This is a genomic window from Nocardia shimofusensis NBRC 100134, from assembly GCF_001613125.1.
Taxonomy (GTDB): domain Bacteria; phylum Actinomycetota; class Actinomycetes; order Mycobacteriales; family Mycobacteriaceae; genus Nocardia; species Nocardia shimofusensis.
In genome coordinates this window covers 115,344-206,942 of record NZ_BDBT01000012.1, presented here as the reverse complement: position 1 = coordinate 206,942, position 91,599 = coordinate 115,344, and the positions used below count along the sequence as shown (strand labels likewise).

At 68.9% G+C, this 91,599-nt stretch carries 86 protein-coding genes and 1 tRNA gene; 44 read left to right on the top strand and 43 right to left on the bottom strand.

Going from position 1 to position 91,599, the window contains the following annotated elements; genetic code table 11:
- A partial coding sequence (locus tag NS3_RS15985; RefSeq protein WP_218018244.1) for a hypothetical protein occupies nt 1-814 on the top strand: 814 nt, incomplete at its 5' end.
- A gap of 1 nt (nt 815) precedes the next feature.
- On the opposite strand, the gene NS3_RS15980 is transcribed toward NS3_RS15985, so the two are convergent.
- The 5 genes from NS3_RS15980 to NS3_RS15960 form a co-directional block, all read right to left on the bottom strand.
- Complete coding sequence (locus NS3_RS15980; protein WP_067860327.1) at nt 816-1,436, bottom strand: HEAT repeat domain-containing protein; 621 nt, start codon at nt 1,434-1,436, stop codon at nt 816-818.
- Nucleotides 1,437-2,393: 957 nt separating this feature from the next.
- Nucleotides 2,394-3,656 carry an acyl-CoA dehydrogenase family protein gene (locus tag NS3_RS15975; RefSeq protein WP_067860325.1) on the bottom strand — a complete coding sequence of 421 codons (1,263 nt, stop codon included), beginning with the start codon at nt 3,654-3,656 and terminating at the stop codon, nt 2,394-2,396.
- A 7-nt stretch (nt 3,657-3,663) separates the two neighbouring features.
- The gene (locus tag NS3_RS15970; RefSeq protein WP_067860323.1) at nt 3,664-4,668 is read right to left on the bottom strand and encodes a phosphotransferase family protein; all 1,005 of its coding nucleotides are present in this window, start codon (nt 4,666-4,668) and stop codon (nt 3,664-3,666) included.
- Nucleotides 4,665-4,961, bottom strand: a complete 297-nt coding sequence (locus NS3_RS15965) for a DUF6285 domain-containing protein (protein WP_067860321.1) — start codon at nt 4,959-4,961, stop codon at nt 4,665-4,667. The genes NS3_RS15970 and NS3_RS15965 overlap by 4 nt, the downstream gene beginning before the upstream one ends.
- Before the next feature lie 105 nt (nt 4,962-5,066).
- Entirely contained in the window at nt 5,067-5,930 is an 864-nt protein-coding gene (locus NS3_RS15960; protein ID WP_067860319.1) for an oxygenase MpaB family protein, read from the bottom strand.
- Between the two features lie 145 nt (nt 5,931-6,075).
- Between NS3_RS15960 and NS3_RS15955 the strand changes: the two genes are divergently transcribed.
- On the top strand, nt 6,076-6,774 hold the full coding sequence (locus tag NS3_RS15955; protein WP_245649641.1) for a TetR/AcrR family transcriptional regulator: 699 nt from the start codon (nt 6,076-6,078) through the stop codon (nt 6,772-6,774).
- Between the two features lie 133 nt (nt 6,775-6,907).
- Here NS3_RS15955 and NS3_RS15950 read toward each other — a convergent pair whose 3' ends face one another.
- A complete protein-coding gene (locus NS3_RS15950; RefSeq protein ID WP_067860317.1) occupies nt 6,908-7,282 on the bottom strand; it encodes a hypothetical protein in 375 nt (124 codons plus the stop codon).
- 388 nt (nt 7,283-7,670) lie between these two features.
- Here NS3_RS15950 and NS3_RS15945 point away from each other — a divergent pair, with 388 nt between their 5' ends.
- Nucleotides 7,671-8,243 (top strand): hypothetical protein, encoded by a 573-nt coding sequence (locus NS3_RS15945; protein ID WP_245649640.1) that lies wholly within the window; start codon nt 7,671-7,673, stop codon nt 8,241-8,243.
- A gap of 4 nt (nt 8,244-8,247) precedes the next feature.
- Here the strand turns inward: NS3_RS15945 and NS3_RS15940 are convergent, their stop codons facing one another.
- Both NS3_RS15940 and NS3_RS15935 read right to left on the bottom strand, forming a co-directional pair.
- Entirely contained in the window at nt 8,248-8,973 is a 726-nt protein-coding gene (locus NS3_RS15940) for a peroxiredoxin (RefSeq protein WP_174550476.1), read from the bottom strand.
- Between the two features lie 137 nt (nt 8,974-9,110).
- On the bottom strand, nt 9,111-9,668 hold the full coding sequence (locus NS3_RS15935) for a type 1 glutamine amidotransferase domain-containing protein (RefSeq protein WP_067860315.1): 558 nt from the start codon (nt 9,666-9,668) through the stop codon (nt 9,111-9,113).
- A 184-nt stretch (nt 9,669-9,852) separates the two neighbouring features.
- On the opposite strand from NS3_RS15935, the gene NS3_RS15930 reads away from it, so the two are divergent.
- From NS3_RS15930 to NS3_RS15855, 17 genes are all read left to right on the top strand, one after another.
- On the top strand, nt 9,853-10,239 hold the full coding sequence (locus NS3_RS15930) for a hydrogenase maturation nickel metallochaperone HypA/HybF (protein ID WP_067860396.1): 387 nt from the start codon (nt 9,853-9,855) through the stop codon (nt 10,237-10,239).
- Nucleotides 10,185-10,922 (top strand): hydrogenase nickel incorporation protein HypB, encoded by a 738-nt coding sequence (hypB, locus tag NS3_RS15925; protein ID WP_067860313.1) that lies wholly within the window; start codon nt 10,185-10,187, stop codon nt 10,920-10,922. The genes NS3_RS15930 and hypB overlap by 55 nt, the downstream gene beginning before the upstream one ends.
- 80 nt (nt 10,923-11,002) lie before the next feature.
- Entirely contained in the window at nt 11,003-12,058 is a 1,056-nt protein-coding gene (locus NS3_RS15920; protein WP_067860311.1) for an NADH-quinone oxidoreductase subunit B family protein, read from the top strand.
- An 11-nt stretch (nt 12,059-12,069) separates the two neighbouring features.
- Nucleotides 12,070-13,866 carry a nickel-dependent hydrogenase large subunit gene (locus tag NS3_RS15915; protein ID WP_067860309.1) on the top strand — a complete coding sequence of 599 codons (1,797 nt, stop codon included), beginning with the start codon at nt 12,070-12,072 and terminating at the stop codon, nt 13,864-13,866.
- 33 nt (nt 13,867-13,899) lie between these two features.
- Nucleotides 13,900-14,811 carry a NifU family protein gene (locus NS3_RS15910; protein WP_067860394.1) on the top strand — a complete coding sequence of 304 codons (912 nt, stop codon included), beginning with the start codon at nt 13,900-13,902 and terminating at the stop codon, nt 14,809-14,811.
- Nucleotides 14,808-15,443, top strand: a complete 636-nt coding sequence (locus NS3_RS15905; protein ID WP_067860307.1) for a DUF5947 family protein — start codon at nt 14,808-14,810, stop codon at nt 15,441-15,443. Before NS3_RS15910 ends, NS3_RS15905 begins: the two co-directional genes overlap by 4 nt.
- Nucleotides 15,440-16,087: a DUF6084 family protein gene (locus NS3_RS15900; protein ID WP_067860306.1), complete on the top strand. Its 648-nt coding sequence runs from the start codon at nt 15,440-15,442 to the stop codon at nt 16,085-16,087. The genes NS3_RS15905 and NS3_RS15900 overlap by 4 nt, the downstream gene beginning before the upstream one ends.
- The gene (locus NS3_RS15895) at nt 16,084-17,739 is read left to right on the top strand and encodes a hypothetical protein (RefSeq protein WP_307610095.1); all 1,656 of its coding nucleotides are present in this window, start codon (nt 16,084-16,086) and stop codon (nt 17,737-17,739) included. Before NS3_RS15900 ends, NS3_RS15895 begins: the two co-directional genes overlap by 4 nt.
- Nucleotides 17,740-17,796: 57 nt before the next feature.
- Nucleotides 17,797-17,916, top strand: coding sequence for a DUF6893 family small protein (locus NS3_RS30585; protein ID WP_373865313.1), 120 nt, complete (start codon nt 17,797-17,799; stop codon nt 17,914-17,916).
- A gap of 1 nt (nt 17,917) precedes the next feature.
- Nucleotides 17,918-18,394 carry a hydrogenase maturation protease gene (locus NS3_RS15890; protein ID WP_067860304.1) on the top strand — a complete coding sequence of 159 codons (477 nt, stop codon included), beginning with the start codon at nt 17,918-17,920 and terminating at the stop codon, nt 18,392-18,394.
- Between the two features lie 2 nt (nt 18,395-18,396).
- Nucleotides 18,397-18,639: a HypC/HybG/HupF family hydrogenase formation chaperone gene (locus NS3_RS15885; protein WP_067860302.1), complete on the top strand. Its 243-nt coding sequence runs from the start codon at nt 18,397-18,399 to the stop codon at nt 18,637-18,639.
- Entirely contained in the window at nt 18,636-20,906 is a 2,271-nt protein-coding gene (hypF, locus tag NS3_RS15880) for a carbamoyltransferase HypF (protein WP_084495593.1), read from the top strand. Before NS3_RS15885 ends, hypF begins: the two co-directional genes overlap by 4 nt.
- 17 nt (nt 20,907-20,923) lie before the next feature.
- Nucleotides 20,924-21,259: a HypC/HybG/HupF family hydrogenase formation chaperone gene (locus tag NS3_RS15875; protein WP_067860300.1), complete on the top strand. Its 336-nt coding sequence runs from the start codon at nt 20,924-20,926 to the stop codon at nt 21,257-21,259.
- Nucleotides 21,256-22,368, top strand: coding sequence for a hydrogenase formation protein HypD (gene hypD, locus NS3_RS15870; protein ID WP_067860298.1), 1,113 nt, complete (start codon nt 21,256-21,258; stop codon nt 22,366-22,368). The genes NS3_RS15875 and hypD overlap by 4 nt, the downstream gene beginning before the upstream one ends.
- Nucleotides 22,361-23,443 (top strand): hydrogenase expression/formation protein HypE, encoded by a 1,083-nt coding sequence (hypE, locus tag NS3_RS15865; protein WP_067860296.1) that lies wholly within the window; start codon nt 22,361-22,363, stop codon nt 23,441-23,443. The genes hypD and hypE overlap by 8 nt, the downstream gene beginning before the upstream one ends.
- A gap of 94 nt (nt 23,444-23,537) precedes the next feature.
- Nucleotides 23,538-24,599, top strand: a complete 1,062-nt coding sequence (gene nicT, locus NS3_RS15860; protein ID WP_218018246.1) for a Nickel transporter NicT — start codon at nt 23,538-23,540, stop codon at nt 24,597-24,599.
- Nucleotides 24,596-25,402: a DUF6390 family protein gene (locus tag NS3_RS15855; RefSeq protein ID WP_281205704.1), complete on the top strand. Its 807-nt coding sequence runs from the start codon at nt 24,596-24,598 to the stop codon at nt 25,400-25,402. Before nicT ends, NS3_RS15855 begins: the two co-directional genes overlap by 4 nt.
- Here the strand turns inward: NS3_RS15855 and NS3_RS15850 are convergent.
- From NS3_RS15850 to NS3_RS15835, 4 genes are all read right to left on the bottom strand, one after another.
- Nucleotides 25,367-26,566: an ABC transporter permease gene (locus NS3_RS15850; protein ID WP_067860294.1), complete on the bottom strand. Its 1,200-nt coding sequence runs from the start codon at nt 26,564-26,566 to the stop codon at nt 25,367-25,369. The two genes, NS3_RS15855 and NS3_RS15850, sit on opposite strands and share 36 nt — an antisense overlap.
- Entirely contained in the window at nt 26,563-27,477 is a 915-nt protein-coding gene (locus NS3_RS15845) for an ABC transporter ATP-binding protein (protein WP_067860292.1), read from the bottom strand. The genes NS3_RS15850 and NS3_RS15845 overlap by 4 nt, the downstream gene beginning before the upstream one ends.
- A gap of 160 nt (nt 27,478-27,637) precedes the next feature.
- Entirely contained in the window at nt 27,638-28,627 is a 990-nt protein-coding gene (locus tag NS3_RS15840) for a 1-aminocyclopropane-1-carboxylate deaminase/D-cysteine desulfhydrase (RefSeq protein WP_067860291.1), read from the bottom strand.
- On the bottom strand, nt 28,624-29,580 hold the full coding sequence (locus tag NS3_RS15835; RefSeq protein WP_067860289.1) for a DNA polymerase domain-containing protein: 957 nt from the start codon (nt 29,578-29,580) through the stop codon (nt 28,624-28,626). The genes NS3_RS15840 and NS3_RS15835 overlap by 4 nt, the downstream gene beginning before the upstream one ends.
- A gap of 262 nt (nt 29,581-29,842) precedes the next feature.
- Here NS3_RS15835 and NS3_RS15830 point away from each other — a divergent pair, with 262 nt between their 5' ends.
- On the top strand, nt 29,843-31,363 hold the full coding sequence (locus NS3_RS15830; RefSeq protein ID WP_067860287.1) for an AIM24 family protein: 1,521 nt from the start codon (nt 29,843-29,845) through the stop codon (nt 31,361-31,363).
- A gap of 34 nt (nt 31,364-31,397) precedes the next feature.
- Here the strand turns inward: NS3_RS15830 and NS3_RS15825 are convergent, their stop codons facing one another.
- The gene (locus NS3_RS15825; RefSeq protein WP_067860286.1) at nt 31,398-32,408 is read right to left on the bottom strand and encodes an alpha/beta hydrolase; all 1,011 of its coding nucleotides are present in this window, start codon (nt 32,406-32,408) and stop codon (nt 31,398-31,400) included.
- A gap of 231 nt (nt 32,409-32,639) precedes the next feature.
- Entirely contained in the window at nt 32,640-33,119 is a 480-nt protein-coding gene (locus NS3_RS15820) for a Dps family protein (protein WP_067860284.1), read from the bottom strand.
- A 143-nt stretch (nt 33,120-33,262) separates the two neighbouring features.
- Between NS3_RS15820 and NS3_RS15815 the strand changes: the two genes are divergently transcribed.
- Entirely contained in the window at nt 33,263-34,885 is a 1,623-nt protein-coding gene (locus NS3_RS15815; RefSeq protein WP_067860282.1) for an alkaline phosphatase D family protein, read from the top strand.
- 60 nt (nt 34,886-34,945) lie between these two features.
- Here NS3_RS15815 and NS3_RS29140 read toward each other — a convergent pair whose 3' ends face one another.
- Entirely contained in the window at nt 34,946-35,161 is a 216-nt protein-coding gene (locus NS3_RS29140) for a hypothetical protein (RefSeq protein WP_157101367.1), read from the bottom strand.
- Between the two features lie 251 nt (nt 35,162-35,412).
- Here NS3_RS29140 and NS3_RS15805 point away from each other — a divergent pair, with 251 nt between their 5' ends.
- The 3 genes from NS3_RS15805 (at nt 35,413) to NS3_RS15795 (ending at nt 38,766) form a co-directional block, all read left to right on the top strand.
- Nucleotides 35,413-35,871: a helix-turn-helix transcriptional regulator gene (locus NS3_RS15805; protein WP_067860277.1), complete on the top strand. Its 459-nt coding sequence runs from the start codon at nt 35,413-35,415 to the stop codon at nt 35,869-35,871.
- A 5-nt stretch (nt 35,872-35,876) separates the two neighbouring features.
- Complete coding sequence (locus tag NS3_RS15800) at nt 35,877-36,287, top strand: VOC family protein (protein ID WP_067860385.1); 411 nt, start codon at nt 35,877-35,879, stop codon at nt 36,285-36,287.
- A 100-nt stretch (nt 36,288-36,387) separates the two neighbouring features.
- On the top strand, nt 36,388-38,766 hold the full coding sequence (locus NS3_RS15795) for an ATP-binding cassette domain-containing protein (protein ID WP_067860275.1): 2,379 nt from the start codon (nt 36,388-36,390) through the stop codon (nt 38,764-38,766).
- 139 nt (nt 38,767-38,905) lie between these two features.
- Here NS3_RS15795 and NS3_RS15790 read toward each other — a convergent pair whose 3' ends face one another.
- Complete coding sequence (locus tag NS3_RS15790; RefSeq protein WP_067860274.1) at nt 38,906-39,451, bottom strand: TetR/AcrR family transcriptional regulator; 546 nt, start codon at nt 39,449-39,451, stop codon at nt 38,906-38,908.
- A 97-nt stretch (nt 39,452-39,548) separates the two neighbouring features.
- Here NS3_RS15790 and NS3_RS15785 point away from each other — a divergent pair, with 97 nt between their 5' ends.
- The 6 genes from NS3_RS15785 (at nt 39,549) to narI (ending at nt 49,554) form a co-directional block, all read left to right on the top strand.
- On the top strand, nt 39,549-41,075 hold the full coding sequence (locus tag NS3_RS15785) for an MFS transporter (protein ID WP_067860272.1): 1,527 nt from the start codon (nt 39,549-39,551) through the stop codon (nt 41,073-41,075).
- 342 nt (nt 41,076-41,417) lie between these two features.
- Nucleotides 41,418-42,638 carry an MFS transporter gene (locus tag NS3_RS15780; protein ID WP_067860271.1) on the top strand — a complete coding sequence of 407 codons (1,221 nt, stop codon included), beginning with the start codon at nt 41,418-41,420 and terminating at the stop codon, nt 42,636-42,638.
- Nucleotides 42,639-42,666: 28 nt separating this feature from the next.
- Nucleotides 42,667-46,422 (top strand): nitrate reductase subunit alpha, encoded by a 3,756-nt coding sequence (locus NS3_RS15775; protein WP_169811648.1) that lies wholly within the window; start codon nt 42,667-42,669, stop codon nt 46,420-46,422.
- Entirely contained in the window at nt 46,422-48,086 is a 1,665-nt protein-coding gene (gene narH, locus NS3_RS15770) for a nitrate reductase subunit beta (protein WP_067860269.1), read from the top strand. The genes NS3_RS15775 and narH overlap by 1 nt, the downstream gene beginning before the upstream one ends.
- Nucleotides 48,083-48,799 carry a nitrate reductase molybdenum cofactor assembly chaperone gene (narJ, locus tag NS3_RS15765; protein WP_084495591.1) on the top strand — a complete coding sequence of 239 codons (717 nt, stop codon included), beginning with the start codon at nt 48,083-48,085 and terminating at the stop codon, nt 48,797-48,799. The genes narH and narJ overlap by 4 nt, the downstream gene beginning before the upstream one ends.
- Nucleotides 48,796-49,554, top strand: a complete 759-nt coding sequence (narI, locus tag NS3_RS15760) for a respiratory nitrate reductase subunit gamma (protein WP_067860267.1) — start codon at nt 48,796-48,798, stop codon at nt 49,552-49,554. The genes narJ and narI overlap by 4 nt, the downstream gene beginning before the upstream one ends.
- Nucleotides 49,555-49,587: 33 nt before the next feature.
- Here the strand turns inward: narI and NS3_RS15755 are convergent, their stop codons facing one another.
- From NS3_RS15755 to NS3_RS15740, 4 genes are all read right to left on the bottom strand, one after another.
- Complete coding sequence (locus NS3_RS15755) at nt 49,588-51,540, bottom strand: vWA domain-containing protein (RefSeq protein WP_067860265.1); 1,953 nt, start codon at nt 51,538-51,540, stop codon at nt 49,588-49,590.
- Nucleotides 51,537-52,967 (bottom strand): ATP-binding protein, encoded by a 1,431-nt coding sequence (locus tag NS3_RS15750; protein WP_067860263.1) that lies wholly within the window; start codon nt 52,965-52,967, stop codon nt 51,537-51,539. The genes NS3_RS15755 and NS3_RS15750 overlap by 4 nt, the downstream gene beginning before the upstream one ends.
- 10 nt (nt 52,968-52,977) lie before the next feature.
- Nucleotides 52,978-53,469, bottom strand: a complete 492-nt coding sequence (locus tag NS3_RS15745; protein WP_169811647.1) for a YcxB family protein — start codon at nt 53,467-53,469, stop codon at nt 52,978-52,980.
- An 80-nt stretch (nt 53,470-53,549) separates the two neighbouring features.
- Nucleotides 53,550-54,494, bottom strand: coding sequence for an alpha/beta fold hydrolase (locus tag NS3_RS15740; RefSeq protein ID WP_067860259.1), 945 nt, complete (start codon nt 54,492-54,494; stop codon nt 53,550-53,552).
- Between the two features lie 360 nt (nt 54,495-54,854).
- On the opposite strand from NS3_RS15740, the gene NS3_RS15735 reads away from it, so the two are divergent.
- The gene (locus NS3_RS15735; RefSeq protein ID WP_067860257.1) at nt 54,855-55,307 is read left to right on the top strand and encodes an SRPBCC family protein; all 453 of its coding nucleotides are present in this window, start codon (nt 54,855-54,857) and stop codon (nt 55,305-55,307) included.
- A gap of 91 nt (nt 55,308-55,398) precedes the next feature.
- Here NS3_RS15735 and NS3_RS15730 read toward each other — a convergent pair whose 3' ends face one another.
- The 6 genes from NS3_RS15730 to NS3_RS15705 form a co-directional block, all read right to left on the bottom strand.
- Complete coding sequence (locus NS3_RS15730; protein WP_067860381.1) at nt 55,399-55,950, bottom strand: hypothetical protein; 552 nt, start codon at nt 55,948-55,950, stop codon at nt 55,399-55,401.
- Nucleotides 55,951-56,053: 103 nt separating this feature from the next.
- A complete protein-coding gene (gene mhpA, locus NS3_RS15725; protein WP_067860255.1) occupies nt 56,054-57,565 on the bottom strand; it encodes a bifunctional 3-(3-hydroxy-phenyl)propionate/3-hydroxycinnamic acid hydroxylase MhpA in 1,512 nt (503 codons plus the stop codon).
- Nucleotides 57,562-57,753: a hypothetical protein gene (locus NS3_RS15720; protein ID WP_067860253.1), complete on the bottom strand. Its 192-nt coding sequence runs from the start codon at nt 57,751-57,753 to the stop codon at nt 57,562-57,564. Before NS3_RS15720 ends, mhpA begins: the two co-directional genes overlap by 4 nt.
- Nucleotides 57,750-59,633, bottom strand: coding sequence for an acyl-CoA synthetase (locus tag NS3_RS15715; RefSeq protein WP_067860250.1), 1,884 nt, complete (start codon nt 59,631-59,633; stop codon nt 57,750-57,752). Before NS3_RS15715 ends, NS3_RS15720 begins: the two co-directional genes overlap by 4 nt.
- Nucleotides 59,630-60,556: a fumarylacetoacetate hydrolase family protein gene (locus NS3_RS15710; RefSeq protein ID WP_067860248.1), complete on the bottom strand. Its 927-nt coding sequence runs from the start codon at nt 60,554-60,556 to the stop codon at nt 59,630-59,632. The genes NS3_RS15715 and NS3_RS15710 overlap by 4 nt, the downstream gene beginning before the upstream one ends.
- On the bottom strand, nt 60,553-61,686 hold the full coding sequence (locus NS3_RS15705) for a VOC family protein (RefSeq protein ID WP_067860246.1): 1,134 nt from the start codon (nt 61,684-61,686) through the stop codon (nt 60,553-60,555). The genes NS3_RS15710 and NS3_RS15705 overlap by 4 nt, the downstream gene beginning before the upstream one ends.
- Before the next feature lie 134 nt (nt 61,687-61,820).
- Here NS3_RS15705 and NS3_RS15700 point away from each other — a divergent pair, with 134 nt between their 5' ends.
- From NS3_RS15700 to NS3_RS15690, 3 genes are all read left to right on the top strand, one after another.
- On the top strand, nt 61,821-62,459 hold the full coding sequence (locus NS3_RS15700; protein WP_067860244.1) for a TetR/AcrR family transcriptional regulator: 639 nt from the start codon (nt 61,821-61,823) through the stop codon (nt 62,457-62,459).
- Nucleotides 62,460-62,571: 112 nt separating this feature from the next.
- Nucleotides 62,572-62,988 carry a nuclear transport factor 2 family protein gene (locus tag NS3_RS15695; protein ID WP_067860242.1) on the top strand — a complete coding sequence of 139 codons (417 nt, stop codon included), beginning with the start codon at nt 62,572-62,574 and terminating at the stop codon, nt 62,986-62,988.
- A 118-nt stretch (nt 62,989-63,106) separates the two neighbouring features.
- The gene (locus NS3_RS15690) at nt 63,107-63,985 is read left to right on the top strand and encodes a MerR family transcriptional regulator (protein ID WP_067860240.1); all 879 of its coding nucleotides are present in this window, start codon (nt 63,107-63,109) and stop codon (nt 63,983-63,985) included.
- Between the two features lie 74 nt (nt 63,986-64,059).
- Here the strand turns inward: NS3_RS15690 and NS3_RS15685 are convergent, their stop codons facing one another.
- On the bottom strand, nt 64,060-64,731 hold the full coding sequence (locus NS3_RS15685) for a fasciclin domain-containing protein (RefSeq protein ID WP_067860238.1): 672 nt from the start codon (nt 64,729-64,731) through the stop codon (nt 64,060-64,062).
- Between the two features lie 307 nt (nt 64,732-65,038).
- Between NS3_RS15685 and NS3_RS15680 the strand changes: the two genes are divergently transcribed.
- Together NS3_RS15680 and NS3_RS15675 are read left to right on the top strand one after the other, a co-directional pair.
- On the top strand, nt 65,039-65,968 hold the full coding sequence (locus tag NS3_RS15680) for a MerR family transcriptional regulator (RefSeq protein WP_084495600.1): 930 nt from the start codon (nt 65,039-65,041) through the stop codon (nt 65,966-65,968).
- A 55-nt stretch (nt 65,969-66,023) separates the two neighbouring features.
- Nucleotides 66,024-67,148 carry a polyprenyl synthetase family protein gene (locus NS3_RS15675; protein WP_245649639.1) on the top strand — a complete coding sequence of 375 codons (1,125 nt, stop codon included), beginning with the start codon at nt 66,024-66,026 and terminating at the stop codon, nt 67,146-67,148.
- Nucleotides 67,149-67,203: 55 nt separating this feature from the next.
- Here the strand turns inward: NS3_RS15675 and NS3_RS15670 are convergent, their stop codons facing one another.
- Complete coding sequence (locus tag NS3_RS15670) at nt 67,204-68,418, bottom strand: NAD(P)/FAD-dependent oxidoreductase (protein ID WP_067860236.1); 1,215 nt, start codon at nt 68,416-68,418, stop codon at nt 67,204-67,206.
- A gap of 248 nt (nt 68,419-68,666) precedes the next feature.
- Here NS3_RS15670 and NS3_RS15665 point away from each other — a divergent pair, with 248 nt between their 5' ends.
- The 3 genes from NS3_RS15665 (at nt 68,667) to NS3_RS15655 (ending at nt 71,423) form a co-directional block, all read left to right on the top strand.
- Complete coding sequence (locus NS3_RS15665; protein ID WP_067860234.1) at nt 68,667-69,152, top strand: nuclear transport factor 2 family protein; 486 nt, start codon at nt 68,667-68,669, stop codon at nt 69,150-69,152.
- Nucleotides 69,153-69,288: 136 nt separating this feature from the next.
- Nucleotides 69,289-70,002, top strand: a complete 714-nt coding sequence (locus NS3_RS15660) for a response regulator transcription factor (RefSeq protein WP_067860232.1) — start codon at nt 69,289-69,291, stop codon at nt 70,000-70,002.
- Nucleotides 69,999-71,423 (top strand): HAMP domain-containing sensor histidine kinase, encoded by a 1,425-nt coding sequence (locus NS3_RS15655; RefSeq protein WP_084495587.1) that lies wholly within the window; start codon nt 69,999-70,001, stop codon nt 71,421-71,423. Before NS3_RS15660 ends, NS3_RS15655 begins: the two co-directional genes overlap by 4 nt.
- Before the next feature lie 51 nt (nt 71,424-71,474).
- Here the strand turns inward: NS3_RS15655 and NS3_RS15650 are convergent, their stop codons facing one another.
- The 14 genes from NS3_RS15650 to crcB form a co-directional block, all read right to left on the bottom strand.
- Nucleotides 71,475-72,062, bottom strand: coding sequence for an LGFP repeat-containing protein (locus tag NS3_RS15650; RefSeq protein WP_245649638.1), 588 nt, complete (start codon nt 72,060-72,062; stop codon nt 71,475-71,477).
- Nucleotides 72,063-72,337: 275 nt separating this feature from the next.
- Entirely contained in the window at nt 72,338-73,588 is a 1,251-nt protein-coding gene (locus NS3_RS15645) for a vWA domain-containing protein (RefSeq protein WP_067860229.1), read from the bottom strand.
- Entirely contained in the window at nt 73,585-74,832 is a 1,248-nt protein-coding gene (locus tag NS3_RS15640) for an AAA family ATPase (RefSeq protein ID WP_067860227.1), read from the bottom strand. Before NS3_RS15640 ends, NS3_RS15645 begins: the two co-directional genes overlap by 4 nt.
- Nucleotides 74,833-74,977: 145 nt before the next feature.
- Nucleotides 74,978-76,360: a hypothetical protein gene (locus NS3_RS15635; RefSeq protein WP_067860375.1), complete on the bottom strand. Its 1,383-nt coding sequence runs from the start codon at nt 76,358-76,360 to the stop codon at nt 74,978-74,980.
- A 160-nt stretch (nt 76,361-76,520) separates the two neighbouring features.
- On the bottom strand, nt 76,521-77,462 hold the full coding sequence (locus tag NS3_RS15630; RefSeq protein ID WP_067860225.1) for a hypothetical protein: 942 nt from the start codon (nt 77,460-77,462) through the stop codon (nt 76,521-76,523).
- A 119-nt stretch (nt 77,463-77,581) separates the two neighbouring features.
- A complete protein-coding gene (locus tag NS3_RS15625) occupies nt 77,582-78,457 on the bottom strand; it encodes an MBL fold metallo-hydrolase (protein WP_067860223.1) in 876 nt (291 codons plus the stop codon).
- Nucleotides 78,458-78,567: 110 nt separating this feature from the next.
- The gene (locus NS3_RS15620) at nt 78,568-79,155 is read right to left on the bottom strand and encodes a TetR/AcrR family transcriptional regulator (protein WP_067860221.1); all 588 of its coding nucleotides are present in this window, start codon (nt 79,153-79,155) and stop codon (nt 78,568-78,570) included.
- Nucleotides 79,156-79,191: 36 nt separating this feature from the next.
- Nucleotides 79,192-80,721: an MFS transporter gene (locus NS3_RS15615; RefSeq protein WP_067860219.1), complete on the bottom strand. Its 1,530-nt coding sequence runs from the start codon at nt 80,719-80,721 to the stop codon at nt 79,192-79,194.
- A 371-nt stretch (nt 80,722-81,092) separates the two neighbouring features.
- A tRNA-Ala gene (locus NS3_RS15610) sits at nt 81,093-81,168 on the bottom strand.
- Between the two features lie 136 nt (nt 81,169-81,304).
- Nucleotides 81,305-82,045, bottom strand: coding sequence for a DsbA family protein (locus tag NS3_RS15605; RefSeq protein ID WP_084495585.1), 741 nt, complete (start codon nt 82,043-82,045; stop codon nt 81,305-81,307).
- 29 nt (nt 82,046-82,074) lie between these two features.
- Nucleotides 82,075-83,445: an MFS transporter gene (locus NS3_RS15600; protein WP_245649637.1), complete on the bottom strand. Its 1,371-nt coding sequence runs from the start codon at nt 83,443-83,445 to the stop codon at nt 82,075-82,077.
- Nucleotides 83,442-85,079 carry a phosphoglucomutase (alpha-D-glucose-1,6-bisphosphate-dependent) gene (gene pgm, locus NS3_RS15595; protein ID WP_067860215.1) on the bottom strand — a complete coding sequence of 546 codons (1,638 nt, stop codon included), beginning with the start codon at nt 85,077-85,079 and terminating at the stop codon, nt 83,442-83,444. Before pgm ends, NS3_RS15600 begins: the two co-directional genes overlap by 4 nt.
- Before the next feature lie 47 nt (nt 85,080-85,126).
- The gene (locus NS3_RS15590; protein ID WP_067860373.1) at nt 85,127-85,489 is read right to left on the bottom strand and encodes a fluoride efflux transporter FluC; all 363 of its coding nucleotides are present in this window, start codon (nt 85,487-85,489) and stop codon (nt 85,127-85,129) included.
- A gap of 157 nt (nt 85,490-85,646) precedes the next feature.
- Nucleotides 85,647-86,075 (bottom strand): fluoride efflux transporter CrcB, encoded by a 429-nt coding sequence (gene crcB, locus NS3_RS15585; protein ID WP_067860213.1) that lies wholly within the window; start codon nt 86,073-86,075, stop codon nt 85,647-85,649.
- A gap of 99 nt (nt 86,076-86,174) precedes the next feature.
- On the opposite strand from crcB, the gene NS3_RS15580 reads away from it, so the two are divergent.
- Nucleotides 86,175-86,849 carry a TetR/AcrR family transcriptional regulator gene (locus NS3_RS15580; RefSeq protein WP_067860211.1) on the top strand — a complete coding sequence of 225 codons (675 nt, stop codon included), beginning with the start codon at nt 86,175-86,177 and terminating at the stop codon, nt 86,847-86,849.
- 54 nt (nt 86,850-86,903) lie between these two features.
- Nucleotides 86,904-88,199 (top strand): D-arabinono-1,4-lactone oxidase, encoded by a 1,296-nt coding sequence (locus NS3_RS15575; protein ID WP_067860209.1) that lies wholly within the window; start codon nt 86,904-86,906, stop codon nt 88,197-88,199.
- A 19-nt stretch (nt 88,200-88,218) separates the two neighbouring features.
- Here the strand turns inward: NS3_RS15575 and NS3_RS15570 are convergent, their stop codons facing one another.
- Complete coding sequence (locus NS3_RS15570) at nt 88,219-88,965, bottom strand: SIR2 family NAD-dependent protein deacylase (RefSeq protein WP_067860207.1); 747 nt, start codon at nt 88,963-88,965, stop codon at nt 88,219-88,221.
- Nucleotides 88,966-89,090: 125 nt separating this feature from the next.
- Here NS3_RS15570 and NS3_RS15565 point away from each other — a divergent pair, with 125 nt between their 5' ends.
- Both NS3_RS15565 and NS3_RS15560 read left to right on the top strand, forming a co-directional pair.
- Nucleotides 89,091-90,002 carry an oxygenase MpaB family protein gene (locus tag NS3_RS15565; protein ID WP_067860205.1) on the top strand — a complete coding sequence of 304 codons (912 nt, stop codon included), beginning with the start codon at nt 89,091-89,093 and terminating at the stop codon, nt 90,000-90,002.
- A 289-nt stretch (nt 90,003-90,291) separates the two neighbouring features.
- Nucleotides 90,292-91,401, top strand: a complete 1,110-nt coding sequence (locus tag NS3_RS15560) for an RNA-guided endonuclease InsQ/TnpB family protein (RefSeq protein ID WP_067860203.1) — start codon at nt 90,292-90,294, stop codon at nt 91,399-91,401.
- Nucleotides 91,402-91,599: the final 198 nt, after the last annotated feature.

Below are 91,599 nucleotides of genomic sequence, written 5' to 3'. Positions count from 1 at the left end.
CCAGGAACGTGTCCTGCGCGCACTGGCCTCGTCGGAAAAGCCCTGTACTGCATCGGACTTGACCGACAGAGGGCTGATGGCTCCGACCGTCTTGACGCTCGGCTGCCTCATGCGCGAACAGCTCGTGAGCTGCGAAGTGGTGAGCCGCCCGGATTTCGAGCGGGCGATCCCTTTCTACGTGCTGACCGACAAGGGCAGAGACACTGTCGCCCGCCTGGTCGCCACCGAGGTGGGTAGCGCGGCACCCGGTGGCGCGTGCACCACCCTTTCGAGCTGCGCGCCACGTTCGGGTCTGGCCTCAGCGGGCCCGCTGGCCTATCGCCCTACGATCGGTACGGAACCGCCGCGCACCACGATGCCACCAGACTGTTCGAGGGAGATGGCTATGTCCTGGCGTGACAGCACCGCACAGTCGGTCCAGAATGACCTGGACCAGCTGCTGGAGTCAGCGTTGTCGTTGGCGGAGAAGCACCTCGCCGAACGCGGCGAATTCTTGCCGTTCGGGCTGGCTGTCGATGTCGACGGCGACACCAGCGTCATCGAGACGCTCGCCGACGACGCGCGTGTCGCGAAGCAGCGGACGGTCGCGGCGTTGCAGGCGACACGCGAGCAGGTCAGGGCCGCGGCAGTCGTTGCCGACGTAGCACTACCACAGACACATGCCAGCGGGATCGAGATCCATCTCGAGCATGCTCACGGGCCGGCGATCGGCGTGCTCGAACGATATTCACTCACCGGCGGACAGGTGAACGCCGCACCGCTCGAGGGCTACCGCACGGAGCCGATCATTTGGACAGATCAGCCGCGGAGCTGATTCAGCTCTGGTCGTAGCGCAGGATGCGTTCGGCGAGCCGGCGATGCCAGGACTGCTTGGCTTTCAGGAATGGCTCGACCTGTTCTCGGACACCCTGGGCACGCATCTTCGATAGTGCGTCCAAGGCGTTACCTTGCACCGTTTCATCGTCGAGTTGCGCCACCGCGACCGCTGCCGCGTCGGGGTGACGTGATTTGCCCAGCCAGGTGACCACCATGGCACGGCTCTTGCCGAACTCTCGGTCCGCTGCGATCGCGGCCAGCTGGTCGAAGTACTCCTTGCCCGCCGGGATGTCGTAGAGGGCGATGCCGGCAGCCGAGCGGGTGTGCACGTTGATGTTCTTGGCGTGATCGAACTGGGAGATCAGAGCAGGGATCGCGACCGACTTGCGGGACTCCTTGGTACCCAGCGCCCGGCACAGGGACAGTCGGGCCAGATCACGTGCCCGAGTCTTCTCCCCCGGCCACCGCGTCTCGAGTTCGGTCAACCACTCCGACAACACGATGATCAGTTCGGGTGTGATGGAGCGGTTGGGGATGTCGAGGATGGTGTCGGCGTACCCGCGGGCTTGGTGGTAGTCGGCAAGGAGCCGAGCGGCTGCGGCGTCGTCGGTGGGGGTCAACTCTGCAGGTCCATCTTCACGTGTTCGATCTTTCCTATCGGTCTCAAATCCTTCTGCGAGAGTGTGATTCTGGCGAATCCAGGCGGTGAGGAGATCCACCACGCTGATGTGATGGCTGGTGAGGTCGATGAAGGAACAAGGTCGGCCAGCGGGTGGCACCCGAGTGTGCTGATCAGCGTTGCCGCACCGCCCGAGACAATCGCACAGGCGACCGCAGCGTTGGCCGCCGGCCCACCGGCACCGAGGAACTGATCCGAGGCTTGGTTTTGGCATCCTCGGGCTGGTCGTGCCAGGGACCGTCGTCCCCGCGCGGCGGGCTGGACGCCCTATCGTTGACCGCGATCGCGGCACAGCGGATGGGGGTGCTGGGACAACACGACTCGGCTCCTGCACCGCCTCGACCGGACAACACCGGCCGAGTACGAACCCGATCGATATGCCGACTACTCTGAGCGACCGGCTGCAGACAGAGCCCCCGGGGCGCGCGAAACCCGGGGAGCTTTGAAGGCTCCGTAGGCAGCACAAAGCCCCGGCGACTTGACCAAGGTCAGCGGCCCACCGGGGCTGTTCGTCAGCCAATCTACATGCGTTCAGCTAGGAAGGCAAACCGTGTCGACAGGCGTGTTCACGCTCGCAGACAACGATGGAACGTGGGTCGAGCGATGGCTCAGCCCAGCGCGGCTATCGACCTACATCCAGGCGGGAGGCGGCTCCAGGAAGGCGGCTCTGCAGCTCTATGAATGAATGGAACAACGCAGCCGCTACAGCCCTTCATCGAGATGCTCAATTCCGATCTTGGTCACTACATCGACCGCACCACTCTGGTCCGCTGCATAGCAGCCAGCAGGCCTTGACCGGGGTCAGGGTGGGCGCTCATACCTGCGCTGCTGAACCTCGTATGCGACAACCGCGTGAACCCAACGCCTGCCGGGCCCCGTGACCTACGAGAGACGCGGGCTAAACGCCCTTGACCGATTTCCGGTCCATGAAACCGAACAGGTAGCCCGCGACCCGGCGCATCTGGATCTCCTCCGCACCCTCGGTGATGCGGTAGCGGCGGTGATGTCGGTAGATGTGCTCGAACGGCTTGTACCGGGAGTAGCCGAGCCCGCCGTGCACCTGCATGGCGCGGTCGGCGGCCTCGCAGACCAGCCGGTTGGCCCAGTAGTTGCACATCGAGACCTGTTCGGACACCGAGAAATTGCCGTAGCGGTCCATGGACCAGGCGGTCTTGTGGACCAGGGCTCGCAGCATCTCGCACTGGGTGTGCAGCTCGACCAGCTGGAACTGGATCGCCTGGTTGGACGACAACGGCTTACCGAAGGGCTTGCGCTCGTTGGCGTAGGCGACGGCCTGATCGATGCAGTACTGCGCCGCGCCGAGGCTGGAGGCGGCCTGGCGGATCCGGTTCTCGTTGAAGAAGTGCTGGACGACGCCGAGGCCGCGGCCCTCGCCGCCGAAGATCGCGGAATCCGGCACCCGCACGCTGTTCAGCGAGACGCGGGCGTGATCGGTGGGCATGTTGAACGTCCACAGGTACTCGTCGACGTGGAAGCCGGGAGTGTCGGTGGGAACCAGGAAGGCGGTGATACCGCGGCCGTCGCCCGCCTTACCGGAGGTGCGGGCGAAGATCAGGTCGGCGTCGGCGATGTGCACGCCGGTGTTCCAGGTCTTGACGCCGTCGATGACCCAGTCGTCGCCGTCGCGCACGGCGGTGGTCTCCATGTGGGTGGCATCCGAGCCGTGTTCGGGCTCGGTGATGCCGAAGGCGAAGAACTTGGTGCCCTCGGCCAATCCGTCCACCCACTGCGCCTTCTGGGCCTCGGTGCCGTACTCGAGCATCAGCAGCAGGCCGACATTGTTGGCGACGATGGCGTGCTCGTTCTGCAGGTCGCAGTGCAGGCCCAGGCCGCGGCGGGCGAGGTGCTCGCGGATGACCGCCATGCCGAGGTTGGTGCCGTCGCGGCCGCCGAATTCCTTGGGGAAGGCGTAGCGGTAGTGGCCCGCGGCGTCGGCGCGGCGGCGTGATTCGGCCAGCAGCGCCTCCCATTCCTCGGTGGGCAGGCCGCCGCGCTCCCAGTCGGTGCGGGCGTCCTCGCGGCGGTGGTCGAAGAACTTGATGTTGTCGCCGGTCTGCTCGAGCGGGATGATCTCGGCTTCGATGAAGGCGTCGAGTTCCTTCAGGTAGTCGGCCAGTTCCTCGGGAAGTTCGAAGTCCATGTCTCTCCTAGGCTTTCGCGTCCGGTCGGATCTGCATGAGCAGATCCCATTCGATTTCCGACACGCGGCGGCCGCTGGCGGCCATGACGATGTCGCGGACGGTGCCGTCCAGATGCGCGGCGGCCTGTCCGGCCAGCCCGACGCCCCAGGCGAGCGTGCCCATCACCTTCCACCAGCGGAACCGGTCGAGATCGAAACTGCCCCCGGCTTCCTCGTAGCCGCGCACGAAGGTGTCCCGGTCGGCGAAACCGCCGAATTCCTTGTCGTCGTTGCGGAATCGCCACATCCGCAGCGCGGGCCAGGCCACATCGCGCATCGGGTCGCCGTTGCGCTGCGCGCCCTCCCAGTCCAGGACAGCGGTCAGGCCCTCGGGGGCGACGACGATGTTGCCGTTGCGCAGATCGGTGTGCAGCAAGGCGGTGCGTGCCGGCGCGGTGGGCAGTCGGCGTTCCAGCCAGCGCAACGCCATCGCGAACACCGGACGATCGGCCAGCAGCGTGCGCACGCCCTTCTCGGCCTCGGCCAGTTGCTCGGCGGCCGGATCGGCTCCGGCGGCGGGCAACGCCTCCGGGGCCAGGGCGGGATCGATGGCGTGCAGGGCGCCCATCGCCGCTCCCCACTGCCGGGCGACGGTCTCGGCATTCCCGGACGCCGCGATCAGGCGAAGCACCTTGCGCGGCACCGTCTCACCATCGATGCGTTCGGATACCAGGAACGGCTCACCGATGCGGGCGGGATCGGCGCACACCGCCACCACCTCGGGTACCGGAACGCCGTTGGCCCGCGCCAGTTCCCGCACCGCCGCCTCGGCCTCGACGGTCATGATCTCCACCGCGGGCGGCACGATGGTCGCCACCAGCGGACGCGCCCCCTGCCCCTGGACCTCGGCGGTGAAAGCCACATTGCGCCGCCGTGCGCCCGCGGAGAGGAATTCCAGTCCGGTGACGCGCACGGGGCTGCCGAAAGTCTCGCCGAGGAACTCGGCCAGACCGGTGGACGGATCGGCGTTCACTCACCCTCCCAGCTGTCGTAGCCGGGCTTGGCGATCGCGAGGTCGGCGCGCACCACTTCGGCGAGCGCGTGCCAGAGGGCTTCCTCGTTCCCCTCCGGCACGGCGGCCAGCAGTTCGGCCTCCCGCGCCGCCGCGTCGGGGCCGAGCTCGACCTCCCGGCTCAGGATGCGGGCCAGGTTCGCCCCGACCCGCGCGCGATGTTGCAGACCGGGCGGCAACGCGGGCAACAGCGTGTCCTCCAGCAGCTCGGCCAGCGATTCCAGCAGCTCGGCTGCCGTCGGTCGGTTCTGCACAGGCGACTCCCTCGTTCGGACAGCCCGGTGATAAATGGGACCCGATCAATTTGGCCGATCGGTTGGCCTGGCGTCAATAGCCCGGCCGAGCCGGTCGGACGAAGGCTACTTCCCGCGCACTCGCTTGATGCCCGCGTAGGCACGCGGCGCGTACTTCAGGCGGTCGGGCAGCAGCGGCCAGGTGTAGCGGACGGTATTGCAGAAGACGGTGAACGCCGCCTGGTCGACGCGCCCCCACGGCCGCATGCCGAGGATCTCGCGCGCCCGCTCCGGCATCAGGCCGTTGGCGAGCCAGAGATTGAACGCCATCACCGGCCGCCAGATCACCGACCACACCGGCTCGGGAATGCCCGGCATCGTCGGGATCTTCTGCCGATCCAGGCGCAGCGCGAAGTCGGTGGTGGCATTGCGTTCCAGCACCTCGTCGATGGTGCGGTCCCAGTACTCCTTGAACTCCGCGTAGTTCGAGACGAGCACCCGATCCGACAGGCCGTACATCCGCCACCAGGTGACGCCCTCGGCGATCAGCTGATCCTTCTGCGCGTCGGTCAGCGGGGTGCCGAAGTACTCGTTGATGGCGATATTGAGTTCGACGAAGGTGGCGTGGGTCCACCAGTACACGTCCGGGTTGAGCGCGTGGTAGCGCTCGCCGCGCGAATCGGTGCCCTTGAGCGGCTTGTGGTAGTCGCGCACTCGGGCGGCCTGCTCTTCGTTGTCGGCGTCGTAGATCATGCCCTGGATCTGCGGCACCGAGCGGACCAGGCGATCCCACGGGTTGTCGAAGAAGTTCGAATGATCCTGCAGCGCCGCGCCGACGGCGGGGTGCATGTTCTGCATGATGCCGGTCCGGCCCAGGAACAGCATGTTGCGCCAGTCTCCGGCGTACTTCCAGACCAGCGAGCCCGGACCGATGGGGGCGCCGAGCAGAGTCGACCCCTCTTCCGCAGCGGCGGTGGCGGAGCCGTTCATAGCACCCACGATGGGACCTCCTCGTCACACGGGTGAATCGATGCGACAAAATATAGCGGATTGTCGCATCCTCTCGCCAGGCGAGCGGGGACCGTCTCGCCGGACCAGCCCGCGCACCACCGCAGCCCCGGTAAGGTTCAGCCGCGTGGCGTCACCGAACCCCCCGGCAGAGAACTCCCCGGAATCCAGCGACTTCGCAGCGCTACTCGGCGCCGAGATCGACCGCGACGCCACCACCGCCCGCATCCTCGACGCCGCCCTCACGCTGTTCGCCGACATCGGCATCAGCCGCGTCAGCGCCGACGACATCGCCCGGCAGGCAGGCGTCAACCGCGCCACCCTCTACCGGCGCGTGGGCGCCAAGGACGTGATCGTGCGCGCCGCTCTGCTGCGCGAAACGGCCCGCGTCCTCGAACAGATCGCGGCCCGCCTGCGCCACCTCGATCCGGCCGATCCCGAAGCCGCCGCCGAGCGCGTCACCCACGGTTTCGCCACCACCGTCACGCTGCTGCGCACCAATCCGATCCTGGTGAAACTGCTTGCCGTGGACCGCGATCAGACCCTTGCCGCGATCACCATCGGCGCGGGCGACATCCTCGCCCTGGCCACCGCCTTCGTCGCCGAGCAACTCTTCGCCACCACGGGCGCGGTCCGTGACCCGGAGACCCTCGCGGGCATGATCGTGCGCCTCGTGCACTCCCTGGTCCTCACTCCCGACGCGCCACCGCGGCTGCGTGACGAGCCGGAACTGCGCGCCTTCGCCGCAGGCTATCTGACGCCGGTGCTGCTACGGACAACCCGAAGCTCGGGTGTAACCGGCGCACCCACGCGCCACGAAATGTGAAGTGAGCACGTTTCGGATTTTGGGCAGGCGGATGCGCCGGTTTTCTCCGCGGCTCGGGCTCTACAACCCGTGGATCAGCTGGTCAGCGCCGAATCGATCCGAATCCGAGAGGTCGCACCGCGACGCGCCATGATCAGCTCGCGGATCCACTGCTCGGCGCCTCGCCGGACAGCGATTGCGGCCGCTGGTAGTCATAGGGCAGGGTGATCGTCATCGATCGCTTCGACGCGTTCTGGATAGCGGCGATCGTGTAGGTGCGGTCTTCGACCGGATACCAATCGTAGAAGCCCGAAGTGCTGACGACCTCGCCGTCGATCGTGATGGTCACCGGATCGTAGGCGTCCACGCCGCCCGTGACCGCGCGGATCTGGCATCCCCATTCGCTCGAGCAGGGAATCCCGTAGTCGGGACCCATGACGATCAGCTTTTCGATCTCGGCGGCCGCGTTCGGCGCCGCGATCACCGGTATCGCACACGCAGCCAGCGTCGCCGCCGCCAGCCCGGTCATCGTCGTTCTCATGGTCGAACCTCATCTCTCCGGCCGCCGCCTCGTCGCGGCCGGGCGAATCACCCGGATCTTCCGGTTTCGTTTCCGGCGGACTGCCGTGAACAGCCGGATCGTATTCAATTCCGCACCGGGACGGAGGTTTTCGAGGGCGATCGCCGTGCCCCCGGTTTTCCGGGCATGCCCGCTGCGACCGGGCAACCCGGCACTGGAAGGCGATCCTCGTGTCCGCGACCATCCGAGGAAATACCAGCTCGCCGCCGCCCCGACGCGAGTACGGTGGGAGCCGAGGACACAACGAGAAGTACGCGCACCGACACCGCCAGGCCGTGTGGTCCGCGCTCGCGGATCGCGCGCCGCCCTTGTAGTTCCGAGCCTTCCTGGAGGACGGATGTCCGATCCCGCCCCCGTACCACTCCCCACCTACGGAACAGTTCCCGGACCCACCGGATTGCCGCCGAACACCAAGGTCTGCGTGACCGAGGGCCGGCGACCGTCGATGTCGTTGTTCCTTGTTCCCGAACCACTGATACCCGGCGGGCTCATCCTGCACGTGCTCGAACAGGACGACGTTCGCACCACCGGAGAAGCCCGGCCCGATCGCGAGCTGATCGACGCGGCCCAGGAAACCGTCACCCCGCCCTATCGAACAATCTTCAGTACCTACGATCCCAGCCCCTGCGACCCCGATCTGATCCGCACCGTCCTGCGCGACCATCTCATCACCGATCCCACCCCCGCCGGCCTCGATCTCGGCGACCGCGCCGAGGTGCTGCGCCTGGCGACACTGCCCGAGCACCGGATCGGCATGCGGCGCATCGATGACTTCCAGGCGTGGTCGGTCCGCCAGGCGATGCTCGCGGTCTACCGGCACTTCGACATCGACCAGCGCGCGCCGCTCGTCTACCACGGTTTCGCCGACCCCGGCGAGGGCTGGTTCGCACTGCGCGCCGCCGACGCCTGACTCCCTAATCGACGCGGATGGCCTTCTCGACATCCTCCTCGCTGATCTGCTTGGTGCAGAAGAACCAGTCCTCGCACTCGACGCCTTCCTCGGCGCCGGACATCCGGTCCGCCGCGACACCGCAGGACCCGGCGGTCGGGACGATCACCGGCTCGCCGGGACGCCAGTCGGCGGGCGTGGCTACCCCGAACGCGTCGGCGGTCTGCAGGGACTTGATCACGCGGAGCAGTTCGTCGAAGTTGCGGCCCGTGCTCAGCGGGTAGTAGATCATCGTGCGGATGATCCCGGCCGGGTCGACGACGAAGACTCCGCGCACGGCCTTGGTGCTGTCTTCGCCCGGCATGATCATTCCGTAGCGACGGGCCACCTCCATCGTGATGTCCTCGATGAGCGGGAACGTCACCTCGACGTCGCTCATGCCGCGGAAGGTGATCTTGTCCTTGATGGTGCGCAGCCAGGCGATGTGACTGTAGAGGCCGTCGACGGACAGTCCGACGAGTTCGGTGTTGTACTTGCCGAACTCCTCCTGCATCGAGGCGAAAGTGATGAATTCGCTGGTGCATACCGGGGTGAAGTCGGCCGGGTGGGAGAACAGGATCACCCACTTGCCCTTGTAGTCGGCGGGGAAGTTGATCGTCCCCTGCGTGGTCACCGCGGTGAACGCGGGCGCCGGGTCACCGATCCGGGGCATCGGGATTGCGGTCTGAGCGGGAGTTTCAGCAGTGGTCATCGGTCACCTCTTCGATCGAAGGTTGGTGGCGAAACACCATCAGAGTATCCCGCCGGCAACTCTGTCCAGCGGCGATCGTGCCGGGGCTGCGGTGGCGGGCGGCCCTCGTCGAGCGCCGGATCGCATGCGGCGGGCGGTCAGGCCGCCGTGAGCTCCCGGGTGATCGCGTACACGAAATCGTCGAGGTCACGGGGGTTGCGTGAGGTGATGAGCGTCCAGTCGCCCTCGCCGGAACGGACGGCGGGCTCGTCCACCCAGGTGCCGCCCGCGTTGGCGAGATCGGTACGCAGCGACGGATAGGAGGTGAGCGTCTTGCCCTCGATCAGGTCCGCCTCGGCGAGCAGCCACGGGCCGTGACAGATCGCGGCGATCGGCTTGCCCGCGGCGGCGAAGTCTTTGGCCAGCGCGACCGCGCGGTCGTCCATGCGCAGCTTGTCGGCATTGACGGTGCCGCCGGGCAGCACCAGCACGTCGAAATCCCCGACCTGGACCTCGTCGAGACCGAGGTCCGGCTCCACGCTCTCGGCCGGCTCCAGATCGTGGCGATAGGTGCTCACCCGCTCCGCCTTCGGCGCGGCGTGGGTGACCATCGCGCCGCGTTCGCGCAACCGGTCGCGCGGCGTCACCAGCTCGTCGTGTTCCACCCCGGTGTTCGCGGTGACGATCAGGGCCCGCACCCCGTCCAGTTCAGCCATCGGGCGACTCCTCTCCTTCGGCGTACGACCGGTCCCGCGCTACCACGCGCCCGGTCCTTGCCGAGGGCATGCCGCGCTGTCCCACGGCTAAACATGGCGCTGCGGGTTCAGCCGCACCGCAACGCGATAGCAGATCGACATGGGCGGTAGTAGCATCCAACTATCCCTCGAGAGTCGGACCACGATGCACGAACTCGCCATCACGCAGAGTGTCATCGACGCCGTGTGTGAGCACGCGGCGGGTCGGCAGGTGTACAGCGTGACCGTCGATGTGGGTGTTCTGACCGCGGTGGTCCCGGAAGCGATGCGATTCTGTTTCGACCTCGTTGCCGAGGGCACCGTCGCGGAGGGGGCGAGCTTGGATATCCGGTGCGTACCCGGCGCGGCGCATTGCCGCGGCTGCGGTGCGGACTTCACCGTCACCGATCTGCTCCTGCTCTGCCGGTGCGGAAGCGCCGACGTGGAGATCAGGACAGGCCGGGAACTGCGAATCCGGTCGATGGAAGTGAGCCTCGAATGTGCGCAACCTGCGGATGTGGGAACGTCGCCGAGCACGAGCACGCACCCCTGACAGAGACGGTGTCGCTGGAGCAGAAGGTGCTGGCGAAGAACGACCACCTCGCCCAGCACAATCGCGAGTGGCTGCGGGAGCGCGGCATCCTGGCACTGAACATGACCAGTTCCCCGGGCGCGGGGAAGACCACGCTGCTCGAGCGGACGATTCGCGAGCTGCCCGAGACGCCGATCGCGGTGATCGAGGGTGACCAGGAGACGGAGCTGGACACGGAGCGAATCGCCGCGACCGGGGCGCGGGCCGTGCAGGTGAACACCGGATCCGGTTGTCATCTGGATGCCGAGATGACGCATCGGGCTCTGAACGCGCTGGACCCCGCGCCCGGCACCGTGCTGTTCGTCGAGAATGTCGGCAATCTGGTCTGTCCGGCACTGTTCGACCTCGGGGAACACCGCAAGGTCGTGATGATCTCGGTGTGCGAGGGAACGGACAAACCGCTGAAGTACCCACACATGTTCGCCGCGGCGGGTCTGGTGCTCGTGAACAAGATCGATCTGCTGCCGTATGTCGATTTCGACCTGGCCGCGTGTACCGAGTACGCGCGTGCGGTGAATCCGGGCGTGGACATCCTGCCGCTGTCGGTGACCACCGGCGAGGGCCTCGATCACTGGTACGAGTGGCTGGGTGAGCAGCGCCGGACGGTCTCGGCGAGTCTTGAGGGTGTGATCGACCCCGCCTAGACTGACGTGATCGGCGTCACAAACCCGCGAAGCGGGCCGGAGCGACGAGTCGCCGCTCCGACTCCGGAAGGTGGCAGGATATGCCCACTCAGGAAGCGGTCCGAGCTGAGGAGGCGCTGATCCATGTGCTCTGGATCAACGCCGGTCTCAGTTGCGATGGCGATTCGGTGGCGTTGACCGCCGCCACCCAGCCCAGTGTCGAAGAAATCGCCCTCGGCGCATTACCCGGTCTACCGAAAGTGGCCGTGCACTGGCCGCTCATCGATTTCGAGTGCGGCCCCAACGGCGGAGCCGACGACTTCCTCGAATGGTTCTTCCGCGCGGACCGGGGTGAACTCGAGCCCTTCGTCCTGGTGGTGGAGGGATCGATACCGAACGAACAACTGCACGACGAAGGCTACTGGTGCGGGTTCGGCAACGATCCCGCTACCGGCCAGCCGATGACGACCAGCGCATGGCTGGACCGGCTCGCCCCGAAGGCCACCGCGGTGGTCGCTGTCGGCACCTGCGCGACCTACGGTGGTATCCACGCGATGGCGGGCAACCCGACCGGCGCGATGGGCGTCCCCGACTACCTCGGCTGGGAGTGGAAGAGCAAGGCGGGCATCCCGATCGTCTGCGTGCCCGGCTGCCCCATCCACCCGGACAACCTGTCCGAGACGCTCACCTACCTGCTCTACATGGCCACCGGCCAGGCGCCGATGATCCCGCTCGACGAGGCGCTACGGCCGAAATGGCTGTTCGGCGCGACCGTGCACGAGGGTTGCGACCGTGCGGGCTATTACGAGCAGGGTGATTTCGCCACCGAGTACGGCTCGCCGAAATGCATCGTGAAGCTCGGGTGCTGGGGTCCGGTGGTCAAGTGCAACGTGCCCAAGCGCGGGTGGATCAACGGGGTGGGCGGCTGCCCGAACGTGGGCGGTATCTGCATCGGCTGCACGATGCCCGGATTCCCCGACAAATTCATGCCGTTCATGGACGAACCGCCCGGCGGGAAGCTCTCCTCCGCTGCCTCGGGCGTCTACGGATCGGTGATCCGCAGCCTCCGTACCATCACCGGCCGCACCGTCGACAAAGAGCCGCGCTGGCGGCATCGCGGCGAAAAGCTCGAGACCGGCGCCACCCGCACCTGGTAGGAGAAGCTCCGATGACTCAGATCATCCCCGAGCCCTCGCACCGCACGATCCAACCGGACAGCCTCGTCGACATGGCGTGGGATCCGATCACTCGTATCGTCGGCAGCCTCGGAATCTATACCAAGATCGACTTCGCGAACCGGGAAGTGGTCGAGTGCCACAGCACCTCGTCCATCTTCCGCGGCTATTCGATCTTCATGCGCGGCAAGGACCCGCGCGACGCACATTTCATCACCAGCCGGATATGCGGCATCTGCGGCGACAACCACGCGACGTGCTCCTGCTACGCCCAGAACATGGCCTACGGAGTCCAGCCGCCGCACCTGGGCGAATGGATCGTCAACCTCGGCGAGGCCGCCGAGTACATGTTCGACCACAACATCTTCCAGGAGAACCTGGTCGGGGTGGATTTCTGCGAGAAGATGGTCGCGGAGACCAACCCGGGGGTGCTCGCCGCGGCCGAGCGGGCCGAGGCTCCGCACGCCGAGGCCCACGGCTACCGCACCATCGCCGACATCATGCGGGCTCTCAACCCGTTCACCGGGGAGTTCTACCGGGAGGCCCTGCAGGTCAGCCGGTATACCCGCGAGATGTTCTGCCTGATGGAGGGCAGGCATGTGCATCCGTCGACGCTGTATCCCGGCGGTCCGGGCACGGTGGCGACGGTGCAGTTGATGACCGATTACATGACCAGATTGATGCGCTACGTCGAGTTCATGAAGCGCGTCGTTCCGATGCACGACGACCTGTTCGATTTCTTCTACGAGGCGTTGCCCGGCTACGAGAAGGTCGGCCTGCGGCGGACGCTGCTCGGCTGCTGGGGTTCGTTCCAGGACCCCGAGGTCTGCAATTTCGAGTACAAGGACATGGAGGACTGGGGTCGAAAGATGTTCGTCACCCCGGGAGTCGTGGTGGACGGCAAGCTGGTCACCACGTCCCTGGTCGACATCAACCTCGGTCTGCGGATCCTGCTCGGCAGTTCCTACTACGAGGACTGGACCGACCAGGAGATGTTCGTGACAACCGACCCGCTGGGCAATCCGGTGGACCGGCGCCACCCCTGGAACCAGCACACCAACCCCAAGCCGCAGAAACGCGACCTGGACGACAAGTACAGCTGGGTCATGTCACCGCGCTGGTTCGACGGCACCGATCACCTCGCATTGGACACCGGCGGTGGCCCGCTGGCGCGCCTGTGGTCGACGGCGCTGGCGAACCTGGTCGATATCGGATATGTGAAGGCCACCGGTCACAGCGTGCAGATCAATCTGCCGAAGACCGCGCTGAAGGGGCCGGTCACGCTGGAGTGGAAGATCCCCGTGCACGGCAGCAACACCATCGAACGCGACCGTGCCCGCACCTACTTCCAGGCCTACGCGGCGGCCTGCGCACTGCATTTCGCGGAGAAAGCGCTCACGGAGATACGGGCGGGCCACACCAAGACCTGGGAGCCTTTCGAGGTGCCCGAGGAGGGCATCGGCTGCGGTTTCACCGAGGCGGTGCGCGGTGTGCTCTCGCACCACATGGTGATCCGGGACGGGAAGATCGCGAACTACCACCCGTATCCGCCGACCCCGTGGAACGCCAGCCCGCGCGATGCCTTCGGCACCCCTGGCCCGTACGAGGACGCGGTGCAAGGGCAGCCGATCTTCGAGGAGAACGACCGCGAGCACTTCAAGGGCATCGACATCATGCGCACGGTGCGCAGTTTCGACCCGTGCCTGCCGTGCGGCGTGCACATGTATCTCGGCAAGGGGCAGACGCTGCAGAAACTGCACTCGCCGACGCAGGCGCTCACCCCGGAGTGAGTCCGTATCGGTACCGGCGACGGGAGGGTGGCGGTGGATGTCCGCCCGGCAGAACAGGCCGACGCGAACCCCGGCGAAAGCCGGTGGCGTACGGCGGGTGATCGGATAGAGACGCTGCTCGAGGCGAGTTCGGCGGGTGGCGCGGTGGCTCGTGAACGCGCCGAACAGCTGGTGCGCGAGGTCGTCGATCTGTACGGGGCCGGTCTGGCACGGGTGGTCGAACTGATGGACACCGGGATGCTGGAACGGCTGGCTCGCGACGACCTGGTCGCGAGCCTGCTGCTCGTCCACGGGCTGCACCCGCACGACGTGGACACCCGAGTGCGGGCGGCGCTGGACAGTGTGCGTCCCTACCTGGGTTCGCACGGCGGCGACGTGGAATTGGTCGAGATCGCCGGCGCGGTGGTCCGCCTCGAACTGACCGGGAGTTGCCGCGGCTGCCCGTCCTCGTCGGTGACCCTGGAGCTGGCGGTGCAGGACGCGGTCCGCGCGGCGGCGCCGGAGATCGAGGCCATCGAAGTCGTCGCCGCGACCACCGCGCCCGCGGCGCCGATCCCCGCCGATTCGCTGTTCTCCCGGGTGCGTTCGAGCGACGCGGCGGGCCATTGGGTCCCGGCCCCCGAACTGGCCGAGCTGGTCCCCGGCGAGGTGGGCGGGTTCGCCGTGGCCGGGGCCCCGGTGCTGGCCTGCCGGGTGGGTGAGCACGTCTTCGCCTACCGGGACCTCTGCCCGGTCTGTGCGCAGTCGCTCGCCGGGGCGGCCCTGCACCGGCGGCCCGGATTGCCGGTCGGCGACGCGATCCTGCGCTGCCCCACCTGCCGCGCGCATTTCGACGTCGTGGCGGCCGGTGCGCGCATCGACGGCGACGGTCACCTGGAGCCGATCCCGGTGCTGGTGCGTGACGGCGTGCTGTCGATGGCGGTACCGGTGGGGGTGCACGGGTGAACACACCGTTCCGAACGTTGCGGCGGATCACCGCCGAGCGCCCGCCGCCGCGGCGGATGGGCGAGCGGTGTGAGATGTGCGCCGACCCGATTGCCGGCGAACACCAGCACGTCGTGAACATCGAAGGCAGGCAGCTGTTGTGTGTGTGCCGCGCCTGCTACCTGCTTTTCGTGGACCAGAAGGCGGCGTTGCGTTACCGGTCGGTGCCCGACCGCTATCTCGCCTTCCCCGATTTCGAGATCGGCCAGGGCGAGTGGGACGCATTGGAGATTCCGGTGGGCCTGGCGTTCTTCTTCCACAACTCCGCACTGGGCCGGACCGTGGCGTTCTACCCGGGGCCCGCGGGCGCGACCGAATCGGAATTGCCGTTGGCGCAGTGGAATGCGCTCGTGCAGCGGCATCCGGAACTGGACACCCTCGCGGCCGACGTCGAAGCCCTGCTGATCCGGGTCCCGGAGAACGGGACCGCGGCCGCGAGTTGTCTGCTGCTGCCGATCGACGCGTGCTACGAATTCGTCGGCCGGATGCGATTGCTCTGGCGCGGCTTCGACGGCGGGGCCGAGGTGCGCCGCTATCTGGACGAGTTCTTCGCGACGGTCTCGGCCCGGGCGCGCACGGGCGGCGCGCCATGAGTCCCGTCCACTCGATGACCTTCGCCGTGCTCGAGATCAAGCCGGAACCGTACGCGGTGGCGCCGACCCTGACCGCACGGGTCGGTCTCGCCGCGCTCGCCGAGGAGCCCGTGCACGCCGTGGCGTTACGCGCGCAGGTGCGGATCCAGCCGTCGCGCCGCCGCTACTCCGACGAGGAGGGCGCGGGCCTGACCGATCTGTTCGGTGCCCGTGAGCGCTGGCGGGACACGCAGCGCTCGTTCCTCTGGATGCACTGCGCCACCATGGTTTCCGGGTTCTCCGGCGGCGCTGAGGTGGATCTGCCGATGCCGTGCACCTACGACTTCGAGGTGACCGGATCGAAGTACCTGCACGCATTGCGTGAGGGCACGGTGCCGCTGCTGTTCCTGTTCAGCGGCACGGTCTTCATCCGGGGCAGCGGCGGCTTCGCCATCCAGCAGATCCCCTGGGATCGTGAGGACACGTTCGATATGCCGGTCTCGGTATGGCAGGACGTGATGGCCGCGCATTTCCCGAACACCGGCTGGCTGCGCCTGCACCGGGACACGCTCGAGGCGCTGACCGCCTACAAATCCGGCCACGGTCTGCTCGGATTCGACGATGCCGTGACCCGCCTGCTCACCCACGCCGGAGAAGCACCGTGACCGCCGCGGGGATCGCCCGGGCCCGCGCCGTCGCCGACGCGGTGCTCTACGAGGGCTACCTGCTCTACCCCTATCGGGCGAACAGCCGTAAGAATCGGTCGCGCTGGCAGTTCGGTGTGCTGGGTCCGCCCGGGGCGGCCGCGGCCGGGCTCGGCGAAGAGCCGTCGTTGTCGGCCGAGTTCGTCCTCGAGCCGGGTACGGACCCCGTGCTGACGTGGACGATCCGGTTCCTCCAGCTCCAGCACCGTCAGGTGATCGACGGCGCGGGTACACCGCGCGCCGAACTCACCGTCGGGGGTCGATCCTGGCTGTCCTGGGACGAGGCGGTCGCGCGGGAGATCGTCGTCGGCCCCGTCGCGCCCGGAAACCTCGTGCGCGCACTGACGGTTTCGAGCGGCTCCGACACCGAGGAGATCGCCGGCGCGGCGGACGAGGCCGTCGGTGCGCTGGTACGGACCAGGCAGCCGCTGGCCGGTGAATTCGAACTCGGGGTCGAGCGGGACGGCCGATTCCTGCGGCTCGCCGCCGAGATCCGCAACGTGGCCGCACCCGCGACCGATTCCGACGATGCCCTCGCCCGCTCGCTGATCGGCGCGCACCTCATCGTGGAAGCCGCCGGGGGACAGTTCGTTTCCGCGCTCGAACCACCGGCGGACGCCGCGGTCGCGGTCGAGCGCTGCGACCGGCATCGGTGCTTCCCGGTGCTCGCCGGCCCGCCCGGCGACCGCACCCTGCTGCTGATCTCACCGATCATCCTCTACGACCATCCGGAGATCGCCGAGCAGAGCGAGGGAGCGCTGTTCGATTCCACCGAGATCGACGAGATCCTCACCCTGCGCGTGATGACCATGACCGACGACGAGAAGGCGCAGGCCCGTGCGACCGACGCGCGTGCCGGCGAGATCATCGACCGCTGCGACGCCGTCACGCCGGAGACGATGCGGCAGCTGCACGGCGTGCTCCGCGATCCGCATCCCGGCCGCTCGCCCCTGGTACCCGAGGTGCCCGAGGGCATCGATTGGTGGGACCCGGCGGCCGACGGTGCCGTACGCCCGGATATCGACGCGGTGCCGGTGTCGGGCGTGCTGGTGCGCCGAGGCAGCAGGGTCAGGCTGCACCCGTCTCGCCGGGCCGACGCCCAGGATCTGTTCACCGCGGGCCGGTCCGCCCGCGTCGTCTCCGTCCACGAGGACGTCGACGGACAGGCACACGTCGGTGTCGTGCTGGACGACGATCCCGCGGCCGATCTGCACGAATGGTTCGGCCGCTATCTCTATTTCGCACCCGACGAACTCGAGCCGCTCGACAGCCCCCGAGAACTGGAAGGAGACACCATGCAGGACCACAGCGAAGAACCGCAGGAGGCGCGCGGGCAACCCGGGTCGCGCGATACCGGCGCGGATACCGCGGCCGCGGGCAGCACCGACCGTGAACCGGGCGATCTCGGGCACGAGGAGACGACCTCCGTGCACGGAACCGCTGCCGAGCGCGAGGCCGAGTTCGTCTCGGAGCCGGTTCCCGGCAGCGAACCGCCGGTTCCGCCCTACGACGACCGTAAGAAGACGGCGAACGACGCCGACGAGACGGCGACCGGCACCGTCGACGACGTGGATGTGGGCGGAGCCACTTCGCCCACCGAAGGGCAGGGATGACCCGTCTGCCGGTCGGCGGCATCGGCGGCCCGAGACAACGGAAAGGAAGGCCGACCAATGGCAACCGTGGGAATGATCGCGACCGGAATCGTCGCGGTGGTGGCGGCGATCGGCGTGTACATCGGCGTCCGGTCGGTGCCGGATATGCGCCGTTACCTGCGAATTCGCCGTATGTGAGATGGCGGATCGGATACTGGTCGCCGGGATCGGCAACATCTTTCTCGGCGACGACGGATTCGGCTCCGAGGTGGCGCGTAGGCTGCGCTTCGACGAGGAGCCGCGCGTGCGGGTGGTCGATTACGGCATCCGCGGCATGCACTTGGCCTACGACCTGCTGGCGGAATGGGATGCACTGGTGCTGATCGACGCGCTGCCCGGACAGGGAACGCCCGGACAGGTCGAGGTGTTGCGAGCCGAACCCGACGACGCCGACACCCCTCGGCTCGACGCGCACGCCATGCATCCGGCGGCCGTCTTCGCGGCCGTGCGGGCCCTGGGCGGCACAGTGCCGCCCACCGTCGTCGTCGGCTGTCGGGTGGTGTCGACCGAGGAGCGGATCGGTCTGTCCGATCAGGTCGCGGCGGCGGTGGACCCGGCGGTGCGCGCGGCGCGGCGCGTGGTGGCCGATCTGCTGCGGACCAAGCAGGAGGTGTGAGGATGTGCCTCGGAATTCCCGGCCTGGTGCTCGAGATACCGGACGGCTACTACGGCCAGATCGCCCTCGTCGATGTCTCCGGTGAGAAGCGACGGGTGAACATCGGGCTGCTCGAGGACGATCCGGTCGGCCCCGGCGATTGGGTGATCATCCACATGGGCTTCGGGATCGAGAAGACCGACGCGGCCGGTGCGGCCGCGGCCATGTCCGGGTTGCGCATGCTCGGCAGTGGTGAGCAGCCGTGACCGCCGGCCGGGCCCGCCGCCGGTTCGTGGTGCGCGGTGTGGTGCAGGGCGTGGGCTTCCGGCCGTTCGTCTACACCACCGCGGCCGAGCTGTCGCTGAGCGGGCGGGTATCCAACGACAGCAGTGGCGTCATCGTCGAAACCGAGGGCACACCGGCGGATCTGGCCGAATTCGAGCGGCGGCTGCGGTGCTCGCCGCCACCGCTGGCGGTCGTCGAATCGGTGGAGCGCTCCGAGATCCCGGTGCGGGGCGGTACCGGATTCCACATCGCCGACACCACTCGCGGCGACGGCCGCACCCTCGCCTCACCGGATATGGCCCTCTGCGCCGCATGTGAGGCGGAACTGCGCGATCCGTCCGACCGGCGGTACCGCCACCCGTTCGTGAACTGCACCAACTGCGGTCCCCGGTTCACCATCATCGCCGCGTTGCCCTACGACCGGGCCCGCACCTCCATGGCCGACTTCCCGATGTGCGACCGCTGCGCCCGCGAATACCACGATCCCACCGACCGCCGTTTCCACGCGCAGCCGATCGCCTGCCCCGAGTGCGGCCCGCGCCTGTTCTACACCGGACCAGGCCGTGGCGAGCCGCTCGCCACGGCCCGCGAACTCTTGCGGTCGGGCGGAATTCTGGCGGTGAAGGGCATCGGGGGCTATCACCTGGCCTGCGACGCGGCGAACGAGGCGGCGGTGGCCGAACTGCGGCGCCGTAAACGCCGGGGCGGCAAGCCTTTCGCCGTGATGGCGCCGGATGTGGCGCTCGCGCGCGAGATCGCGGTCGTCGACTCCGCGGCCGCCGGACTGCTGACCGGCCCGCAGCGGCCCATCGTGCTGCTCGCCCGCGGGGACAGACCGCTCGCCGAGTCCGTCGCGCCCGGCAACCCCGACCTCGGTGTGATGCTGGCCTACACCCCGCTGCACGCGCTGCTGTTCGGCCTGGCCGGCGACCCGGTCGGCCCGGATGTGCTGGTGATGACCTCGGGCAACCGCAGCAGTGAACCGATCTGCTACGACGACGCGGATGCGCGCGAGCGCCTCACCGGGCTGGCGGACGGGTGGTTGTGGCACGACCGCCGCATCCTGGTGCCGTGTGACGATTCGGTGGTGCGCCTGGTCGACGGCATCGAGTCACCGGTACGCCGCTCGCGCGGCTATGCGCCGCTGCCACTGGCCCTTCCGGCGCCACTGCCGCCGACACTCGCCGTGGGCGCCGATCTGAAGAATGTCTGTGCCGTCGCCGACGGCCGCTACGCCTGGCTGAGCCAGCATGTCGGCGATATGGACGATCTGGCGACCCTGCGCGCTTTCGACGCCACGCAACAGCACCTGGAGGAGCTGACCGGAGTGCGCCCTGCCCAACTCGTCGCCGACGCGCATCCGGGCTATCGGTCCACCGGGTGGGCGCACAGGCACGCGGGCGAGCGCCCGGTGCGCACCGTCCAGCACCACCACGCGCATATCGCCGCCGTCATGGGTGAGCACGGGCTCGGTATGACCGATACCGTCCTCGGAATCGCCTTCGACGGCACCGGGTTCGGACCCGACGGCGCGGTGTGGGGCGGGGAGATCCTCGCCGCGGGATACAAGGGCTACCAGCGGCTGGCCCACCTGAAATACGTGCCGCTGGCCGGTGGCGACACGTCGGTGCACCGGCCGTACCGCATGGCGCTGGCGCATCTGCGGGCCGCCGGTATCGACTGGTCGCCTGCGATCCCGTCGGTGGCCGCCTGCCCGGCCGAGGAACGCGCGGTGCTCGCGCACCAGTTCGGCACCGGGCTGGGCTGTGTGCCGACCTCCAGCATGGGCAGATTGTTCGACGCGGTGTCCTCGCTGGCCGGGGTCCGCCACGTCGTGGACTACGAGGCACAGGCGGCCATCGAACTCGAAGGGCTCTCCCGCCACGGCGATCCCGGTGAGGTCTCGTACCGGTTCACGGTCGGTTCCGGTGCGGACCCCGCGCTGATCGACCCCGGCCCGGTGATCGCCGCGGTCGTCGCCGACGCGGCGGCCGGCGTTCCGGCGGCGACGATCGGCGCCCGCTTCCACGCCGCCGTCGCGCGGCTGGTGCTCGATATCGCGTGGGAGTTCGCGGCGGTGGACCGGGTCGTGGCGCTCTCGGGCGGCGTGTTCCAGAACGCACTGCTGCTGTCCGGTTCCCGAAAACTGCTGCGCGACAACGGATTCACCGTGCTCACGCACAGCAGACTGCCACCCAACGACGGTGGCCTCGCATTCGGTCAGGTGCTCGCGGTCGCCGCGGGCTGAGCGGAGAAGGAGCAGATATGTGCCTGGCAGTTCCCGGAAAGGTGCTCAGCCTCGAGGAGCGTGACGGCACCCTGATGTCGGTCGTCGACTTCGGCGGCGTGCACAAGGACGTATGCCTGCAGTACATCCCGGACGCGGCGATCGGCGACTACGTCGTCGTGCACGTCGGGTTCGCCATCCAGCGGCTGGACGAGGAGTCCGCGCTGCAGACCCTGGCCGAGTTCGAACACCTCGGCGTGCTGAAGGAGGAATTCGCGGACGGTTTCGCCGTCGCGGCCGCGCAGGCGGGAGAGGAGAACCCGGAGAAGGCATACCAGCGTCCCCCCGAGCGTGCCCCCGAGGAGGAGTCATGAAATATCTCGACGAATTCAGCGATCCGGAGCTGGCCAAGCGTCTTCTCGAACGGATCCGCGCCACTACCGACCGCCGCTGGGCGATCATGGAAGTGTGTGGCGGGCAGACGCATTCGATCATCCGGCACGGGATCGACCAATTACTGCCCGACCGGATCGAGATGATCCACGGCCCCGGCTGCCCGGTGTGCGTCACACCGCTCGAGGTGATCGACAAGGCGCTCGAGATCGCCGCGCGGCCCGGGGTCATCTTCTGTTCGTTCGGCGATATGCTCCGGGTCCCGGGCAGCAAGAAGGATCTGTTCCGCGTCAAGAGCGAAGGCGGGGACGTCCGAGTCGTCTACTCGCCGCTGGACGCACTGGAACTGGCCAGAGCCAACCCGGATCGGCAGGTCGTCTTCTTCGGTATCGGCTTCGAGACCACCGCCCCCGCCAACGCGATGACCGTGTACCAGGCCCGGCGGCTGGGCATCGAGAACTTCTCACTGCTGGTCTCGCATGTGCTGGTGCCACCGGCGATCGCCGCGATCATGGAGTCGCCGCAGTGCCGGGTACAGGCCTTTCTGCTGGCCGGACACGTGTGCTCGGTGATGGGCACCCAGGAATATCCGCCGCTGGCGCAGCGCTACGAGGTCCCCATGGTGGTCACGGGTTTCGAACCACTCGACATCCTGGAAGGGATCCGGCGCACCGTGGCGCAGCTGGAGTCTGGCCGTCACGAGGTGGAGAACGCCTATCCGCGGGCGGTGTCGGAGGAGGGCAATCCGGCCGCCAAGGCCATGCTGGCCGATGTCTTCGAGGTCACCGACCGAGCCTGGCGCGGCATCGGGGTGATACCGGACAGCGGGTGGCGGCTCTCGCCACGCTACCGCGACTACGATGCCGAATACCGCTTCTCCGTCGGCGATCTGCGCACCGCCGAATCGGCGGTCTGCCGATCGGGCGAGGTACTGCAGGGCCTGATCAAACCCCACGAGTGCGCCGCGTTCGGCACGCAGTGCACACCGCGCAACCCGCTGGGCGCCACCATGGTGTCCTCGGAAGGCGCGTGCGCCGCCTACTACCTCTACCGTCGCCTGGACCAGCCCGCGGAGGTGGCCCATGCGTGAGGATCCGATCGTGCCCGCACCGGCGACGATCGATGTGGACGGGTGGGTCTGCCCGATGCCGTTGCGCGATTCGCCGAATATCGTGATGGGTCACGGCGGCGGCGGGGCGATGTCGGGCGAACTGATCGAGCATCTGTTCCTGCCCGCCTTCGGTCCCGCGGCCGACGCGGGTCTGGGGGACTCCGCCGTGGTCACGGTCGGCGATACCCGGCTCGCGTTCTCGACCGACTCCTTCGTCGTGAAGCCGCGCACGTTTCCCGGCGGTTCGCTCGGCGAACTGGCCGTGAACGGCACCGTCAACGATCTGGCGATGGCCGGCGCTCGCCCGCTGGTGCTGTCCACCGCGTTCATCCTCGAGGAGGGCACCGCGCTGTCCGAGATCGCCGCTGTCGCCCAGGCGATCGGCACCGCGGCGTCGGCCGCGGGAGTGACCTTGGTGACCGGCGACACCAAGGTGGTCGACGCCGGGCACGGTGACGGCATCTTCGTCAACACGACCGGTATCGGCATCATCGACGGCGACGTCGATATCCGGCCCCAGCGCGCGCGGCCGGGCGATATCGTCCTGATCAACGGCGATATCGGGGTGCACGGTATCGCCGTGATGAGCTGCCGGGAGGGGCTCGAGTTCGGGACGACGGTGCTCAGCGACACCGCACCGCTCAACGGTCTGGTGGCTGCGATGCTGAACAGCGGCGCGGACGTGCACACATTGCGCGATCCGACCCGGGGTGGCGTGGCGGCCACGTTGAACGAGATCGCCCGCGCCGCCGGTATCGGGGTCTCGCTGGACGAGACGGCGCTGCCGGTGCCCGCCGCGGTGCGCGACGCCTGCGGGCTGCTCGGCCTCGACCCGATGTACGTGGCCAACGAAGGCAAATTGATCGCCTTCGTAGCTCCCGAGGACGCGGACCGGGTGCTGGAGGCGATGCGCGCACACCCGCTGGGGGCCCACGCGGCGGTGATCGGCGTCTGTGTCGAGGAGCATCCGGGAATGGTGGTGGCGCGGACCGCGCTCGGCGGTACCCGGGTGGTGGATCTACCGGCCGGGGAGCAATTGCCGCGCATATGCTGACGCGGCGGGTCGTCCGGTCCGCCGATCCGGGAGAGAAACGAGGTGCCCGACAGTGCGGATATCAGCGGCGGCCGTGCGGGCCGGCTGGTCGAAACTGGACCCGGCGCAGCGGCGCAGCGTCACGGGCATGACCCTCACCGTTGTCGCGCTGCACCTGCTCGGGTTCGCGACACTGCTGTTCCTCGTCGTTCCCGGCGGCTACCTCGTGGACGGCGCGGTTTTCGGCGTCGGTCTCGGGATCACCGCCTATACCCTGGGCGCGCGGCACGCGTTCGATGTCGACCACATCGCCGCCATCGACAACGCGACCAGGAAACTCCTGGCGGAGAACCGGAAACCGATGTCGGTCGGATTCTGGTTCGCGCTGGGCCACTCCACCATCGTCTTCGTCCTCGTCGCCCTGCTGGCGGCCGGCGTGAAGGCGCTCGCGGCCAACCTCCAGGACGAGAACTCGCGGCTACAGCAGTGGACCGGAGTCTTCGGCACCGGTGTCTCGGGCACCTTCCTGATCCTGATCGGACTGCTGAACCTGATCTCCCTGATCGGGATATGGCGGGTATTCCGCGGAATGCGGCAGGGCCGTTTCGACGAGGCGGAACTCGAACGCCACCTCACCGATCGAGGCGCGCTGAACCGGGTGTTCGGCCCGCTGATGCGCGCGGTCCGCGCACCCTGGCAGATGTACCCGGTCGGATTGCTGTTCGGGCTCGGCTTCGACACCGTCACCGAGGTAGGTCTGCTGGTCATCGCGGGCGGCGCGGCGGCCACCGACCTGCCGTGGTACGCGATTCTGGTTCTGCCCGTGCTCTTCTCGGCGGGAATGGCGCTGTTCGACGCGCTGAACGGGACATTCATGAACTACGCCTACGGGTGGGCATTCGCCGGACCGGTGCGCAAGGTCTACTACAACATCGTGGTCACCGGCCTGTCGGTCGCGGTGGCGCTGTTGATCGGCGCACAGGAGATCATCTCGATCATGACCGAGAAGCTCGACCTCACCTCGGGACCGCTGGCCTGGGTAGGCGAACTCGATCTCGGGGCAATGGGTTTCATCATCGTCGGATTGTTCGTTCTCACCTGGGTGATCGCGGTGGCGGTCTGGCGTTTCGGTGATGTCGAGCAGCGCTGGCAGCCCGGATCACCGGTGGATTCGTGAACACGCGTGCCGCGGCGACCCGGGGAGCGGACATGTTCGCCCGGTTCGCATACGCGCCGAATGCGTTGGGGTACTGCGGCCCGTCGGGAACAACGGCACTGCGTGACGGGTCGGCCGAGGAAGTGCGAGCCGTCGCACGCAGCTTCACCGGAGCTTGGCCCTATCTGCAGGTCATGTCGCGCATGACCGGTATCGACGATGCACTGGATCATCGCCTGGTCGAGTCGTATTGGCTCGGAGGCGGCATCGGTGCGCGGCTGGACCCGGCGACCTTCGTCGCCGAGTTGCTGGCGGTGATCGGTCCGGCCGCGGGGCAGTACTGGAAGTACCTCACCGACGGCTCGCTGATCGAGGAGGCGGCCGCGAATCACTGTTTTCACGTCTTCGGTGTCTATCCCTGGACCCGCCTGCTCGGCCGGGGCGGCGACCATCCGGTACGCGTGCTCGACAACTGCCGGATCAACTGGGGCACGATCCGGGCGCGGGCGGACGACCACGTCGTGGTCGAATGCCCGCGGCTGGAGTTCGACGGCCACCGGCTGGCGCTGAGCACACGCGAGACGCGGTTGATCCCGGTGTGGACGGACGGCTTCTCCGCGGTGCCCGACGCGGCGCCCGGTCAGCTGGTCGCACTGCACTGGGACCGGTTGTGCGGCCGGTTGACACCCGCCCGAGCCCGATCGCTGGTGGTCAGCACCGAGCGGCAGCTGCGGGCCACCAATCGCAGACTCGAAAGGGCGGCGGCTGCCCTTCATCGGAGTGGGGGTTCATCGGGTGAGCGCCGCCCGCCACGACAACCGTGATCCGGTGTGCAGGATGCTGCGCGTGTACACCCGCGCGGCCACCCAGGCCACGAGCGCGCAGGCGAGCAGCATCACCAGCGCCGATCCGGCCATTTCCCAAATCTCGACCTCGCCGGAGGCCGTCCGGACCGGCATGACGAACGCCGAGACCGGCGGCACCCAGCCGGCGACGCGGGCGATCGTGCCGTCCGGGCTGCCGACAGCGGCGATGCTGATCAGGTACGAGAATATGACCAGCAGCATCAACGGCGTGGTGACGCCCTGCACCTCCTCCTGCCGCGATACCAACGAACCCGCCGCCGCGTACATCAGCGAGAACAGCAGATAGCCGAGCAGCGCCCACACCAACGTGGCCGCGAAGACCGAGACCGCTGTCCCGGTCAGGGTGATCAGGCCGACCACTCGACCCGCCACCAGTCCCGCCGCACCGATCACCGCGACCTGCAGCAGTGCCGACGCACCGATGCCGAGCACCTTGCCCCACATCAGATGGATCGGCCGGATGGTGGCCAGCAGCAGTTCGGCCACCCGCGTCGATTTCTCCTCCACCACGCCGATCGCCACGTACACACCGAAGGTGAGCACGGTGGTGAACAACAGCAGCAAGGCCACCCACGCCATGCTCATCCGCTCGCTCTCCTGCGGATCGGGCGGATCCAACGCGACGACCGTGATAGCGATGTCGGCGATCTCGGCGAGGGCGGCGTCACTGTCCACGCTGTAGTCGGCCAGCACTTCGTTCACCACTTCGGCGCGGATCGCTTCCGAGAGCACCGCGGCCAGTTCCGGGTCGAGCGACCGTCCGACGACCACGGAATACGTCCGGTCGCCGGTCGGCCCCACGGCGACGTCGAAGGCTCCCGACTGCAACCCGAACTGCGCGCGTTCTTCGTCGACATCGTCCTGGACATGCATGTCCAGACCGGCCGTCCGCGCGATCTCCGGCAGATGTTCGGCCAGAGCGGTTCCGGCGCCGACGACCGCCACATCGATGCGCTCCGGCCCGTCGTCGGCCAGCGCCGAATACACCACCGCGGCAACCACCACCGCCAGGCTCATCAACAGCAGACTCCACCGATACGCCTTGGCGCCCACCTGGGCCAGGAATTCCCTGCGCACCACCAGCCCGACGGTGCGCAGCACCTGGGTGTCAGCGCCGGTCATGCCGCGACCACCTCGCGGAAGAGCTCGGTCAGGGAAGCCTGGTAGGAGGCGAAATGCCGAACCGGGCCGGTGCGCAGCGCGGCATCGAGCACCAGCTGATCGTCGGCGTCCTGGTCGAGAGCCAGCAGCGTCCGCGGCGGCTCCCCCGGTTCGGTCGCGCTGTGCTCGAGCACCCGCACACCCGGCAACGCGTCGGCCCAATCCGGCGGCGCGTCCGGCACACTCACCGCCAACCTGCGCCCACCGCGCGACCGCAGCTCGGCCACCGTGCCCACCGCTCGCATGCTGCCCGCGACGATGATGCCGACCCGATCGCACAGCCGCTGCACCAGATCGAGCTGGTGCGAGGAGAACATCACCGGCACCCCGGCCGCGGATTGTTCCCGCAGCACTTCGCTCATGACATCCACCGCCACCGGATCGAGCCCGGAGAACGGCTCGTCGAGCACCAGCAGTCGTGGCCGGTGCACCAGCGCGGCCGCCAGCTGGGCGCGCTGCTGATTGCCGAGGCTCAATTCCTCCAGCCTGCGTTCCCGCTTGTCGGCGATCCCCAGCCGCTCACACCAGCGATCGACTTCCTCGGCCGCCGAGCGCCTGTCCAATCCGTGCAACTCGGCCAGATAGCGCAACTGCTCGGCCACCTTCATCTTCGGATACAGCCCCCGCTCCTCCGGCATGTATCCGAATTGCCTGCGCAACGCGAAATCGACCGGCGCGCCGCCGAATCGGACGTCACCGGCGTCGGCGGCGAGCACGCCGAGCACGATCCGCATGGTGGTCGACTTGCCCGCGCCGTTGCTGCCGACGAACCCGAAGATCTCCCCCGCCCCGACCTCGAAACCCACATCGCTCAGCGCGGTCACCGCACCGAACCGTTTCGCCAGTCCCCGTATCTCCAGCCGCACGCGCATCCTTCCCGTGTGTAACTCCATCCACACTAGGGGTTCGGCGCCCTCCACCCCAGCGCACGGCGACCGTGAGCGAACGGCACCGCCACGAGCCGCGACATCGGAGGATGGGAACGAGGTGCCGCGCGTTGTCCACGCCGGCCGCGCCGACCCGACCGGACGGTCATCGCGGGCCGTTCGTGTTCACGAACAGCAGCGGCCGTTCGTCTTCGGCGTGCGACGAGGCGAGTTCCAGCGTCGCGGCCATGGCCTTGCCTGTGTAGACCGGTTCGAGCGAGAGTCCTTCCCGGTCCCCCGCCGTGCGCAGGGCGGCGGCTCCTTCCGGCGTGGAATACCCGTAACCGGGGCCGAGCCATTCCCGAGTGACGAGCAACCGGTCGGTTCGCAGCGCCGGGGCGGAGAACACCGCGCCACGGGCGCGCAGCAGTCGCACGCAGCGGCCGGCGAGCGCACCCAGGGACCGATGGTCCAGTCGCAGCGTGTCGTTGACGACCACCGCGACAACCGTGACGTCGGCCAACCCGGCGAGCTCGAGCCCGAGCCACAACCCGGCCGCCGTGCCGCCGGAACCGACGGGCACCACGACACGACCGGGACGCGGCAGCTGTCCGGCCTCGATCTGTGCGGCGATCTCGAAGGCGGCCTCGACATAGCCGAGCACGCCGAACTCGTTGGAACCCCCGGGCGGCACCAGGTACGAAGGGCGATGTCGCAGCATCAGATACGGCGCCGCCGCATAGGTGCGAGCCTTGGTGCGGGTGAAGTACAGCCGGGCCCCGGATTCCCGCAGACGCTCCAGTTGTGCGCGCACATGGTCGTCGAGCGGCTGATCGACCAGGGCGAGCGCGGTGTCCAGGCCGTGGTCGCGGGCATAGCGAGCGGTGGCCAGGCCCCAGTTGGTGCCGAGCGCGCCGAAGGTCAGCACCGTACGCTTCTCGCGGCGCACCGCCTCGGCCAACAGCCATTCGAGCTTGCGCACCTTGTTGCCGCCCCAGCCGCCGTCGCCGAACGCGCCGTCGTCTTTGAGCCACACTGTGGTTCTGCCGGACAGCGCGGTCAGTTCCCGGACCGGTGTGGGCGCGGTGCCGAGGGGCAGTCTCGGCAGGCTCTCGCGCAGTTCGGGGAAACGCTTGTGCAGCAACGGCGTACTCACGAGCCCTCGCGGCGGGCGCGAGCACGACGCTTGCCCTCGTGCATGGCCTGCACGCGCGCGACCGGGATCGTGTGCCCCTCCTCGACGAGATCCGCCGGAAGCGCTTGCGGCGCGGGCATCTCTTCCTGCCAGGGGTCGCTACCGGCGAGAAGCCCGGGCGCGGTGCGGATGGTGAAGTCGCCGGGCGCGACATCGGACAGGTCGGACCAGCTCACCGGAAACGACACCGGCACACCGGGCCGCACCCGGGGACTGTAGACCGAGACCACCGTCGCGCCGCCCGAACGGGTGGAATCGAGGAATACCTTGCCTTCCCGGTCCTCACGGATGAAGGCGGTGGTCGCCAGATCCGGGTCGAGCCGTTCGGCGCGGGCCGCGATCGCTCTGGTAGCGGCGGCCGCGTCCGCGAGCGGGATGCCCGGTTCGATAGGGACGAAGACGTGCACGCCCTTCGAACCGCTGGTCTTCACCACGCCGGACAGGCCGTCGGCCGCCAGTGCCTCCTTGATGAGCAGGGCGGCGAGTACCGCGTGCCGGAAGGTCTGGCCCGGCGACGGATCCAGGTCGAGCACCAGGTGTGTCTGCCCGGCCTCGCTGTCCGTGGTGAGCAATGTCGGGTGGTACTCGACGGCACGCTGGTTACCCAGCCACATCAGGGTCGGCAGGTCCTGGCACAGCGGATAGGTGATCATCCGGTTCACACTCGCCGCCCAGGTGGTGACCCGCGGGACGAAGTCCGGCGCGTACTTCGGCAGGTTCTTCTGCATGAACGGTTCCTGCCCGGAACGCACCCGCACCACCGACAGCGGACGGTCACGCAACTGCCCGATCAACGGTTCGGCGACCGCCTCCAGATAGTCGAGCAGATCCCGCTTGGTCTCCTCGGCCCCGTCGAACAGCGGCTGATCGAGATTCGTCATCCGGACGCCCGCGCGCTCCTCGTCGCTGCCCATCGCACCACCCTGCCCCGCGATGATCGACGGGTCAACAGGCGCGCCGCTGTCAGGGCGCGGTGTCCCCGCGGAGTTCACGCGCGCGGACTACGCACACGACGCGGCACCGGCGGGTCGACAGGCGCGCCCGAGGAAGGACGTGGCGCGAAATCGAGATCCGGGACAGACTTGGAACCGTGAGTGCGATATCGAACGGTGACGCCGGGGGCGCGTCGTGACGGCGCTGGCCCCCGGGGAGAACCGTCCCGCGCCAGGGGATCGGATGACGATCACCGTCACCAGCGCCGCCCCGCTGGACGTGTCCGCGCTGCTGTTGAATTCGTCGGGGCGAGTGCGGGCCGACGGCGATTTCGTGTTCTTCAACCAGCCCGCCGGGCACGGGGTGCTCTACCGGCACGGACGCGGCGGGCCGGACATGGTCGATGTGCAGACCTCCGCGCTGCCGCCGGACATCGAGACCGTCGTGGTCGCGGCGAGTCTGGACGGGCGCGGCGCCGCCACCACCCTGGCGGCGGCGGGCGGTCTCACGGTGACCATCGGATCCGATTCGGGCACACTGACTTTCCCCATCACCGGGCTGACCACCGAGACCGCCGTGGTCTGTGTGGAGATCTACCGGCGCGCGGGCGCCTGGAAGATCCGCGCTGTCGGCCAGGGATACGACAACGGTTTGGCGGGAATCGCCACCGCGTTCGGGGTGAACGTCGACGACGAACCGGATTCCCCGCCGCCGCCCGCACGCGCACATCCGGCACCACCGCCGCCCCACACGCCGGGAGCGCCGCGCGGGGCCGCCCCACAGTCCGGCGACCGGTCACCGGGGAACGCCGTGCCCGGCGGCGGCTATCTTTCGCCTCCGCACGGTTCGCCCGGCCACCCGCCACCATCGGGTGTGCCGGGGGGACGTCACCTCCCTCCGGCCGGCCCCGGATACCCACCCGCGGGCGCCCCCGGACAGCCGCCGCCATACGGCGTGCCATCCGCTCCTCCCCAGCCATCCCACCCCGCCCCACCCCCGATCGCCCCACAGCAAGGAGCACTGCCGATGCAGAGCGATCTGTTCGACGCCCGCCACGCCGAGGTCAACGGCCTCGGCATCCAGAAGCAGGGCGGCAAGATGATCAAGGTCGGAGTCAACGGCGATGTCATGGCCAGGTCCGGCTCGATGGTGGCCTACCAGGGCGAATTGAATTTCCAGGCACAGGGTTCCGGTGGCATCGGACGCGCGATCCAGGCCCGGCTCACCGGGGAGGGCGTGCCGCTGATGAAGGTCTCCGGGCGCGGTGATCTGTTCCTGGCCAATGCCGCCGCCGACGTGCACCTGATCGATCTCGACGGCTCCGACGGGCTCACCGTCAACGGCGCCAATGTGCTCGCCTTCGACAGCTCACTGCGCTTCGACATCAAGCGGGTGCAGGGCGCAGCCGGATTCGCAAGCAACGCGGGTCTTTTCAACTGCGTGTTCACCGGGCGCGGGCGCATCGCCCTCACGACCGAGGGCACTCCCGTGGTGCTGAACGTCGACCAGCCGACCTATGCCGACCCGCAAGCCGCGGTGGCGTGGTCGTCGAGTCTGCAGACCGGCATCAAGCGCAACGACTCGTTCGGTCTGGGCACCTTGCTCGGCCGCACCACCGGTGAGGGTCTGACGCTCGCGTTCAGCGGACGCGGCTTCGTCATCGTGCAGCCTTCGGAACTCCCACCCGGCGGGTTCGTCGCGGGCACCGGCAGTGGGCAGGAATCCGGTCAGACCAGCGGCTTCATGGGCGGCCTGCTCGGCTGAGCACCGGCAGGCCGCGGCTCGCGATCGTCGTGGGTCAGCGGCTCAAGGCCGCTTCGAAGACCGGCCACGCCTTGTGCAGGTCTTCCTGCCAGTAGTCCCAGGCGTGCGTGCCGGTGGGCCGCAGGTCGATGGTGGCCGGTATCTCGAGCTCTCGCAACCGTTCTCGCAGCTGCAGCGTGCACATGTTGGTCACCGCCTCCAGCGGCGCACCGAACAGCAGGCGGTAGCCGAGTTCGAACGAGTCGCCGCCCACCGCGGCCGGTGAGTCGTACGGGCCGGGAAGGCCGGAGCCGCTGGAGATGTAGATCTCGGTGCCGCGCAGGCCGTCGGCGTGCAGATACGGGTCGTTGGCCTGCCACGTCGGGTCGCTCGGTGGACCCCACATGTTCACCGGATTACCGCGATGCGCCGCCACGACGGCATTGACCATCACCTGGCCCTGCGGGTCACTGGTGCGCACGCAGCCGCTGAACGAGCCGATCGCGCGATACAGGCCCGGCGCGCCGAGGGCGAGCTGGAAGACCGACGTGCCCGACATGGAGACCCCGACGACCGCGTTCGCGCCGTTCCCACCGAATCTTTCGTCGATGAGCGGCGGAAGTTCCTCGGTGAGGAAGGTCCCCCAGCGCTGGGTGCCCAGCACCGGATCCTCGGCCTGCCAATCGGTGAAGTAGCTGCCCGCGCCACCCAGGGGGATGACGACGTTGACCTGCTTGCCGGCGAAATAGCTCTGGTAGTCGGTGCTGTCGTGCCAGCTGCCGTCGACGTGACCGGAGGCGCCGTTGAGCAGGTAGAGGGTGGGGGCGGGCCGAGTCGGGTCGGCTGCGGGCAGGACGAGCACTTCGGTGCTGCCCTTCATGGCGGGCGAGTACACCTCGACGGTCAGCGCCCGCTCGGCACCTGGCCGAACGCTGTTGATGGCGGGTCCTGGGCCGTCTCCTCGCGCGGGCCCGAGTCCGCCGAGCAACAGCGCCGCCGCGGCCGCTACCGCACCGAAAGACCGGCTCCCCAGCCTCCGTCGCCCCGTGAACCCGAATCCGGCCATTGCTTTCCTTTCCGGTGACGGAGATGTGCGGATGCAGCTGTGCGGCACCGCAGAACATTCGACGCCAGGCTATGAGTGAACGCCATCGACGGCCCCGCGCGATAGCCCACACGGCGAAGATTGTGCCGTCTAACCAGCCGGGTCCGGTGGGCATGGGAGCGACACCGAAGGCGCGCCCGCCGCCGTTGGTCGGCGGCAGGCGCGCCCGAGGGGTCGCTGTCGGGTGAGACGTCAGGCCGAGGCGACCTGCGCCTGCCACATCCAGTGCAGTTGCTCGAGTCGTGCGGCGATCGCGATGATCAGATCCTGGGTGACCGGGTCGGCCTTCTCGGTGGCGTCGATGCGCTCGCGCAGTCTGCTGATGATCGCGGCGAGGTTGGCCACGATCGAGTCGATCACGGCGGTGTCCTCGAGCCAGCCGTCGCCGATGCCGATCGCGCCGGAATCACGGCCGACGGTGGCGGCCCGGCCGTCGGGGCTGACGCCGATGGCGGTCGCGCGCTCGGCCGCCGAGTCGGTGAAGTCACGGGCCGCGGTGACGAGCTCGTCCAGCGCCAGGTGCACCGACCGGAAGTTCGGGCCGATGACGTTCCAGTGCGCTTGCTTGGCGATCAGCGAGAGATCGATCAGATCGACCACCGTCGCACGCAAGGCGTCGCCCGCGATGCGCTGCTGCTCGGAATCGAGGGTGCTGGTGATGGGCTGAGACATCTGGTGCCTTTCCTATCGTCGGACGGTGTCACGTTCGGACGTACCCAGCACCGCCGCGATCAACCAGGAAGCGAGCTCGGCCACACCCGGGACGAGCCACCGACAGACCGCCCCGAGGGGTCCCGTGGCGGTAACGTGGCGATATGGCAATCCCCCGCAGGCAGGCGCTGCGCCTCGCCGCCGCCGGGTCGGTCGCCGTGCTGGTGGGAACGTCGGCGGCGAGCAGCGGCCGATTCCGCACGCCGCGCTGGTCGGCGGACCCGTTCACGCTGGGCGTCGCCTCCGGGGACCCCGCTCCCGACAGCGTCGTGCTGTGGACCAGGCTCGCGCCCGACCCACTCGCCCCCGACGGGCACGGCGGCATGATGAACGCCCCGGTCTCGGTCGACTACGAACTCGCCCACGACGAGCACTTCCGTTCGGTGGTGCGTCGCGGCACGGCTGTGGCCACCAGGGAACTGGCGCATTCGGTGCATCCGGAGATCCACGGCCTGGAGCCGGACCGCTGGTACTACTACCGGTTCCGCGCCGGATCGGTGATCTCCCCGGTGGGCCGCACCCGGACCGCACCCGCCCACGGCCAGGCGGTCGAGCGGCTGCGCTTCGCCTTCGCGTCCTGCCAGGCCTGGAGCGCGGGTTACTTCACCGCCTACGAGCATCTGGCCGCCGAGGACCTCGAACTGGTAGTGCACCTCGGCGACTACATCTACGAGAAGAGCTGGCGGCACAACCGGCTCGACGAGCCCGCGATCCTCACCGGCGAAGCCACCGACCTGGCCGGCTATCGCCTCCGCTACGCCCAGGGCAAGGCCGAGCAACCGCTGCGCGACGCGCATGCCGCCTTCCCGTGGATAGTCACCTTCGACGATCACGAGGTCGACAACAACTGGGCTGCCGACCATCCCGGTCTCGGCTTCGACATCTACCGCGTGCCCCCGTTGTTCCGCCGCCGCAAGGCCGCCGCGTTCCAGGCCATGTACGAGCACCAGCCGTTGCGCCTGGCCCAGCTGCCGGACGGGGCGTCGATGCTGCTGCACCGGCGTTTCGGCTGGGGTGATCTGGCCGAGCTCACCATGCTCGACACCCGTCAGTACCGATCGGTCCAGGTCTGCAGTGAGAACACCACCTCGGACTGTCCCGAGGTCGCCGACCCCGAGCGCACCATTCTCGGTGGCACGCAACGGGACTGGCTGCTCGACGGGCTGACGACATCGACGGCCCGCTGGCAGATCCTCGGTAACCAGGTCGGGATGGGCGAGACCGACATCGACCCCGGACCAGGGCTGCGGGTCTCGACCGACTCGTGGGACGGCTACACCGCCGACCGCGATCTCGTCCTCGGCACGGCCGCGCGGCGCGGCGTCGAGAATCTGGTCGTCATCACCGGCGACCGCCACCAGAACCACGCCGCGAATCTGCGCGCGGACTACTCCGATCCCGGAGCGCCGGTGGTCGCCGCGGAATTCACCGGCACCTCGATCACCACCGGCGGCAACGGCCGGGATGTCGACGACATCGGCCGTGTGCTGCTCGCCGCCAATCCGGACCTGCAGTTCTTCAACTCTCAGCGCGGCTACGTGCGGGTGGATCTGGATCATCGGCTCTGGCGCAACGACTTCCGGGTCGTCCCCTACATCGACCGCCCGGGTGCGCCGATCCACACCCGGGCAACCTATGTCGTGGAGAGCGGCGTGCCGGGGGTCCTCGAGGACTCCGAACAGTCCGCGCCGACCTCGGGAAGGGCGTCGGTTCCCGGCGGGCGCTGACCGGGCTCGGACCCGAGCCTCGGTTCCTCCGCGACCTCGGGGCTTCCGCGGTGTCCGGTGCTACCGCGGCCCGTGCGCGGCGTCGTCGTACCACCGGTACGGCACGGACCAGTCCCAGTGAGCGTCCCGTTCCGGCGCGTCGGCGCGTTCCTCGTCCCGGGCGCGGCGCAGCCACTCCTCGTAGCAGGGCATCAGGCCGCCGACGCCCGCGCCGTAGAGGAGGAATCCACGCTCGAGGTACCGCCACACCGTGCGAGCCGTGACGCGCTTCGACATCGTGACCTCCTGACCGACGACGACACCGCCCCTCCGACCGTCGCGGACACGGCCGGACCGGCGACGGTGGCGCTCAGGATAGTCCCGCAGACCGTGGAAATGTCCGGTTTCGACGATCGCACTCCGGGCGAGGACGGGTGCGAGCGGAGCGGTTCGGGCCCTGACGAATCGCTCAGGGCGGACATGAGCACCGGGCACGGCGTCATCCGCGTGTCGCGCCACCGCTCATCGAAGTCGCCGAGTGTGCGACGATGGGGCAGGTGACCGGAAAGAACGGCTCTGATCAGCGCCTCCGTGATCTCGCTCGATTGCGCCGGGTGCGCGACCGCATCGACCGCGAATACGCCCGCCCCCTCGACGTCGAGGCGCTGGCGCGCGACGCGCACATGTCCGCGGGGCACCTGAGCAGGCAGTTCCGCGCCGCGTACGGCGAATCTCCCTACAGCTATCTGATGACCCGCCGCATCGAGCGGGCCATGGCCCTGCTGCGCCGCGGCGATCTGAGCGTCACCGAGGTCTGCTTCGACGTCGGCTGCTCCTCGCTGGGCACCTTCAGCACCCGTTTCACCGAGCTTGTCGGCATGTCCCCCAGCGCCTACCGCAAACAGGCCGCCGAAGCGCCGGTGGATCTGCCCTCGCTCGTGGTCAAGAAAGTCACCAGACCGGTCAGGAATCGAGAAGCGCCGGTGAACCCGCCGCAACTAGCGTGATCGTCATGGACATCACCATCGCTTCCAGCTTCCTTCCCCACGACGACGCCGAGGCCGCGCTGGCCTTCTACCGCGACGCCCTCGGCTTCGAACTGCGCCAGGACGTCGGCTACGAGGGCATGCGCTGGCTCACCGTCGGCCCGCCCGGACAGCCCGGCACCTCCATCGTGCTGCACCCGCCCGCCGCCGACCCCGGCATCACCGACGAGGAGCGCCGCACCATCACCGAGATGATGGCCAAGGGCACCTACGGGTCGATCCTGCTCGCCTCCGACGACGTCGACGCCGCCTTCGAGAAGTTGCAGGCGCGCGAGGTGGAGATCGTGCAGGAGCCGATCGACCAGCCCTACGGCGTGCGCGACTTCGCGCTGCGCGATCCGGCGGGCAACATGATCCGCATCCAGCAGCGCCGCTGACCTTTTCCATTTCTGTCCCCACCAGCCGGTACCCTCCCTGCGCGTACCGCCCTTCCAGTTCGCCGACCGACGGCCCGATCCGCTGACCGATGGAGATCCGATGAGCCCGGCCCCCGCCACGGACACCCCGCACGTTGCCGACAACCACGATGTGATCCGCGTGCAGGGCGCGCGCGAGAACAATCTGAAGGACGTCAGCGTCGAGATCCCGAAACGCAGGCTCACGGTCTTCACCGGTGTGTCCGGGTCGGGCAAGAGTTCGCTGGTCTTCGGCACCATCGCCGCCGAATCGCAGCGGATGATCAACGAGACCTACAGCGCCTTCGTGCAGGGTTTCATGCCGACGCTGGCTCGTCCCGAGGTGGATCTGCTCGAGGGGCTGACCACCGCGATCATCGTCGATCAGGAGCGGATGGGCGCCAATGTCCGCTCCACCGTCGGCACCGCCACCGATGCCAACGCGCTGCTGCGCATCCTGTTCAGCCGCCTGGGCACGCCGCACATCGGTGGGCCGCAGGCCTTCTCGTTCAATGTCGCCTCCATCAGCGGGGCGGGCGCGGTCACCGTGGAGAAGGGCGGGCGGGAGATCCGTGAGCGACGCGAGTTCAGCGTCACCGGCGGCATGTGCCCGCGCTGCGAGGGCATGGGCAAGGTTTCCGACTTCGACCTGTCGGCCCTCTACGACGACAGCAAATCGCTGGCCGAGGGCGCGCTCACCATCCCCGGCTACAGCATGGACGGCTGGTACGGCCGCATCTTCATGGGTTCGGGTTTCCTGGACCCGGACAAGCCGATCCGCAAGTACACCAAGCGCGAGCTCAACGATCTGCTCTACAAGGAGCCGACCAAGATCAAGGTCGACAACATCAATGTCACCTACGAGGGCCTGATCCCGCGCATCCAGAAGTCGTTCCTGTCCAAGGACCGCGAGGCGATGCAGCCGCACATCCGCGCCTTCGTCGACCGCGCCATCACCTTCGCCTCCTGCCCCGAGTGCGAGGGCACCCGGCTGAGCGCGTTGACGCGCTCGTCGAAGATCAAGGGCATCAGCATCGCCGACGCCTGCGCCATGCAGATCACCGATCTCGCCGACTGGGTGCGCGATCTCGACGAGCCGTCGGTCGCCCCGCTGCTGACCACGCTGCGCCACACCCTCGACGGCTTCGTCGAGATCGGCCTCGGCTACCTGTCCCTCGACCGGCCCGCAGGCACGCTGTCCGGCGGTGAAGCCCAGCGCACCAAGATGATTCGCCATCTGGGCTCGGCGTTGACCGACGTCACCTATGTCTTCGACGAACCCACCATCGGCCTGCACCCGCATGACATCCAGCGCATGAACGAACTGCTGATCCGTCTGCGCGACAAGGGAAATACCGTGCTGGTCGTCGAGCACAAGCCCGAGACCATCGTCATCGCCGACCACGTGGTCGACCTCGGCCCCGGCGCGGGCACCGACGGCGGCACCATCTGTTACGAAGGTGATATCGACGGCCTGCGCGAGTCCGACACCCGCACCGGACGCCACCTCGGCTACCGCGCCACGGTGAAAGACACCGTCCGCAAGCCCGCCGGCGCTCTCGAGATCCGCGGCGCGAACCAGAACAACCTGTGCGACGTCGACATCGACATCCCCACCGGCATTCTCACGGTCGTGACCGGCGTAGCGGGCTCGGGCAAGAGCTCGCTGATCCACGGCAACCTCGCCAAGCGCGAGGGCGTCGTGGTCGTCGACCAGACTGCCATCAAGGGCTCGCGCCGCTCCAACCCCGCCACCTACACCGGCCTGCTCGAACCCATCCGCAAGGCCTTCGCCAAGGCCAACGGCGTGAAACCCGCGCTGTTCAGCCCGAATTCGGAAGGCGCCTGCCCCACCTGCAACGGCGCGGGCGTCGTCTACACCGACCTCGGCCCGATGGCGAGTGTCTCCACGGTGTGCGAACTGTGCGAGGGCAAACGCTTCGACGCCTCGGTGCTCGACTATCACCTCGACGGCCGCGACATCAGCGAAGTCCTCTCGATGCCCGCCGCCGAGGCCGCCGAATTCTTCGGCGCCGGAGAGGCACGCACCCCCGCCGCCCACAAGATCCTGCAACGCATCACCGACGTCGGCCTCGGGTACATCACCCTCGGCCAGCCGCTGACCACCCTGTCCGGCGGCGAGCGTCAGCGCCTCAAGCTGGCGAGCCAGATGGCCGACAAGGGCGAGATCTACATCCTCGACGAACCCACCACCGGCCTGCACCTCGCCGACGTGGCGAACCTGCTCGCCCTGCTCGACCGTCTCGTCGACGCGGGCAAGACGGTCATCGTCATCGAACACCACCAAGCCGTCATGGCCCACGCCGACTGGATCATCGACCTCGGCCCCGGCGCCGGCTACGACGGCGGCAAGGTCGTCTTCGAGGGCACCCCGGCCGACCTGATCGCCGACGGGACCACCCTCACCGGCAAGCACCTCGCCGAGTATGTGGGGCTGTGAGAGTCCTCGAGTTCGCCGGGAGCCCGGTGAGATGCGCGGATCGGCGTCCCGACGACGGAGCGAGCGCCCCGGGCCGCCGGGGTTCCAGGCGAGCGGACAGTCCAGGGGGAACGACGCGTGACGTGTGGCGAGCGAAGCCTCAACGCCCCAGCAACAGGTGGACCACCCGCCGGTAGCGCTCCGGGTCGATGGGCGGTACGCCGAGCAGTGCCCGTAGGTAGACGCCGTCGCCGACCAGGCGGATCAGGTCGGCGCGCACCGGGTCGCCGACCTCGGCGTCCAAGCCGTCCGACCAGGAGTTCATGAGGTCGGCCAAGGCTCGCCGGACGCCGTCGCCACCCGCACCCGAGGTGGCGTCGACGGTGCGCATGGTGGCCAGCATCGAGCGGTACAGCTCGAGTTCCACGGCCTCGCTCTTGTCCCGCGGATCGGGAGTCTGCAGGTACCACTCGGCGACGCCGCCGCCCTTGGCACGGGTCTCGGCCAGCTGGTGTTCGACGCGGGCGCCCAAGCGCTCGACGAGTCCGGCCAGCAGCGCGTCCTTGCTCTTGAAGTGGTAGAGCAAGCCGCCTTTGGAGACCCTGGCCGCGGCGGCGACGCTCTCCAATGTCACCTGGGACATGCCTTTGTCCAGCAGGACGGACTCGAGTGCGTCCAGGATCCGATCGCGGGTGGTCGACGTCACGAGGGTCGACTATACCGTCCGGACGGTACTGACGGGTACTGTACCGTCTGGACGGTAAATGGTCCGATTCCCTCGAGCGACGGAAGTCGAGAAAGTCATGAACGCCCCGGCGTCCCCCACCCCCACATCCCCCGCCCTCACACCGCCGCGCGCCACCACACGCACCTGGGCGGGTCTGGCCGTACTCGCCCTCGCCCTGCTGCTGCTGTCGATCGATGCCACGGTGCTCGATCTCGCGGTGCCCGCGCTCAGCGCCGATCTGGCCCCCACCACCCCGCAGTTGCTGTGGATCATCGATGTGTACTCCTTCGTGCTCGCCGGCTTGCTGGTGGTGATGGGCGATCTCGGCGATCGCGTCGGCCGCCGTAAGCTGCTGATCATCGGCGCCATCGGCTTCGCGCTGGCGTCCGTGGTGGCCGCGTGGGCGATCTCGCCCGCCATGCTCATCGCCGCCCGCGTACTGCAGGGTGTCGCGGGCGCGACACTGATGCCCGCCACGTTGGGCCTGATTCGGTCGATGTTCCACGACCCGCGCCAGCGCACCGTCGCGATCGCGGTGTGGAGCGCGATGGCAGGCGGCGGCGCGGCGGCCGGTCCGCTGCTGGGCGGGTGGCTGCTCGAGCACTACTGGTGGGGTTCGGTGTTCCTGGTGAATCTGCCGGTCATGCTCGTGCTGGTCGCACTGGCCCCGGTGCTGATCCCCGAATCGCGCGATCCCGCCCCCGGCCGATTCGACCTGCCGAGCGCGGCGCTGTCCATGCTCACCCTGGTGCCGATCGTCTACGCCGTGAAGGAGACCGCCGCGCACGGCCCGCGGCCGATGCTCGCCGTGGCCGCCGCCGCGGGCCTGATCGCCGGCACGCTGTTCGTGCGCAGGCAGCGACGGCTCGCGCGGCCGATGCTGGATCTGACACTGTTCGCCCGGCCGGCCTTCCGCACCGCCGTGCTGACCAACCTGCTGGCCGTGTTCGCACTGGCTGGTGTGCTGTTCTTCGGCTCGCAGTACCTGCAACTCGTGCTCGGCCACTCGCCGCTGCGCGCGGGCGTGCTGTTGCTGCCCGGCCTGATCGCCGGGGTACTCGGCTCGCTCGCCGCCGCGTGGCTGGTGAGGCGACTGCGTCCCGGCACCGTGCTGGCCGGCGCATTGGTGACCGCGGCCGTGGGCGCGGCGTTGTTCCTGCGCCTGGGCCCGGACGCCACCGCGGCTACCGTGCCTTTCGTGCTCGGCTTCCTCGGCATCGGCGGGGGCGTGGGCGTGGCGCTGACGGTCTCCGCCGACCTGGTGATCAACTCCGCCCCGGCCGAGCGCGCCGGCGCGGCCGCGGCGGTGTCGGAAACCGCCTACGAGACCGGCCTCGCGCTGGGCGTCGCCCTGCTCGGCAGCACGGTGATGGCCATCTTCCGCAACGCCATGCGCCCCGTGGGCTTGCCCGGCGAGGCGGGCGAATCCCTGTCCGCCGCGACCGAATTCGCCCGCGGACTGCCGGAAGCGACCGCCGAGACGGTCCTCACCTCGGCACACGCGGCCTTCGTCTCCGGCATCCATTCGGCCACCGCAGGCACCGCGGCGGTGCTGTTGATCGCCGCGGCCTTCGCGTTCCGGCTGCGCTCGTCGGCGATCTGATCCGGTGCGGGAGTTCCAGAGGCATAAGCCCCGCCGTGGGAACGGTTTTCGCGGCGGGGGCACGAAGTACCCGCCGGATGGCAACTCTCTGTGCAGAGTTCACCGGCCGTTCCCCTCTCCACGGGTACGCTGGCCCCCGTCAGTGGGAAAGTGCCGAGGACTTCCGGAAGCCACCGGACAGCCGGAATCCGCGTCGTTTTCCCTGAATCACACGTCCGGCATCTCATCCGTTTCCGCCGGACCCGAGACAGTCTCCGTCGGTCTCCGAACAGGCCGATGCCGTAGACATCCTCCGGTACCGCACAACGCCAACCCGCACGCGAACGAGTCGAGGGAGCGACGATGGGAGCGGTGGATACCACGGCCACGGACCGAACCAGGAGCGCCGTAGGCGGCCGCACACTCATGCTGGTGCTGGCGACCGTCGGCTTCGCCCTCAATTTCTGGGCCTGGGCATTGCTGAGCCCGCTGGCCTCCCGATTCAAGGAGTCACTCGAGCTCGGCTCGTTCGCCGAGTCCCTGGTGGTGGCGGTGCCGGTGATCGTCGGCGCGCTGGGCCGGATCCCGGTGGGCGCGCTGACCGACCGGTTCGGCGGGCGGGTGATGTTCCCGCTGGTCTCGTTGATCACCGTCGTCCCGGTGCTGTTCCTCGGCCTGGTCGGGACCTCCTCGCTGGCGGGGCTGTTGATCGGCGGCTTCTTCCTCGGGCTCGGCGGCACCACCTTCGCCATCGGCGTGCCGTTCGTCAGCAGGTGGTTCCCGCCGGAGCGGCAGGGGCTGGCGATCGGGGTGTACGGCGCGGGCATGGGCGGCACCGCGATCAGCGCGCTGACCACGGTCCCCCTGGTCGACGCGGGCGGTCTGGCAACCCCGTTCCTGCTGTGCGCCGCCGCACTGACGATCTACGCGGTCGTGGCATGGCTGCTGATGCGCGACGCGCCCGGCCGCACCCCACCGACCGAGCCGATGCTCACCCGCTTGGGTCAGACCTTGCGACTGCCCGCCACCTGGCAGGCGTCGGTGCTCTACGCGGTGACCTTCGGCGGCTTCGTCGCGTTCTCGGTGTATCTGCCGTCCTACCTCAAGACCGCCTATGAGCTGACCCAATCCGACGCGGCGAACCGGATGGCCGGATTCGTGCTGCTGGCAGTGGTGATGCGGCCGGTCGGCGGCTGGTTGGCGGACCGGTTCGGCGCGGTGACCGTGCTGACAGCGGCTCTCGCCATCGTCGCGGTCGGCGCGTTCGCGGACTCCTTCACCCCGGCCCTCATGCCGATCGGCACCATCGCGTTCCTGGCGATGGCGGCCGCGCTCGGCACCGGCAGCGGCGCGACCTTCGCGCTGGTCGCGCTGCTCGCGCCACCGGGCAAGGTCGGCTCGGTCACCGGCGTCGTCGGCGCGGCGGGCGGCCTCGGCGGATTCGTGCCGCCGCTGGTGATGGGCGGGATCTACGGCGCGATCTCCGATTACGGCCCCGGCCTGCTCGCACTGGCGGTCGTGGCGCTGGCCGCGATGATCTTCACCCTCACCGTGGTCCGAAAAGCGGTGGCCGCCAACGCGTGAGCTCTCCCCCGCGACGGAAGGAATACCCATGGCCCGTTCCCGGAAGGGCACGCCCACCCCGCAGCTGGACGACGACCTGACCGACGCGCTGGTCCGGACGCGCCGGTTCTTCAACCGGACGCTGCGCACCGGCACGGAGGTCTCGCCGGACCTGCGGGCGATGTTCCAGTCCGGGGGCAGAGAGGCCGATCAGTTCTACCGGGACCGCTGGAGCCACGACAAGGTGGTGCGCTCGACCCACGGCGTGAACTGCACCGGCTCGTGCTCCTGGAAGATCTACGTCAAGGACGGGATCATCACCTGGGAGACCCAGCAGACCGACTATCCCTCGGTCGGTCCCGACAGACCCGAGTACGAACCGCGCGGCTGCCCGCGCGGCGCGGCGTTCTCCTGGTACACCTACTCCCCCACCCGGGTCCGCTACCCGTATGTACGCGGGGTTTTGCTGGAGATGTACCGGGAGGCCAAGGAGCGCACCGGTGATCCGGTGGCGGCCTGGGCGGAGATCGTCGAAGATCCGGAGAAGGCCCGGCGCTACAAGTCGGCCCGCGGCAAGGGCGGGCTGGTCCGCGCGAGCTGGGACGAGGCCGTGGAGATCGTCGCCGCCGCGCACGTGCACACCATCGCCGCCTACGGGCCCGATCGCGTCGCCGGCTTCTCACCGATTCCGGCGATGTCGATGGTCTCGCACGCCTCCGGCGCCCGGTTCGTCTCCCTGCTGGGCGGGACGATGCTCTCGTTCTACGACTGGTACGCCGATCTTCCGGTCGCCTCGCCGCAGGTCTTCGGCGACCAGACCGACGTGCCCGAATCCGGGGACTGGTGGGACGCGGGCTATCTGATCATGTGGGGCTCCAACCTGCCGGTGACCCGCACCCCGGACGCGCACTGGATGGCCGAGGCGCGCTATCGGGGACAAAAGGTCATCGCGGTTTCCCCCGACTACGCCGACAACGTGAAGTTCGCCGACGAATGGCTCGCTCCCGTGCCAGGCACCGACGGCGCGCTGGCGATGGCCATGGGGCACGTGGTGCTGCGGGAGTTCTTCGTCGATCGTCGGGTTCCCTATTTCACCGACTACGTCCGCCGCTTCACCGACCTGCCGTTCCTGGTCCGGCTCGACGAACACGACGGCGAGCACCGGCCGGGCAAATTCCTCACCGCCGCCGACCTGGGTGAGGTTCGCCCCGGAGAGCAGGCGGACCGGACCGCCGCCGGAGACGACACCGCGCACGAGAACGCCGAGTTCAAGACGGTGCTGCTCGACGACGCGACGGGCCGCCCGGTCGTGCCGAACGGCTCGCTGGGCTTTCGCTACGGCGATCAGGGCGCGGGCCGCTGGAACCTTCGGCTGGGCGATGTCGTCCCACGGCTGACCGTGCTGGGCGAGGAAGCGGTCACGGTGACGTTGCCGCGTTTCGACGCCGCCGACGGCTCGCCTGCCCTGCTGCGCCGCGGCGTCCCGGTGACCCGGGTGAACGGGCACCTGGTGACCACCGTGTTCGATCTGCTGCTGGCCCAGTACGGCGTGCGTCGCGACGGCCTGCCCGGCCAGTGGCCCACCGGCTACGACGACCCCTCCGAACCCTGCACCCCGGCCTGGCAGGAGAAGATCACCGGCGTGCCCGCGGCCGCCGCCGCGCGCATCGGCCGGGAGTTCGCGGCCAACGCCGAGGAGAGCCGGGGCCGGTCGATGATCGTGATGGGCGCGGGCACCAACCACTGGTTCCACTCCGACACCATCTACCGCGCCTTCCTCACCCTGACCACGCTGACCGGCTGTCAGGGTGTCAACGGCGGCGGCTGGGCGCACTATGTGGGACAGGAGAAGTGCAGGCCGGTCACCGGGTGGTCGCAACTGGCGTTCGCGCTGGACTGGAGCCGACCGCCGCGACAGATGATCCAGACCGCCTACTGGTACCTGCACACCGACCAGTTCCGCTACGACCCGTTCGGCGCCGACACCCTGTCCGCCGCGCACGCCGACGGACAACTGGCGGGCATGAGCACCGCCGACGTCATCGCGCAGGCGGCGCGCCTGGGCTGGATGCCGTCCTACCCCACTTTCGATCGCAATCCGCTCGACATCGCCGAGGCGGCAGAGCGTCTCGGCAAGCCCATCGGGGAGTACATCGTCGAGGAACTGCGAGCGGGACGGCTGCGGTTCGCCTGCGAGGACCCCGACGCCCCGGCCAACTTCCCGCGCGTGCTCACCGTCTGGCGCGCCAATCTGCTCGGCTCCTCCGGCAAGGGCAACGAATACTTCCTCGAACACCTGCTCGGCACCGACTCCTCGCTGCGGGCGTCGGAGGCGCCGCCGGGCGCCCGCCCGCGCGATGTGGTCTGGCACGAGCAGGCCCCGCGCGGCAAGCTCGACCTGCTGCTGTGCCTGGACTTCCGGATGACCAGCACCACGGTCTTCTCCGATGTCGTGCTGCCCGCCGCCACCTGGTACGAGAAGCACGATCTGAACACCACCGACATGCACCCGTTCGTGCACTCGTTCAATCCGGCGATCGCCCCGCCGTGGCAGACCCGCACCGACTGGGACGCCTTCCAGACCATCGCCGAGACCTTCAGCGAGCTGGCCCGCGACCGGCTCGGCGTGCGCAAGGACGCCGTAGCGGTCCCGCTGCTGCACGACACCCCCGACGAGCTGGCCACACCGCACGGCCGGGTGGCCGACTGGCGCGACGGTGAACACGAGCCGGTGCCCGGCCGCAATTTGCCGAAATTTGTTGTCGTGGAACGAGATTACGGCGCCATTTCGGCCAAGATGCGCTCGCTCGGCCCGCTCGCCGACACTCTCGGCGCGACCACCAAGGGCATCACCTACGAGGTGCGGCGCGAGGTGGATTACCTGCGGGAGAAGAACGGCACGATCCGCGGCGGGCCCGCCGACGGGCGGCCGTCGCTGGTACGGGACGTGCACGCCTGCGAGGCGATCCTGGCCCTCTCCGGCACCACCAACGGGCATCTGGCCGCGCAGGGCTTCCGCACGCTGGAGCGGCGCACCGGCACCGCGCTGGCCGATCTGGCCGCCGAGCACGAGGGCAAGCGCATCACCTTCGCCGACACCCAGTCCGCGCCGGTGCCGGTGATCACCTCCCCGGAGTGGTCGGGTTCGGAGACCGGCGGACGCCGCTACTCTCCGTTCACCATCAATGTCGAACGCGACAAGCCCTGGCACACCCTGACCGGCCGCCAGCACTTCTATCTCGATCACGATTGGATGAGCGAACTCGGCGAGAACCTGCCGGTCTTCCGGCCGCCGCTGTCGATGCACGAACTGTTCGGCGAACCCGGTGTGGGCGAGACCGGCGAACTGGGCATCGCGGTGCGTTATCTCACCCCGCACAGCAAGTGGTCGATCCACTCCGAGTATCAGGACAACCTGTTCATGCTCAGCCTCTCGCGCGGCGGCCCGACGATCTGGATGTCACCGCTGGACGCGGCGAAAGTCGGCATCGGCGACAACGATTGGATCGAGGCGGTGAACCGCAACGGCGTCGTGGTGGCCCGCGCGATCGTCTCGCACCGCATGCCCGAGGGCACGGTGTACATGTACCACGCGCAGGAACGGCTGATAGACGTGCCGCTCAGCGAGACCACCGGCCGCCGCGGCGGCATCCACAATTCGCTGACCCGGCTGCTGGTCAAACCCAGCCACCTCATCGGCGGATACGCCCAATTGAGTTTCGCGTTCAACTATCTCGGCCCGACCGGTAACCAGCGGGACGAAGTCACCGTCATCCGCAGGCGCAGCCAGGAAGTGAGCTACTGATGCGGATCATGGCGCAGATGGCGATGGTGATGAACCTCGACAAGTGCATCGGCTGCCACACCTGTTCGGTCACCTGCAAGCAGGCATGGACGAATCGGTCCGGGGTGGAGTACGTCTGGTTCAACAATGTGGAAACCCGTCCGGGCCAAGGGTATCCGCGCACGTACGAGGATCAGGAGCAGTGGCGGGGCGGCTGGACGCTCGACCGCAGGGGCAGGCTGCGCCTGAAGGGCGGCGGCCGATTGCGCAAGCTGCTCACCATCTTCAGCAATCCGAAACTGCCCGCGCTCGGCGACTACTACGAGCCGTGGACCTACGACTACCGCAACCTCACCACCGCGCCCGCCCAGGAGCACACCCCGGTGGCCAGGCCGAAATCGCTCATCACCGGCAAGGACACCACGATCTCCTGGTCGGCCAACTGGGACGACGACCTCGGCGGCGCGCCCGAATACGGCCACAAGGATCCGATGCTGGCGAAGATCTCGGATCAGGTGAAGTTCGAGTTCGAGCAGACCTTCATGTTCTACCTGCCGCGCATCTGCGAGCACTGCCTCAATCCCTCGTGCGCGGCCTCGTGCCCCTCGGGCGCGATCTACAAGCGCAGCGAGGACGGCATCGTGCTCGTCGACCAGGACCGCTGCCGCGGCTGGCGCATGTGCGTCTCGGGCTGCCCGTACAAGAAGGTGTATTTCAATCACCGCACCGGCAAAGCGGAGAAATGCACGTTCTGTTTTCCGCGCGTGGAGGTCGGCCTGCCGACCGTATGCGCCGAGACCTGTGTGGGACGGCTGCGCTACATCGGTCTGGTGCTCTACGACGCCGACAAGGTTCTCGAAGCGGCATCGACCCCGGACGAGCAGGATCTCTACGACGCGCAGCGGGAGGTCTTCCTCGATCCGGAGGACCCGCAGGTGCGCCGGGAGGCCGAGCGGGCGGGCATTCCGCACGACTGGATCGAGGCCGCGCGCCGGTCGCCGATCTACTCGCTGATCAACACCTACCGGGTGGCGCTGCCGCTGCATCCGGAATACCGCACGCTGCCGATGGTCTGGTACATCCCGCCGCTGTCGCCGGTCGTCGATGTCGTCCGCGACACCGGTCACGACGCCGAGGACCACGGCAACCTCTTCGCCGCCATCGAGGCCCTGCGCATCCCGGTGGACTATCTGGCCCAGTTGTTCACCGCGGGCGATCGGACCCCGGTGGTCGAGGTGCTGCGCAAACTCGCCGCCATGCGCAGCTACATGCGCGACATCAACCTCGGCCGCGAACCCAGGGAGGAGGTGGCGAACGCGGTCGGCATGAGCGGCGAGCAGGTCTACGACATGTTCCGGTTGCTGGCGCTGGCCAAATACGACGAGCGCTACGTCATTCCGGCCGCGCACGCCGAACAGGCGCACGGGCTGGAAGAACTCGCGACCGAATGCAGCCTCGACTACGAGGGCGGACCCGGCATGACCTCGGGCCCGTTCGGCGAGAGTTCCGGCGGGGTCTCTCCGATCGCGGTGGAGAACTTCCGGATGCTGCGCGACCGCCAGACCGCCGAGGACGCCACCACACCGGCGGGCAATCGCGCACGGGTGAACCTGCTCAACTGGGACGGCCGCGCCGACGAGGGGTTGTTCCCGCCCGAGCGCGAGACCGACGGGGACAGCCGATGAAGATCGATCCCGCCACCCGCTCGGCCGCCTGGCAGACCCAGTCGGTGCTGATGAACTATCCCGACGACCACTTCGCCGAGCATCTGCCGACGTTGCGCCGCGTCGCCGCCGCGCTGCCGCGGCCACTGGGCGCACCGCTGGGCCTGTTCCTGTCCCACGTCGACGCCGTCGGCCGCGAGGACTTGGCCGCCGCCTACGTGGCCACCTTCGACCACCGCAAACGCTTCAGCCCCTACCTCACCTACTTCGCCTACGGCGACACCCGCAAGCGCGGGGTCGCGCTGCTGCGCTTCAAACAGGCCTATCGCGCGGCCGGGCTGGACCTGTCCGACGACGAACTGCCCGACCATCTCGCGGTGGTGCTGGAGTTCGCCGCGTCCGGCGACGCCGAGACCGGGCTGCGGCTGCTCACCGAGCATCGCGCCGGTCTGGAGGTGATGCGGCTGGGGCTGCACGAGACCGGCTCGCCGTGGAGGCACGTGCTCGACTCCGTCTCGGCGACCCTGCCCGCGCTGAAGGGCTCGGAGTCCGACGCGGTGGCGCGCCTGGTCGCCGAAGGACCGCCGGAAGAAGAGGTCGGGCTCGCGCCCTACGCCCCCTCGCAGTACGCCCCCTCGCAGTACGCACCCTCGCAGAACGCGCCCGCCCACCACACGGCACCGCAGTTACTGCCCGACCCGCGCATGCCCGATCCACTGGAGGCCAGCCGATGACCGCGCATCTCGCCAGCGCCGCCGACCCCACCGCCGCCGAGACACTGCTGTGGGTCGCCGTGCCCTATGCCGCCCTGGCGATCTTCGTCGTCGGCCACTACTGGCGCTACCGATACGACAAGTTCGGCTGGACCACCCGCTCCTCCCAGCTCTACGAGAACCGGCTGCTGCGCCTGGGCAGCCCGCTGTTCCATTTCGGCATCCTGGTCGTCATCGTCGGCCACGTCATCGGGCTGCTGATCCCCGAATCCTGGACCGACGCCGTCGGCATCAGCGAGACCGCCTATCACGTCGTCGCGTTCACCCTCGGCGTGATCGCCGGTATCGCGACGCTCACCGGCGCCGCCATCCTCGTCTACCGCCGCCGCACCGTGGGCCCCGTATTCTCCGCCACCACCCGCAACGACAAGATCATGTACATCCTGCTGGTCGGCACCCTCGTGCTCGGTCTCGGCACCACCGTGCTGGCCAACCTCACCGACGAACCGCACAACTACCGCGAAACCGTCGCCCCCTGGTTCCGCTCGATCTTCGCCTTCCAGCCCGACACCGGCCTCATCCTCCGAGCCCCGCTCGGCTTCCAGCTACACGTCCTGTCCGCCTGGATCCTGTTCGCCTTCTGGCCCTTCAGCCGGCTGGTGCACGTGTTCTCCATGCCGCTGGGCTATCTGACCAGGCCCTACATCGTCTACCGCAGCCGCGACGAGCAACTCGGCGCCCGCGCACCGCGGCGGGGGTGGGAGCGGGTGCAGTAGGTCGCCGCCGCGCGAACCGTGACGGCGACGGCTTCAGCCTCGCCGTCCCCGCAGGTAGTCCGACACCACCGCGGCCCCCAGTCCGTCGAGGTCCGGGGCGATCACCCGGCCCCCGCTGCGGCGCGCAACCAGATCGACGAACGCCTCCAGGCGGGGATTCTCACCGAGCATGAACACCGACACCGAGGCGCCCAGCTTCGCCAGCGAATCGACCTGGGCCATGGTCACCGCCAGGGTGCGGGGGGCCGACGGCCACTGGAAGTACGCCTCGCCGTCGGGTTCCAGGTGGGCGGTGGGCTCGCCGTCGGTGACGACCAGCACGACCGGCACCGCGTCCGGGTGCCTGCGCAGGTGACGGCCGGCCAGCAGCAGGGCGTGGTGCAGATTGGTGCCCTGTTCCCACACCGCGTCCAACGCGGTCAGCTCGCCGATGTCGACGGTCGTGGCGTGGCGGCCGAAGGTGATGAGATCGAGTGCGTCGGAACGGAATCGGGTGCTGATGAGCTGGTGCAGCGCCAGCGCGGTGCGTTTCATCGGCACCCAGCGGCCGTCCTGCACCATCGACCAGGAGGTGTCCACACACAGCGCGACCGCCGCGCGGGAGCGCTGCTCGGTCTCCATGATCTCCACGTCCGTCACGTCCAGCCGCACGCTCCGGCTGCCTGTCGAGGCCGAACGCAGCACCGCGTTGCGCACCGTCCGCGACACGTCCCACGGCTCGGTATCGCCGAACCGCCAGGCCCGCGACGCCCCGGTCGGCTCTCCCGCCGCTCCGGCCCGGGCGGTATCACGTTCACCGCGCCTGGCTCGCAACTGCCCGATCACGTCCCGCAGCGCCACCTCGCCGAGGCGACGTAATGCCTTGGGCGTCAACCGGAGCGACCCGTCCGGCGCGCGCTCGAACAGGCCCTGACGACGCAGTTCGCGCTCCAGTTCGGCCAGTCGGGCGGCGTCCACGCGGGCGTCCTCGCCGAGGTGGCGGGCCAGCGCCTCCAGGTCGATGTCCTCGAGCTGAGCGCCCGGATAGGCCTGGGAGAGTTGTTCGGCGAGGGCATCCAGCTCGGCGAGGTCCTGCAGAGCCTGCGCGCCGTCACCCATGCCGAGCGGGTCGTCGCCGCGGAACCGGCGCGAGGAGTCCCAGTCGGCGTCGGGGCGCAGGTGCCGCAGGTTGGCGTCGAGCGCGCCGACCTGCTCGGCCAGCCGGGGATCGCCGAAAGCCTGATCGATGAGCTGCTCGAGTTCCGCGCGCTGCTGCTGCGACATCGAATTCATCATGCGTTGCGCGGCGGCGGCTCTGGCGGCGAGCGCGTCGATCAATTCCTCGATGTCGCGGGGGTTTTCGGGGAAGAACTCACCGTGCTCGGCCATGAACTCGACGAACCGCTGCTCGACGTCTTCGCCGCGCGTGTGGGCGGCGAGCAGTTCGTTGAGGTCGGTCATCATCCGGCGGACCCGTTCGAGGTCCTCGGGGGTGGTGCTCTGCAGCGCCTGCTTCATGCTGTCGAACCGCGACTCGAGCAGTTCGCGGCCGAGCAGTTCACGAATGGCCTGATAGTTCTCCCGGCCGGTCTCGGACCGCCAGGGATATTCCGAGAGCTCGCTGACCGCCGCGGCGGTGCTCGACGGCAGGGCGTCCAGGCGTGCTTCGGCGAAGCGGGCGTCGTCGGAGGGGTCGGGGAACAGTGCGCGCCGTTCGGCTTCCAGCGCCTCGTCCAGCAGTTCGCGCACCCGGCGCAGCGTGCCGTCCAGCCGGTGATCACGGGTGATCGCGGCCCGTTTCTGCCACAACCGCCTGGTCAGCTCCTCGAGGCCGCGCATGTCGCGGGTGCCGCGGCGGAGCAGTTCTTCGAGCGCCGAGCGCGGCGAACTGCCCGCCATGACTTCCTGGCCGACCATGTCGAGCGCGGCGCGCAGGTCGACCGGTGGCGCGAGCGGGTCCGGTCCGTCGTGATACGGGCCGTAGGAGTAACGGTCGGCGCTGGTCATGGTCGGCGGTACACGGTGGCGCCGTCGGCGGAACCGCCGGTAGCCCCATCGGCGGAACCGCTGACGTCCTTGGCGATCTCGCGAGCGAGGAACAGCGACTCCAAAGCGAATTCGACCGCCGAGGCGATCCGTGCGGGTTGATCCGAAGCCTGAACGTCGAGCCGCTCGGCGACCTCGTGCAGCACCGGCAGTTCGGGCAGCGCGGACAGCACTTCCGCGCCGGGCACCCGGTCGCCGGTGGTCACCGGGTGGCCGGCGGCGACGGCTTCCACCAGCGGCCGCAGATTCAGCCCGCCCAGCCGGTCACGGGCGGTCTCGGCGAACGCACGGCGCAGCAGATGCGCGAGATGCTCCTGTTCGCGGCCTTCCTCACCGGACTCGAACTCCAGCTTGCCGCGCAACACCGCCGCCACCGAATCCAGGTCGACCGGCCTGGCCACGGCCGGATTCTCCCCGGTCAGCGCGGACCTGCGCAGCGCGGCGGCGGCGACCGTCTCCGCGGCCGCCACCGCGAACCGCGCCGACACACCCGAACGCTGGTCGATCGCCGGGGAGTCGCGCAGGTGCCGCACGAACCTGGCGAGCACCTCGATCAGCGGTTCGCCCACCTCCGCGACCAGATCGGCTTCCTGCCGGACCAGCGCGATCTCGGCGGTCACGTCCAGCGGGTAGTGGGTGCGGATCTCGGCGCCGAACCGGTCCTTGAGCGGGGTGATGATGCGGCCGCGGTTGGTGTAGTCCTCGGGGTTGGCGGTGGCCACCAGCAGCACGTCCAGGGGCAGGCGCAGGGTGTAGCCGCGGACCTGGATGTCGCGTTCCTCCATCACGTTGAGCAGCGCGACCTGGATGCGTTCGGCCAGGTCGGGCAGCTCGTTGATCGCGACGATGCCGCGATGCGCGCGAGGAACCAGGCCGAAGTGGATGGTCTCCGGGTCGCCGAGGCTGCGCCCTTCGGCGACCTTGACCGGGTCGACGTCACCGATCAGGTCGCCCACCGAGGTGTCCGGCGTGGCGAGCTTCTCGGCATAGCGCTGCGAGCGGTGCCGCCACGCGACCGGCAGGTCGTCGCCGAGCTCGGCGGCGAGCCTGCGTCCGGCCGTGCTGATCGGGTCGAGCGGGTGCTCGCCCAGTTCGGCCCCGGCGATCACCGGGGTCCATTCGTCGAGCAGGCCGAGCAGAGTGCGCAGCAGCCTGGTCTTGCCCTGGCCGCGTTCGCCCAGCAGGACCACATCGTGGCCCGCCAGCAGGGCCCGCTCGAGCTGCGGCAGCACGGTGCGCTCGAAGCCGACGATGCCCGGCCAGGGGTCCTCCCCCGCCCCCAGCTTCGCCAGCAGGTTCGCACGGATCTCGGCCTTCACCCCGCGCGGCCGGTAACCGGCCGCGCGCAGGTCGCCGACAGTGGTGGGGAGGTCAGTCGGAACCGTCACCCCATCGAAACTACGACGATTCGCCCGTCCGGTCGATATTTCCGCGCTCCGACCGCCCCGACTGCCGTTCGGCCTGCCACCTCGAGACGAAGTCCGCGAACGTCGTACGCTCCGCCTCGGTCATCAGATCCTTCGGGATGGGCACCGCCTGCAACTTGCCGAACATGGCGTACCAGACTTCGGCGGTCTCTTCCATGCGGTCGATCCCGGCCCAGCTCAGTCGCGATTCGGCCCGAGGCGCGGCCAAGGTGATCCCTTCCTCGTCGAGGGTCAGCTGCATGTCCTCCTTGGCGGCCGCGGCCTGGGACCGCATCGACCAGGCCACCGTCACCGGCACCATGCCGAACAGCAGGTAAAGGCTCGCAGCCAGCACGACGTAGGGCGCCCACACGACAGGGGTCCGGAACATCAGGAGGAGTATCCCCGCGAAAAGACCGACTGCGCCCACGAGGCGGGCGATCTTTGCCTGTCGCCCCACGAGGAAGGTGAGGGTGCGCCGCATCTGCCTCTCGTCGTAGGGAACCGACAGGGAAATACGCATCACGGCATCGTAAGCGATGCGGGCCGTACGGAATTGCCGTCTCAGGCCGCCACGTACCCGGCCCGGTCGCCCCGGCGCACCCGTGCCAGCAAGCGGGCCAGCACCTCGGCCACCTCGCGCGGCTGTTCGAGGATCACCGAATGCCCTGCGCCGTCGAGGATCACCAGCGACGAGCCGTCGATCCCGGCGGCCATCTCGAGGGCGTGCGAGGGCGGGGTCATCAGATCCGCCGACCCGCACAGCACCACGGTGGGGATGCGGGAGAGCAGCGGAAGTGCGTCGGTGCGGTCGTAGGTGAGGAAGGCGCTGAGGAAGCTGGCCATCGTGACGATCGAGGTCTCGTTGTGCATGGCGTTCGCGAGCGCGAGCACCTGCGGGCCGACCCGGCGGTTGCCGAACTCCGCCACCCGGATCACCGGCGCGAACAGCTTGCAGGCCAGCAACTTCGCGCGGTGCATCACGCCGGGCGCTCGCCGCACGGCGCGCTGGAACATCGGGATCGCCGGGTTGCGCAGCAGCCGCCCGAAGCCGGCGTCCGCGACACCGCTCGCCGCCGTCGCCAGCAGCGCGACCCCGACGATCCTGGTGCCGATCTCGTGCGGATTCTGCGCCGCGTAGGTGAGCACGGTCATCCCGCCCATGGAATGCCCGGCCAACACGACCGGCCCGGACGGTGCGAGGGCGTCGAGCACCGCACTCAGGTCACGGCCGAGCTGGTCGAGGTGGTAGCTCTGATACGGCGCGGCCGCCGAGGCGCCGTGGCCGCGATGGTCGTAGCAGACCACCCGCGCACCCGCGTATTCGCGCAACAGCGCGTCGCGGACATCGGCCCAGGATTCGGTGCGCAGGCAGTGGCCGTGCGCGAGGACCACGGTGAGTTCGGCGTCGCGCGGTCCGTATTCCCGCACCGCGAGCGCCACGCCGTCGTCGGCGACGACCGTGACGCGACGCCCCGGCGAGGCGGCGATCATGCGGGTGGTGGACATTGCGGGCTCCGATTCCTGGACGACTGGAATCCCCACTCTCCGGCAAATCGGCGCCGCGCATCAGGGGCCTCGGGTGCCGGGAACCTTCCCCGAGGTGGAGTGAATCACCACCCCAGGTGGGGTCCGGTGGTTCGGCCGGAGATCACCGCGAGCCCCGTCCGACCTCGGGACACGACCGACACGAGAGCGGCAAACGGGCCGACCGGAACGAGCACACACTGCGATCAGGGGAAGCGAGAGTGACTGCGCCCGACAAACGCTCACATCTGCGCCCACGAGAATCTACTATGTGATGTAGTAGTTCGGAGACGGCGAGGCGCGACTTCCCGTCCGACGAACCCATCGACATCGGGGGGACTCATGGAAACGATCACCGTCGAGCGCACGATCGCCGCCCCACCGCAGGCGGTCTTCGATTGGATCAGCAACGCCCACAACTACACCCACACTCCGTTGGTGCTACACGAGCGCCTCACCACGTCCGGGGCGGAAGCCCCGTACGGGAGCGGGGCGGTGCGGTTCCTCGTCTGGGCCGTCGGGCTGTTCTGGGAACGCATCACCTCCTACAACCCGCCGCACTCCTTCGACTACCACGTCTACCGCAGCATTCCGCCCGCCGACCACCGGGAGGGTCGAGTGAGCTTCACCGAAACCCCCGAAGGCACCCACGTCGTATGGACGACCACCGTCCAGCTACGCCTCCCCTTCGGCGCCTTCCTCACCCGCCACCTGGCCCGCCCGCTGCTCGCCTACGGCTTCCGCCGCGTACTCGACGCCGCAGACTCGGAACTCACCGCACCACGAACCAGCTGAACCGCGCGACCGGGCGCCAGGGGCGGAAAACACCGGGCCCCGAGCAGATTCGACTGCTCGGGACCCGATTCGCCACGAGAGATTCGAGGACTCACCACATGGGCACCGGGGTGCCGCCCAGCGGGTACCAGCCGGGCAGCTTTCCCCCGGAATTCACTACGCGATCGATGCGCTTGTGGATGCCGGGTGTGAGGTCGCCGTTCTTGATCATCTCGGTGAACAGCGCGGTCACGTTGCCGTAGTCGAAGAAGTCGCGCTGCCAGCCCCACTGATAGTCGCCGGCATATTTGAACCAGCTGCCCTGGATGCCGTTGAGGGCGTAGTTCGTTCCGTCGGGGCGCTTGACGTCGCAGATCTGCTTCCACAGGCCGATCATGTCGCCGGTGGCCTCGTCGACGACCCAGGACTGATAGGGGTAGGTCCAGCCGTCCAGGCCGTCCATCTCCAGGCCGATGGCGTAGTCGCGGATCTCGTCGCGGCCGACCGCCATGAAGTCGTGCTCGAGCCCGTAGTTCCAGCCGTAAGTGGCGTCCTCGGTGTAGAACTCCGCCAGCGGCCGCCAGTCACCTGCTTGTTCGCACTCGTCGTTCGCCTGCAGCCAGCGGCGGATCATCTCGTCGAGTTCGGCGCGGGGATAGGACATGAACATCTGCTCCGATCTGTGCAGCGGACTCCGGGCGCTCGAGGGCGTTCCAGACAGCAGCGATCACGGTACACGCCGTCGGTACACTTGTATAGACACGTGTCTAGAGCATCGTGGGCAGCCATGTGTGCAGGCTCGACAGAGAGCGCCCGGCACGCAGGACCATCCGGTCGGGGCGGACGATCGCAGCGGTGGCATGCCCTTCCCTCAGCCACCGGGCAAGGCCCGATCCGGCCTTCGCCTGGATCACGACGCCGCCGCGACGTTCGATCTCGTCCCGCTGACCGTCGGTGGGCCGGACGGTCGTCACCACCAGGAACCGGCCGGGCGCGACCTCGTCGAGCCGGCGGCCTCGCTCATCGACAGCAGGGTTCGGGCACAGTGTTCCGGCCAATCCGCGCCGGAACGCGGCACGATGGACGAAATCGGACTCGCGCAACGCCGGCGTGACGCCGTCGGCAACCTTCGCGCCGACCCCCTGGACCCGGCCTGCCAGGCGAACGAGGCGGCGCCGGAACAGCTCGCCGAGGACACCGCCCTCCGTCATCGCCCGGCCGAGGGTCGCCGCCAGCCGGATCATGGCTCTCGCGTGCGGTTTCCGTTCCTGTTCGTAGGTTTCCAGGCGATCGGGATCCAGCGCGCCGTCGAGGACGCCGGCCAGCTTCCAGGTCAGGTTGAACGCGTCGCGGAGGCCGGCCCCCATCCCCTGCCCGATGAACGGTGGAGTGAGGTGCGCGGCGTCGCCGAGCAGGAACACGCGCCGGTCCCGCCAGCGGTCGGCGACCTGGGCGCGGAAGGTGTACTCCGCGACCCGGATCAGTTCGAGGCCGGAGCTGTCGATCTCCCCCGTCCACGGTGCGAGCAGCGGCCGGAGATCGGCCAGTGTGCCGTAGTCGGCGGCACTCTCTCCCGCCCTGAGCCGGAACTCCCACCGGTAGCGCGTGTCGCCGATTCGCATGTAGGTGGCCGCGCGGTCCGGATCGCACACCTGGTGTACGCCGTCCCAGTGGCCCAGGTCCGCGGACGTCGCGATGTCGACGACCAGCCAGCGCTGCTCGAAGCGCAGATCCTGCATGCGCGAACCGATGGCCGCCCGGACGACACTGTTCGCGCCGTCGCATCCGAGCACGTAGTCGGCATGGGCGACGGCGCGCTCGCCGCCTGCCCGGTCGAGGTAGTCCACCCGGACGCCCGCCTCGGTGTGCACGACGTCGGTGACCTCGACGCCGCCGCGGAAGGTGATCTCGTCGTACAGCGGCAGGGCCGCCCGCAGCATCCGCTCGAACTCCGGTTGATCGAACATATTGGCCCGGGGAAAGCCGTTCGCGGACTCGCCCGCGTCGCGCCGGAACTCTGCCATGACTTCGCCGTCGCGGCCGACCAGCCGCAGACCCGCGGAGGGCCGGGAGATGCGAGCGAACTCGTCGGCGAGACCGACCCAGGCAACGATGCGATACACCTCGTCGTCGAGGTGGACGGCGCGGGGCTGAGGGTAGACCTCGTCCCACCGGTCCAGCACCAGGCAGTCGATCCCGTGCCGGGCCAGTGACAGCGCGGCGGTCAGTCCGGTCGGTCCCGCCCCCACGACCACGACGCGATGGTGCGAGATGATCACGACGCCGCCTCGATGACGAACAGCGCGAGGCAGACGGCCGCCGCGAGGCCGAACACCAGAGCGGGGGCCGACGTCGCGACAAGGTCGCCGGTCCGGGCGTGGAAGGCGACCGCACCGGCGAGCTCGGCCGCGCCCGTCGCCGCGAACAGCACGGCGACCAGCGCGGACACCACGACGAGAACGATCACGAGACCTCCTCGGTCCGCCAGGTGAGCGGGTAGCGATCCAGCACCTCGCCTACCGCTTCGCGGTCGCCGCCCTGTTTCACGGAAACGACGACGATCACCGCACCGTCCTCGACGAGGCCGTCGACATGCGCGACGCCGGCCACACCGGAGAGGGCGTCGCCGGCGACCCGGCGCGCGGCGTCGGCCCGCAACGCGAGCTTGTACGGCTTGCCGACGGCGGTGACCGGGAGCGCGTCGACAACCGTGACCGCCTTCGGCGCGGCCGCGGGTTCGGCCACCCGCTGCGCGGCCCATACACGCAGTTCGTCGGCCCTCACCTGCGCGTCTGCCGCCACCGTGACATAGGCGACCGGGATCTCCCCGGAGTGGATGTCCGGGCAAGCGACCGCCGCCGCACCGGTGACGGCGGGATGCGCGAGCAACGCGTCCTCGATCAGCGCGGGATCGATATTGTGTCCGCCCCGGATGATCAGATCCTTGACTCGCCCGGTGAGGTACACGAAGCCGTCGTCGTCGATGCGGCCGAGATCACCGGTGTCGAGCCTGCCGTCGCGCAATGCGCCGAGCCCGTCGAGCCGGTAGCCCGACTCGTCACGGCCGGTCACGTAGCCCGCGAACACGGTCGGTCCGCTGATGACGAGGGCGCCGGTCTCACCCGGCGGCAACTCGGTCCAGCCGTCGTCCGCCACGCGCATCGCGGTGATCCGCTGATACGGCATCCGCTGCCCGACCGCGCCCGGACGCGACGCGCCGACGAAGCCGCGCGCGCTGGCGCAGGTGGCCTCGGTCAGCCCGTAGCCCTCGACCAGCGCGACGCCGGTGTGTGATTCGAAACCGGAACGCACCGCGGCGGGCAGCATCGAGGCGCCCACCATGCATGCCCTCAGACTGGAGATATCCGCGTCGACCGGGCAGTGCGCCAGCACCGAGTACACCGTCGGTACGGCGCTCATGGCGGCGATCCGATAGTGCTCCACGATTTTCCAGAACTCCGCGTACACGACCGGGTCGCGATAGCCCAGCGGGCCCGCCCACACCACGGACTGCCCGCGGAACAGCGGGGCGAGGACCGTGACGACGAGCGCGTTGACGTGGAACAGCGGCAAGCCCGCGAAGATCGTCGAATCGTCGTCGAGGACGGAGTTCGCCGCCATCATCCAGGCATTGGCGACTTCGTTGGCGTGGGTGTGGGCGGCGAGTTTCGGGGTGCCGGTGGTGCCGCCGGTGTGGAACAGCGCAGCCAGGTCGTCGGCGGCGGGAACCGTTCCGGTGAAACAGCTTTCGTCGCAGCCGGCCGCGGCGGCGGTCAGATGCGCCACCCGCACACCCTCGAGAGGTGGCAACGCCACGGCCTCCGCCGCGCCGGTGGGGCGCAGCGCCAGCACGATGTCGACCGCACCGGCTCCGGCGAGTTCGCGCGCGGTCACCCAGGCATTCGCGTCCAGCTCGGGACCCGCCGCGATCAGCACCCGCGCACCCGAGCGGCGCAACAGTTCCCGGATGTGATCGACGGACAGGCCAGGATTGATCGGCGCGGCGATGCCCGCCAGTTGCGCCGCCTGCACGGCGGTGATCAGCTCGTCGCAATTGGGTGCCAGTAGCGCGACGGCGTCACCGCGCCGGACACCGAGCTCGTGCAGCAGGTTCGCGGTCCGGTGGACGTCGGCGAGCAGGGTCGCGTAGGTGCGCCGCACGGGTTCGCGCCAGCGCGCTGCCTCCGGCAGCGTGATCAGCGCCGTACGTTCGGGCCAGAGCTCGGCCGCACGAGTCAGCAGCTCGTAGTTCGAGGCGGGAAGTCCCCGTTCCGTCAGGGGGATCGATTCGATGGCGGCCAGATCGTCGGGATGGTCGTAGGCGGGCCACCAACCGGAGTGACTCATCGGGCATACCTCACTCGCGTGCGCTGCGTGCCGAGATCGAGGGCACGGTCAGGGGTGGCGGCGGTGAGTTCGACGACGTCCCCGTCCTGCAGGTACTTCCGGTTCTTCGCCTGAGTCTTGAAGAAGCTGTTCCACTTCACCGCGGGCGGCAGCAACGAGCCGATGATCTCGATCGGCTTGGCCGGCGCGCGCAGAGCGGTACCGCCGGGAGTGCCGGTCAGGACGAGGTCACCCGCGTCGAGCCGTTGGAATCGGGACAGCGCCCGCAGTGCCTGCAGCGGCCGGTAGATGATGTCGTCGCCGACCGTCATGTCCTGCCGGATCTCACCGTTGACCCGCAGGGTCAGGCGCAGATCGGCGAAGCGGTCGAAGTCGCCGTCCTCGAGCAGCACCAGTTCGGGACCCGTAGGAGTGAAGGTCGGGTACGACTTCGCTTCGTAGAACTGGGTTTTCGGAAGCTGCAGGTCGCGCGCGGAGATGTCGTTCGTGATCACCAGCGCGGCGACCACCCGCTCGTCGACGGCGGTGCCGACGGGCACGGCTTCGCCCACGACGAGCCCGATCTCGATCTCGTAGTCGAGAAAGCGGACGTGCTCGGGCTTGACCACGTCGTCGAACGGGCCGCTGATCGAGCCGGAGGTCTTACGGAAGAACGTCAGCGGCACGGTTGCCGGGTCCATGCCCGAGTCCTTCACGTGCGAGGCGTAATTGGTCATCTGGGCGACCACCCGGCAGGGCGCGGTGACCGGGGAGAGCAAGGTCAGCTCCTCGACGGGAACCGACTGCCCGCTCGACGCCGCCCGGACCGCCGCGCGGTCGGCCAGCAGTTCCGCCGTCGTGGTGGCGGCGGTGTCGACGCGGGCCGCGCCCTCGGGGGTTCGCACCCACCAGCCCTCGGCGGTGCGGAGAACGGAAACGCTCATGAGGAAGCCACTTTCATCAGACCGCGAAGGCGGTGGAGGTCGAATTCGTTGTCGCCGCGCAGCGTGCTGAGAGCCGCGCGGGCTTCGTGGAGCAGGCCGGGTCCCGGCGTGATGCCGAGGAAGTCCTTGGTCGCGGGCGGCCCCCATTGGGCGAGGCCGGAGGCGGTCATGGGGGCCCAGCCGGGTTCGAGGGTGTTGTCGAACAGATCACCGTCGCTGTAGTGCTCGACCAGGAATCCGTCCGGATCGCGCCAGTAGTCGAAGATCTGGCTGCCCTGGATGTGCCTGCCGATCCCCCAGGACCGCCGGTACCCCTGGTCGAGTAGGTATTCCCCGCCCGCTGCCACCGCGTCGAGGTCACACACCTCGTAGGCGGAGTGGACGTAGCGGTTCGACGGGCCGAGCGTGAGCGCCAGCGTGTGGTGGTCCGCCGGTGTGCTGCCGCGATCACAGCGGAGGAAGCTCATGACGGGCCCGCGCTCGCGCTGGCCCTCGTAGAAGAGGAAATCGCTGACAATCAACCCCAGGTGCCGCAGGTACCAGTTCAGCGTCTCCAGGTACCGGGTGCTCTGCAGCACGACGTGCCCGAGCCGCCGGACCCTGGCCGGTTCCCGGGGCGGACGCTGGGTCGCGTTGATGCGGGCGATCCGGCGTCCGGTGTTGAACTCGTGCGACTGCTGCCCGGGCAGTTCGGGCAGCCGGTGCATGCCCGCCACCACCCGCACCGCGCTTCCGCTCGGATCGGTCAGGTCCACCGCGACCCCGCCCAGCGTCTCCGGCAGCGGCCGGACGGTCCGTCCGGTCGCCTCCGCCAGCCGCGTGACATCGGCGGTGTCCGCCGCGGCGAAGGCCGCACCCACGAATCCCGATCGTGCCGCCCTGCGGACGATCACGCACGGCGATCCCTCGTCCGTGCCACGCAGCTGCAATTCGTCCGCGGTGCGCAGGACGGTGGTGAACCCGAACGCCACGGCAAAGGCCTCGGCCTTCACCAGGTCCGGTTTCTCGAACTCCAGCCAGGCCAGGTCCCGGATTTTGACGATCGGGGCGACCGCCCGGCCGGGATGTTCGCCGCGCAGCGCTCCCTGCTCACTGTGCAGTCCGGAATGCGCGTCGGGCGGTTCATTCATCGTGACAACCTCGGTTCATGACGAAATCTTCACTTAAGAAGAATTCGTCAGTCAATACTTTTGACGAAATCGTCAGAAATGCCGCGCGATGCTAAGGTCGGCTCGGACCCTCGACGAGAAAGAGAACGCCGCCCATGACCGACGGCAGCGCAGCCCAGCCGAGCCGTCTCGAGCGGCGCAAAGCCCGCACCCGTGCCGCACTCGTCCGCGCCGCGCGGACCTTCATCGCCGAGAACCGGATGAACGCTCCGGTCCTGGAGATCACCCGCGCGGCGGATGTGGGGATGGGCTCGTTCTACAACCACTTCGACAGCAAGGAAGAGCTCTTCCAGGCCGCCGTCGACGATGCGCTCGAGGCCCACGGCCACCTGCTCGACGAACTCACCGGCGAGGTCGACGACCCTGCCGAAGTGTTCGCTCAGGCCTTCCGGCTGACCGGTCGCCTGCACCGCGTCGAACCCGAACTCTCCCGGGTCCTGCTCGCCAACGGGCCTGCCCTCATGTCCGCCGACCACGGCTTGGCGCCCCGTGCCCTGCGCGACATCGAGGCCGCCGCGGCGGCGGGGCGATTCACCGTCGGCGACGTCCGAGTCGCTCTGGCCCTCGCCGCGGGCGCGGTCGTCGGACTCGGACAGCTCCTGCATTCCGAGCCCGATCGCGACGACGCCGAGACGACCGACGAGATGACCGTGGCGCTGCTGCGGGCATTCGGGATGACCGGCGAGGACGCTCGCGCCGTCTGCTCGCGGCCGCTGCCGGGCCTGCCGGGCTGAGGCCTCCCGCCCGGCCTGCCGGGCCGAGTCGCCGATACGGCCTCCCGCCCCCGCGAACACCGCTACCGTGACTGATCTGATCGATCGACCGTTCGACTATGCGAGGTGGGATATGCACGCTTTCCGGGCAGCCGTGGAGGCTCGTGACGAGGCCGCGATCGAGGCGTTGCTCGCCGACGATGTGGTCTTCACCAGTCCGGTGGCGTTCCAGCCCTACCCGGGCAAGCCGATCACCGCGGCCATCCTGCGCGCGGTGATCCGGGTCTTCGAGGACTTCCGGTACGTGCGCGAGATCGCCGATCCGGGCGGGCGCGATCACGCTCTCGTGTTCGAGGCGACCGTCGACGGCAAAAAGCTCACGGGCTGCGATTTCCTGCACTTCGACGAGGACGGCAAGATCGACGACTTCATGGTCATGGTGCGTCCGCTGTCGGCGGCGCAGGCCCTGGCCGAACGCATGGGTGAGCAGTTCGAGCGGATCAAGGCCGAGGCCGCGGCGCAATACGAGCGGGAGGCCGCCGGCCGGTGAGGCATCGCCCCGGGCCGGGTTCCGGCGTCGTGAACGGCTCCGGGCGCTTGCGGTACCGTGGGCCGACACAGAGAAGGCGCTGCGTCGTGTGAGCGGTTTCGCCGGCTAGGAGGGGGTTGTGACGCCGGACGATGATGTTCGGGAATCCGCTCCGGATTCCGGTGCGGCCGGATTCACGGTGCGGGTGGCAGCCGAACGCCTCGGGATCCCGACAGCGACACTGCGCAGCTGGACCCGCCGCTACGGCATCGGCCCCAGCCAGCAACGCCCGGGGAAGCACCGCCTCTACACCGAATCCGATATCGCGATCCTGGAGCGGATGCTCGCCTTGATCCGGGCGGGCGCGAGCCCGGCAGGCGCGGCGGCCGCGGTGACAGAACGACCCACCCCGCCGAAACGCGGGGATCGGCAGCCGCTGCTCACCGCGGCGTTCGCCCTCGATGCCCGAGCGGTGTCGGCGCTGCTCACCGCACATCTGGAGGCCTACGGCGTCTTCGACACCTGGGACCTGGTGTGCCGACCGGCATTCGCGGAGATCGTCGCGCGCCAACTGGGCGGCGAAGGGTGCATCGATGTCGAGCATCTGCTGTCCTGGTCGATCACGGCAGCGCTGCACGCCTGCACACCACCCACCGCCTCGGCTGAACCCCCGGCCGCGATACTGGCCTGCACGAGCGGCGAGACCCACGCGCTCGCACTGGAGGCATTGCGCGCCGCGCTCGTCGAGCGCGGCGTGAACGCGTGGATGCTCGGCGCCGACGTGCCGACCGCCGCCGTCGCCGACGCGGTCGCGCGTGTCGGCGGCGGCCCCGACGTGGTGCTGTGGTCGCACCAGGAGTCCACCGCTCTGACGTCGGCCGTTCGCGTGTGCGCCGACGCGGGCGCGCGAGTCTTCGTCGGCGGCCCGGGATGGGATCTGGCGATCCTGCCCGAGGAGGCGATTCCGGTCCTCACGCTCGCCGACGCGGTCGCCCGGATCGCCGGACCCGGCGACTGACTCCCGCGACCGCGCCCGAGTGAGGCGATGCGGGCGGGGCGACCGGCCCCGCCCGCATCAGGGCGCCGCGTCTATCAGCCCTCCGCGGGCGGCGTCAGGACCTGATCGATGAGATAGACCGTGGCGTTGGCGGTCTGGATGCCGCCGCAGACCACGGACACGTCGTTGACGGCGATCTCGTCGCCGTCGCGGGTCACGGTGACGTCGGATCCCTCGACGGTGGTGTGTGTGCCGGCGACGTCGTCCGGTCCGACCCGGCCGGGCACGGCATGGTAGGTCAGGATCGCCGTCAGGGCCGCCGAGTCCGTCTTCAGACTCTCGAGCGTGGCGGGGTCGAGCGCCTCGAACGCGCTGTCCACCGGCGCGAAGATCGTGAACTCACCGCCGTCGAGCGTGGCGGCCAGGTTGACCTGCGGATTGAGCTGACCGGAAACCGCCGCGGTGAGCGTGTTGAGCAACGGGCTGTCGGCCGCGGCTGCCGTCACCGGTTGCGTGGCCATCGACTCGAGGGAACCGGGACCGCTCGGCACCTGCTCGGCGTAGGCGGCACATCCCGGGCCGACCGGCGCGGCCGCGGCGGCCTGCCCCTCTTCCGTCGTCATCGTCATGGTGGTCGTCATCGCACCGGTGGTCGTGGTCATGCCGTCCGATGTCGACGTGTCGTCGTCGTCGCCACAGGCGGCACTGGCGATCGCGACCGCCGAGAGCGCCGCGATCAGTGCCACGCGGGATTTGCGAGTCCTCATGTCATGCCTTTCTCGAAGGGGCGGGGCGTCGTGTCCGGTCTGTCGCGCCCCGTGAACAATGTGCCCACTGCATCGATAGTGCATCATTTGGCGAGTATTGTGAAGCCCGCGGGTGAAAACCCCGCCGACAGCGATTACCCACACACATCCGAGCAACACCACCGATATCGAGGAGACCGTCATGCCGTACTTCGCCACCACAGGCGCGCTCGGATGGCCGGCGCGGGTGGACACAGAGCCGCCGGAAAGCGAATCCGCCGAGTCGGCGAGGTGAGAACGGAAGACCTATGCGGCGAAAGGGGTGGACATGACCGAATCCGGCCCCGAGGCCGGCGGCGATCCCGAGGCCGGGCTGACCGTCAGCGCGGTCGCCCGGACTCTGGGCATCCCGGTCGCCACGCTGCGCAGCTGGAACCAGCGCTACAACCTGGGACCGTCGGGTCACCGCCCGGGCAGCCACCGCGCCTACGCGCCGCACGACATCGCGGTCCTCACCCGGATGGTCGAGCTGGTCAGAACGGGCGTCAGCGCGGCCAATGCGGCGACCGCGGCCCGAGCCGCGGCCGATCCCCCACCCGAGCTCGGTGATGTGCGGGCGGTCCTGACCGCCGCGGAAGGCCTGCACGCCGCCGACCTGCTCACCCTCCTCACCGCCCATTTCGCGCACTTCGGCGTGGTGGACACGTGGAATCGGCTGTGCCGGCCTGCCTTCGCGGATCTGGTGACCCGCCAGCTGCGCGCCGAGGGATTGGTCGACGTGGAGCACGTGCTGTCCTGGGCGATCACCACCGCCCTGCACCGCACGGCGCCACCGATGCGCGAGACGCAAGGGGCCACCCCGGTACTGCTGGCCTGCACGGCGGGCGAGAACCATGTCCTGCCGCTGGAGATCCTGCGCGCGGCGCTGGCCGAGAGCGCGATCCCGTCGCTGATGCTCGGCGCCTCGGTCCCCGACACCGCCCTGGCCGACGCGGTGGCCAAACAGCCCCGCGACCCGGTCGTCGTGCTGTGGTCGCAGGCCGAACGCACGGCCCAGGGCACGACCGGCATCACCCCGGCGCCCGCACAACTGCTGCTGGCCGGACCGGGATGGGCCGGGACGGACCCGGGCGAAGGAGCCCGGCGTGTTCACACGCTCGAAGACGCCGTGGACCACATCGACCGCGCGGTACGCGCCACCCGCGGAACAACCGCCGAGCAGCCGACCGAACCGCCGAACCGGAGAGTAGACAGATGACCAACTTCGATTCAGAATCGATGCATATTTCACCGAGATGTGTCAGGCTCGAACGGTGAACGCACAACGAACCGCGCAGCTGTCCCGAACCGCGCAGGTGCCACGAACCGACGAGCCCGCCGTCGGCGAACCGGCCTGGTTCGCGCGCGTAACGGATTCGCTGCGGACCCACACCGTCGAATTCGTGGCCGCGCGCTGCGCCGAGGAGTTGGCGACGCTCGGCTTCGACGAGCCGATCCGCGCGGTGGGCAATATCGTCGCGGGCGGCAAAGGTCTGCGGCCGACATTGATGTATCTCGGCTGGCTGTGCGGCGCCGCGGAATCCGAGGCCGCGTTGCGCGCGGCGGCCAGTCTCGAGTTGTTGCACGCGTTCGCACTGCTGCAGGACGACGTGATGGACGAATCCGACTCCCGCCGGGGCAGTCCGTCGGCACATGTCCGGCTGGCACGCCGGCATGCCGAGGAGAAGCGGTCGGGGTCGTCGTCGCGCTTCGGGGAGTCGGCGGCGGTGTTGCTGGGCGATCTGTGTCTGGTGTGGGCCGAACGGATGCTGCGCGAAAGCGGTGTCGACGCGGCGGCACTGGCACGCATGTGGCCGCACTACGACGCGATGCGCACCGAACTGGCGGTCGGGCAACTCGCCGACCTGCTCAACGACGCGGCGCGGCTGCCCTCGCTGGATCAGGTCCTCGACATCGCGCGACGCAAATCCGGGAACTACACCGTGCGCAGGCCACTGGAGCTGGGTGCGGCGATGGCAGGCTGCACCCCGCAGGTGATGGAGGCGCTCGGCGGCTACGGCACACTCATCGGCGAAGCCTTCCAGATCCGGGACGACCTGCTCGGCCTCTTCGGCCACCCCGCGGTCACCGGGAAGCCCGCGGGCGCCGACCTGCGCGAACGCAAGGCGACCACGGTCATCGTCCTGGCCGAGCACTTGGCCTCCCCCGCTGATCGCGCTCGGCTGCACGAGTTGTGGGGCCGCGACGAGTTCGACGACGAGGCGGTGACGACGGCCCTGACCGTCATCGTCGACAGCGGCGCGCCGCAACGCGCCGAAGAGATGATCGCCGATCGGCTGCAGCGCGCGGAAGCGATACTCGGCGACAGCGGTCTCGATCCCGCCGTCACCTCGGCACTACGGCGAATGGCGCAGCTGTGCACCGACCGCTCGCACTGAACGGCACTGCCCGATCGGTTCGCGGCGGCGGTGCATGGGCGTCGGCCGGAGGGAATCACCGGCCGACGATGCGCCGATCATCCGGCGGTGAGACGTCCGTGACCGCCGTTTCGGCAGCGTAGATGTCGTTGTAGAGGCGCAGCGCGTTGTCGCGCAACTCGGTGAGGCCGGAACCGGCGAATCGATCCACGGCGAGTCCGGCCGGGAGATCACCCCCGCCGACGAGTGCGTCGGTGAGCGCGGCAGCAGCGCCCGCGGCGTGCGTGACCCAGATCGCCTCGGCGATCCACACACCGTCCATGCCGGGATGTCGACCGAGAAAGGGCATGTTGTCGGGCGTCATCGCGAAGACGCCGTTGACACGTTGCGCGGGAGCGAATCGGGCTTCCGCACGCAGCAACTGTTGGGCGGCGGTGACGACCTCGCTGAACTGTGCCGGCCACGGCAGCCCAGCGCCCCCGTCGAGGTCGCCCTGCGCCACCGGCACCGGTCGATGCTCGTAGCTGCCGATACCGAGCCGGTCACCGTGGACGCGCGCATAGGTGTGGTGCTCGGCCCACCGGACGAACGGCCCGGGCCGATGAGCGGCGGCTGCCCCGGAATAGACGTAGGGGTGGGCCACGGGGAACAGCGGCAGTTCCAGCCCGGTCCACGCCGCCGCCGTCGGTCCCCAGACGCCGCCCGCCAGTACGACGTCGTCGGCGTGGAACACCTCACCCGAGCTGGTCGCCACGACGAGTCTCCCGTCCACTCGATCGAGCCCCACCACTTCTCGGCCGGGAAAGATGTGCGCGCCGCGCGCGATCGCGTCTCCGCGCAGGGCGTCCCAGACCGGGACCACGTCGGCCGACCCGTCGTCGGAAAACAAGCCGGCGGCGACAACTCGGGTCGTGTCGACGAACGCCGCTACCGAGTCCGGCAATCGCGCGGCGTCGAGCAGCCGGGCCTCGAGGTCCGCCGACCGGGCGGCATCCACCCGCCGCGCGACCTCCTCGGCACCCGCGGCGGTGGTGGCGAGTTCGAGGCCCCCTGTCCGCGTGAATCCGGACGGCGCGCACTCGGCGTAGATGTCGGCGGATGCCCGGGCGAACGCGGTCAGCACCGGTGCGTCGTTGTAGAGGCCGACGAATCCCGGCGCGTACGCGGTAGAACCGAGAGCTCGGCCCGGAAACCTGTCGAGCACCGTCACATGCACGCCACGGTCGGCGAGTTCTCGCGCCACACCGATGCCGACTATTCCGGCTCCGACGACGACTACCTGTCGAGTCACCTCGCCGCTCCCCTCGCTCTACCACCGAAAACACGCAACTACCCGGTATTTCGCCGGGTAGCGCGAATGGTAGAGACCTGGCCGAGGTGGGCCGCCACCCGGTGCTCACGGCGGTCGACGAGGTCCGCGGCGCCGACGCCGGTAGTAGACACTGAGCGGAGTGCTCGCGGTCCGGCCGGGCCGATACCGGTAGAACGGGACGAGGCCCCCGCCACAACGAGGGCCCGCACTCTCCCGAAAGGACCGCTATGACCGACACCGCCGACCTGGTTGCCGACCTGCTCGACCGGGTGCGAACCCTCGAGGACAAGGCCGCCGTCCACGAGGTGCTCACCGCCTACGGTCCCGCCGTCGACGCCGGTGACGCCGAGGCCGTGGGCCGGTTGTGGGCCGAGGACGCCGTGTACGACATCGACATCCGGGTGATGCGGGGACGCGAGGCGATCACCGAGATGGTCCGCACCGCACCGCATCAGGACTACATCCACGAGGGATGCGGGCACCTGCTCGACCCCGTCCACATCCGTGTGGACGGCGACACCGCGGTGGCGACCTGCCATTCGCTGCTGTTGCGCCGCAACCCCGACGAGGATTCGTTCCGGGTGTGGCGCGTGAGCGCCAACCGTTTCGAACTCGCCCGCATCGACGGAAGGTGGCTCATCGAACGCCGCACGGCCCGGCTGCTCGACGGCAGCGCGGCCGCACGCGACCTGCTCGGCCGAGCCGCCGGCTGAACCCGCCGAGCCGGCCGAGCCTCGAGCTGACGCGGCTGAGCCGAGGCCGCCGCTCGTGGTGCTGGTGTCGTCCTGTTGTACTGGTCGGTTCGCGGCTGCGTGAGACGGCCGCGACTACGGGTGCGAGGATCGATTCATGACCGTCCGCCTGCTGATCATCGAAGACGACGACCGGGTGCGAGAAGCGTTGCGGCTGGCACTCGAGGACGAGGGCTACAGCATCGATGAAGCGCCGGACGCGGAGTCGGCGTTGAGGAAACTGAGCTACTCGGGCCCACCCGACGCACTCATAGTCGACCTCATGCTCGGCCGGATGGATGGATTCACCTGTATCCGCGAAGTACGCCGCGACCACGACGTACCCATCATCGTCGTCAGCGCTCGCGACGACACCCACGATGTCGTGGCTGCCCTGGAGGCCGGCGCCGACGACTACGTCACCAAGCCCTACGAGATCAAGGAGATCACCGCACGCCTTCGCGCCCTGCGCCGCCGCTCCACTCCGGTACCCGGCAGCCGCGAAGCTCCACGCGACCTCCACCTCGACACCGACGCCGAGGCCCCGCTGATCCTGTCCACGGGTAGCGGCACCGTCCGACGCGGCGATGTGGAACTACATCTCACTCTCACCGAATACCGCCTTCTGTGCGAACTCGCCGAATCGGCGGGCCACGTCCTCAGCCGTCGCGCACTGCTCGAACGGGTATGGGACCACGGATTCTTCGGCGACGAACGCATCGTCGACGTGCACATCCGCCGACTACGCACCAAGATCGAGCGCGATCCCTCGGATCCTCGGATCATCATCACGGTGCGCGGGCTCGGATACCGGCTCGATCTCGGTCGATGATCGGCCGCGGCATCGGACTGCGCAAGCGGGTCATCCTGTTCTTCGGGCTCGGCGCCGCGTTGATATCGGTGATCCTCGCGATATCGGTCTTCACGATCAGCCGCGGCTACATGATGGGGCAGCGCGAACGCTCGGCCGAACGGCAAGCGGTGACGCATGCGGAACTGCTCAGGAATGTGCTCGCGGTACCCGGCACGGCACCGGCGGACGCGCTCGGCGCGATCGACCCGCCGATCGACACGGTACTTCTGCTGCACTGGCAGGGCGAGTGGATAAAAACGTCCTCGGCGGATCCCGCGGATCTGCTTCCCGCGCTGGACCCGACCGAAATCAGGACGGAGGCAGTGACGGTTCCGACGACAGTGCACGGTCACCCCTACCTGGCGGTGGCGATCCCTCTCGGACCGGACGGCGACGCCTTGTACGAGCTCGCACCGTTGACCGAGTTGCGCGCGACCCTCCGAATACTGCGCCTGGTGCTGATCGCCTGCGCCGCTGCCGCCACGCTCGCAGGCTCCCTGCTGGGATTCTGGGCCGCAGGCAGGGTCCTGGCGCCACTGCGGCAACTCGCGGGCACCACCGGGCGGATCGCGAGCGGCGATCTCGACAGCCGATTGCCCGACCGCGACCCCGAATTGGCCGTCATCGCCACATCATTCAACACCATGGTCGACTCGTTGCAGCAGCGCATCGAACGCGAACGCCGGTTCTTCGGCGATGTGAGCCACGAATTGCGGACACCACTGACAACGTTGATCACCAGCGTCGCGATTCTGGCGCGAACCCGTGACGATCTTCCCGAGCGTTCGGGCCGCGCACTCGATCTGATCACCGATGAGTTGTCCCACCTGTACAAACTCCTCGATGACCTGCTGGCGCTGGCCAGGACCGAGGCGGGTCTGCACCAGGACGCGCTCGAGGCATTCTCCTTGGAGGAATTGATCACACACACGTTGACGAAGGCCGAACGCTCCCCCGAGTTGCTGACCGTCGTCGACGACAGCGTCATCCTCGGCCACAAACTCGTCTTGGAGCGCGCGTTCGTGAATCTCATGGACAACGCGGACCGGCACGGTGGCGGCCTCACCGCCGTCACCGTCCGTCGGGTGGGCGCTCGCGCGGTGATCGACTTCGATGACGCGGGCCCCGGCGTAGCTCCCACCGACCGACTGCGGATCTTCGAACGATTCGCCACCAGCACAGTGGGACGACGGTCGACGACCGGGACCGGAACCGGACTCGGGCTCGCCTTGGTCGCCGAATCCGTCTCCGCACACGGGGGGAAGGTCGAATGCCATGACCGTCCAGGTGGCGGAGCCCGGTTCACCATCACATTGCCCGCCGAACCCGGCCCCGCCGATCCGGCCCCCACATCGATGACGCCGAATCAGCGAAACCGTGGCCGGAACGCCGACCGATGAACGTGGTAGCACGCCGAGCCGCTGGGCTGAGGTTCGCTGTCGGCGAACGTCTCAGCCCGTGGTGACTTGCCCCGTGGCGGAGTTCCATTCGATCCAGCCGCGTTCGAAGTCCATTCGACGGCCGGTGGGCACATCCTGCTCGTCGGAGGTGGGAAACCCCAGTCGGCCGTTCTCGTAGCCCTGCCGGGCCCATTCGTCGAAAATGGCCCCGTAGACGGCATGTGTTCCGGCCGGGGAATGATAGATGTTGCCGTTCTGGAACCTGTTGAACCTGCCCGCACCGCCAGGCGTGGCCAACTCTCCGCTGACCGGCCATCGCACTGCGGACTCGGGCCCGCCCATGCGGTCGTACTCGGCCCCGATCAGCCCATACACTTCCCACCCCCCGGTCTTGTCGGTCCAGTAGATGGCGCCGTTGTCGAAGTCTTGGACGCGGCCGCCGTCGCTGTCGTACTCTCCGCTACGGCAATCTCCGAGCGGTCCGGTAGGCCCGGCCAGCTCGGCATAACGAGTACCGATAGCCGCGGTAGGCCAGCAACACACTTCCTCCTCCGAATCGCAGGCCGCCAGTCCGGAACCGAGCAGGGCAAGGGCTGCCATCGCCATCACAACCCTCGAGATCGGTCGGATCGAGTTCATGGAGGCACCTCTTCCTGAGAATGGCCCCTCTGGGCGGAATGACACCACGCACCGGAAGATAAACATCTCCGGCCCGACCGAAGAACATCCGAGGCGGGTCGGCAGAAGAACGGAATCGACATCGATGCGGGACGGCGTCGGCGACCGCTGCTCGCCCGACGAGGGACCGTAAACCCGCTGGTAGTCGCACCAGTTGCCCGATTATCACGTCCGTGACGGTGACCGCCAACCAGAACCACCGCGTCTCCGGAAGGAGGCCGGGCCCCTCTCTTCGATTATGGACAAGGACGGTGGGTCGTCCCTATCTCGACCACCCGCGCCCATTCCGGTGGCCGGTCCGGAACGTAATCGGCATCGCGTTCACTCCACGAGCCGTCCCGGCGGAACAGCCCGACCACTGTCCGGCACCCCGGCCGGTGGGCCGGCCAGGGTGTCTGGCCGTCGGTCAACACGACCAGCACATCGGGACGTGGCCGGCTGCGCAGTGCCTTGGCGAATCCGGTGCGCAGGTCCGTGCCCCCACCGCCCAGCAGAGCGATCCCCTCGGCGTGGCACAGCGGATGCGCGATCCGTGCCGCCGCGTCACACGACAGCACGGTGACCAGATCGCGTCGACCACCGACGGCGCGGGAGATGGCGGCGACTTCCAGCAGCGCGCTGCCCAGTTCCGCGTCACTGACCGAGCCCGAGGTGTCGATGATGACGCTGACCCGCGGCGGTGTGCGGCGCAGGCTGGGCAACACCACGCCGGGCACCCCGGCCGAGCGTCGAGCCGGTCGACCGTAGGTGTAGTCCTCACCGGCACCGGCCGCGGACGCCGCCGATCGGATGGCCGCTCCCAGCAGATCCCGCCACGGCTGAGGCGGATGCAACGCCTCCTCCGCCCAACGCCGCCACCCCTGGGGGGTGCTTCCCGGGCGGCCGACGATGCCTTGGGCCACCCGGAATCGGACGGCCTCGCGTTGCTGCTCGGTGAGGCCGTCCGCACCGTCCGGTCCCCATTCCCACGCGCGGTCCAGTCCGTCGGCGCCGCTACCGCAGTCGAGCCAGGCCAGGTCCTGGGTATGTCTGCCGAGGCGGAACTGACGCAGGTAGTCCTCCATCAGTCCGCCCGCGGGCAAGCCCAGCGTTGCGGGCAGGACAGCGCCCTCGGGCTGGACCAACCCGTCACCGAACGCGTCGTCGTTGATCTCGGCATCCGCCGCGATGTTCATCCGGAGCCGCTCGGCCGGGCCGGTCAGGTCGTGCTCGCGGGCGAATCGATCGCTGCGCCCGTGATGGTCGCGCAGCAGGTGAGATACCTCGTGCACCAGTACCGAGGCCAGGTCCTCGACGGGCATGTACGCCACGAACGCGGGCGAGACGTAGCACCGCCAGTAGCGGTCGACCCCCATCGTCGGGACGTGCCGCGACTCGACGATGTGCAGCGCGTACAGTGCGGTCGCCAGATACGGGCGCGCCCGAACGGCCAGCAGCCGGGCCGCGAAGAGCTTGTCGACGTCCAGCGTCGCGGCGGCTGTCGTCATCGGCCGGCCCGCTCGGCGACGCGGGCCGCGGCACGATCCGCTCCCCGGGACACCGACATCATTCCCGCGAGTCGCTCGATCGAGGCGGGCACCTGCCAGTCGTCCCGGCGCAGCGTCGCCAGGGTGGTCGCCGGGACGACCACCAGGTCCGGCGCTCCGGTGTCCACCGCCTTCACCAGCACCGCCCACGCCGCATCCCACCGGGAGGGCGACGGATGCCGGCGGACCGCGGCCACCACCGCGTCGAGCACGGCCTGGCGCAGATCGCCGCGCTCGGGCAGCTCGGCGGCGGCCGGGTCGGCGAGCAGCGCCTCGGGGTCGGGCAGGTCCATCCGATCGATGCTGGTCAGCAGTTCGAAACCCGGGCCGTCCCCCACCGCGCCCCGGATCAACAGAGACAGCACATCCGGGGACGAGCCGGCCGCGGTGGCGAAGGCGATCAACCGCAGCGTCATGTCCCAGCTGCGTGGCGACGGCCAGGCGCCGCCCCGGCGCGTCTCACTGCTGGGCAGCTGATGCACGAGCGCGGGTCGCGCCGCGAGGAGTTCACACACTGCGCGGCGCGCGAAAGCCACTGCCTCCGGCAGCTTTTCCGGATCGAGCCGCGGCAGCGTCGCGTGCGGCCAGGTCCCGCCGAGACCGCGGACGACAACCTCGTGATCATGAGTCCATTGCAGGTGCACGAACCGATTGGCCAGTGGCGGACTCAGCTCCCACCCGTCGGCCGCCGAGGAGCGCGGGTTGGCGGCCGCCACGATGCGCACCCCCGGCGGCAGGTGGAGTGTGCCGACCCGCCGTTCCAGGACCAGGCGCAGCAGCGCGGCCTGCACGGCCGGGGGCGCCGTCGACAGCTCGTCCAGGAACAACAGCCCCCGGCCTGCCCGGACGAGTCGCACAGCCCAGTCCGGCGGAGCCATCGGAACACCGTTCTCCGCGGGGTCGTCGCCGAGGACGGGCAGGCCCGAAAAGTCCGACGGCTCGTGCACACTCGCGATCACGGTGGTCAGCGGCAGCTCCAGCGACTCGGCGAGCTGGGTCAACGCCGCGGTCTTGCCGATCCCCGGCTCGCCCCACAGCAGCACCGGCAGGTCGGCGGCCACCGCCAGAGCCAGCGCCTCCAGTTGGGTGTCGGGCCGGGGTTCGGTCTTCACCTCGCCCAGCAGCGACAGCAGGTCGTCGGCGACATCGAGTGGAGAGGTGCGGGCACGCTCCGAACCGGGAGCGCGTGGAATGAATGCGTACATGTGTCGATCACCTTCTGGTCGTCGAGGATCAGCGCGAGCCGCGCCGAAAAGGATGGGAACGGGATCGTTCGATGAGCGTCGTGCCGGGCGGGGTGTCCGGGTCAGCGCCGGGTTGTCGTGGTCGCGACAGCGCCGAGCTGTCCGATCACCGGTGGGTGGCGTGACGCGGGTGTGCTCGGTGTTCGCGACGAGCGCCTGACCGCGCGCGGATGGGCCCCGGACCGGTCAGCCCGGCCCGGAACAATCCATAGGTGGTCCGCTGACGCGCGAACGCCTCCAGCGCATCCCGCAACGGGCCGTCGCGCAGCACGGCACCGGGGCCGAGCAGGCCCTCGACCACGGCCAGCGCCCCGGCGGTGTCGCCGTGAGCCAATCGTTCCCGGACGCCGTCGAGACAGTCCGGACGACGATGCGCTCGGTCGACGGCACGCAGGCACGGCAGCGGAACGCCGGTCAGGGCGACCAGCAGTTCCTCTCGCCGGATCTCGGCCGGATCATGGTCGAGGGCGGTCAGCACGCCGTCGACCAGTCCGATCCGATGCCGCTCGCCCCGGCACCACACCAGGTGCGGACGGCTCGTCTCCGCCGCCCTCCGGGACACACCCGGCTGCGGACAGTCCGGTGCCAGTACGGCGGCGACCAGCGGATGCAGCCGATCGGCGGTGATCGCACCGGCACGAAGCAGTTCCAGATCCGGTAGCGCCCAGGTCGCCGCATCCGGCAGCACCGGTAGCGCGGAGACCGCACCGTGCGGGTATGCCTCGGCGATGCGCAACGCGGGCAGGCCGTCGCCGCCGGAAGACAGTTCCACGACCACCTCGCGCCGAGCCCCGAACCGCACCCGCAGAGCACCGGCCTGCCGCCCTTCGGCGCGCAGCAGTATCCCCGCTTCGGCCGCCCATCGGTCCACAGCGGAGCCGTCGGGCGCCATCTCCCGCAGCCCCGCGTCGATGCCGTGACCGGCGTCGAATTGCTCGGCGCCGGAACGTATTCGAAGCTCGTCCACCCTGTACACATCCCACAGGTGACGATGGAGATCCAGGCGGAACCGCCGGTTCGGCCGGGGATGCGGATGTGGGCTGGGACAGGATCGGTCCCACACCGTGAGGCCGATCCGCTGCCCGGCATCCGCCCAAGCCGGCGCGGTCCGCACCACCAGAGACACCGAACCCGCTGTCCGACAGCTGTTTCCGGTGTCAGGTGGCCCGTAGCGCGCCAGCGCGACGGTCAGCCCCGGCCGCAGCAATCCGTCGGGAGCTACCCTCGGCAGATGCCAACGCAGCAGGTCAGGCGCCAGCCGACGCAGATCGTCCTCGACTCGGGCGGCGACCTCCCGGCCGTGTCTACCTGCCAGCGCCCGCATATCGATATCGACATCGAAACCCGCGGCGGCACAAGCCCCCGCCCAGTCCCCGGCACGCCGCCGGGCAGTCGCGGTCTCGATCATGGAAGGCGACACGGCGAACTCACGCACGCGCAGCCAGAAGGACAGACGGGAATCGTCACCGTTCGTGTTCGGAGTGCGCATCAGCACTCACCTGGCACGAACGGGACCCCCAATCTTCGATCGGAACGAGTCATCACGAGATCGAGCATAACGTCCGCGCGGAGTCGATGTCATCAGCTGCGCCAGGCCGACACGATCGAGTCCCCCGGGCCGAAGTGGTGGCGCCGAGCCGGCCCGTCCACTACTCCGACTCGAAGTGCCGGAGCACGCGCAGGGCTCGAAGCGTGACCCACCGGTTCGGCGTCCCGGCACGGGGATAGGAGACATGCGTCCGGCCCGGGTAATGGGCGGCGCCCACCCACCGGCCATCGGGCCGACGTCGCTTCCGGACGAGATCGAGCGCGTCGGCCAGACGTGAGTCGTAGGAGACACCCGCACCACGGAGCACGTCGAGTCCTCGCAGCACATCGAAGTGCCAGCGGGCAGGCTCATGGAATCGGGTGAATTCCACACGTATCGGCTTGCCGTCCGAGCGTCGCTGATACAGGTGCCGGTCGAGCAGCGCCGTCGTCGCCTCGTCGATCGCGGAGCGAACGTCATCCGCGCGATACGAGTAGCCGCGGCGCAGGAATTCGGCGAATCCGTCGATGACGCTCGTCGTACTGTGGACCGAGGCGGTCCTGGCACCCGATCTGTTCGCTCGGCAGTTGAAGCCCCCGTCGGGCAGCTGCTGCCCGAGTACGAAGTCGACCACACTCTGTAAGGCGACGGGCTCCGCGCCGAAGTAGCAGGAGAACGCGAGGAACATCCCGTTCATGCAGACGTCGGATTCCTTCACCGAATCCGCCGGGTTGAACCCGCCGTCCTCACCTTTGTGCTGTTGCGCAGCCGACGCCACAGCGTGGGTGCAGATCGGCTCGCGCGCCGGGACGGCCAGGTCGCGCAGTTCCAGCAACGAGTAATGCGCGCACGTCCACTTCGGCTCGTAGAAACCCCGCCCCCAGCCACCGCGCTTTCCGGCCGCGAGGATCTGCGCCCCGGCACCCTCCGAGGCGATGCGGGCGCGAAGATCGGGACGCGTGTCATCGAGCAGGTCGCGACAGGTCTGGAACCGTACCGCGACCTCGCCCTCCAGAAGCCACCGAAGGACATCGTCCTCGAAGTACCCGCCGACGGTGCCCACGGCATCAGTCTAAGGAGCGGTGGACGAAATTCACCGCGCGCCACGGGAAGCCGCTCGACCGGCCGGATGACGAACGACGTGTGGGTTGATCGTCGGCGAGCACTTCCGGCACTATCGGATCAGCGGGTGATGGTCGGGGCCGGTTGCCAGTGGTGGGCGCCGCCGGTGGAGGTGACGTGGCCGAATTGGACGTCGGCGAAGTGCATACCGAAGCCGAGGACACCGGGCCGGGTCAGTTGGTCGATGAGCCATGTGGTGGTGGCGCGTGATCGGACGGGGTCGTCGTCGGCGGAGCTGGTCAGGCCGGGGTGGGTGATCTGGACCGGGGTGGTGAGGGCATCGCCGAAGACCAGCAATTGCTCACCGCCGCTGGTGAGTCGGTAGCCGGTGTGGCCGAGGCTGTGGCCCGGGGTGGGCATCGGAAACACACCGGGGAAGATCTCGTCCTCCCCTATCGTGCGTACCTGGTCGGCGATCACTTCGAGGACTGCCGGGGGCGTGCCGTCGGCGATCGCGAGGTGCGGGTTTCGCCATTCGGTGTCGGAGACCAGGATCGGGACACCGGCGAAGACATTGGTGGTGGTGCCGGGACGGGACTGCCACAGCCACCCGAGGTGGTCCATGTGCAGGTGGGTCAGCGCCACGAGGTCGATATCGGCGACGCTGCGGCCGGCGGCGGCCAGGCTGTCGAGCAGTTTGCCGCCCCGGAGGAATCCGACCGGTGTGGGAACGGCCAAGGGCCCGAATCCCGCGTCGATCATCATGGCGCGGTCGCCGTATTCGATCAACAACGCTCCGACGCTGGCGGCGAGGTAGCCGTCGCCGTCGATGAGATCGGCGAACTGCTGCCAGATCGCTTCGTCGGCGCCGGGGAGCCAGCGGTAGGGATCGATACGAGCGATGCCATCGGGCAGGTAGGTGACGCGGTGGTCGCCGATGTCGATGCTGCGCAGCTCGACGGCTTCACGGTTGAGGCGTTCTCGGGTGATGATCATGGCGAGTTCTCCTACCAGGGCTCGTGCCCGATCCCGGGTATCTCGGGCCACGGCGAGTCGCCCGAGCGGCGAGGGCAGGTAACGCGTCGGAGAGATCGTGCGGCCCGCCGTCACCGCGCGGCGACGGGCGGGCCGGCGCCCACGTGCAGGGCTCGCGTGAGAACGCGGTGTATGTAGTCGGGGTCGGCAGGGGCGTTGTCGATCAGGATCGCTGTGCACAGGCCGTCGGACGCGGCGACCATCGCGGCGATCGCATCGGCGTCATCGGTGAGTGTCGCGGCGAGTTCGGCGACGTTCTCGCGCCAGCGACGAGCGACCGACGCCAGGGCGGGGCGGCGGGCGGCGAGGGTCGAAAGCTCGCGCTCGGCCAGGGCACGCTCGCGACCCGGCCCGCCGGATTCGGCGATGAGCCGGGCCAGGCCGCGCAGTTTGTCGTCGGGGCCGTCGATGATGGCGCGGATGCGGGCGGTGTAGTCGTCGGCAACGCTGGTCAGGGCCGCGACGAGCAAGTCGTCCAGAGTGGCGAAATAGTAGGTACTCAGACTGGTGGCGATGCCCGCCTGTTTGGCGACCGTACGGTGGGTGACACCGGCGGCGCCGTCACGGGTGACGACAGCGAGTGTGGCGTCGATGATTTCGGCACGGCGTCTGCTGCCCCGCGCCTTTCGTCCGTCGACGGGCTCTTCGTCGCCGCTCATGCTCCCCTCCTGCGTGTGCCAGGGCAGTCGAGCACATCACCGCTCGTCTGCTTCCCCATCATCATCCTCGCCGATCGGGCGCACGTGACGCAGGGCGACAACGCAGAGGGTCACGGCGGCGAGGATCGCCGCGCCGGCGACAGCCGAGGCGGTGTTGACGCCCGCCACAAAGGCCGCTTTCGCGGCGCCGACGACCTCGCCGGGAACCTCGTCGGCGACCGAAAGCGCACCGGAGAGGCTGTCGGTGAGACGCCCGGAGACCTCAGGGGAAGTATTCGTCGGCGGGTTCACACGGCTCGTGTACACGGCGGAGGTCAGGCTGCCGAGCAGGGCGACACCGACGGCGATGCCGAGTTCTTGAACGGTCTCGGACATCGCGGCCGCCGATCCGGACTTCGACGCCGGGGCCGCGCCGACGACCATGTCCGTGCCCAGGGCCGCGATGGCGCCCAGCCCGAGGTAGACGAACGCGAACCCGGCGACGACCCGGGCGGCGTCCTCGGTCCCGGAGGTAGCCAGCAGCCCGTAACCGATCACCGACAGTCCGAGCGTGACGGCCATGACCAGACCGGGACGCATCCGCCGGGCGACCAGAGGTGCACCGATGGCGGCAACGAACATCGCCAGTGCGGGCGGCCCCATCCACCAGCCCGCGGTGAACGCACTCATGCCCTCGACGAACTGGAGGTATTGGGTGACCAGGTACATGGCGCCGCCCACCCCGGCCAATCCGATCAGCAGCACGGCCAGGGCCGCCGAGAACGCTCGGTCGGCGAACAGTCCGACATCCAGCAGCGGGGAGGTCAGACGACGCTGGCGCCGCACGAACATCACACCGGCGACTGTGCCGACCAGCAGCCCGACGACAGCGCTGAGGTCGACACCGTGCGCGGAGACACCCTTGATGACGTAGATGACCGGCAGGAGCGCCGCCAGCGACAAGGCGACACTGACCAGATCGAGCCGGTCTGCGTCCGGATCGGCGTGCTCGGGGAGCGCGAACTTCGCCCCGGCCAGAACGGCCAGGGCGATCGGAACGGCGAGCAGGAATGCCGCGCCCCACCAGAAGGCATCCACGAGCAGGCCACCGACCACCGGCCCGGCAGCCATACCGAGGGCGAACATCGTGGCCCACACACCGATGGCCAACGCGCGCTGGCGTGCATCGCCGAACATGATCGAGATCAGCGACAGAGTCGACGGCATCAGCGCGGCCCCCGCCACGCCGAGAAGCCCGCGCGCCAGGATCAGCAGTTCGGCACTGGGCGCGAAGGCGGCGAACACCGAGACCGCCGCGAACGCTGTCATCCCGACGACCAGCAGTCGCCGCCTGCCGATCCTGTCCCCCAGGGTGCCCATCGTGATGAGGAAACCGGCGATGAAGAACCCGTAGGCGTCCATGATCCACAAGGTCTGTGTCGCCGAGGGATTCAGAGCCTCGGTCATGCTCGGCAGCACCAGGTACAGCACCGTCACATCGAGGCCGAGCAGGACGGTCGGCAGTGCCAACAGCCCCAGACCGATCCACTCGCGAACCCCTGCCCGCCGGGCCTGTTCCACCACCATCGCGCCTCCTCCAAGATACTTGAACGATAGTACAATTAGAACTATCGTTCAAATATAACGGCAGCCTCTCGCTGCCGCGGACGCGCGGTTCCTCGGGCGAGACCGAGCCGGATCCCGGTGGCGTAGGCCGGACAGGCGGCCGCCTCCTCGCCGGCGGCCATACCGAGGTGCTCGATGCCCGGTCGAGCTCATGGCGCCGATCTGCGCCCGATCCACATGAGGGAACAAGACCGCGAGCGGTCCGAGATCAGAGACGATCTCGACTCGATGGCTCATTGCTCGGATCGTCGGCCGACGATGATGCGATGCGACTGTCGTCAGAAGTGTTGTCAGACAAGAAAAAGGTCCGGCATCAAGCCGGACCTTTTATCTGGTGGAGCTAAGGGGACTCGAACCCCTGACCCCCACACTGCCAGTGTGGTGCGCTACCAGCTGCGCCATAGCCCCTCGGTGGGTCTCGCTCGGTTTCCCTCGCGCCTGACAAAAGTTACACCACCGGCGTGTTGGCAGCCAAATCGGCTGGTCAGCGGGGTGAACAGTGGTAGACGAGGGGCGCGAGCGAACGAGTCCCGAGAAGCCGAGATCAAGGGGTGGTCAGTTCCGCGACCCACTCCGCGTTGTTGGCGTCGAGCTTGGTGTCGCCGTGGAACAGCGAGGGGGTGGCGGCGTTGTTGTCGAGGCGGGCGTTCAGGTCGGCGAGGGTGGTCTCGGCGGCCTTGTCGGCTGCGGCGACCTGGGCGCCGGTGGCGATGCAATCGACGGCTTCGGCGGGGGCACCTGCGGTGCGGGCGAACTCGGCGAGGGCTTCGTTGCTGTGGTCGGCCTTGCCTTCGGCGGGCTGGTCGGTGACGAAGAGCTGGTCGTGGAAACGGGAGTAGAGGGGACCGTCGCCGGTGGCGGCCACGCAGCGGGTCGCGGCGATGGCGCGGGTGGAGTAGTCGCCGCTCTCGGACTTCGGGTTCAGGAAAGCGACGTAGTGGTAGGCGACGGTCAGCGTGCCCTGGTCGACCTGCTGGGCGATCTCCTGGCCGTAGATGCGCTCGAGGGTGCCGCACGCGGGGCACAGGGGGTCTTCGTAGATGTCGACGACGGGTTGCGCGCCGGGCCGGCCGAGGACGACGACGCCGTCTTCACGCAGGGCGACCTCGACGGCGGGTTCGCGGACGGGGCCGTAGCCGTCGTTGCGGATCTCGGCGTCGGACGCGCCCCAGCGGAACACCAGGAAGACGATCAGCACGATCATGGCCAGGGCGATTCCGCCGAGGGCGAAGGTCGTGCTGCTCGACATGGGGCGCGGGGTGTAATTCGGACGCTGTTGACTCACCCGCCCTACTCTGCCTCGAGCCGGTGGGTTCAGTCGCGCCGGAGTCGGCGGTCCCGCCATCTGCGCAGGCGTGAGGGCGGGTCCGGCGGCAGATGCTCGTAGGCGGCGCGGTGGGCCAGTTGGTATTCGTCGTCGTCGATCGGCACGCTCGCCGGTTCGCCGGTGTGCACGTGCTCGTCGGTGCGGCGCAGGGTCTCGGGGACCGCCAGCCAGGCCACGGCGGCGACGAGCAGCAGCGCACCGGTCGCCGACAGGCCGACGGCGTAGCCGAAGTGCTCGATGAGCAGGCCGGCGACCACGGGGCCGATCACCGCGCCGAGGTCGCCCGCCATCTGGAAACCGGCCAGCACCGGGCCGCCTCGGGCCTTGGAGCCGACGACATCGGCCAGGGCGGCTTGCTGGGTGGGGGTGAGCATGCCCGAACCGATACCGGCGACGACCGAGGCCGCCAGCAGCCACGGCAGATCGGGGGCGAATCCGAGGCCGGCGGTGCCGATGCCGCACACCAGCGCGCCCGCGATGAGGAACGGGCGACGGCCGAACCGGTCGGACAGGCGCCCGGATTGGAAGAGCACCAGCACATTGCCCACCGCGAACGCGGTCAGCGCCACACCGGCCATCCCCGGCGACTGCCCGAGGGTCTCGACGACGATCAGCGGTACGAAGGCCATCCGCACGCCGAACACCGCCACGCCGTTGGCGAAGTTCGACCACAGCATCGCCGGATAGGCGGGTTCGGCCAGCCCCTGCCGGAAGGTCAGCTCCGGCGCTCGCTCGCCGGTCTCCGGCGCGGCCAGATGCGAATCGCGCAGGCTCACGTAGACGATCGCGCAGGCGAGCAGCAGCGCGGCGGCGTAGATGACGAACGGCACGCGCAGCCCGAGACCGGCCAGCGCGCCGCCGACGAGCGGGCCGCTGACCGAACCGATCAGGAAGCTCGACGACCACAGACCCGACACCCGGCCGCGCTGATGGAACGGCGAGAGCCGGATGACCAACGCCAGCGAGGACACGGTGAACATGGTCGAACCGATGCCGCCGAGCGAGCGCAGCACCAGCAACTGCCAATAGGTCTGGGACAACGCGCACAGTCCGGTCGAGACCGCGACGATCCCCAGCCCGCTCAGATAGACCCAGCGCTCCCCCAGCCGCTGCACCAGCGCGCCACTGAACGGCGCGAACAGCAGACGCATCAACGCGAATGCGCTGATGATGGCCGAGGCGGCGGTGAACCCGACGCCGAAACTGCGCGCGAACTGCGGCAGCACCGGCGCGACGAGGCCGAAGCCGATGGCGATCACGAAGGCGGCGCCGATCAGCACCCAGATCTCGACGGGCAGTTTCCGATCGTCGGCGGTCGTCGTGATCTCGCCGGTACTACCGCCACTCGGGCCACTCACTGCGAGAGTGCCTTGCTGACCATCTCCTCGGCGGCGGCTTGGACCTGGGCCAGATGCTCGGAGCCGTGGAAGGACTCGGCGTAGATCTTGTATTTGTCCTCGGTGCCCGACGGGCGGGCGGCGAACCAGGCGTTCTCGGTGGTCACCTTCAGCCCGCCCAGCGGCGCGCCGTTGCCGGGAGCGCGGGTGAGCACGTCGGTGATCGGTTCGCCCGCGACCTCGGTGCCGGTGACCATGTCGGGAGTCAGCTCGGACAGCAGTTTCTTCTGGGCCGCGGTGGCGGGGGCGTCGATGCGCGCGTAGGCGGGGCTGCCGTAACGACGTTCGAGTTCGCCGTAGCGGGCCGAGGGGGTCTGACCGGTGACGGCGGTGATCTCGGCGGCCAGCAGGGCCAGCAGGATGCCGTCCTTGTCGGTGGTCCACACGGTGCCGTCCATCCGCAGGAACGACGCGCCCGCGCTCTCCTCGCCGCCGAAAGCCAAACTGCCGCTGAACAATCCGGGCACGAACCACTTGAACCCGACCGGCACCTCGTGCACTTGGCGGCCGAGCACGCTCACCACCCGGTCGACCATCGAGGAGGTCACCACGGTCTTGCCGATCTTGGTCAGCGCGTCCCAGCCCATCCGGTTGGCGACCAGGTATTCGATCGACACCGCGAGGAAGTGATTCGGGTTCATCAAGCCGCCGTCGGGGGTGACGATGCCGTGCCGGTCGGCGTCGGCGTCGTTGCCGGTGGAGATGTCGTAGTCGTCCTTGATGGCCACCAGCCCGGCCATGGCGTAGCGGGAGGAGGGATCCATGCGGATCTTGCCGTCGCTGTCGAGGGTCATGAACCGCCAGGTGGGATCGACGAACGGGTTGACGACCTCGAGTTCGAGGTCGTAGCGCTGGCCGATCTCCTCCCAATAGTCCACGCTGGCGCCGCCCATCGGGTCCGCGCCCAGGCGGATGCCCGCGCCGCGGATCGCGTCCAGGTTCAGCACATTGGGCAGGTCGCCGATGTAGTGATCGAGGTAGTCGTAGCGCTCGACGTGATTGGTGAGCGCCTGCAGCAGCGAGACCCGCTTGACGCCGTTGAGACCGTTGGCCAGCAGTTCGTTGGCGCGGTCGGCGATGGCATCGGTGGCTGTCGTGTCGGCGGGTCCGCCGTGCGGGGGGTTGTATTTGAAGCCGCCGTCACGGGGCGGGTTGTGCGAGGGGGTGACGACGATGCCGTCCGCTTGATGTTTGGCGCCCCCGCGGTTGTGACGGAGTACGGCGTGACTCAGCGCGGGGGTGGGGGTGTAGCGGTCGCGGGCGTCGATCATCGCCGTGACGCCGTTGCCCGCGAGCACCTCCAGCGCGGTGGTCCACGCGGGCTCGGACAACGCGTGGGTGTCGCGGGCCAGGTAGACCGGGCCGGTGATGCCCCTGGTGGCGCGGTACTCCACGATCGCCTGGGTGACGGCGAGGATGTGACGTTCGTTGAACGCGACGTCCAGGCTGGAGCCGCGATGCCCGGAGGTGCCGAACACCACCCGCTGCGCCGGGTCCGCCGGGTCGGGCACGCGGCTGTAATAGGCGGTCACCAGGTGCGCGATGTCGTCGAGATCACTCGCGCGCGCGGGACGCCCGGCTCGATCGTGGGCCATGCTCGGGTCTCCCTTCCAAGTCGGCTGTGCCCGGCTGGTCATCGAGATCATGCCGTCAGCCGGCCGATCCCGGACGCGGTGAGGTACACCGCGCCCAGACCGGCCGCCACACTGATCGCGACGTAGCCCATGGCGATGCCGTAGGCGCCGTCGGTGATCAGACGGATGGTCTCGTAGCCGAACGTGCTGAACGTCGTCAGCGCGCCGCAGAAGCCGGCGCCCGCCACAGTGAGCAGCCACCCGCCCGCACCCGCGCCGATCAAACCGCCCAGCACAGCCGAACCGACAATATTAACGGTCAGCGTCCCCAGCGGCACCCGGGAGTCGAATCGCGCGGCGACAGCACGGTCGATCAGGTATCTGGCCGGTGCGCCGACCATGCCACCCAGAACGACGAGCACGACGTTCATCCGCGTACCTCGTCCGTGCGCGAACCCGGCGCGCATCGCAGGCCGATCATCGTCGGGCCCCCTTCCGTCGTTCGTCGTTCTGTCGCCGAACCTGTCGAACAGTCTCCGCTGTCACGATCGAGCTGTCGCCGATCGAGCGCTCGCCTGTCGAGCCGCCCTATCGAGGCGTTGCCTGTCGAGCTGTCACCCACCGCACCGCGCCCGCACCGAGCGCCACCCCCGTGAATGCGGCGATCAACGTTCCCCCCAGGTACCCGAGCGCCTCGAGCACCGCACCGGACTCGAGCAGTGTACGAATCTCGAGGCTGTAGGTCGAAAAGGTGGTGTATCCGCCCAGGACACCGACGCCGAGAAACGGACGCAGCAGCCGATGGGTCATCCTGCCTTGCAGGAGAAGCGTCATCAGGACGCCGATGCCGAAGCAGCCGGTCACATTCACCACGAGCGTCGACCACGGCACGTGCCCCGGCGTGGTCGGCCACCAGGTGCCGATCGAATAGCGCAACAGCGCGCCCAGGCCGCCGCCCAGCGAGATCGCCGCCAGCAGCGCGGGATCGACCGGCGGCATCGGCGGTCGTGCGCTCATGCTGTGACCTCCTCACCCGATCGGTTCGGGGGCCATGCTATCCGGCACAGAACGGAGAGAATTCCTCCGCTTAAGCCATCGCGTTGCTAGCATGGCGGGGTGCATCAGGTCGCGGCTCCCTCTCCACCCCGGCGTCTACGGGCGGACGCCGCGCGCAATCAGCAGCGGATCGTCGCCGCCGCCCGTGAGCTGTTCGCCGATCGCGGACTCGAGATCACGCTCGATGACGTCGCCGAGCGCGCGGGCGTCGGCGTCGGCACCGTCTACCGCCGGTTCTCCAACAAGCGCGAACTCATCGCCGAAGTCTTCGAGCAGAACATGCGCGATTTCGCGGTGGCGGCCGAACAGGCTGCCCGTCACGGCGATCCGTGGCTCGGACTCGTCGAGTTCTTCCAATACGCCTGCGAGCATTTGGCCTGCAATCGCGGTTTCAGCGAGGTCATGCTCGAGCTGCATGACGAATCGGAACGATTCGCGCACCTGCGCGACCGGATCACGCCGACCATCGCCGCGATCGTCGACCGCGCCCGGGTGGCCGGAGTGCTGCAGCCCGAGATCGAGCCCTCGGACTTCCTCGCGCTCGTGCACATGGTCGATGCCGTCGCCGAGTTCGCCAATCCGGTCAATCCTGATGTGTGGCAACGATATGCGGCGATCGTGCTGAACGGCGTGCGCGCCGGCGAGGTCACCCGCATCGAACTGCCGGTGGGGCCGTTGCGCGAGCAGGACTTCGAGCAGGCCAAGCTGCACGCCTGCACCGATCGGCGCCGATAGCCACGAGTACGCCCGGGGTAGCGGGCGTCACAGTGCGCCGCTACAGTTGGACGCATGACCAAGTGGGTGAACTGGGCCGGCGATCAGCAGTGCGCCCCAGCACGCATCGCCAGGCCGCGCGACTCCGGCGAAGTGGCCGAAATCCTCGTGCACGCCGCCGACAACGGACAGACCGTGCGCGTGGCGGGCGCGGGCCACTCCTTCACCGACACCGTGCTCACCGACGGCGCCCTCGTCGACCTGTCCCGGATGAACCGCGTGCTCCACCTCGACGCGCACAGCGAGCTGATCCGGGTCGAGGCGGGCGCCACCCTGAACACCATCAGCACCGCTGCCCACGCAGCCGGACTCGCGTTTCCGAACCTGGGCGATATCGACGTGCAGACCATCGCCGGGGCGACGGCCACCGGCACCCACGGCACCGGCGCCACACTGCAGAACCTCTCCGCCGCGCTGCATTCGATGGAGATCGTGCGCGCCGACGGCAGTGTGGTCGAGGTGAACGAGGACGACGACGCCGAGGCCTGGCGAGCCGCGCGCGTCGGGCTCGGCGCGCTCGGCGTGGTCACCGCGGTGACACTGCGTATGGTGCCCTCGTTCGTACTCGAGGGCATCGAACGTCCCGAACCCGTCGAGGACCTGCTCGCCGACCTGGACACCCACGTGAACGGCAACGAGCACTTCGAGTTCTACATGTTCGGGCACAGCCCGCTGGCGATGACCAAGCGCAACAATCGGGTCGACCTGCCCGAGCAACCGCGCGGTGCGCTGCTCGACTGGTGCGGCGACATCCTGCTCAACAACCATGTCTTCGACGCACTGTGCAAGCTGGGGCGCAGCAGGCCACGCACTATCCCGTACATCCACAGGGCCGCCGCCTACGCGGGCAGCTATCGGCGTCAGGTCGACCGTTCCTACCGGGTGTTCGCCTCGCCCCGGCTGGTGCGCTTCACCGAGATGGAATACGCGCTGCCGCGCGAACATTCCGCCGAGGCGATCCGGGCGATCAAGGATGTCGCGAGCCGCTTCGACACCCCGATGCCGATCGAGGTCCGCTGGGTCGCCCCCGACGACGCACTGCTCTCGCCCGCGGGTGGCCGCGAGACCTGCTACATCGCCGTGCACCAATACCAGGGGATGGAGTGGGAGCCGTTCTTCCGCGCCTGCGAGTCGGTGTTCGACTCGTTCCAGGGTCGGCCACATTGGGGCAAGCGCCACTTCCAGACCGCGGATACGCTGCGCGAGCGCTACCCGCACTGGGAGCGGTTCCGGCGGGTGCGCGAGCGCTTCGATCCGCAGGGGTTGTTCGCCAACGACTACCTGAATCGGGTGCTGGGCCCCGTCGGCTGATTCCGCGGACCGGTCGCGTTCACGCGCCGAGGATTTCGTTCACCAGCCGCGGCAGGGCGGTACCGATGGGCTCGCGGAAGATCTCAGTGGCCAGGTGATCATAGGGCGTCCGCTCGGCGTTGACGATGATCAGCGCGGCGCCCGCCTCCACGGCCAGCGAACACATCGAGGCGGCCGGCTCGACTTGCAGCGAGCTGCCGACGGCGAGGAAGATGTCGCTGGTCTGCGCTGTCAGAACCGCCTTTGTCACGGTGCGCTGATCGAGCTGCTGACCGAACATGACAGTGGCCGCCTTCAGGATGCCGCCGCAGCGCGGGCACGGCGGATCGGGTTCGCCCGCGGCCACCCGCGCGAGGGTGTTCTCCATGCTGTCCTCGTACGCACAGCCGACACAGACCACCTCGAACATGTTGCCGTGGATCTCGACGACGCGGTCGGGTGCGGAGCCTGCGCGCTGATGCAGGCGATCGATGTTCTGGGTGATGATCGTGACCGCCCGCCCGGCCCGCTCCAACTCGACGAGCGCATGGTGGGCGGCATTGGGCCGCGCCTGCCATGCCGGATTGTCGCGGCGAGCCTCCCATGAGCGGACCCGCAGCTCGAGGTCGGACAGATAGGCGTCGTAAGTGGACAACAGTTCCGCGATCGGGTTCTTCGTCCACACGCCGCTCGGGCCGCGGAAGTCGGGGATGCCGGAGTCGGTGGAGATGCCCGCGCCGGTGAGCACGCCGATGCGGCCCGGACGCGCGCGCCATGGGGTCGTCATGCGGTCGAGCCTAGGTGTTTGCCGAAGATGTTGCATCGAGTAACGATTTAGCTAGGCGAAGGAATGAGAGATTGCTATCCTAATTATCTCATCGTTCTGATCTGGGTCGATCAAAGGAGATCGTGATGACCGCGTCCGCCGCAGTCGAGAAGAGCACCGCGCCGAAGCTGCCGCCCCGGCGGCCGTTCCACCCGGGCACCCGCATGTGGGACGAAACCGGCCTGATCACCTTCTCGCTGACCGCAGGCTCGGCCTTCCTGCTGCAGACCATGGAGCCGACCATCTCGGCCGTCGTCGACGAGCACTCGACCTTCCGCACCGACCCGATGGGCCGCGCCCTGCGCAGCCTGTCCTCGGTGATGATGTGGGTCTACGCCGGCGAAGAGGGCATCGCCGAGGCCGACCGGCTACGGAGCATGCACGCCTCGCTCAACACCGTCGACGCCTCCGGCTTCAAGCACCAGGCCCTGAACTCCTTCTCCTGGGCCTGGGTGCTGCACACCGGCACCTACGCGTTCACCAAGAACGCCAAGTACTTCAGCCGTAAGCCGATGACCGACGCCGAGAAGCAGGAGTACTACGAGGAGGGGTTGCAGCTGATGCGCAACTTCTCGGTGGCTCCCAAGGAGATCCCCGCCGACTACGCCGCCTTCGAGAAGTTCTTCGACGACGTGGTCGACAACCACCTCCAGGCCACCGACACCGCGCGTGACTACCTGCGCACGATCCGTTCGGTCGCCGCACCCAAGCAGCTGCCGAAGTTCCTGCATCCGGTGTGGAAAGCCGCTGTCGCACCCGTCGGCCGCATGCAGTACTTCTGCACCGTAGGCACCACTCCCGAGGTCGCCCGCCGCAAGCTCGGACTGGAGTGGACCGCCGCCGACGAACGCAAGCTCGTCGTGCTGGGCTGGTTCCTGGCCCGCCTCGTCCCGCTGCTGCCGGAGCGCCTGCGCTACTTCCCGATCGCGTACGAGGCGCGCAAGGTCGAACGCGACCGGGCGCGGCTGCGCAAGGTCATCCAGACCCGCCCCATCTGATCGTCGGCTTCGGCTCCGCGGCTTCGGCGAAGCCGGCGCACGACCGCCGCGACAACGACGTCGCGGCGGTCTTCGTCTGTCCCGGCCGCTGTCTCGCGGGATGCTCAGAAGTACGGAGGAGTCCACGCCTGTCCCTTACGCTACCGGAGTGTGGGCTGGTGCACGGTCCTTCAGGGCGGTGGTGGAGGCCCACGCGGGAGGACTCGCGATGCCGGAGCGTGTCGTAGCCCGTGGCGTGGATCATGTTGTGGCGCAACATGGTTGGGGTTTTGAGTGATAGTGTCGGGGCATGCAGCTTCGGTACAGCTACCGTGTCTACCCGACGCCCGGCCAGCGGATCGCGCTGGCACGAGCGTTCGGGTGTGCACGGGTGGTGTACAACGACGCCCTCGCCGCCCGCATGGAAGCGTTCGCCAAGAGCGAGCGGATCAGCGATACGGAGTTGTCGAAACGGCTCACCGCGGCCAAGGCCACCCCGCAGCGGGCATGGCTGGCCGACGTGTCATCGGTGGTGTTGCAGCAGGCGCTGGCCGACCTGAACACCGCTTACCGGAATTTCTTCGCCTCGGTGAGCGGGAGGCGGAAGGGTGCGCGGGTCGGTGTGCCTCGGTTCCGGTCCCGCCGAGCCCATCGTCAGGCGATCCGGTTCACGAAGAACTCCCGGTTCGCGGTCACCTCGGGTGGGAAGTTGCGGTTACCGAAGATCGGTGAGGTGAGGGTGGCGTGGTCGCGGGACCTGCCCTCGGACCCGTCGTCGGTCACGGTCATCAAGGACGCAACAGACAGGTATTTCGCGTCGTTCGTCGTGCAGGTCGACGAGCAGCCGTTGCCCGAACTGGAGACCGAAGTCGGTATCGACCTGGGGTTGACCACCTTCGCGGTCTTGTCGAACGGCAAGACCATCGACAGCCCGCGTTTCCTGCGCCGAGCTGAGCGTCGGTTGCGCAAGGCGCAGCAGGTGTTGTCGCGTAAGGAGAAGGGGTCGAAGAACCGGGCCAAGGCTCGGGTCGAGGTTGCCAGGGCACACGCCAAGGTCGCGGACACGCGGCGGGACTGGGCGCACAAGCACTCGACACGGATTGTTCGCGAGAACCAAGCGATATTCGTGGAGGACTTGTGCGTGCAGGGTCTCGCGCGCACCCGACTGGCGAAGTCGGTGCATGATGCGGGCTGGTCGACGTTCGTCACCATGCTCGAGGAGAAGGCGGCCCGGTGTGGGCGGACCTTCGCCAGGGTGGATCGCTGGTTTCCGTCCACGCGCCTGTGCTCGAGGTGTGGGGTGGTCGGGGAGAGGAAGGCCCTGCATGTGCGGGAGTGGACGTGTGTATGCGGCGCGGTTCATGATCGTGATGTGAACGCGGCTATGAACATCCTCGCGGCCGGGCGGGCCGAGAGGTGAAACGCCTGTCGAGTCGGTGGAAGACCTCAACGGATTCGTCCGGGCGGGCAGCCGGTGCAGAAGCAGGAACCCCAACCGGAGCGGCACATGGTGCCGCTGGAGGAATCCCGGCCGTTCACGTTCACGGCCGGGAGGACGTCAAGACAGCGTTTCGGCTCCCGGACACCTCGAGGGAGACCGGGGCGCACCGCTGGATCG

Bases quoted from the DNA above. Each gene is read 5' to 3' on its own strand.
- NS3_RS15570 (WP_067860207.1), bottom strand. From the start codon at position 88,965: ATGACGACCCCATGGCGCGCGCGTCCGGGCCGCATCGGCGTGCTCACC.
- NS3_RS15660 (WP_067860232.1), top strand. From the start codon at position 69,289: ATGACCGTCCGCCTGCTGATCATCGAAGACGACGACCGGGTGCGAGAA.
- NS3_RS15665 (WP_067860234.1), top strand. From the start codon at position 68,667: ATGACCGACACCGCCGACCTGGTTGCCGACCTGCTCGACCGGGTGCGA.
- NS3_RS15705 (WP_067860246.1), bottom strand. From the start codon at position 61,686: ATGAATGAACCGCCCGACGCGCATTCCGGACTGCACAGTGAGCAGGGA.
- NS3_RS15650 (WP_245649638.1), bottom strand. From the start codon at position 72,062: ATGAACTCGATCCGACCGATCTCGAGGGTTGTGATGGCGATGGCAGCC.
- NS3_RS15775 (WP_169811648.1), top strand. From the start codon at position 42,667: ATGGCCCGTTCCCGGAAGGGCACGCCCACCCCGCAGCTGGACGACGAC.
- NS3_RS15780 (WP_067860271.1), top strand. From the start codon at position 41,418: ATGGGAGCGGTGGATACCACGGCCACGGACCGAACCAGGAGCGCCGTA.
- crcB (WP_067860213.1), bottom strand. From the start codon at position 86,075: ATGAGCGCACGACCGCCGATGCCGCCGGTCGATCCCGCGCTGCTGGCG.
- NS3_RS15800 (WP_067860385.1), top strand. From the start codon at position 35,877: ATGGACATCACCATCGCTTCCAGCTTCCTTCCCCACGACGACGCCGAG.
- NS3_RS15695 (WP_067860242.1), top strand. From the start codon at position 62,572: ATGCACGCTTTCCGGGCAGCCGTGGAGGCTCGTGACGAGGCCGCGATC.
- NS3_RS15950 (WP_067860317.1), bottom strand. From the start codon at position 7,282: ATGACCGGGCTGGCGGCGGCGACGCTGGCTGCGTGTGCGATACCGGTG.
- NS3_RS15890 (WP_067860304.1), top strand. From the start codon at position 17,918: ATGGCGGATCGGATACTGGTCGCCGGGATCGGCAACATCTTTCTCGGC.
- NS3_RS15640 (WP_067860227.1), bottom strand. From the start codon at position 74,832: ATGTACGCATTCATTCCACGCGCTCCCGGTTCGGAGCGTGCCCGCACC.
- NS3_RS15730 (WP_067860381.1), bottom strand. From the start codon at position 55,950: ATGTCCTATCCCCGCGCCGAACTCGACGAGATGATCCGCCGCTGGCTG.
- NS3_RS15655 (WP_084495587.1), top strand. From the start codon at position 69,999: ATGATCGGCCGCGGCATCGGACTGCGCAAGCGGGTCATCCTGTTCTTC.
- NS3_RS15930 (WP_067860396.1), top strand. From the start codon at position 9,853: ATGCACGAACTCGCCATCACGCAGAGTGTCATCGACGCCGTGTGTGAG.
- NS3_RS15805 (WP_067860277.1), top strand. From the start codon at position 35,413: ATGGGGCAGGTGACCGGAAAGAACGGCTCTGATCAGCGCCTCCGTGAT.
- narJ (WP_084495591.1), top strand. From the start codon at position 48,083: ATGAAGATCGATCCCGCCACCCGCTCGGCCGCCTGGCAGACCCAGTCG.
- NS3_RS15565 (WP_067860205.1), top strand. From the start codon at position 89,091: ATGACCGCGTCCGCCGCAGTCGAGAAGAGCACCGCGCCGAAGCTGCCG.
- NS3_RS15590 (WP_067860373.1), bottom strand. From the start codon at position 85,489: ATGAACGTCGTGCTCGTCGTTCTGGGTGGCATGGTCGGCGCACCGGCC.
- NS3_RS15795 (WP_067860275.1), top strand. From the start codon at position 36,388: ATGAGCCCGGCCCCCGCCACGGACACCCCGCACGTTGCCGACAACCAC.
- NS3_RS15745 (WP_169811647.1), bottom strand. From the start codon at position 53,469: ATGCGGCGCACCCTCACCTTCCTCGTGGGGCGACAGGCAAAGATCGCC.
- NS3_RS15975 (WP_067860325.1), bottom strand. From the start codon at position 3,656: ATGGACTTCGAACTTCCCGAGGAACTGGCCGACTACCTGAAGGAACTC.
- NS3_RS15625 (WP_067860223.1), bottom strand. From the start codon at position 78,457: ATGATCATCACCCGAGAACGCCTCAACCGTGAAGCCGTCGAGCTGCGC.
- narI (WP_067860267.1), top strand. From the start codon at position 48,796: ATGACCGCGCATCTCGCCAGCGCCGCCGACCCCACCGCCGCCGAGACA.
- NS3_RS15920 (WP_067860311.1), top strand. From the start codon at position 11,003: ATGCCCACTCAGGAAGCGGTCCGAGCTGAGGAGGCGCTGATCCATGTG.
- narH (WP_067860269.1), top strand. From the start codon at position 46,422: ATGCGGATCATGGCGCAGATGGCGATGGTGATGAACCTCGACAAGTGC.
- hypB (WP_067860313.1), top strand. From the start codon at position 10,185: ATGTGCGCAACCTGCGGATGTGGGAACGTCGCCGAGCACGAGCACGCA.
- NS3_RS15685 (WP_067860238.1), bottom strand. From the start codon at position 64,731: ATGAGGACTCGCAAATCCCGCGTGGCACTGATCGCGGCGCTCTCGGCG.
- NS3_RS15645 (WP_067860229.1), bottom strand. From the start codon at position 73,588: ATGACGACAGCCGCCGCGACGCTGGACGTCGACAAGCTCTTCGCGGCC.
- hypE (WP_067860296.1), top strand. From the start codon at position 22,361: ATGCGTGAGGATCCGATCGTGCCCGCACCGGCGACGATCGATGTGGAC.
- NS3_RS15710 (WP_067860248.1), bottom strand. From the start codon at position 60,556: ATGAGCGTTTCCGTTCTCCGCACCGCCGAGGGCTGGTGGGTGCGAACC.
- hypD (WP_067860298.1), top strand. From the start codon at position 21,256: ATGAAATATCTCGACGAATTCAGCGATCCGGAGCTGGCCAAGCGTCTT.
- NS3_RS15825 (WP_067860286.1), bottom strand. From the start codon at position 32,408: ATGGCCGGATTCGGGTTCACGGGGCGACGGAGGCTGGGGAGCCGGTCT.
- NS3_RS15945 (WP_245649640.1), top strand. From the start codon at position 7,671: ATGTCCGATCCCGCCCCCGTACCACTCCCCACCTACGGAACAGTTCCC.
- NS3_RS15575 (WP_067860209.1), top strand. From the start codon at position 86,904: ATGACCAAGTGGGTGAACTGGGCCGGCGATCAGCAGTGCGCCCCAGCA.
- NS3_RS15900 (WP_067860306.1), top strand. From the start codon at position 15,440: ATGAGTCCCGTCCACTCGATGACCTTCGCCGTGCTCGAGATCAAGCCG.
- NS3_RS15830 (WP_067860287.1), top strand. From the start codon at position 29,843: ATGACGATCACCGTCACCAGCGCCGCCCCGCTGGACGTGTCCGCGCTG.
- NS3_RS15935 (WP_067860315.1), bottom strand. From the start codon at position 9,668: ATGGCTGAACTGGACGGGGTGCGGGCCCTGATCGTCACCGCGAACACC.
- NS3_RS15960 (WP_067860319.1), bottom strand. From the start codon at position 5,930: ATGAACGGCTCCGCCACCGCCGCTGCGGAAGAGGGGTCGACTCTGCTC.
- NS3_RS15850 (WP_067860294.1), bottom strand. From the start codon at position 26,566: ATGACCGGCGCTGACACCCAGGTGCTGCGCACCGTCGGGCTGGTGGTG.
- NS3_RS15845 (WP_067860292.1), bottom strand. From the start codon at position 27,477: ATGCGCGTGCGGCTGGAGATACGGGGACTGGCGAAACGGTTCGGTGCG.
- NS3_RS15715 (WP_067860250.1), bottom strand. From the start codon at position 59,633: ATGAGTCACTCCGGTTGGTGGCCCGCCTACGACCATCCCGACGATCTG.
- NS3_RS15820 (WP_067860284.1), bottom strand. From the start codon at position 33,119: ATGTCTCAGCCCATCACCAGCACCCTCGATTCCGAGCAGCAGCGCATC.
- pgm (WP_067860215.1), bottom strand. From the start codon at position 85,079: ATGGCCCACGATCGAGCCGGGCGTCCCGCGCGCGCGAGTGATCTCGAC.
- NS3_RS15620 (WP_067860221.1), bottom strand. From the start codon at position 79,155: ATGAGCGGCGACGAAGAGCCCGTCGACGGACGAAAGGCGCGGGGCAGC.
- NS3_RS15815 (WP_067860282.1), top strand. From the start codon at position 33,263: ATGGCAATCCCCCGCAGGCAGGCGCTGCGCCTCGCCGCCGCCGGGTCG.
- NS3_RS15615 (WP_067860219.1), bottom strand. From the start codon at position 80,721: ATGGTGGTGGAACAGGCCCGGCGGGCAGGGGTTCGCGAGTGGATCGGT.
- NS3_RS15885 (WP_067860302.1), top strand. From the start codon at position 18,397: ATGTGCCTCGGAATTCCCGGCCTGGTGCTCGAGATACCGGACGGCTAC.
- NS3_RS15735 (WP_067860257.1), top strand. From the start codon at position 54,855: ATGGAAACGATCACCGTCGAGCGCACGATCGCCGCCCCACCGCAGGCG.
- NS3_RS15700 (WP_067860244.1), top strand. From the start codon at position 61,821: ATGACCGACGGCAGCGCAGCCCAGCCGAGCCGTCTCGAGCGGCGCAAA.
- NS3_RS15740 (WP_067860259.1), bottom strand. From the start codon at position 54,494: ATGTCCACCACCCGCATGATCGCCGCCTCGCCGGGGCGTCGCGTCACG.
- NS3_RS15915 (WP_067860309.1), top strand. From the start codon at position 12,070: ATGACTCAGATCATCCCCGAGCCCTCGCACCGCACGATCCAACCGGAC.
- NS3_RS15785 (WP_067860272.1), top strand. From the start codon at position 39,549: ATGAACGCCCCGGCGTCCCCCACCCCCACATCCCCCGCCCTCACACCG.
- NS3_RS15835 (WP_067860289.1), bottom strand. From the start codon at position 29,580: ATGGGCAGCGACGAGGAGCGCGCGGGCGTCCGGATGACGAATCTCGAT.
- NS3_RS15635 (WP_067860375.1), bottom strand. From the start codon at position 76,360: ATGCGCACTCCGAACACGAACGGTGACGATTCCCGTCTGTCCTTCTGG.
- NS3_RS29140 (WP_157101367.1), bottom strand. From the start codon at position 35,161: ATGTCGAAGCGCGTCACGGCTCGCACGGTGTGGCGGTACCTCGAGCGT.
- NS3_RS15875 (WP_067860300.1), top strand. From the start codon at position 20,924: ATGTGCCTGGCAGTTCCCGGAAAGGTGCTCAGCCTCGAGGAGCGTGAC.
- NS3_RS15940 (WP_174550476.1), bottom strand. From the start codon at position 8,973: ATGACCACTGCTGAAACTCCCGCTCAGACCGCAATCCCGATGCCCCGG.
- NS3_RS30585 (WP_373865313.1), top strand. From the start codon at position 17,797: ATGGCAACCGTGGGAATGATCGCGACCGGAATCGTCGCGGTGGTGGCG.
- NS3_RS15755 (WP_067860265.1), bottom strand. From the start codon at position 51,540: ATGACCAGCGCCGACCGTTACTCCTACGGCCCGTATCACGACGGACCG.
- NS3_RS15680 (WP_084495600.1), top strand. From the start codon at position 65,039: ATGACCGAATCCGGCCCCGAGGCCGGCGGCGATCCCGAGGCCGGGCTG.
- NS3_RS15560 (WP_067860203.1), top strand. From the start codon at position 90,292: ATGCAGCTTCGGTACAGCTACCGTGTCTACCCGACGCCCGGCCAGCGG.